Genomic DNA, 115,343 nt, shown 5'->3' with positions numbered 1-115,343 from the left:
TTCGCAACCCTTGAGGCCAGCGGCCGAGGATCAGCACTGCGAAGAAGCCGGCGATTGTTGCCAACATCCACAGGATTCCCCACACGAAACTCACGATTATCACCGGGATAAGCATGATGAAGCGGAAGAACACACTAAGTCGGCTACGACCCTCTAGCTCGGGTGAGATGTTCACCACTACGTCCGGGTCCTTGCCGTTGTCTTGGGTTGAGGTGTCGAAGTCGAATGGAGGGTAGGACGACTTGAGGAAGTCCTGATAGATGCCCACGCGGGTGCTATAGCGAATCAACATGCAATTGACGCCAGCCAGTCCTTCGGGGAGCTTCCTTGTGAACACGATGGCAATCCACGAGAACACATCCACCACCAGAGAAAACGCCCCTAGGACGTACAGCACGATGACGTGTGGGATCGACAGGATCAAATTGCCGACAACCCTCCAGCGAGCCACCCTCTCTGGCGCGTTGAATTCGAATGTGGCGGGATAATCCATGACCGTCTCCTCTCAGTCCTTCCCAGTCTTTCAGACTTCGAAATTCAACACCGCAAAACTCAGTCAGCGTCCCAGAGCAGTGCGGCGGGGTATGGACAAGGTGACGAACACGCCCAGAACCGAGAGCACCACTAGCGCGGTCCAAATCTGCTGGAAGCGATCGAACAGTTGGGCCTCGGACACATTGCCTAGAAGTCCGAAGGCGATGGCAAGCCCGGTTAGAGCACCTATTTGCCGAGCGGTGGACAACACCCCCATGCCCAGGCTGTAGGTCTCATTGTCGAGATCTCGAGCCCCGATGGCGTTGATCATGGGCAACCCCATTCCCCAGCCACCAATGCCGCCCAGGATGATGGGCACAAAGAACGCGGTCCAGTAGGCGGGGTCGGGGCCGGGCACGATGCGCAGCCACACCACCGCCACCGTGGTGGTGGCCATGGCAGCTACAGCGATGGTGCGCTCGTCGAAGCGGCGGCTCAACCGTCCGGCCATCACGCTGGCCAGCGTGGCCACCGCCGGGAATGGCAGCACCGCGAACCCGGCCTGGAGAGGCCGATAATTCCAGACCTGTTCCATGTACTGAATCATCATCACGAAATAGGGGAACAAGAAGCCGGGAATGGCGATGGCAATGAACAAGGCCCATCGGAAGTTCCGCAGCCCCAGCAGCCGGGGTTCGATTACCGGTGCCGGGTGGGTCAAGATCCGCTGACGGATCAGCGGAAACAGAAAAAGGGCCAGCACGAAAGCGGCGATGATTCGGCCGTCGCCCCATCCCCACGCCCGACCCTGTACCAGGCTTAGGGTCAACAGGCCGAGGCTGGCCGCGACAATCAGCGCACCCACTAGGTCGGGAAACCGGGAGACCACCTTGCGCTCGGTGTCGGACAATAGGAATCGACCGGCCAAGAACGATGGCGCCCCAACGATCACGCTCAGCAGATAGACACCCCGCCAGCCCCAGACTTCAATCAAACCACCGCCCACCAGCGGAGCCAAGGCGCCGGCAATTCCTCCGACGGCGGTCCAACTGGTTATGGCCCTGGTCTGATCGTCTTCGGGCCACACCGCAAGGATCAAGCCAATAGACGCGGGCATCACGAACGCCGAGCCCGCCCCCTGCACAGCTCGTGACAAGACCAACACCCAAAACTCCGGAGCCAGCCATCCTCCCACCGCACCAAGGACGAACAGGGCCAGGCCGAGAAGAAAGGCCTGCTTGCGGCCCGAGCGGTCGGCGATCCGCCCGGCCGCCACCACGAACGTGGCCAGCGAGATGGAATACGCGCTGAGCACCCAGGCAGTAGAAGTGAGGCTGGTACCAAAATCATCTTTGATGCCGTCGAGAGCCAGCGGTTGGAGGGTGGCGTCCATGGTCATGAGGAACACCGCTCCCATGCTCACCCAGAAGACCGCCCAATGACGCGCCAGCACGGCCCAACCGTACGCGCCCTGGGTTGTCAGCTAGAGACGAACCTCTGAGCTAGCCGTCGCGTGTGAACGGTCGGGTGAGGGCTGCTGGTTGTCCGATGCGCCGACTAACCACCACCAGCACGATCACCGTCAAAACCGCGGGAGCCATGTTGGAGATGGATGCCACCGATCCGGAGATGACATCTTGGACTTGGAGTTGCAGCACGGTGGAGGACACGATGCCGAACAGCAGCGAGCCGGCCATGACTCCAACTGGTCGCCACGCCCCGAAGTAAACCAGTGCGATGGCGATGAATCCGCGACCGGCAGTGAGGTTCTGTTGGAAGAACCCGATCTCCAAGGCCAGCGCCGCTCCAGCCAGCCCAGCCATGGTGTTGCCGAAGATGATGGCTGCGGTGCGAATCTTGTTGACGTTCACGCCCAGGGTGTCGGCCGCATGGGGGTTTTCACCCACCGCCCGCACATTGAGGCCGAAGGTGGTTCGAGTTATGAGGAAATACACCACTGGCACCAGCAGGAAGGCCACGTAAGTGAGCACGGTGTGGCTGAACAGCAGCTCTCCCGCCCGCCCGGTGTCATCGGCCAGCCAGTTGAGGGGTCTGACCTCCAGCCCGCTTGCCTTCTTCGGGGTGCCCACCTGCTTTTGGTACAGAAGGTCGGTAAAGCCCAAGCCGAACAAATAGATCCCGATTCCGCTGATGCCCTGTTCGGCGTGCATCACCACGGTTATGAAGGCATATATAGCCCCCATGACCAGCCCGACCACCAGCCCCATGACTAGCCCGAATGCGGCGCTACCGCTTTCCAGCGAGGTGTAGTAGGCGGCGTAGGCGCCAATGAGCATCACGCCCTCGACACCCAGGTTGAGCACGCCGGCCCGTTGGCCGACGGCCTCGCCGAGCGCGGCGAGCAGGAAGGGCACCGCCAGACGGATGCCTGACGCCAGGGTGGCGGTGATGATGGCGACGGTGAAGAAATCGTTCATGCCCGATCCTCCATCTGGATGTCGCCTTCAGCCCATCGCTGCACCCTGGCTCGCAGTTTGAGGCTTCCCACCACGAACACCACCACCACGCCGTTGAGGGCGATCACCAGGGCTTGGGGCACCTGCACCGCTCGTTGTAGGGAGATGCCGCCCGCCAGCATCCCGCCGAACAGATAGGACGACAGCACCGTGAACAGCGGGTGCAGTCCTCCGAACAAGGCGGTCACGATGCCGTTGAACCCCGCGCTCTGGGTGAACGCCAGCGCGCCTCCCTCGCCGATCAGCCGGTGCGATTCGCTCCCGAACACCAACACCGCACCGGCGATGCCGGCACAGGCCCCGCTGAAGGCCAATGCCTGAGTGATGCTCATTTCGACCTTCATACCTGCGGCCCGGGAGGCATGGGGATTGTGGCCCACCGCCCGGAGACGCATCCCCAAGCTGCTGCGGAACAACAGCAAGTAGGCGAGAATGGCCACGATCAGGGCCACCACGATGCCCAGATGCAGTCGCGTTCCCCCCGGCAGGAGGGGTAGGTCGGCATTCTGGGTCAGGCGCTTGGTCTGCTGGATCCTGATGGCACCGGGTTCGATGAGCCAGTCCTCCAGCAGAAAGCTCATGAAGAACCCGGCGATGATGTTCATCATGATGGTGCTGAGAATCTCGTTGACCCCGCTGTAGGCCTTCAGGGCACCGGGGATCGCCCCCCAGATTCCTCCTCCGACTCCTCCGGCGATCATGACCAGCGGCACCAGAATCGGACGGGGGACACCGGGCAGGGCCAGCGCCACCAGCGTGGCCAGAATGGCGCCCATGATGATCTGGCCCTCGCCACCGATGTTGATGACACCGGTGCGGAAGGCGATGCAAATACCAACGCCGACCAGCATGAGGGGGATGGACTTCAGGGCGGTGGCGGCCAGTTCGTCAGGACCCCCAAACGCCCCGACGAACAGCTCCCGATAGCCGGTGAGCGGATTCGCACCGAACACGCCGAGGAGGATGGCGCCCACCACCAAGGCTGCGATTACCGCTCCCGCGGGCACCGCAAGTCCGGCAAAGGGACGCAGTAAGCGGCCAATGTCGAACCCAGAGACAAATCTCTGTTGATTGTCAGTCATTTTCAACATAGATTGCTCTGAGTTCCCCTCTGTTCGCCGAAGCGATCAACTCGCGGAGGTTTCCATGCTGGTGACCTGTTGGTCAACCAAGGGGGGTTCGGGCACGACGGTGATTGCCGCCCTCGTGAGCCTACACGCTGCCCAAGATGGGGAACGGCCTGTTCTGCTTGTCGACCTCAGCGGCGACCTGCCGGCGGTATTCGGCTGTGCCGAGACGTCAACCGGATTGGACGGGTGGCTCCGAAGCGATCTCGCCCCCTGTTCGCTTGAACGGATGCTCGAGGAGCTGACCCCCAACCTCTCGCTGCTGCCCCGAGGCCGGGGCCCGCTCAGTGCCCGACGGGCCGACGACCTTGTGGATTGGCTGTCCTCTGATGGCATCGTGGTGGTGGACGCCGGCGTGCTGAGGGCCAAGGACGAGTCCTCCGATCGCGGCTCGGATGACGAGCTCCGCTGGCGGCTGGCCGCCGAAGCCGACCGTTCAGTGCTGGTTACCCGGGCCTGCTACCTGGCGCTGCGCCGAACGGTTTCGCTTCCGGTGCGGCCAAGTGGGGTGGTGCTGGTTGCCGAGTCCGGCCGGGCCCTGACCCGAACAGACTGCGAACGGGCCATCGGAGCACCGGTGCTGGCTACTGTCGCCGTCGATCCCGACATTGCCCGGGCGGTGGACGCGGGCATGCTTCGCACCCGTGTGCCCAAGGGTGCGATAAAGGCACTCGGTCGGCTTACCGAGGAGCTCTGAGCGGTGGTCTGGAGTCGCAGCGGGGGAGGAAGGGAGGCCCTCGACCCGTTCCTTTGCGACCCATCGGTATCGGAGATCATGGTGAACGGCCCCGGACCAGTGTGGGTAGAGCGCCGCGGTCGCTTGGAGACCACCAACACGATCCTGGATACCGAGACAATTGAGCTGATCATCGAGCAAACGGTGGCGCCCCTCGGCCGCCGCATCGACCGCAGCTCCCCGATGGTGGACGCCCGCCTGGCCGACGGTTCTCGCCTCAACGCAGTGGTACCGCCGGTTGCGGTGGACGGCCCCTACGTGACCATCCGCCGGTTCTCTGTCCGCCCGGTTCCCTTGGAGGAATTCGCCCCTCCGGGGGTGGTGTCCGTCTTGCGATGGGCGGTAGCCGCTCGCTGCAATCTGGTGGTGTCGGGGGGCACTGGCGCAGGCAAGACAACTCTGCTGAATGCGCTGGCCGGCTCAATCGGCCCTGGCGAGCGGGTGGTGACCGTGGAGGACGCCGCCGAACTGGCCTTGGACAGTGATCACGTCGTGCGCCTCGAGGCGCGGCCTACGGACACTGAAGGGGTTTCCCCGGTCACCATCCGCCAGCTGGTGCGCAACGCCCTGCGGATGAGGCCCGACCGCATCATCGTGGGCGAGGTCCGGGGGGCCGAGACCCTCGACATGCTTCAGGCGATGAACACCGGCCATGAGGGATCGCTGTCCACCTGCCATGCCAACAGCCCGGCCGACGCCATCAGCCGACTGGAAACCATGGTGCTCCTGGATGGAGGTGCCGTCCCCCTGGCCGCAGTTCGAGATCAGATCGCCGCCGCGGTGGACATGGTGGTTCACGTTGCCCGTCGTCCCTTGGGGCAGCGGCGCATTGTGTCGCTGGCAGTGATCGACCGTTCCGAGGAACGTGTTGACGGAAGTCGGCCTCAGCTTCGCCAGATAGCCGACGAGCTTCAATTGCACAGCCTGCCAGCGGTCGAACCTCGGTTGCCCGAGGTTGAGGCACCCGATTCCCAGTGGCTCGGCCGATGACCACGATCAGGAGGGCCATGGCAGCGGTGGCCGGTCGCATTCAAACCATGGCTGCTATGGCCGACATAAATCTGACTTTGGCCCAGGTTTGGCAGGCACTGGGTGCCGCTGCCTTGCTTGGCGCGGGATTCGGCGCACTCCAGGCCGGCTTTGTCGGGGCGCTGATCGGAATGTCCGGAGTCGTCGCCACGAGCCTCATGGCGCTCAGGCTCAATCGCCACCGACGCGATCGGGTGATCGAAGGTCAGCTTCCCGGCTTTCTGGAGGCCATTGCCCGAGGACTGCGCACTGGTTTGCAGCTCGGTCCCGCGGCCGTGGAGGCCGCCTCCAGCACTTCGCCGCCGCTGGGCTCAGAAGTGGCACTGCTGGCCGCTGAACTCCAGCGAGGACTTCGCAGCGCTGAGGTGTTTGAGCGTTGGGCAAGTCGTCGCCCCGGCAGCAGTGCTGGCTTGGCTGCGGCGGCCGTTGCCTTTGCCGCTACCGCCGGTGGAGCCCGTGCCCGGGCCATCGACGGGGTGGCCGCCACGTTGCGTGATCGGGCTGCCCTTGAGCTGGAAGTGCGCTCGCTTACTTCACAGGCTCGGGTGTCGGCGATGATGATCGCGGCTCTGCCTGTCGGCTTCATGGTCTTGTCGGCTGGCGTCGGGGACGCCGGGGCCAGATTTCTGTTCACCACCCCACTCGGTTTGGTCATCCTCGCCATCGGCTTGGGCCTCGATGTGATCGGTGCGCTGTGGATGCGCCGGATCGTCAACGCTCGGGCTTGAGGTCATGCTTCCAATCGCATTGGGGTTGATGTGGGCAAGCGTGGTGGTGCTGTGGGGTTGGCGTAGACGGCCCCGTCAGGTTCGATCACCCACTCCCATCCCGCAGCGGGTCGGCTCTTCCACAAAGGCAACGGCACTCGGGATTGCTTTGGCCATCGTGATTGCTGTGGCCGTTCATCCGGGGGTCGGGGTCGGTATCGGTCTGCTGGTTTGGATCACCCCTCACCGACAGCGAGTCCGGCAGCAACGACGGCGACAGGCCGAGGTGCTGGAGGAATTGCCCGAAGTAGTCGATCTGCTGCGGCTGGCTATCTCCTCGGGACTCAACATTCATCAGGCGGTGGCTGCGGTAGGGGATCGCCTCGGCGGCCCGGTGGGCCTTGGATTGGCCGGTGCCAGCTGGCGGGTCCGTACTGGCATGCGCCTGGCCGATGCGCTGGAAACCCTGCCGGACTCTGTCGGCGAGCCGGTGCGTCCCTTGGTGAGGGTCCTGATCGACGGCGACCGCTACGGCACCAATTTGGAGCCCGCTCTGGAGCAGCTGGCGGCCGACAGTCGCCTTCTGCGACGCCGCCGGGCCGAGGATCTGGCTCGGCGTCTGCCGCTGCGGCTGTTGTTGCCCTTGGTGATCTGCATACTCCCGGCCTTCGTTCTCCTCACCCTGGCTCCGGTAATGGCCGAGACGCTTTCGATCTTGCGCCAATGACCAAGACCCCATCTTCCCCTTCCGCTTCCATTCCGCACAGGTATTCAGCATGTTCTTACTTCGATGTCTCATCAACGTTCACTCATGGCTGGCCCGACTTCGATCAGACCGGGGTCAGGCCACCGCCGAATATGCCCTCATCCTCCTGGGGGCCGCCGCAATAGCGATGCTCCTGGTGACCTGGGTCACCAGGACCAACCGAATCTCCAACCTTCTCGACGCCGTTTTCCGCCACATCACCGGCCTTGTCGGCTAGCGGCCCGGAGGTGGGCCCTGCGGCCCGCGACCGAGGACAGGCTGCGGTAGAGACTGCTCTGGTGCTTCCGCTGATCATGGCGGTGGTGTTGGCGCTGGTTCAGGTGGGGCTTTTGGTGCGAGACCACGTTTTGGTGGTACATGCGGCCCGAGAGGCAGCCCGTGCTGCGGCGGTTACCCCCACCACCGAGGCAGCTTCCGCCGCCGCGCTTGCTGCCACCAATTTGGATCCAGACAGGTTGGTGGTGGAAACCGAGGGCAGCCGGACGACCGGCGGCCTCCTTCAAGTCACCGTGCGCTTTCGGCCCAAGCCCTCAGTGCCCTTCGTGGGCCGCCTGTTCCCCGCGGTGACCATCCAAGAGGCGTTGACCGTTCGCGTGGAATAGCCGCTCTGGACCGAAACGAAATGAAACCACCACTAGTCTGATATGTCGTGGAATTCGGCGTCACCGTTGCCTCCCATAAAGGATGGGAGGTCCTAACGGTTACCGGTGAGATCGACATGGCCACCGCGCCCCGATTCCGCCAGCGGCTGCTCGCCTTGATCAGTGGCGGGGCTCAAAACGTGGTCATCGATCTCTCCGGGGTGGATTACATAGATTCCACCGGTCTCGGCGTGCTCATGGGCGGGGCCAAGCGAGTGCGAAGCGCCGGAGGAGACATCCGGTTGGTCACAACGGGTTCCCGCCTCGCAGATCTGATCGAGCTCACTCGGCTCGACCGTGTCTTGGATGTGTTCGACTCGGTTTCGGCGGCCACCGAGGGTTCTGGCTCGTGACATCCGACCCCACCCAATTCGACTTTGAGATTCCCGCTCGCCCGGAATATCTCTCGTTGGTTCGCTCCTTGGTGGTCGAAGCCGCCGAAATGGATGCATCCCTAAGTCGAGAGCGAATCGAGGACTTCAAGGTGGCGGTTTCCGAGGCCACGACCAATGCCATTGAAGCCCATGCCCGAGCCTGTCGTGACGATTCCATCCGGATACGCTGCACGCTCTTCGACGACCGCCTTGAATTCCACATCACCGATCGGGGCTACGGCTTCTATCCCGATCAGATTCAGGTACTCCCCGAGCCCGACGATCCCAGCCGCTTGAACTTCGAGCGGGGCTTGGGCATTTATCTCATGAGAATCCTCTCCGACAAGGTCGAGATACAGAGCGGGCCCGACGGCACCGAGGTCTATTTGGCCATCGACCTCTCGAACAACAACTCGAATTCCTGAGCCGAATGCGAATGAACGGCCGAGTGCTCGCTGTGACTGAGAAAGCCAGGCTAAGAGCGGCTACTTTCAGCGCTGGTGGCTGACAAAAACCTTCTCAGCGATCTGACCTTCCTGGGTGGCCCCAGCAGGTTGGCCCGGTATATCGGCCGTCCGATTCACCATTTCGCGGCCATCGAGGCCGCGGGCGGTGTTCTCATGCTGGTCGCCACGGTGGCCGCCCTCGTATGGGTCAACTCCCCTTGGCAGGACTCCTATAACGACTTCTGGCACACCCACCTCTCGTTCGCGGTGGGCGACTATCACTTTGAGCGTGATCTCGCGCACATAGTGCAGGACGGCCTCATGGCCGTGTTCTTTTTCGTGGTCGGCTTGGAGATCAAGCGGGAGTTGGTGAGCGGGCAGCTCCGGGATCCCCGCTTTGCCGCGCTGCCCGCGGTGGCCGCCCTCGGCGGCATGGTGGTGCCTGCCCTCGTCTACTTCGCCTTCAATGCCGGTGGGCCCGGCCAAGACGGCTGGGGCATTCCCATGGCCACCGACATCGCCTTCGCCATAGGGGTCCTTTCGCTGCTTGGCAATCGCATTTCTTCTCAGATGAAGGTGTTCCTGCTGACCCTGGCCATCGTCGACGACATCGGCGCCATTCTGGTGATCGCCATCTTCTACACCAGTGATCTCTCCAGCAATTGGCTGCTCACCGCCGCCGTTTTGCTGGCCGGCATTCTGGTGCTCCGCCGGCTCAACATTTGGTACCTGCCCTTCTACCTCGTCATCGGGGTCGCCTTCTGGCTGGCCGTGCTGGAATCCGGGGTTCACGCCACCATCGCCGGGGTGATCCTGGGTCTAATCACCCCGGCCAAGCCCCTCCAATCAGAAGACGAGGCCCGCCGCTGGGCCAATTGGCTGCGAATGCAAGATGTCGTGCACCTTGACGACGTGCGCCGGGTCGGATTCCACCTTCGAGAATCGCAGCCCGTCAGCCTGCGTATTGAAGAGATGCTCCACCCCATAGCCGGCTACGTCATCATCCCCCTCTTCGCTCTGTCGGCCGCGGGGGTTGAGCTTTCCGGCGACGTGCTCTCCGACGCGGTCACTTCGCCGGTGACACGGGGGGTGGTCATTGGATTGGTGGTGGGCAAGGCCGCCGGCATCTCGTTGTTCGCATGGATCGCCCATCGATTGGGCTGGGTCACCATTCCAAAATCGCTGTCCGGCCTCCACATGGTGGGGCTGTCCATGGTGGCGGGCATTGGCTATACAGTGTCGCTTTTCATCTCCCGGCTGGCCTTCGACGATCCCGCTGTCGCCGATGAGTCCAGAATCGGCATTCTGGTGGGATCGCTGATCGCTGCCGTGGTCGGCATGGCGATTCTCTCCCGTACCGAACCCCCGCTCAAGGGCTCTGAGGAGACTTGATCCCCGGATTTGTCGCTCATCCGGTTTAGGGTCTGTTTGACATCAACTCCCTACCAACCCCTAGCTTCTCCCCGTGCCCAACGCCCTCGTTATCGTCGAGTCTCCGGCCAAGGCCAAGACCATCGCGGGCTATTTGGGAAGCGGCTACGTGGTTGAATCCTCAATCGGGCACATCCGCGACCTGCCCAGCAACGCTGGCGAAGTACCTGAGGCGTATCGGGGTGAGTCGTGGTCTCGGCTTGGAATCGACGTCGACAACGACTTCAAACCGCTGTATGTGGTGCCCTCCGACAAGAAGTCTCAGATTCGCAAGCTGAAGCAACTGCTCAAAGAGTCCGACGAGCTGTTCCTCGCCACTGACGAAGACCGCGAGGGAGAGGCCATCGCCTGGCACCTGCTCGAAGTCCTGTCCCCGAAGGCCGATGTCAACGTCAAGCGGATGGTGTTCCACGAGATCACGCCGACGGCCATTCGGTCGGCCATTGAATCCCCTCGGGACCTAGACCGCCGCTTGGTAGACGCCCAAGAGGCCCGACGGCTGCTGGACCGGCTGTACGGCTATGAGGTGTCACCCGTGCTGTGGAAGAAGGTGCTGCCCCGTCTCTCGGCCGGGCGGGTGCAGAGCGTGGCCACCCGCATCGTGGTCGAGCGCGAGCGCGAGCGCATGGCTTTCACCGCGGCCGACTATTGGAGCTTGAGCGCGGTTTTCCGGGTGTTGGGCGACCTTGGCCCTGGCGACCCCTCCACCTTCAGTGCCTCTCTCACCGCGGTGGACCGGGCCAAAGTGGCGGTGGGCAAGGACTTCGCCAGCGATGGCCAACTCCGCAGTCCCGACGCCGTCCACTTGGACGAGGAGGCGGCCCAAACTTTGGCCCGCGGCTTAGCCGAGGCCGAGATCAGCGTCCGAGGCGTCGAAGTGAAGCCCTACCGCCGCCGGCCCGCGGCCCCGTTCATGACCTCCACCTTCCAGCAAGAAGCCGGTCGCAAGCTGCGCCTGTCGGCGGCCATGGCCATGAGAGGGGCCCAGTCTCTGTACGAGAAGGGCTACATCACCTACATGCGCACCGACAGCACCACTCTGTCGGACGCAGCTTTGCGGGCGGCTCGCGCCGCGGTCTCTGAGCGCTTTGGAGCCTCCTACCTGCCCGATGAGCCCCGCCGATACGCCAAGAAGGTAAAGAACGCCCAAGAAGCCCACGAGGCCATCCGTCCTTCCGGCGACCAGTTCCGCTCCCCAGAGGAGGTGAGGGCAGAAGTACCCCAGATGGAGGCACAGGTCTACGAGCTGATCTGGCAGCGAACGGTGGCTTCGCAGATGACCGACACGGTGGGCGAGACCGTCCATGTAGACCTTGGTGGAACAACCGACGATGGGCGCGACGCCGAGTTCTCGGCGGCGGGCACGGTGATCACGCATGAGGGCTTTCGCCGGGTCTACACCGAGGGCACCGACGAGGAGGCCGACCAGGAGGAGGCCGAGCGGCGAATGCCGTCGCTGGCCACCGGCGACCCGCTAGCCATCGACGAGCTGTCTCCCTCAGGCCACACCACCCAGCCCCCGGCCCGCTACACCGAGGCATCGCTGGTGCGGAGGCTGGAGGAACTCGGCGTCGGCCGGCCGTCAACCTATGCCGCCATCATGAACACCATCGTCGACCGGGGCTATGTGTGGAAGAAGGGAACGGCGCTGGTGCCGTCGTTTACGGCGTTCTCGGTGGTAACCCTGTTGGAGAAGCATTTCCCTAATTTGGTGGACTATGCCTTCACCGCTCGCATGGAGGACGACCTCGACGGCATTGCCTCAGGCGACCGAGAGGCCATTCCGTGGTTGAGCCGGTTCTATTTCGGCCCGGCCGACAACGAGCCCGACGACGACTCCGCTCACGGCGTTGCCAAGTACGGGCTTCGTACCGCGGTATCCGATCGCCTAGGCGAAATCGACGCCCGAGCAGTGAACTCCATACCCATCGGCGCCGACGAGAACGGAGAACCGGTGGTGGTCAGGGTCGGGCGCTATGGGCCCTATGTGCAGCGCGGCGAAGACCGGGCCAGCCTGCCCGACGACCTGCCCCCCGATGAGCTGACCTTGGATCGGGCGCTGTCGTTCATCTCGGCCCCTTCCGACGACCGCACCTTGGGCGACGACCCTGAGACCGGGCTGCCGGTGGTGGTGCGCTCCGGCCGGTTCGGCCCCTATGTTCAGATCGGAGAAGAAGCCGAAAACGGCGGGGAGAAGCCCAAGCGGGCATCCCTGCTGTCTGGCATGCAGCCGGAGACGATCACGCTCGCCGACGCCCTCAAGGTGCTGTCGCTGCCCCGCGTGGTGGGCACCGATCCGGACGACGGCACCGAGGTCGTAGTTCAAAACGGCCGCTATGGCCCCTACGTCACCAAGGGCAAGGAGAACCGGAGCCTCGACTCCGAAGATCAACTGTTCACCATCACCCTGGAGCAGTGCCTTGAGTTGTTGGCCCAACCCCGGCGCCGACGGGGTCAAACAGCCCAGCCGCCCCTTCGGGACCTCGGCCCCGACCCGGCCACTGAAAAGCCAATGCTGGTCAAGGATGGCCGCTACGGCCCCTACGTGACCGACGGCGAGGTAAACGCCTCGCTGGGCAAAGCCGACTCGGTGGAGACCCTGACTGTGGAACGGGCATCGGAGCTGCTCCAGAGACGGCGCGACAGGATTGCCGCCGGTGGTGGCAAACCCCCGGCCCGCCGCAAATCCACGGCCAAGAAGAAAGCCCCGGCGAAATCAGGGACGGCAAAGAAAAAGTCGCCGCCTCGGTCGGGATCGTAAGCCAGTAGCTACCCTGAGCGGGTGGAGGCGGCTCGGCATGGCTTTTGACGAGTCCTCTGCGGTGCCCGAGCCCGCTAGTTCTCCCAAGTCCTCTGCGGTGGCCTCGGCTCGGATTGACCGGATTTTCGGCAGCGCCCAGTACTTCCGGCTGTGGATTGCCCAGATCTTCTCCTCCGGCGGCGACTGGCTGGCCCTGTTCGCCATCCTCATCACCGCCGACCGTGTGGGCGGGGGCACCCCTGAGGCGTCGGTGGCCTACGTGATGATCGCCCGTTTCCTACCCGGACTCATTTTCGGATCGGCCGCCGGGGTGCTGGTGGACCGCTGGGACCGCAAGCGGACGATGGTGGTGTGCGATATCGGGCGGGCCGCCACAATTTTGTGGCTGCCGTTCGTGGACTTCGTCTGGCAGCTTGTGCTGGCCTCACTCATCCTGGAGGGCTTTGCCCTGCTGTGGGCGCCGGCCAAGGAATCCTCGGTGCCCAACCTTGTTCCCCGGGAGAAGCTGACCGCGGTCAACTCGCTCTCATTGGTAGCCGCCTACGGCACATTCCCGCTGGCCGCGGCCGTGTCCATCGGTTTGGCCAGCTTGGCCACGGTGATCCAGCGGGTCAGCGCCGTCGACTTTCTGCGCATCGACGCCGAGTCGATGGCGTTCTACATAGATGCGGCCACCTTCATCGCCTCCGCGGCCATTATCTCCCGGCTTGCCCTGCCCCGGGGACCGCAGACGACCAGTGGGCAGGCCGATGGCTCCACTCGGGTCTGGGCGCCGGAGCAGGTATTTCAGGACTTGCGAGACGGGTGGAGCTATATCTTCTTGAACCCCACCGTGCGGACGGTGAATGTAGCCCTGGCCGTCGGACTGATCGGCGGGGGGATGATCGTGCCGCTGGGACCGGTGTTTGCCGAGGATGTGCTTCACGTAGATGGCGGTGACGGATTCCGCGCCTTCATGGTGGCTCTGGGGATTGGTGTGGCGATCGGTATCGCCGGTCTGACCCTGCGGCAACACCGCCTGCACAAAGAGCAGGTCTTCCTGGCTGCCGTCTTCGGGGCTGGTGCGTGCCTGTTTGTGGCCACTTCGATGTGGACTCTGGTGGGGTCGGCGTTGCTCGTCGGGGGGCTCGGCGTGTGCGCGGGTACGGTCTACGTGTTGGGGATCACTTTGCTCCAGGAGAACGCCACCGAAGAGCTGCGGGCCCGGGTATTCGCCGGGCTTTTCACGCTGGTGCGGTCGTCGGTGATGCTCGCTCTGTTGCTCGGACCTGCGTTAGCCCTGTTCCTCAACGGTCTGTCGGACAAGTTCTTCGACAAGGAGATAAGCATTCTGGGATTTGACGTGATTATCCCCGGTGTTCGACTCACGCTGTGGCTGGCCGCCCTCATCATGGTGGCCGCCGGATTCTTGACCCTGGCCTCCCGAAGCAGGACCGGGGGACGGGCTGCTAGCTCATGACCGGCCGCCTGATTGCCTTCGAAGGCGGCGAGGCCGTTGGCAAGAGCACGCAGGCCAAACTGCTCGCCGAGCGGTTGGGAGCGTTGCTGACCTTCGAGCCGGGTGCCACCGATTCTGGGGCCGGGATTCGTTCGCTGGTGTTGGATTCGCCCGACCTGGCGCTGTCATCCCATGCCGAGGCCCTGCTGATGGCCGCCGACCGGGCCCAGCATGTCGCCGAGGTGATCCAACCCGCACTGGACTCAGGAATTCACGTGGTCACCGACCGGTTCATCGGGTCGTCCTTGGCCTATCAGGGCTTCGGACGCCACTTGGGGGTCGACGATGTGCTGGCCCTGTCGCTCTTTGCCACCGGTGGTCTCCAAAGCGACCTGAACGTGCTGTTGAAGGTGTCCGAGGAGGTGGCCCGGTCTCGCCAGTCATCGCCCGGCGACCGAATCGAAGCCGAGGACGCCGACTTTCACCAGCGGGTGCTCGACGGGTTCCGAACGCTGGCCCAACAGGACCCCGACCGGTGGGTGGTGATCGACGGTGGCCGACCGATAGACGAAGTGGCCGACGCGGTGTACGCCGCAGTTCGGGATCGACTCGGTGTCTGACTCGTTAGACCTGGATGAGCGGCCACCCGATTCGCTGGGCGACTCGCTGGGCGACTCGCTGCCCGGCATCGAGGATGCCGTCGACGATGTCTGGGCCCGATTGGAGGGCCAGCCCCGAGCAGCCGAGATCCTGGCCTCGGCGGCAGCCCAGCCGGTTCACGCCTATTTGTTCTGTGGCCCGAGGGGAACCGGCAAGCGCACCGCCGCACTGGCCTTTGCCGCATCGCTGATCGGAACCGACTCCCGTAGCCGCCGCCTAGCCATGGTTGGTCGCCATCCCGATCTGTCCATCCACGAACCCGAGGGTCGGACCCTGCGGGTGGCCGAGGCCGACGAGATCATCTTCGAGGCGTCCCGCAGCCCGGTGGAAGGGCGTCTCAAGGTGATCGTCTGCGACCGGTTCCACACCGCTGAGCCCGAGGCAGTGGCCAGCCTGCTCAAGACCATCGAAGAACCGCCTCCCACCGCGGTCATTGTGCTGTTGAGCGAAGAGATCCCTCCCGACCACACCACCGTGGCCTCTCGCTGCATCATCGTGGAGTTCGACCCGGTGCCCGACGACGACGTGCGCCGCATCCTCGAGCGCGAGGGGGTGAGCTCTGAGGGCCTAGACGACATCGTGGCTGCCGCCGCTGGGGACGTGAGCCGGGCGCGGCTGCTGGCCACCGACTCCAGCCTCAGCGCCCGGCGTCAGGCGTGGGCCGGCGCGCCGGCTCGACTGGACGGCACCGGGAACACGGTGTCGGCGCTGATCGACGAGCTGCGGGCGCTGATCGACGAGGCCCAGGAGCCGCTGACGGCCCGCCAGCGAGTGGAGTCTGACGACTTGGCCCGCGTGGAGGCCGACGTGGGCCCTCAGGGCCGTCTCCGCCGGGAGATGGACGCCCGTCACCGGCGCGAGCAGCGCCTCCTGCGGGTTGACGAGTTGCGCTTCGGACTGGCCACCCTGGCCGCCTTTTACCGACAGCAAATCGCTGACGACCACCACCCCCAGGAAGCGGTGGTTGCCATCACCCGCATCCGCGACGCCCACGCCGGCCTGGTCCGCAACCCCAACGAACCCCTCCTACTCCAAGCCCTTTTCCTGTCTCTTCCCAGCGTGCATCACTGGTAGCCTGACGCCCGCGCCCGAGTAGCTCAGTCGGCAGAGCAATTCATTCGTAATGAATAGGTCAGGAGTTCGATTCTCCTCTCGGGCTCTGCGGGGAGCTTTGCAATAGGCGCACAGAACATAGAACCACGCCGTCTCCGCACGGCCGGCTCGCTCCCAAAAGGTTTCAACTGGAGTCAAAGATCCGTCGGCCTATTGGCGGGTGCGCGAGCAGACTCGTTGAGGGCGTTTACTCTCAACAAGTCTCAACTGGAGTCAAAGACTTGTCGGCCGGAACCCCCTGTACGCTGGGTCTTCAATTCCACTATTATCTACTCTAAATATTTAATAGTAGTTTAGACCCAGCCGCACCCGGCCAAAGACAGGGTCGCCGGCGCGATACGCCAACTAGGCTTCGTGCCCTTGTCTGGCTTCGCCGCGTTCAGGGCTGGGGGCACAGTCTCGCTGGCTGTTGCTGTTCTGGCCGCGGCGGTGGTCGTGCCCGCTGTCTCTGCTCCTGTGGTGATGGCGCAGGCCGTCCAAGACGTGGAGGAGCGGGACAGCCTGATCGCCAATCAGGAGAACCTGTTGAACACCTACCGGTGCCTGTTCGGCGTGGACGTCGAGGTGGTCCCTGGCGGGTGCCCGGACCCCGACCGGATATCACCCGGGGCTGCACCCCAGAATCCGACGCAGCAGGACATCGACGCCCGCGACCAACTGATCCAAAACCAGGAGGCGCTTTTGAACGTGTACCGGTGCCGGTTCGACGTCGACACTCAGATCGTGCCGGGAGGCTGCGTGGACGGGCGGCCGTTCGACCCGACCGCCCCGCTGCCTGTGCCCGATTCGTCGCAGCCGCCTGCCCGGCCGACCGGGTACACCCCCGGCGACTCCGGGCCGGGCTTCACCGTCGACGCGAACGGGCGGGTGCGCCTGTCCCGGCTGATGACCGCCGACGAGGGCATCAGCACCTATGTCGCCGCCGGATACAGCAGTGACATAGCTGCGACCATATGGGCCGGGCCGACTTCGGGGCAGGGATCAGTCGGCGGGGCGCGCTCCAGCGACGGTGCCAGCTACCCCTACTCGAACCCCATCGCTGGTGTGTCGGGCCAGCGAATGGCCGAATGGGCGCAGGCATGCGTCACCGCATTCGAGGACGCTGGAGTACCAGCCTATGCTCGCACACAACGAGACAACCCCCGGCCCATCCACCGCATGGCTGCGAATCCCGGCGGGCTTGTCGCCAGATGCACTCTGGGGGTTCTCAACTCCGGGGCATGGAATCTCGTGTCCATGATCTTCGGCGTCGATCCGAACTGCATCGTCGACCACATGATCGAGTTCATGCCCGTAGTTGCTGGCCGCGCAATGGGCCGCAGCTTCGCCGACATGGGCCACCACAGGCTGGACTTCTGGTGGGGCAACCACTGCCAGATTCGGGTGTTGCATCCGCTTGGCGCCGAGCTGGTGATCGGCCCGTTTGGAACTACCGGCAACTGGACGGAAGTCCTGTACGAGCGGACAGAAGCGGAACTGCTGGGCGATTGGGCACCATGGAACGGCACCGCCTGCCATACCGGGCGTGCCACGAGGGCGAGCACGGACATCAACAGTGTTCTGCGACCCCGAATCGACATACTCGCCATGGAGACGCTGCGGGTAATCAACTCGGGCCGCTCCTGCTGGCATCCCGGAACAGCCCCGTGGACAACCGCCGACCTCGACCAGCTCGGCATCAGCTATGTCGTGTCGTCGGCCACAGTGGCATCGCATCACCCGGCGGGGACGCTTTCGGTGTTCATGCGGTTCCTGCCCGATTCGCACCCGACTGAGCAGCGGCTCAGCCCGCCCGCCCCGGCCTACTGGACGCTGGCTGGAAGCTGACCCGATCGGCTTGCCCGGCGGAGGATTCGCACGGAATCAGTGGCTGGTACTGTCGCCCGCTATGTCCTCCGTAGACGATTTCGTACTGATCGACCACCCCCGGCCCGACATCGCGCTGGTCACGCTGAACCGGCCCGAGCGCATGAACGCCATGGCCTTCGATGTGATGGTGCCCCTCGCCGAGGCCCTGCGGGATGTTAACAACGACAACAACATTCGGGCGGTGGTGGTTACCGGCGCCGGTCACGGCTTCTGTTCCGGTGCCGACCTGGTGAGCGCGGGCCGGGTCCCCTACATCGATGGTCTCACTCCTTCAACGATCGCCCACCGGGCCGCCGACCGTCTTCACGAGGTCATCGAGCTGATCGGCGATCTGCACCAGCCGGTGATTGCGGCCATCAACGGCGCGGCCATCGGCGGGGGGATGTGCCTCGCTCTGGCCTGCGACATACGCATAGCGTCCACCGAGGCCTACTTTCGGGCCGCTGGCATCAACAACGGCCTCACCGCGGCCGAGCTGGGTCTCAGCTTCACCCTGCCCCGGGCGATCGGGTCGTCGCGTGCCTTCGAGATCATGCTCACCGGACGAGACGTTGATGCCGATGAAGCCGCCCGCATCGGCCTTGTGAGCGAGACGGTGGCGCCTGCCGACCTGCTGGAGCGTTGCTACGAGATCGGCACCGGAATCGCGGCCTTCAGCCGTCCCGGCACCGAGCTCACCAAGAGGTTGCTCTGGTCAGGCCTGGAGGCTTCCAGCTACGCGGCCCACATGCGCTCTGAGATGAACGCCCAACTGCTGGTGCGAATGACCACCCGCAACTTCGAAGAAGCCATCCTGGCCCGCTCCGAGAAACGCCCACCCGTCTTCGAAGACTGACGCCTTGCCGAGAGCCCATCGCAGTTCGGGTCCAGTTACGACCCGTCTACCAGTCTCATTGGGAGCATGGTGAGGGAGGAGATGCTGCCGTCGACGGCGGAGGTGGTGAAGCCGGTCAAGGTTGCCCAGTCGCCGGAGGCGGGGCGTTGGTCGAAGGGCAGGGAGATTTCGAACGGGAGGTTCTGACCGAGGGCTCCACCTTGGGCCAAGGCCAGGCCTAGGAGGCCGTCTTGGTCTTCTACCTGGAACACGATCGAGCCCTCGAAACCATTGCCTTCGCCCCGCACCAACGTGCCGCCGGCCAGCAGCTCGCCGGCGGCCGGGAACTCCACCACGATGTCGTCAGATTGAGCGCTTATCACCACCCAGGCCAGGGAGCCGTCGTCGAGTTGAACCTGCTGCATATGGATGGTGGTGGCCAACCCGAATGGCGAGCCGTCCTCGGCAATCCTGGGCAGCTCGGCGGTGGCGGTCATTTCGGATTGGACGGCCGGTCGAGGCACGGCGGCCCTGTCTCCGCTGGCCACTTGCAGGGCGAATTCCATCGCCGCCTCATCAGGGGTGCTCGGCCACAATTCAGGCTCGAATCTGGGCCACACCAGCAGTTCCGGGAAGGGGATGGGGGTGGGCTCGGGGATTGCGGTCGGGGTTGGCGATGGCGTCGTGGTTGGGGTTGGCGTCGGGACGACCACCGTTGGAATCTCGTCCAGGTCCACGGTCTCTTCAGCGGCTACTTCATCGGCGGGCACCTCCGGCTCCTCAGCATCATTGCCGCAGCCAGCCACCACAAGGACCAGCGCCAGCAATAGAGCCCACATCCGGCGAATCACACCCGAACACTATCCTGGGGCCTCCATGCTCCCGGCCGACGTCAAGCCCATTTCGGTCGACGACCACATCATTGAGCCTCCCCATCTGTGGCAGAGCCGTCTGCCCGCCGCCTACCGGGATCGCGGCCCCCGGGTGGTGGAGCTGGAGAATGGTACCGAGGCCTGGCTGTACGAGGACCAGATAGTCCAAACCGTGCGGGGCAATACCCGCACGCTGCCCGGCTACGACGACGACCCACTCGGCGTGGCCCGGTTCAGCGAGATGCGCCCCGGCTGCTACGACCCCACCGCCCGCCTCGACGACATGGACCTCGACGGCATCTGGGCCCAGGTCAACTTTCCCGACTTCAGCCGATTCGCCGGCCACCGCTTCGTGGTCAGCGAGGACTTCAAGCTGGCCTCACTGTGCGTGGCGGCCTACAACGACTTCATCCTGGAGGAGTGGTGCGACACCGATCCCCAGCGTCTCATCCCCCTGATCGTGGTGCCGCTGTGGGACCCGGTCGCCGCGGCTTCCGAAGTGCGGCGCACCGCAGCCATGGGAGCCCGGGCGGTGGCCTTTTCTGAGAACCCCACCACTCTGGGGCTGCCGTCGGTGTACACCGACCACTGGGAGCCGCTGTGGGAGGCGGTGGACGAGACCGGCCTGGTGGTGTGCTTGCACATCGGCTCGTCGTCCAAGCTCATCAAGTCGTCCGATGACGCCCCGCCCTGCACGGTGCTGCCCTATGTGGGGGCCAATTCCATGATCGCCTGCTCCGATTGGCTCTTCTCCGGCATCTTGGACCGCCACCGTTCCATTCAAGTCGCCTTCTCAGAAGGCGGGGCCGGCTGGGTGCCCTACCTGCTGGAACAGTCCAGCGAGGTCTTCAACAGCTTCCAGGTGCAGCTGCCCGCCGAGCGTCCCCCTCGCGAGACCTTTGCCGAGCACATGACCGTGTGCATGCTGCGCGACGACACCGCCATAGCCGCTCTCGATGTGATCGGTGAGGACAACATCACCTGGGAGTCCGACTACCCCCACGAGTCCACTCTGTTCCCCCACAGCATGGAATCCCTCCGGCACGCCACCGCCCCCATGACCGAGCAGGCCGCCCGTAAGTTCGCCGAAACCAACGCCCGCCGATTGTTCAAGATCGGCATTTGATTCAAAGCGACAGCAAAGCCGTCCAGGAGGTGTGAGCGCTCGGCATGGAGACCTGCGCCACATTGGGCATGCTGACGGCCGAGCAAGCCATCACTTTGGCCGAAGCTGGGCTCGACTACTACAACCACAACCTCGACACATCGCCTGAGTTCTACGGCGAAATCATCACCACCCGCGTCTACCAAGACCGCTTGGACACGCTCGGCCACGTACGCGACGCCGGGGTGAAGCTGTGCACCGGGGGGATTGTCGGCATGGGTGAGTCGCGGCGGGACCGCGCTGGTTTGCTGGCCCAACTGGCGCGGCTCGATCCTCACCCAGAGAGCGTCCCCATCAACCTGCTAGTTCAAGTCCCAGGTACCCCGCTGTTCGGCACCGACAAGCTCGATCCACTTGAGCTGGTCAGAACCATCGCAGCGGCCCGGCTCATGATGCCGGAGTCGGTGGTTCGCCTGTCAGCCGGTCGCAACGAGATGACCGACGAACTCCAAGCCCTGTGCCTCCATGCCGGGGCCGGCAGCATCTTTCTCGGCGACAAGCTCCTCACCACCGCCAACCCTGGCACCACCCGCGATGATGACCTCTTGACGAGGCTCGACACCAGCATGGCGAAGCCATAACTGTCCCATTCGTTGGCCCAACGTCGTGCCCCCGAAGTCGTGCTGGAAGAGGTTGCCAAGCGGAGCCATATGGGCTACTAGTGCCGGAAAACTCCAATCGGTGCTACCCAGATTCTGTCGCTCGCGTCACATCGTAAGTTGCTGAGATGCGCGATATCAGTGAGTAAGCGAATACCTGGGCGAGCCTTAACCTGTTCCTGATCTCTTGACAAACAGGAACGGGTGTAATGATGGGTTCAGTCAACGTCGAGTGGGAGATTGGCTGGTGGAATTGATCGGAAGAGGCAGGAGCTGGTGGGGGGCTCATGTGTTTGTCTTGTGGCTGGCGGTGGCGCTTCTGGCTACAGCGTGTTCGGGCGACAGCGGGGACGAGAAGGGCCTACGGTTTGGATCAGCGGGTGATACGGCAGTCGCTGACACTGCATCCAGCAAACCTCAAGACTCAATTGCGGAACCAACCTCTCCTTCCCCCGACCCTAATGTTCCGCTCGAACCCCAGCCGGAAGCCAATCAACCGACGCCAGTTGGACCCTTGAGTGCAATCACTGCTGGTTGGGGGTTTACCTGTGGGCTCCGGGTAGACCAAATCGTCCAATGCTGGGGTCACAACCAAAGCAACTTTGGCGAGATGGAGGTGCCAACGGGGCTGTTTATGGCCGTCTCTTCTGAAGGATTCAATTCGTGCGGGCTTAGGACCGAGGGCACGGTCGAGTGCTGGGGCGTAAATGAACAGCAAGAGGCTCTCGATGCGCCAGCCGGGCGATTCACGGCTGTGTACACCGGTGTATATCACTCGTGTGGAATCAGGCCCGACGGCGAAGCGGCATGTTGGGGAGAGAATGACGATGGTGAGTTGGAGGCACCGGCTGGCCCATTTCATTCCATTGCTACTGGTAAGGACGTCAGCTGTGGCCTCAGAACCGAAGGCAATGTCGTTTGCTGGGGCAGAGGTGATGAAAGCCAGATAGGTGTCCCGACTGCTCAATTCACCACAGTGGTGGCTGGTGAAGATCACATGTGCGGTCTCATAGTGGATGGCACTGTGGCCTGCTGGGGCAATAACAGCTACGGCCAATTGGATGCGCCTGGTGGTCGTTTCACCGACGTTGCTACTGGGCATGAGCAAACGTGTGGGCTCAAAAGCGATGGGACGGTGACCTGCTGGGGAAGGAACTACTACGGCCTATTGGATGCGCCTGGTGGACGTTTCACTGACCTGGCTACTGGGTATGGGCATTCGTGTGGGCTCAGAAGCGATGGTACGGTGACCTGCTGGGGTACCGACTACTACGGCGAGGTAGATGCACCTGATGGCCTGTTCACCGGTATTTTCTCTGGGAGTTATCATTCTTGCGGGATCGGGACGGATGGCATAGCAATCTGCTGGGGTTTGAATACCGATGACCAGGCAAATCCTCCTGACGAGCGGCTAACTACAATTGCCCTTGGTGTACGGCATTCGTGTGGGCTCAAGACCAACGGAACTGTGGTCTGTTGGGGCACGCCCTGGAAGGGCCGGACAATGGCCCCCGATGGGGAATTCACCTCGGTTGCGGCAGGAGTCAACCACACATGTGGGCTTAGGGCTGATGGTGTTGTCGTTTGCTGGGGAGATGATGAACTGGGTCAAGCGAGCCCACCCGGGGGTCTGTTTGTCGCTGTGGACACCGGTGGCTATCACTCTTGTGGACTGAGGGCTGATGGTACCGTCGAGTGCTGGGGGCAGAACCGAATTGGTCAGTCGGATGCGCCTGACGACCAGTTTGTGGCGATATCAGTCGGCGGTTCCCATGGCTGTGGACTAAGGGCTGACGGTACCGTCGACTGCTGGGGCAGTGGTACAAATCAGATTGATGCACCTAGCACTCAGTTTTCCGCCATCTCGGCTGGAAGCTGGTATTCGTGTGGTCTGACGCAAGACAGTTCTGTGGAATGCTGGGGGAGAGGGAGAATCGATGAGCTTCGTGTTCCGAGCGGCCAATTTTCCGCAGTTGCCAATGGATTCGAGCATGTGTGTGGAATCAGGATTGATCAAACCATCGAATGCTGGAGTTGGGTCTCAAGCTTGCCTGAAGGTGTGCAGTGGGTGGGACCAACGTACGGGTCAGGGCAATAGAGACATAGCTGCCTGATGGGTGAACAATGGGTGGCGTTACTTCTGGTCCTTGTCGAAACCGAAGCGCTCCATTGAGGCTTCGAAGGCCGCGACGGTGGAGTACACCGCCACCCGGTCGAATTGTCGCTGGATGTGCCTATCGGTCACGTCGGTGTGAACGTCCACTGCCATCTTGGCCAGCCCCACTGCCTCGGTGGGCAGCGACATCAGGTGTCGGCAGAACGCATACACCTCGTCCATCAGCGATTCCGCGGGGTACACGTCGTGGATCAGCCCGATTGATTTGGCCTGCTCGGCGTCAACCTCCATGACGGCCATCGCCATCCACTTGGCCCAGCTCGGCCCGATCAGCCGGGTCAGCCTGCTGGTGCCCCCGCTGCCGGCGATACCTCCCAATTTCACCTCTGGCAATAGGAATGACGCTTCGGGGGTGCAGAACCGGAAGTCCACCGAACCGGCCATCTCCACCCCCGCCCCCAGGCAGCGCCCCTGGATGGCCATGATCACCGGCTTCTCCACCGCCTCCATCTCGTCGTAGAGCAGGTGGTGGCTGCGGTAGTCCCGGCGGAAATTCCACCCCGGGTGCTGGTCCATCGTCTCGGGGTCGCCGGGTCGGTTCCCCGCTGGGCTGGAGATGTCCTGGCCGGCGGTGAAATAGCGGCCCTTGGCGGTGATCACCATGCAGCGAAGGTCGTCCCGGTCGCCCAGCGCCAGCACCGCCTCCCACATCGCCGCCGTCATCTCATGGCTGATGGCGTTCAGCTTGTCGGGGCGGTCGAGGGTGACCGTGATGATGCCGTCGTCGATGTCGATGACCGCGTTGGGGTGGCCAGCTGGATCGTCAGCCATGGTTCAGACCCTAGGTCTAGGCCGCGGCCTCGCGCAGGCGGTTGGTGCGGTGAACCGGATCGGTGTCGATCTTGGGGATCACGTGCTCGCCCATCAACTCGATCATCTTGAGGTCGTCGGCCCGTTCGGCCGAGCCCAAGCCGAACACCAATTGGTCGGCCCCGGCATCAGCCCACGCCTGGGCCCCCTTCAGTGCCTGGTCGGGATTGCCCATCACCGCGCCCGGCTGGCCGATCATCGCCTGGGCCTCCTCGATGGGGGGCATGGGGATGGTCTGGGGCCACGGTGGCACCCACTCGGGGCGGGGGAAGGTGTCGTGGTAGCGGAACACGTTGGACTGGAGGTAGGTCATCGACGACCGCATGATGGCGTCCACCGCTTCCTCGGTGGTCTCGGCCACGAACGCCCCGCTGGTCACCATGATGTTGTCGTTCACGAACGACCCCACCGGCTCGGCGTTCACGATCTCCTTCTTGTAGGCCTCCAGCACCGGGGCCAACTCCGCGAGTTCACCCACCGAGAAGCCCAGCACGCCAAGCCCCTTGCGGGCGGCCATGGCATAGCTGGTGGTGTTGCCCGCCGCGTACCACATGGCCGGATGTCCCTTGCCCCACGGCTTGGGCAGCACCTTTCGGGGCGGCAGCGACCAGAACTTGCCCTCGTAGCCCTCGTAGGTGTCCTGGGTCCACATCTTGGCGAACTCGCCGATCACGTCCTCCCAGATTTCCTTGGTGGCCGAGGTGTCGGTGATGCCCTCCTTGTGCAGAAAGCCCAAGATCTCGTGGCTGCCGGCGCCCCGGCCGGTGCCGAACTCGAACCGGCCCCCGGAGAGGTGGTCGAGCATGGCCACCCGCTCGGCCACCTTGGCCGGATGGTTCACCTGGGGAAGAGGGTTGAAGATGCCCGAGCCGATGTGGATCCGCTCGGTGGCGCTGGCCAGATAGCCGGCCACGGCATCGTTGGCCGACAGATGGGAGTACTCATCCAAGAAATGGTGCTCGGTGAGCCACACGTACTTGAACCCGGCCTTGTCGGCCGCGATCACCAGTTCCAACTCCTCCATCAATGCCTTGTGCTCGGCTTCGGGATCGCCCTCCCGGCGAAATTGGGGCACATAGCCCTGGATGAAGACTCCAAACTCCATGACGGTCTCTTTTCTTGGTGTTTTGGCTGATATTTCCTGGTTGACCCTTAAGCCGCGGCCTCGCGTAGGCGGGTGGTGCGGTGTACCGGGTCGGTGTCGATCTTGGGAATCACGTACTTTCCCAACAGCTCGATGGTCTTTAGGTCGTCGGCCCGCTCGCTGGAGCCCATGCCGAACACCAGTTGGTCGGCCCCGGCGTCAGCCCACTGCTGACAGCCCTTGAGGGCCTGATCGGGGTCGCCCATCACGCTGCCCGGCTGGCCCACGCCTTGCCACAGCTCATCAGCGGTCGGCATGGGGATGGTCTGGGGCCACGGCGGCACCCACTCGGGGCGGGGGAAGGTGTCGTGGTAGCGGAACACGTTGGACTGGAGGTAGGTCATCGACGACCGCAGCGCGTGGTCCACCGCTCCCTGATCGGTTTCGGCCACGAACGCCCCGGTGGTCACCATGAGGTTGTCGTTGACGAACGCCCCCACCGGCTCGGCGTTGACGATGTCTCGCTTATAGGCCTCCAGCACCGGGGCCAGTTCGTCGAGGGCCCCTACCGAGAAGCCGAGCACGCCGAGGCCCTTGCGGGCGGCCATGGCGTAGCTGGTCACGTTGCCGGCCGCGTACCACATGGCCGGATGCCCCTTGCCCCACGGCTTGGGCAGCACCTTGCGGGGCGGCAGCGACCAGAATTTGCCCTCGTAACCCTCGTAGGTGTCCTGGGTCCACATCTTGGCGAATTCGCCGATGACGTCCTCCCAGATCTCCTTGGTATGGGAGGTGTCGGTGATGCCCTCCTTGTGCAGAAAGCCCAGGATCTCGTGGCTGCCGGCGCCCCGGCCGGTGCCGAACTCGAACCGCCCGCCGGTGAGGTGGTCGAGCATGGCCACCCGCTCGGCCACCTTGGCCGGATGGTTCACCTGGGGCAGCGGATTGAAGATGCCCGAGCCGATGTGGATGCGCTCGGTGGCATGGGCCAGATAGCCGGCGATGGCGTCGTTGGCCGACATGTGGGAGTACTCGTCGAGGAAGTGGTGCTCGGGCAGCCACACGTACTTGAACCCGGCCTTGTCGGCCGCGATTACCAGCTCCAACTCCTCCATGAAGGCAGTGTGCTCGGCATCGGGATCCACGTCCCGGCGATGCTGGGGCACGTACCCCTGGATGAAAAGTCCAAACTCCATGTCGGCCTCTCTGTGGGCTTTCGGCTGATATTTCCTAGCATCTCGCCCGCTGTAAGGCATAAGAGCGAGAGCGAATAGGCTGCCAGACCGTGCCTCCCATCCGACCCGATCAGCCCCCCACTCCACCCGCCGATGCCTTTGCCATCCAGCGGGCTCCGGTCGATGGCGACCTGTCGCTGGCCTACATCCGGGAGGGAGAGGGCGGCTACCCCTTGGTGCTGGTCCACGGCTATCCCGAGACCAAGCGCATCTGGTGGCGCAACATCATCCCGCTGGCCGAGGCTGGCTACGAGGTGATCGTGCCCGACCTGCGGGGTTACGGCGATTCCGACCTGTCAGACGACGACCAGTACGACCTGGTGCTGTACTCCCGTGACATCCACACCCTGGTTCACGACGTGCTCGGCCACGAGCGGGTCGGGCTATTGGGCGGCGACGTGGGCGGCGCGGTGATTGTGGACATGGCCAACCGCTGGCCCGAGTTCGCCGAGCGGATGGTGTTCTTCAACACCGTGGCCCCCTTCATCGTCGACCAGGTGGACTGGTACACCGAGCGGGGCCTGTCACTGAACCCGCTGCCCCACGGCCCCACCGGCGACTACCGCATCCGCCAGGGCCGCGACCCAGACCAGCTCCGGGCCGACCTTGACACCCCCGAACGCTGCCGCCGCTACGTGCGCGACTGCTACGAGCACCGGCTGTGGGCCTCCCAGTACTCCTTCGAGGAGGACGACATCGACTTCATGACCGAGCCGTTTGCCGGTCTGGAGCGGTTGGCTGCCGGCTGGTCGGTGTACCAGCTGGAATACGGCCGACCCATGACCGAGCCGCCCATGATGGGCATGCAAGTGCAGGCACCCACGCTCATCCTCTATGGCCCCGACGACCAGGTGGTTCCCAAGGACTTCCCCAAACGCTGCGAGATTGCCTTCGCCAACCGGGTGGGGCCGGTGGTGATCCCCGAGTGCGGCCACTTCCTCCAGTGGGAGCGGGCCGACGTGTTCAACGAGCTGGTGAAGTACTTCTACGCCGATTTGAAGGAGGGAAGCGGCTGATGCACCTCAATGAGTTCGCCTCCACTGCCGAGCCGCTGGACATGACGGTGACCGCTGAGTTCGAGAGCCTGTGCACCAGTGCGGCCGACCTTGGCATCGCCCACGGCTCCGACATCTCCTACGTGTCCCGCAACATCGTGGCCCGCCATCACCGCTTCCACTTCTCAGAGTGGGGAAGCGCCGAGAACCAAACCGTGCTGCTGCTTCACGGCGGCAACCAGTCGTGCCACTCCTGGGACCTGGTCAGCCTGGCATTGGCCGACCGCTACCACGTCTTGGCCCTCGACCAGCGGGGCCACGGCGACAGCGAGTGGGCCCGCGACGCCGACTACTCATCGGGGGCCATGGCCGCCGACGCCGCCGCCTTCTGCGAGGCGCTTGGGGTGGCCGACCCCATCGTGATGGGCCATTCCATGGGCGGCATGAACACCATGCGCCTCACCCTCGACCACCCCGATTTGGCCAAGGCCATCGTGCTGGTGGACATCGGTCCCGAGATCTCCGAGGTGGGCACCGAGGTGATCCGCACGTTCGTCACCGAGAACCGGGAATTCCAAGACTTGGACGACTTCGTGGCCGCGGTGCAGAAGTACGACCCCTACCGCAGTCGAGAGCACATCGAGCGCACCGTCAAGTACAACCTGCTCCAGCGGGTCGACGGCACCTACATCTCCAAGGTGGACCACGGCCCTCGGCTGGCCCACGGCGCCGAGCACCGCCGGGCTGGCGACCGCTTCACCCTGGAGGAAGCCGAGCGCATCGCTCAGCCGGTGCTGCTGGTGCGGGGGGCCGACTCCTGGGTGCTCACCGAGGAAGCCGCCGAGCGGTTCGCCGATGCCCTGCCCAGCGGGCAGTTGGTGGCCGTGCCCGATTGCAGTCACAACGTCCACGGCCAGAACACCCCCGGCTTTCTGGCCGCGGTGGAGCCGTTCTTGGCAAGGTTTGCGTCGTGAGCGATATCAGCACCGCCGTCGATGCTTGGGATCAGTGGTGCGATCTGCTCAAGAAGATGGGCCGTGAAGTGGTCGCCCCGCCCTATCCCACCGGCGACGGCGGCGACTTGGAAATGCTCGAGCATGTGGCCGACAACGTGGTGGCGTTTCTGGAGTGGGAAGTGCTCCACGCCGACCCCACCCGCCCATTCTTCAATCGCCAGAACGACCTGACTGTCCAGTGGGGCGGTCCCAATGCCGACAACGTCTACCGCCACGCCCGCATCGAGCCTGGGCGCCGCTATCGCATCACCGGCAACATGCACGGCTGCGACGACTTCATCATCGCCCTGCGGGCCGGGTTCATGCACAACGACATCTGGGGCACCAAGGCCACCATCACCGCCCACGATCTCGGCCTCGCCCGTCACGACGACTTCGAGATCCTGCTGGGGGGCGAAGAGCCTGGAGCGGTGGCCATTCCCGACGGCGTGCTGTCGGCGTCGATACGGGAGTATTACTTCGACTGGACTGCGGATGAGCCCGCCTTCTTCACCATCGAGTGCCTCGACCCCGAGCCTGCCCCCGTGCTCGACGGGCCAGCCTTCGCCAATCGCGTGGAACGGGCCATGATGCAGATGACCGACTCCATCGAGCGGTGGAACGCCTACATGGTGATGAACCGGGCCGAGCGCATCGACAACACCTTCACCAATCGCACCCTGGAGGTGTCCAAGGGCCTGTCCATGGCCCGCTACGAGTTCTGCTTCTGGGATCTGGAGCCCGACCAGGCGCTGATCGTGACCGCCGAGGTGCCCGAGGCTCACTACTGGGGGGCCCAGCTCTACATGATGGGCACGTTCGAGCTGGTCGACACCTACGCCCACATCTCCTGCCGCAATCAGACCCAGACAACGATCTCCTCCGACGGCAAAGTGCGCTACGTGGTGTGCGGCACCGACCCGGGTGTCGCCAACTGGCTGGACAACGCCAACCGCCGCAACGGTCTATGCACTCTGCGCTGGTTCTGGCCTACCGGCGACCAGGCCATGGCTCCCACCACCGAAGTGGTTGCCCTTTCTGACGTGGCAGCCGCTCTCCCCGACGACCACCCCACCGTCACCGCCGCCCAGAACGCCGCCGACCTCGCCACCCGCCAAGCCCACCTCCGCCACCGCTTCAGGACTTAGGGGCGCATTAGACCTCCACCATCAACCTGAAACGTCTCCCCAGTGACGTATTGGCTGGCGTCGGACAGCAGGAACCCGATCACCGGGGCAATGTCGGTCACCGGGTCGCCGTCGCGGCCCATGGGGTGGTTGTCGAACAGGGCCTTGTACGACGCCAAGCGGTCGGGGTCGTCGTCGGGCGGTGCCCGATGGGCCACCGATGCCGGGTTCACGCAATTCACGGTTATGCCGTCGCGCCCCCACTCTCGGGCTGCGGTGCGGGTCAGCGAGCGAATGGCCTCTTTGGCCGCTCCGTAGGGCCCGTAGCCGGGTCCGCCGGTGATACCCACGTTGGTGCCGAAGGTGATGATGCGGCCCCGGCCCTTAGCCGCCATGTGGGGATGAACCGCCTGCATGAACCACAGCGTGCCCTTGGGGCCGGTATTGAGCAGCAGGTCCATGTCCGACTCGTCCACATCCAGCAGCGGCATGGTCGGGCGGAACGACTGGGCGTTGGCCACCAGCCCGTCCACCGTGCCCCATCGCTCCACCGTGCGGTCGACCACCTCGTTGGTGTGGTCCCGGTCACCCACCGACCCGGCCACCGCCAGCACATCGCCGCCCCGCTCTCGCAGTTCGGCCGCGGTGGCCTCGATCCGCTCCGGCTTGCGGCTGGTCACCGTCAGCTTGACGCCCTCATCAACCAGATATTCGGCGATACCTCGACCGATGCCCTTTGATGCCCCAGTGAGGATCACAACCTGACCTTCCAGCATCGTCTGAGCGTACTGTTCTAGGCAGTGCGAGCTTGCTTCAGCCTTCAGTGCGGCGGCCATGAGCTGGACCCCTGATCCCCGGCCCGAATGGGTTGCCGCCGTCAACCGGGGCGATGCCGGGCCGGTGGTCGACGAAGCCCGTCGCCCGTTCGACCCCGAGTTGCTGATGGCGGAGGCCCTGGTCCGCCAAGGCCGGGCCCCCGACGACCGGGCTGTCTTGGGCGACGACGACTTCATCGAGCCGCTCACCCTGTTCTGCCGCGGGCTGGAAGACGAGGCCGACCTCACCGTCATGGGCCGGTGGATGTCGCGGCGGATGATCCTGCGGCTTTTGGAAGTCCGCATCCAGATCAGCGACTACCTGGCCGCCGATCCCGGCACCCTCGACGAGCCCATCGACCAGCCCATCTTCGTCATCGGCGCCCCCCGCACCGGCACCACCGTTATGCACGGCTTGTTGGCCCAAGACCCCGCCCATCGGGCCCCCGAAGGCTGGGAGCTCCTGCGCCCGGTGCCCCCGCCCCATCCCGATCCCGACATCCGAGCCGCCGACCCCCGCATCGCCCTCGCTGGCGCCGAGCTCGTCATGCCCCAAACGGTGGCCAGCGGGATGCTGGCCATCCACGAGTACTCCGGGCGCATGTACAAGGAGTGCCTGTCGGCCATGTCGTTCGAGTTCCGGTCTGAGGAGATGGTCAGCCGCACCGACGTGCCTAGCTACCAGGCTTGGTACGACAGCGCCGATCTGCGCCCCGCCTACCGCACCTATCGCAAGGTGCTCCAGGTTTTGCAGCGGCGCATGCCCACCCGACGCTGGGTGCTCAAGTCGCCCGCCCATCTCCAGGGCCTGCCCGCGCTGCTGGATGTGTTCGACGATGCCCGCTTCGTGATCACCCACCGCGACCCCACCGCCATCCTGCCCTCGGTCACCAGCCTCATCGCCACCATGCGCTGGGCCCATTCCGACCTGGTCGACTTTGCCGCTATCGGCCGGTACCACCTGGAGCTCTACAGCCGTAGCCTCGACAACCTCATCGACTTGATCGATTCTGGGCGCCTGCCCCCCGAGCGCACCGCTCAGGTTCCCCACAAGCTGGTGAGCACCGAGAAGATGGCCGCAGTCCAGTCGGTCTATGAGCAACTCGACATGGAGCTTTCCCCTGAGGCAGAAGCCGCCATGGCCGCCTACGTGGCCGAGACCCCTCCGGGCAAGCACGGCGATCACCGCTATGAGTTCGAAGACCTAGGGCTCACTCGAGCCGAGGTGCGGGCCCGCTTCACCCGCTACATCGAGCGATTCGACATCCCGGTAGTAAGCGATGACTGACCAAGAGCACCCCGAGACGGCGTCGGCTTACCGGCTGGCCGAGTTGCTCGGCGATTTGCCCCACCCCGACGATTTCGGGCCTGAGGCCTACGAGCTGGTGGAGCGCACCCGCGACCTGGTGGCCGCGGTGTCGGCCAACGATGCCGACCCCGCTACCCGGGCCGAGATCGCTGCCGCCCTGGCCGACATCACCGAACGACTTCGGGCCGCCGCCCGCGACCCCCACATCGTGGTGGCCAAAGACCACGATGGCACCATCTACAACCTGACCCAAGCCGGATCAGGCCTGCTCAACCCCCACGCCCCCCGGCTCATATTCGACCCGGTTACCCCGCCAGACCCCGGCGCTGAACCAAGACCGGTAGAGATGCGGGCCACCGTCACCCTTACCGAGGCCCACTCCGGCCCGCCCCACCGGGCTCACGGCGGCGTGGTGGCCACCATCCTGGACGAGGCCCTTGGCACCGCCGCCACCCGAGCCGGCGCCACCGGCCTAACCGCCGGCATCAACATCCGCTACAAGACCGGCGTCCCCCTCCACACTCCCCTCGAAGTCACTTGCCGCTACTCCCACACCGAAGGCCGCAAGCACATCGCCACCGGCGAGATAAGAGCTGGCGACACCATCTGTGCCACCGCCGAAGCCATCTTCATTACCGAGCCCCGCTCGTAACTCCGGAAGTCTCCCCACCGGGCCTTCCGTCTGCCGCTGCCTCAGTGCAGGGAAATCACTAGTGCGCCGATGTGTTCTTTGCGCTCGAAATCGGCCTGGGCGGCGTGGATATCCTCCAGGGCATAGACCCCGGCGACTACCGGTTGGACCTCACCCAGCTCGATGTAGCCAACCAGATCGGCAAACACCTGGGGAGGAAACACCGTGGCACCGTACAACTCCAGGTCGTTGAGGTACAGGGTGCGCAAATCGAGTTGCACCAGCGGTCCGGCGATGGCCCCGGAGGTGGCGTAGCGCCCGCCCCGGCGGAGCGCGTCGAGGCAGTCGGCGAAGTGGTCGCCGCCCACCACGTCGGCCACCACGTCGAATGGCCCCCCGTTGGCCGTCACCGCGGCCTCCAGCGGCGCCGGGTCGTCGCGGGCCACCACCGCGTCGGCGCCCAAGTTGCTGAGCCCCTCGAGTTTGGCCCGTCCGGCGATGGCCACCACCCGGGCCCCCCGCCGCTTGGCCAGTTGAATGAGGGCGCTGCCCACACCCCCCGATGCTCCGGTGACTGCCACCGATTGGCCCGGCTCCAGTTCCACCCGCTGCAACATGTGCTCGGCGGTCGACCACGAGCAGGCGAAGCTGGCCAGCTCCACGTCGCCCAACGGGGTGTCGATGGGGTGGGCGTTGATCGCAGGCACGGCGCAGTACTCGGCGAACCCGCCGTCGTGCTCGCTGCCCAGATAGCCAGCCAGCTCCCGGCGCTCAGGGTGGCGGGAATCTCGGATCCAAGGGTCCACCACCACCCGGCGACCGACCAGCGCCTGGTCCGCACCGGCGCCGACGGCCACAATCCGCCCGCTCACATCAGCCCCCTGGATGCGGGGAAAGGCCAGCGCCCCACGGCCCCAAGTGCTGTCGTTGGGCCGGGCCTCCTCGAACCCGCTTCCGTCGGTGGCGCCGGTCACCGAGCGGCTGTACCAGCCCACCCGGGTGTTGATGTCGGTGTTGTTGATGCCGCAGGCCGCCACCTCGATCAACGCCTCGCCCGCACCGGGCCGAGGCACGGGAACATCGCTGCGCAACTCGATCATCTCGGGGCCGCCGTTGCCCACCAGAACCGCCGCCCGCATGGTCCCGGGAATCCAAGAATCGCCTGCCGCACCCTGGCCGCTCATGAGCCCGCCGCCCTCATCCGATCGGCCGCCCCCTGTCGCTGGCTTGCGGCCCGCTCCGGCGCCAAGCGGCGACCCAGTTCGTCGATCCGCAGCCCGCGGGTGGCGATGGGGGGCACTCCGGCATCGGCCATGCCCTGGTAGCGGGCGGCAAGGGCCTCCTTCTTTCGCACCTGGTGGGGCTGCATGTTGTCGAGTTCCCTCGGGCCGATGGCATCTCCCAGCACTATCCGGCCATCAGCAGCCGCCCGGCTCAACAGCGACTCGCCGACCGCACTTCGGGCGATGACGCCGCTGAAGCCCTCGTCCTCGCCAGTGGGCGCCCCTCCGGGCCACACGTCGGCCACCGCCACGTCGGCGGCCTCCCCCAGGGCATCGGGGCACAGCTTGCAACGGGTTTCCAGATCCCAGGTGCCCTCGTCCTCCCACAACTCCAGGTAGCCGACCTCGAACGTCTGGCCGTCTCGGGTCTCCACCCGGGTGGGGCCGGGATTGCCGTGGCCCCGATAGCGAATGAGCGTCACATCCGACTCGGCCACCCCCAATTGGTCCAACAGCCGCTGCGTTTTCGACAAGCGCGATTGGCCGCCGCACACCATGGCCAGCCGGGCCACTACCAGCTTGTCGATGCGGGGGTCGGCCTCAGCCCGCCGATGCAGCGCAGCAAGATCGCAGGGCTTGGCGATCACTGCGAACGGTTCACCCCGGTCTAGCGCCACGCCCAATCCGGCCAAGGGCGCAGTCGGCCCGTACCGGGACCCGGCGTTGGCCAGCACTTCTTCGGGGGTGGTGCTGATCACCCAGCGGCTTCGCAGGGGCTGGGAGGGATCGGGACCAACATGCAGGACAGACGCGGCCTCCCCGGAGGCCAGCAGGTGCTGTCCCAACGCGGTGAGCACACCGGCGGTGGCTGCGGTGAAACGCACGCCGGCATCGGATGCCCACGCGTAGCGCATGGTGCCGCATCGTCCCCATACCGGATCGAGCGGCAGGCTCATATCGGCCCGGGACTCAGCGGTCACCCCCGGACAGGCGTCGAGGATGGCCCGCTCCTCCTCGGCGGTGAAACCGTCCACCGGCGCCGGGCGCAGCGAACCGGTCGGCGTCGCAGCCATGCTCACCCGTCCGCCGGTGACCGCCTCGCAGAGCCCGCAGCCCACGCACAGGTCGCGGGCCACCACCTCGGCCACGCTGGCCAGCCGGTTTCGGCGTCCGGCCCGGGTGGGGTCGTCGGTGGGAGTCGCGGTTTCGCTCTGGCCGGTCATGGAACCTGAAGGCGGTGGGCGAAGAGGTGGTCGTAGTGGGGTCGGGTGATCTCGTAGGCCTCTTGCACCCGCGGGGGAGCGACGGTGATGTCGATATAGGTCCGAGGCTGGGGCTCCAGGCCTTTTGAGTTGCGAAGGTTCTCGTGAAAGGAGCCGCCGTCCCACCAGCTCACCTCGTCGCGGGCCCCGGCCTCCCACCGCAGCGCTTCCTCGATGAACTTGATGCCCATCGCCCGACACCAGGCCTCCACCACGCCAGGCGGGTCTTCCAGCAGATCGTCGCTGTCGATGACCGGTGGCGGCGTGCCCGTTCTGGCAGCCAGATGGTCGAACAAAGCCCGCTGTTCAGCGAAGCCGGTTTCTTTGATGTGGAAGTCGGGCCAGTGCTTGTACATGGAGGTAAGGGTCTTGGCCGGGTCCCGGATGATGAAGCTGTGGATGAAGTGGTCGAAGAAATCGTCGCCCCATAGAGCATCCAGATAGTGGGGGAAGTCCTTGATGAAAACCGGGCCATCAGCGGCCGCCGACCTCAGAGTGGCCCAAGCCGACTGATACGTGAGGCCCGGGGTTCGCAAGCTGTCGGGCTGAAGGCGGGGCCAATCCGGCGACTCGCCCTGATACCACACCTCTCCGAATGGCTCGTGGAAGCAGGTCATGTCGCCCCGCACCCGCATCATCCACTCGAATGCGGTGGATGTCGACCGGGGAACAGCCCAAAGCGCAAAGATCCGTCGACCGCCGGTCATGTCGGGCTCCGTTCCCCCAGCATGGCCAGCAGCGAGCCGTGGCCCGGTGCGGCCGACAGACCCAGCTCCGACAGCATGGCCCAGTACAGAGCTACGTCCGATGCCACCAACGGAGTGCCGGTGCGCTCTTCGACGGCATCGGCCACCTGGAGCATTCGGAATCCGGCCCCGGTTTGGACAATGGCGTCGGCGTCGGGAGCCTGGCGGTGGGCGTCCACCGCGGCGGCCGTCATCAGATGGTCGGGATAGTCCCACAGGGTGTCGGCCTCTATGGCCAGCTTCTCGTCGTGGTCGGCCACCAGTCCCTGGTCGATCAGGTCGCCGGCCCAAATGATCTTGAAGCCCGCCGCTTCCAGATAGCGGTTGATGCCCGCCGACCAATCGGGGCGGAAATAGCCATTGGCCACGGTGATGGTGGTGGCCCCGATGGCCCGCAGCGCCTCCACCAGGCATTGCCCGGCCATGAGAAACCGCACGCCGGTCTCGTCAAACAGCTGTCGGCAGAACTCGACAATCTCCTCTGGTCCGGTTGTGCCCGAGCAGTGCACCCAATTTGTGCCCACCTGCCCGATCACCTGGCAGTGCGACTGGGCCAGACACGCGGCAGCCTCGCTCAGCAGCTCGAAGTTGGCGGCCCGCTCGTCGAGTCCCCACTCATAGTCGGGGATGTGGAGCACCCGTTGGAGCACTCCCGTGCCTGGCGGGGCCACTTGCAGAAACTGCTGGGGGCTGTCGTCGAAGTACCGGGGCGTGGTCACGAACCCGGCGTAGGCCTGGTAGCGGCGGCGGGCGGTGTGGGGGGTGGACACAGCTCTCTCCATCCTGGACTACATGCGCAATCGGGCGCTGGTGGGATCGTAGACCGGCTCGCTCAGCACTCGGGCCGGGCGAAACTCGCCCACCACTCGCACCTGCAACTCAGTGCCGGCCTCGGCGTGCTCGGGGGCCAGATAGGCAAAGCCCAAGCCGTGCCCCACGGTGTGGCCGTAGGCGCCCGTGGTGACCAGCCCCACCGGCTCACCGTTGGCGTATACCCCGTCGCTGCCGTGGACATCGGCGTCGTCAGTGTCGATGGCCAAATATGCCAGCTTCCATCGATAGGGGTGGCGCCCCGACTGGGCCCGCTCCCGCCGGGCGGCCAGAGCGTCCCGGCCCACGAACGGCCCCTTGTCAACCTTCACGAAGCGGTAAAGGCCGGCCTCGTCGGGGCCGACGTCGTGGGTGAGGTCGCGGCTCACCATGTACTGCTTCTCCATACGCAGCGAGTCGAGCGCATGATTGCCCACATTGGCCACGCCGAGGTCTTGTCCCGCCTCCCACAACCCGTCGTACAGCACGCCGAGATCGGCCACCGGGGCGTGCAGCTCCCAGCCTAACTCGCCCACAAAGCCCACCCGAAGGGCCCGCACATCCACTCCGGCCACAGTGATGCTCTGGGCGCTAAGCCAGCGGAATGCCTCATTGCCCAGGTCGGCGTCGGTACACCGGGCCAGCAGCTGCCGGGCCCGGGGCCCCGCCACGGCCAGAACGCCGAAGTCCTCAGAACGCACCCTCAGCTCGGCTCGGGCGCCAGCTGGCCAGTGGGTCTCGAAGTACTCCCGATCCTTCTGCTCTCCTACGGCCGCCGACACCAGATAGAAGTGGTCGTCGCCCAGCCGGGTGATGGTGGCCTCGCCCTCGAGGCGCCCGGTGGGGGTGAGGAAATAGCTGAGGGCAATCCGCCCCGGCGACGGCAGCTTGTTGGTCGTGAGCTGGTCCAGCACCGCGGCGGCGTCGGGGCCGATGAGGTCGAATTTGGCGAAGGCGGTGCTGTCCAGAATGCCAACCCGCTCCCGCACCGCCCGGCACTCCTGGGCGGCCACCGGGAACCAGTCGGTGTGGCGAAACGCCACCACGTCCTGTTGGGCCAGCCCGGCCGCTCCGGGAAACCACTTGGGCCGCTCCCACCCGTACACCTGGGTGAACACCGCCCCCTTGTCGGAAAACCGCTGGTGCAGCGAGTTCACCCGATAGGGACGCAGCTCGGGACGCTCCAGCCCCGGCACCGGCGTCTGATGGCGATACTCGTAGTCTTCGGCGCCCTTGATTCGCCCATAGCGGGGCGCGTCGTCGGGCGGCACGAACCCGAAGCGGCGGGCGTCGTAGCCGCGGACGCTCACCTCGGTCTCGCCATGCACCATCCACCGGGCCAGTTCCCGCCCCAGTCCGGGTCCGTCGGCGATTCCCACCTGTACCCCTGCCATCATCCAGAAGTTGGGTATGCCCGAGGGGCCTAGCAGGGGCTCGCCGTCGGGGGTGTGCGCGATGGCCCCTCGAATGGCCCGCTTGATGCCCAAGGGCTCCAGCACCGGGACCCGCTCGAATGCCCGGGCCAGCCAGAAACCGATGCGGTCGTAGTCGGCGGGGAAGAGGGGGTTTTCCAGCGACCAGTCGGGTCCGTCAGGCCAAGCGGTCTCGGTATCTCGCTGTTCGTAGATGCCGATGAGCCCCGCCATCTGCTCTTGGCGCACATAGCCCGACACATAGTCATCGCGCACCACGGGCAGCTCGTGTTCAAGGTCGGCAAACTCGGGCACCGCGTCGGTAACCAGATAAGTGTGCAGGGCGTTGGCCATGGGCACCGACAGGCCCACCATTCCGGCTACTCGGTGGGCGTAGCAGCCCGCGGCATTGACCACGTGCTCGGCCCGGACGGTTCCCTGCTCGGTGATCACCTCGAACGTCCCGTCGGCCCGTCGGCTGATGTCGATCACCCGATTGCGGCGGCTGATCTGCGCTCCTCGGCGGCGGGCCACCGCCACCATCGCGTTCACCGCCCCGGTGGGATCGACGTGCCCGTCGTCGGGCGTCCACACTGCGCCGATCACCGACTCCACGTCGTAGAACGGATGGCGCTTGGCCATGAAGTCGCGATCCACCCACTCCATGTGGTTGCCCACGTACTCGGCTACTCCCAACTGGCCCTTGAGCCAGTCAACCTCGATGGGCTCGTAGGCAACCCGGAAGCTCCCGCTGCGATGCCACGACGGGGCGGTGCCGCTCTCAGCCTCGAGCGACCCATAGAGCTCACAGCCGTATTTGCGGAGGTAGGCCAGGGTATAGCTGGAAACCGAGTGCGTTATCTGGCCGGCGGCGTGCCATGTGGAGCCCGAGGTCAGCTCGCCCTTCTCCACCAACAAGGTGTCGGTCCAGCCCTCGTGGGCCAAGTGGTACAGCAGGCTGGCGCCGCATATCCCACCGCCCACAATCACCACCTGGGCTGAGTCAGGCACCGCCATTGGGCAGAATTGTAGAGTCTCGATACTTCAAGTACTCCAAGAGAGGCCCCATGTTTCACGCCCATCCCGGCCTGAAAAATCCCGAGTACTACGTGCCCGGATTGGCGAGCGAGTATGTGGCCCAGCGCTACGGCATCGCCCCGGGCGACATCGCCAAGCTGGGCTCAGCAGAGAACCCCTACGGCGTTTCCCCCAAGGCAAAGACTGCCGTCGCCGACGCCCTCGACCGTCTCCACCTCTATCCGCCGTGGACCGCCGAGCCCCTGCGGGACAAGATCGCCGACACCTACGGCTATCAGCCCGAACAGGTGGTGTGCGGCGCGGGGGAGACCGAGATCATTTCGCTGCTCATCCGGGCATTCTGCGAGCCCGGCGGCAAGATCTTGATGCCGGGCCCCTGCTTTCCCATCTACCACCTCTTCGCCGAGGCGGAGGGACGCATCCCGATCTTGGCCCACGAAGCCACCCATCGGCCCGCCATGGCGCTGGACCCCGAGGCCTACGCCGCAGCCATCGACCACGACACCCGAATCGTGTTCATCACCAATCCGCACAGCCCATCGGGCACTTGGCTGGAGGAAGCCGACGTGCGCCGTGTCATCGAAGCCGCCCCCCAGGCGCTGGTGGTGCTGGACGAGGCCTACGTCCACTACTCCGACACCCCCGGCTACATCCACCTGGCCCGGGAGTACGAGCACCTCATTGTGTTGCGCACCTTCTCGAAGGCCTACGGGCTGGCCGGGCTGCGGATCGGCTTTGGCGTGGCGGCCCGGCCGATCATCGACGCCCTCTTGGCCGTCAAACCCACCTGGAACATGGGCCAGCTCCAGATCGCCGCCGGCGTCGCCGCCCTCGACGACAACGAGCACGTGGCCCGCACCGTGTCCACCATCGTTGAGGCCCGCCACCACGTTCAAGGGCGATTCGGGGAGTTGGACCGGTTCCGCATGGTGCCCGGCAGCCGCTCCAATTTCTTCTTGGTGGAGATTCTCGACCCCGACACCGACTCCACCGAGGTGTTCAACGGCCTGCTCGAGCGGGGGGTGATTGTGAAAGACGGCGCGGTGTCTTGGCGGGGCCTCGACGACCGCTTCCTGCGCTGCGACGTGAACTTCACCGAGCGCATGGACCGCCTGGTTGACGCGCTGGCCGATATGGGCTGAGATAGCTGAGGTGACGAGGGTGGGTTCTCGACACAATGGCCTAAGTGGTCGCTACTACACCGACCCGGATGTGTTCGCCCATGAACTCGACCACATCTTTGCCCGCACCTGGCAGCTCGTTGGCCACGTCTCGCAAGTGGCCTCGCCGGGGCAGGTGTTCACCGCTCCGGTGGGCGACGAGAGCGTGCTGGTGGTCAACCACGATGGGGCAGTACGAGGCTTGTACAACGTGTGTCAGCACCGAGGCCATCGGCTGGTAGCAAGCGATTTCGCCGAGCTGTCGGCCATCACCTGTCCTTATCACGCCTGGACCTACGACCTCGGCGGGCGGCTCCTCACCGCCCGGGGCGAAAACGTGGGCGAGCTGTGCGTGCCCCCGGTGCGCCTCGACACCATGGCCGGATTCCTGTTCGCCAACCTCGATCCTGATGCGATTCCGCTCGAAGACACCGTTCCCGGTATCGAGTCTGAGCTGTTGGCTATAGCCCCTGATGCCGGCCAGCGGGTGCTGTCGTCCCGGCGCACCCAGCTGATCAACGCCAACTGGAAGATAGCGGTGGAGAACTACAACGAGTGCTACCACTGCCCCAACGTCCACAAGAGCTTCACCACCAATACGGTCAATCCTGGGAGCTATCGCATCACCCTCCGAGGATCTACCATCCACCACACCGCGCAGGGGCCACCCCCAAAACCCTCCGGCTCCACCGGCCATGGCGAGGTGGGCGAGTATGGCGCCTTCTATACCTGGCCGGTGTCCTCCATCCAGTGCTATCCCGGCCGGGAGCTCAACACGTTCCGCTGGGTGCCCCTAGCCGTCGACCAGACCATGCTCATCCGAGAATGGTGGCTCGACCGGGCCGACCTCACCCCCGAACAGCAGGAGGTGATCGAATTGGACTGGACCACCACCGTGGTGGAGGACTTGAGCATTATGGAGTCGGTGCAGAAGGGGGCGGCCAGCCGCGGCTACCGGCCCGGCCCCTTGATCGTGAATCCCAGCGGGGTGGCCGACGTCCACTCCGAGAACACCGTCGCCCATCTCCAACGGCTGCTGCTGGACGCGCTGGATGGCCCCTGACAACCAATCGCCTTCCCGCCGTTTGGCCGACGACCTAGCCGGACTGTCAGGCAAGGTCGAGGATCGTCTACTGCACCGGGCCGCCGATGCCCTGGTCGACACCGTGGGGTGCATCATTCAGGGAGCGGGCCAGCCTTGGTCGCAGGCGGCCATTGATCATGCGCTGGCCACCGGGGGTCATGGAACGGCCACTGTGATCGGCGTCGCCCACGGCCCCGGTTCGCCCACAACACCGGCCATGGCCGCCTTCGCCAACGGCTGTTCGGCCCATGGGTTCGAACTCGACGATGTGCATGAAGAGGCCATCAGCCATCCGGGCGCGGTGGTGGTGCCCGCCGCCTTGGCCCTGGCCGAAGACCGGGGGGCGACGAACCTCGATCTGCTCGAAGCCATCCTGATCGGCTACGAGGCCATGGGCCGAGCTGGTATCGCCGTTGGTCCGTCGGCCCACATGCTGGCCGGGTTCCACCCGACCTCGATGTCGGGGGTGTTCGGCTCGGCTGCGGCCGCGGGACGCCTGCTGGGATTCGACGGTCAAACCATGAACCATGCCTTCGGTATCGCCGTCTCGCTGGCCTCGGGCACCATGGAGTTCGCCTCCTCCGGGGGGATGGCCAAGCGGATCCATGCCGGGCGAGCAGCCGAGGCCGGGCTCCTAGCCGCCTCCCTCGCCTCCCGGGGAGTTGAGGGCGCCGACGACGGGCTAGCCGGGCGCTACGGCTTCTGTCGGGTGTTCGGCGTCGAACCCGAGCTCGATCGGCTGACCGACGGGTTGGGCAATCGCTGGATGATCGACGAGATCACGGTCAAGCCCTATGCGGCGTGCAGCGACATCCACCCGCTGATTCAGGCCACCGCCGAGCTTCAGGCCGAGCACGGCTTCGACCCAGCCCAGATCATCCGGATCGAAGCCGACTGTCCCACCAAGGCGGCCACCCAGAACAGCATGGACGGCACTACATCGGTCATGGCCGCGCAGTACTCCGCGCCCTTCAACATTGCGGCAGCCCTCCTGACCGACCCCCGCGACCCGGCCACTTATCAGCCGGAGCAGATTGCACACCCCGCGCTGGCCGAGCTTCAGGCCAAGGTGGCTCCACTCCAGCCCGCACCGGAGTTCGACCGCACCTACGCCTGGAAGATGGGGGGCAGAGTGCGGGTGGTCACCGCCGGTGGGGAGGTGTTTGAGCGGACCGTTCACGGACAGAAGGGCTCCATGCACGACCCTCTGAGCCGACCGGAGCTCGATGCCAAGTTCGAACGCCTGGTGGACGGCTTGGCACCCGTGGGCACCGCCGACGCCCTTCGACAAGCTCTGCTCGATCGCCGTCATACCGCCGCCGGGCTGTTGAGCCGGAACGGCGGCGGGCCGACCAACACCGGGGGATCGCCGTTCGGGCAAGCTTCTTGACGCCTGCCGTGTGCCACGATTGTCCCCATGGTCGACATCGCCACAACGGACGAGGCCGAGATCCTTGGCACCGCCGTCACCGCCTCGGGCCTCGCCGCCGAAGCCCCGGTGAAGATCCCCGTCCAGCGCTACCTCTCCTCCGAATTCGCCGAACTGGAATACGAGCGCATGTGGCCCAAGGTGTGGCACGTGGCCTGCACCGTCGACCACATCGCCAACCCCGGCGACTGGTTCGAACACCGCCTCGGCAAGTACTCGATCATCCTGGTTCGGGGCGAAGACAGCGTGCTCCGGGGCTTCCAAAACGTCTGCCGCCACCGGGGCAACTCCATCTGCCAGGGCTCAGGCACCGGGATCACCGAGCTGCGCTGCCCCTACCACCGCTGGGCCTGGGACCTCACCGGCCGGCTCCGGGAGATTCCCTCCCGCCGGGGCTTCGGCCCCATCAGCAACGACGATCTCCCCCTGGTACCGGTTCAGGTGGACACTTGGGCTCGGCTGGTGTTCGTCAACCTCGACCTCGACGCCGAGCCTCTGGCCGACTGGCTGGAGGGCATCCCCGACGACATCGCCTGGGCCAACCTCGACGAGTTCCGGGGCACCTACTCCACCGCCACCCCGGTGAACTGCAACTGGAAGGTGGTTAACGAGGGCTTCTCGGAGACCTACCACGTGCAGGGGCTGCACCGGGAGATGCTGGCCAGCATCAACGACGTCAACTCTCCCCAGCGCATCTGGGATCGCCACGGCGTGTCCTACCAGCCCTACGGCGTGCCCAGCCCTCGCTTGGGCCGCACCGTCGACGATCAGACGGTGTGGGAGTCGTTCGTGGTCACCCAAGGCGGCCGCATGGGGCCGGAGTACGGCGAGCGCGGCAGTCCCGTACCCGAGGTGCCCGACGGCCAGACCCTCCAAGACGTGATCGCCCAGAAGATCAGGGACCATCAGGCCACCGTGGGCGTCGACCTGTCGGGCTACGACACCGCTCAGATCACCCATCTCAGCCAGTACAACCTCTTCCCGAACACCACTGTGCTGATCAGCGCCGACATCTTCACCGTGTTGACGGCCCGGCCCGGCCCCACCCCCGACGAGGGCGAACTGGCCACCATCCACCTCAGCCGCATGCCGTCGGCCGACGCCCCCGCCTCCTCGCCGGTGCATGTCACCGTGCCCATGGACCAGGCCGATTTCGGGTTCGTGCTCAACCAGGATTTCAGCGTCATCCGCACCATGCAGAAGGGCCTCCACCAGCCCGGATTCACCCACGTGTGGCTCTCGGGAGAGGAGTGCCGCATCATCAACATGCACCGCCAGCTTGAGCGCTACCTGGGCCTCGAGCCCGGCGGCTGGGTGCCCGCCGACCAGGCCCGGTGAGCCTGCCCGAACATCCCGAGGCCATCACCCCCGACTGGCTCACCGAGAACCTGGCCGAGCGCTATCCCGACACGGTGGTCACCGCCGTGGAGGTGCGGGCCATCCACGCCGGCACCAACGCCAACGCCCGCCTTGGCCTCACCTACCAGGGCGACACCGACTTGCCCCCCACCATGTTCGCCAAGCTCCCGCCGCTCGATCCCGACCGCCGGGCCCAGATCAACCAAACCGGAATGGGTCGTCGGGAAGCGTTGTTCTACCAGCGCCTGGCCCATCTGGTGCCCATGCAAACGCTCACCACCTACGTGGCCGCCTTCGACCCCGACTCCGGTGCATTCGTGCTGCTGCTGGAAGATCTGGACAACTCAGCCAAGTCGCTGCCCGACTACAGCACAGGGGTTCCGGTGGCCTACGCCGCCGAGGCCATGGACCACTTCGCCGAGCTCCACGCCCGGTACGAGGATCCCGAGCGCCGGGCCGCCGAGGCCGACTGGGTGCCGCTGGCCAACAAGGGCAGCGACTACGGAGCCCGGCTGCTGCGCTACGGGCTCGACAACCACCGCGACAAGCTCACCGATGCCTTTGCCGAGATCGCCGAGCTCTACATCGACCACACCGCCGAGCTCCACCAAGCGTGGGCCGCAGGCCCCATCGGCGGGCCCGCCACCGTGCTCCAGGGCGACGGCCACATCGGCAACCTGTTCGTGACCGAGGCTGGCGGGCCGGGCTTTCTGGATTGGGGCCTCATCAACGTGGGCGCCCCCCTGCGCGACGTGAGCTATTTCCTCAACATGTCCATGGCCCCCGCAGACCGCCTCGCCCACGACCAGGCCCTGATCCAGCGCTACCTCGATTCCCGCATCGCCCACGGCGCCCAGCCCATCACTTTCGACGAAGCCTGGCTGGCCCACCGCATCCACGCCGCCTACACCGTCCCCGCCAGCTGCCAAGTGGTCACCTTCCCCGAAGACGCCTCCCCTGGCCGCCAGGCCTTTGCCGCTGCCTTCCTGGCCCGCTGCGAAGCCGCCCTCGCCGATCTCAACCCCCGCCCCGCCCTCCGCGACACCCTCGGCCTCTAACCGCCGATAAGCCACACGCTTCCGTCCTCAGGTTTGTTATTTGATAAATGAGCCTCATCCCATGAGGCCTGCTGAGATCAGGCCGGAGATTGATCGAAGGGCGGTAGGTTCAAGGGGTGGCTGTTTGGTGGCGTATAGCGGTGCTGGCAGCAACCGCGACGTTGCTGGCGACGGGAGGGGCAACAGCGTTCTCTAGCACCGAGGAATCGCTGGCCCAGGTCGACACCTACGCCATGGCGTCTCATTCCGAAGTCCTGACCGCGTCCGACGGATTTATCGGCGACGGGTTCGGGATCGCCGTAGATGTGGATGGCGATGTAATGGTGGTGGGCGCATTTGGGGCGGCCTATGTGTTCTCCCGATCTGACGGCCAATGGGTCGAGACGGCCAAGCTCTCCGTTCTAAGCGCACCCCCTGATCGGGAAACTTTCAGAAGAGTCGATGATTCCTCTGGTTACCAGAAGGTCGCAGGCCAGGAAGTGCTAATTGACGACTCGGACAACGTGTTCGGCGGATTCGGCCGGTCGGTGGCTCTTGACGGCGGAGTGATCGTGGTGGGGGCCTACGAGGCGGCCTATATCTACACCTCAGTTGAGGGCGAATGGGTGGGGACGGCCAAGCTCGTCGGGACTGATGATCTGAGTGGGTTGGGCGTCAGTACTGACGGCTCCCGCACGATTGCGAGATGGTCATCTTCGGGGTTTCTGAGCGGCGGGTTCGGCCATTCGGTGGCGGTTGACGGCGATGTAATTGTCGTCGGTGCAAATGGCGCTGTGGGACATGGCGAATTCGAGACGGGATTCCCCCGATCCACAGCAGAGTACGTGGAATCTGTCCATGTGTTTGCTCGCTCCAATGGCAAATGGCAGCTGACCGCCAAGATGATCAATCCAGGAGGCGAACAGTTGCGCAGCGTTGTCCAGGATGTGGCGGCAAATGGTGATGTGATCGCTGTGGGCAGCCACGAAGCGGTCTATGTGTATGAGTCCTCTAGTGATGGCTGGGTGGATTCCGCCACGTTGGTGCCGTCTGACCACAGCTTCAGCCCCGGATTTGGCGCGGCACTGTCGGTGGGCGAAGACGCGATTGCCGTCGCCTCTACCAGTGGAGTGCATGTATTCGAGCGTTTGGGCAGAGAATGGCGGGAACAGCTTCTGGTATCCGGCTCCAGTTCCGGCTATGGCCAATTCGGTTGGGATGTAGCCGTTGAAGGGAAGCTGATTGTGGCAGCTCCCCTGCAAGAACAATTCGGGCCAGCGACAAGTCCGATTGCATTCGAGATGTTTGACCGGCCGAGCGAAGGCTGGCGATTTACCTACAAGGCTGCTTTAGATGGCTCGGATTGGAAGCCGCAGGCCATCGCTCTAGATGGAGAGGTGCTGGTCGTAGGGGCTCATATGTCCTCGTACCAACGAGAAGCAGACGGTGTGACGCGCTTCAGGCACCATGACCCCGGAGCGGTCTACGTCTTCGATGTGGAGCTTCTTCCTCCCGTCGGCAACGGTGACGCAGCGACGCCAACCCCGGCGGTCACGCCGACTGCGGCACCAACGGTTACCGCGGTGCCGACTCTGACTGCGACGCCAACCCCGGCGGTCACGCCGACTGCGGCGCCAACGGTTACCGCGGTGGCGACGCCGACGCCGACCCCGACCGAGGCTGTTGCTGCTTCACCAGTGTTGGTTGACGACAACGATTCGTCCGATGGAGGCACAGATGCTGCCTGGGTCGGGGTGTTCATCGCCCTGTTGGCCCTATTGGTTCTGGCCGTCGCCCTCTTCGTCATCCTTCGGAAACCAGACGACGACGCCGGGCGCTACAACACCTGACGAGCCCCTTTTGCCGTCCCGTACCATGGCGGCTATGGCTCTGGCCCAGACACAGCCACACGTCGAGTTGCCGTTTCTCATCAACGATGCCGACAACCACTTTGTGGAGCCCCGCGATCTGTATGTGAACTACGTCGACCCCAAGTGGCGGCACAAGGCGGTCACCTTCGAGGCCGATGACCAGGGCCGCTGGGTGGGGGTGTTCGGGGGGCGGCCGTCACGGCTCAACCAAGCGGTAGCCCTGGTGGCTTCCGACGACGAGGCCGCGGCTGAGGTGGCTGCCCGGGCGGTGCCCACTGCGGGCGACCAGAACCAGATGAAGGCCGGCCAATCCAACATCCACTCCCCGGGGATGACGCTGTCCCGGCTCAATCCTTATCGCAACCTCACCATGGACGAGCGCATCGAGCTGATCGCCTACTTCCGCGACCAGGAGGAATCGTGGGGCAATCGCGATCTTCGCTTGGCCCTTATGGACAGCCAGGGCATTGGCGCCGCCCTCATGTTCCCCAATCAGGTGCTGTCGCTGGAGTACGAGTTTGCCAACGACGTCGACGGCATCTACGCCAACACCCGGGCCTACAACCGCTGGATAAACGAGGAGATCGGCTGGGGCTACCTCGATCGCCTATTCCTGCCCGCCTATGTGTCGCTGGCCGATCCCGACGAGGCCGTCGCCGAAGTCGAACTGGTGCTCAACCAGGGTGCCACCATCATTCAGATAATCAGCGGCCATGCCCACGGCGGCCGCCACAACCCGAGGGGCGGCCGCTCCATGGCCGACCCGGTGTACGACGGATTCTGGGCCCGTATCAACGAGGCTGAGGCCCGGGTGGTAACCCACCTGGGAGCCACCGATTACCAGAAGAACGGGGCCGACTGGAGCGAGGATCCCGAAGACGGACTGGGCGAATTCGACGCCCTTCAATGGGTGCTCTACTGGGGCGATCGCCCCGCCATGGAGACGGTGGCCGCCATGGTGCTGCACAACCTGTTCGGCCGATTCCCCAACATCAAGGTGTGCCTGTCTGAGCAGGGCACAGTGTGGCTGCCCTACATCCTCCGCAAGATGGATCACGCCTTTCTCATGGGCCGGGGGGCCAAGTGGGGGCCGAAGCTCGACCGCCGCCCCAGCGACATCTTCCGCGACCATTTCATCGTGGCCCCCTTCCCCGAGGAGAACGTGGCCCGGGTGGTGGAGGCAGTGGGCATCGAGCCCATCGTGTTCGGCTCCGACTTCCCCCACAGCGAGGGGCTGCCCTTTCCCGCCCTCTACGCCACCACCCAGCTCAAAGCCATGAGCGACGCCGACATCAAAACCATCATGTGCGACAACCTGGCCCGGTTCCTCAACATCGAACCGGGGCCTGTTGCCGCAGGGAGCTAGGCGCTAAGCCACTTCCATCAGGCGGGACTTGTTGCCGCTCATCAGCGCATACCAGCAATCGTGTTGCTGGTATACGCTGATGGTGATGGCGGGACCGCTCACGCCTGACTTCTACCGTTACGAGTGGCATCCGCTTAGCGGCGTTCGTCTCGACGGCGAGTTCGTAGTGGCCGCGTGGGCCGACGGTGCCGAGTTGCGCTGCTACCGGTGGTGGCTGGCCGAACAGCGCGAATTCGAGCCCTCCTCTCGAGAAGGCCTGCTCGATCCCGGTGAATTGGGCGACCACTGGCAGGTGGCCGAGGCCTGGGCGGAGGCCGACGGGGCGTTAGCGGTGCGGTGGGCCCACGACAACGTGGTCTCTCGCTATCACCCCGGCTGGCTTCGCCACGTCGCCGACGGCCAGTTCCGGCCCCAGAGCTTCCTTCCCGATCCCATCCCGTGGGACTCCACGGTGTTGTCCGAACCGGTCACCTACCACGGGCCGACGGTGCTGTCCGACCCCGAGACGTTCCGGCAGTGGCTCAACGACTTGGCGGCCTACGGGTTGACCCGGTTGAGGTCGCTTTCGCTCGATTCCAGCCTGTTGGAATCATTGGCCCGGCGGGTCGGGGTGCTGCGCGACTCCCATTTCGGCCCGGTGTGGGACATCGAGGCTGTCCCCGATCCCACCTCCACCGCCTACATGAGCATCGGCCTCGGTCCCCACACTGACTTACCCTCGTTGGAGACGCCGCCGGGCTTCCAGTTCTTCCACTGCATCGAGAACTCCTGCGTTGGCGGAGCCAGCCAGATGAGCGACGGCCTGGCCATTGCCCGCCACATCGAAGAGCACGACCCTGAGGCCTACGAGGCCCTCACCACGCTGCCGTGGGTGTTCCATGGGCGGGGCGCCGAGGTCGACTGGCGCTGGTCGGGGCCGCTGATCGATCTGGGCGTGGCCGGTACACCCCTCACTTTGCGCACGTTCTACCCGGTGCGGACCTACCCCGACATGGCCCCCGAAGACGTTCCCCGGGCCTACCGGGCGGCCCACAGGCTGGCCCAGCTATCTCGCGATCCCCGATTTCTAATCACCTACAAGCTGGAGCCCGGTGATGTTGCGGTGTTCGACAACCGGCGGGTGCAGCACGCCCGGGAGCCGTTCGAAACCGCCACCGGTCGCCGCCTTTTCCGGGGCTGCTACGTCAACAGCGACGACATCTATTGCAAGCTCCGGGTTCTAAACCGCCGAGCGCAAGAAAGCGAGCTAGCCCCCGCATGACCGGAGTCTTCATCACCTGTGCCATCACCGGCAGTGGCGACACCACGTCCAAGTCCGACCTGGTGCCCATCACTCCCCAGCAGATCGCCGATGCGGCCATCGACGCCGCCGATGCCGGAGCGGCCATCGTCCACATCCACGTCCGCAATCCCGAGACCGGTGAGCCGGCCCGCGACGTGGAGCTGTACGCCGAGGTGGTGGAGCGGATCCGGGCGTCCAACACCGACGCGGTGCTCAACCTCACCTCCGGCATGGGCGGCGATCTCACCCTCGGCTCCGCCGAGGAGCCCCTGCCCCCCGCCGACGAGGGCACCGACATGGCCGGGGCTACCGAGCGGCTGGCCCATGTGAGGGAGCTGATGCCCGAGATCACCACCCTCGACTGCGGCACCATGAACTTCGGTGAGGGCGACTACATCATGGTCAACAGCCCGTCGGTGCTCTACGAGATGGCCCGCCAGGTGCAAAAGCTGGGCGTGCGCCCCGAGATCGAGATCTTCGACACCGGCCACCTCTGGCTGGCCAAGCACCTGGTGGACGAGGGGCTCATCGACGATCCGGTCATGGTGCAGCTGTGCATGGGCATCCCCTGGGGCGCCCCCGACGACCTCAACACGTTCATGGCCATGGTCAACAACCTGCCCGACGACTGGATCTTCTCGGCCTTCTCTTTGGGCCGCGGCCAGCTTCCCTACGTCGGCCTGGCCGCCATAGCCGGGGGCAACGTGCGGGTCGGCCTGGAAGACAACATCTATCTCAGCCGAGGCCAGCTCGCCACCAACGCCGACCTAGTAGCCCGAGCCGTAACCATCCTCGAAGCCATGAACTACCAAGTCCTCGGCCCCGAAGCCGTAAGAGACAAGCTGCACCTCACGAAACACTGACCCCCCTTATCTCCAACAAGAGTGGGGGGCTCCCGCGATAGGCGTGGTGGGGGGTGGCGCCGGTGGCGGACCTGGCCGCTCCGACGGCCAGGCCGCTTCCGGTGACAGGACCCGCCACCACGCCGAGGGATCGTTGTGGCATACATTGGACACGTGAACGCCGACCTAGCCATACGCGGCGGCACCGTCATAGACGGCACCGGCAATCCAGGCCGCCGCGCCGACGTAGGCATCTCCAGCGGCCGCATTACCCAAATCGACGAAACCGTCAAAGCCCCCACCGAAATCGACGCTACCGGCCGCCTCGTCTGCCCCGGCTTCATCGACTGCCACACCCACTACGACCCCCAAGTGCTGTGGGACCCCTGGCTGTCGTCGTCGTGCTGGCACGGGGTTACCTCGGTGGTGGCCGGCAGCTGCGGCTACAGCATTGCCCCCACCAAGGCCGCCGACCGAGCCTCGCTCATCCGCACCCTCGACAAGGTGGAGGACATGCGGGTGGCCACCCTGGAAGCCGGAGTCAACTGGGACTTCGAGACCTACGGTGAATATCTCGATGTGATCCAGCAACGGGGATTGGCCGTGAACTTCGGCGGCTATGTGGGCCACACCGCGGTGCGGCTCTACGTCATGGGCCAAGACGCCTACGAGCGGGAGGCCACCCCCGAGGAAATAAACCAGATGAAGGCTGCGGTGGCCGAGGCCATCCAAGGCGGCGCCCTGGGGTTCTCCACCGATCGGGCCGGATTCCATTTGGGCGACGGAGGCCGCCCGGTGCCGTCCATTGCCGCCTCCCAGGAGGAGACCGAGGCCCTCATCGGGGTAACCGCCGAGATCGGCCGGGGCGTGGTCCATGTGGCGCCGGGGGAGAACTACCGCTGGGTATACGACTTCCAGCCCAAGCTGGGCCGCCGGATCAACTGGTCGTCCATCCTCACCTACCCGGCGGCGGCCTCTTCCAGGGCCGACTACCGCACCAAGCTGGCCGACCACCTAGCTGGTCGGGCCGCTGGGGCCGACGTGTGGGTGCAGGTCACCTGTCGTCCCATCACCCAGCACGTCACCATGATCGAACCCACCTCCTTCTACACCATGGGCTCATTCAAGGAGCTGGTGGCTCTGGCCCACGAAGACCGCCACACCCTGTACGCCGATCCTGATTGGCGGTCCCGGGTGCAAGCCGACCTCGACGCCAACGGCCTGCTGGCCTCACGGTGGGACACCCTGGCCATCGTGGAGTCGTCCAACCAGCCCGAGCTGGTGGGCAACACCGTCGGGGGAGTGGCCGCTGAGCGGAGCTGTTCGCCGTGGGACGCTATGTGCGATGTCGCTTTAGCCGACGGTCTGCTGACCCGCTTCGAGATCACCTTCGCCAATGACGAGGTTGACGGCGTGACCTCCCTGATGCAGGCCGAGGGGGCGGTCATGGGTCTGTCCGACGCCGGCGCCCATGTCGGCCAGATCTGCGATGCGGTCATGCCCACCGACTTCCTGTCCCGCTGGGTGCGCGACCGCCAGGTCATGAGTCCCGCGGCCGGCATCCACAAGCTCACCGGCGAGCTGGCCGAGATGCTCGGCTTGGCCCCCGACCGGGGCTACCTGCGCCCCGGTGCAGTGGCCGACATCACCGTGGTCGACTGGGACAGCCTCGACGTCGGCCCCATCCGCCGGGTCCACGACATGCCCGCCAATGGCGAGCGCCTCATCGCCGACACCCCCAGCGGCGTTGACCACATCCTCGTGGCCGGCACTCCCACCCGCCTCGACGGCAAGTCACTGTTAGATCAGCTCGAATCCCTCCCCGCCACCACCCTGCGCTCAGCCTGAACGGCCCGTGGGGCTGGGCCCCGACAGTTGACCTAGCTCGGCGGCACCACCGGTTCGATGCCAAGATCGGTGTAGGTGAGGGCGGGAAAGTAGGGCAAGCCCAGGGCTTCGAAGCGGCGACGGGCGGTATCGCCCCGGTCGATCACTGTGGCCACGGCCACCACCTCGGCCCCGGTGTCGCGTATCACCTCGTAGGCCTTTTCTGTTGAGCCGCCGGTTGTGGTGGCGTCCTCCAGCAGCAGCACCCGGTGGCCCGGCCCGAGGGGAGTGCCTTCGATCTGCTGTTTCGTCCCCCGCTTCTTCGGCTCCTTTCGAACCGAAAACCACTGACCGTCGGTCTCGGCGGCGATGCCCACCGCCAGCGAGTCGGCTCCCATAGTCATCCCTCCGACCGCATCGAATTCGATGCCGGCCTGCTGTACCTGCTGAACAATCGCCCGGCAGGCCACCTGAAGGTCGGCCCATCGACAGAGGGCCACCTTGACGTCAACGAAATCGCTGGACATAGCCCCGCTGGCCAGCTCAATCGGCTGGTCCAGCTTTCGCAAACCCTGCCGCTTGATGATGTCGATGAGCGCCTCGTCAGCCACGTTCCCAGCCTAGTAGTCGCCGGTGATGCGGCTAGTCAGCTTGAGATAAATGGAAATGAAAGGGAAATAAACAGATTTCCACAAGCGATCCCCAGCGCAGACCCGCTACGGTCGGCGCAAACTTCCCCTCTACTGCTGATGAACGAGGGGAGGAGCCCGTGTCTGCTCCACCTGTTTCCTGCGCCTGGGCTCCCTGGTGGTCCCCAGAGCAACTCCGCGACTTCCTCAACCACGTGGAGAGCGTCGTGCACGCCCGATTCGGCGAGCACACCGTCGACGAGGTCGATGGCACCGTGACCGTCGAGGACATGGACTGTGTGCTGGGTCTGTCCAACCTGGCCCAGACCTGCCGGGCGGCCGATCCCGAGGATTGGCGGCTCATCATCTACAGCCACGTTGCCCGTCTCGACGATTTTGCGCCCGACATCCTGGCCGAGCGCCTGGGCGACTACGAGCAACTCCAGCCTGATCTGCGGGTCAGAGTGGTCGGCGCTCACCATCTGAGCCAGATCGACGCAGTGAGCGATCCTCTGCCGCTGGGCCTGTCTGCCTGCCTATCGGTGGATCTGGACGGCGCCGCCTGCCCAGTGGACCGTAGCTACTTCAGCGAATGGGGCGTGGAGCAGGGCGAGGTGATGGCGGCGGCGCTGGCCAACACCCTGATGGACGAGCCGCTGTCCCCATTGGAGGGCGACGCTGTGCCCGGACAATTCCGGATTCTCACCGGCGACACCCTGTTCGTTACCGGACACCTTCTCGACTTTGCCCGCACCGTGCCTGACGTCGGCGACATGGGCGCGGTGGTGACCGTGCCCGCAGCCCACACCATCATGGTCTGCCCTGTGGAGCTCGACGAGCAGTTCGTGGACGACTCGGCCACCATGCTGGCCGCCAGCTATATCCGCTATCTGGCCGGCCCCAACTCGGTTAGCCCCAACGCCTTGTGGTGGCGTCCCGGCCACCCGCTAGAGGGTTTCGCCCGCCTCGACAACCAAGCCTTCGAACTCGTAGCCCCCGACCCCCTCCGCTCCCAACTCTGGAACAACCTCCAAACCAAGAGAGACGAGTGAGGGATGTTCTGGGGTAGGTGTGCGGGGGGTGGCGCCGTAGGCGGACTTGGCCGCTCCGACGGGCAAGCCGCCGTAGGTGACAGGACCCGACGCACTCCGGTTGCTGGTAGCACTTGCGGCAAAAGCAAGCTGCTCTGACAATATGTCTCTGCAATCGAACTGCGGGGGAACAGCACATGACAATTACCGATACCACCAAGGCAACATCCCTCAACGAGATCGACATTCACTCCACCGATCTGTACCGCGACAACGGCTACCCATGGGCCGCATGGGACCTGCTGAGGGCCGAAGCCCCGGTGCACTGGTACGAGCGCCCCGACATCGAGCCCTTCTGGGCCATCACCCGCCATGAGGACATCCACTGGGTGTCGTCCAACGACAAGCTGTTCATCAACGGCGGTCCCCGCCTTCGCCTCGCCTCCATCGAAGACGACAAGGGCATGTGGGAGCGCCGGGAACGGCGACTCACCGAACTGGGCTGGGACCTCGACGAGCCCATGGACATGGTGTTTTTGGACCGGCCCCGCCACACCCGGTTCCGACTGCTCACCGCGCGCCGCTTCACCCCCCGGGCTATGCGGGAGCACGAGGAGCACCTGGCCCAGTACGCCACCCGGTTCACCGGCGAGTTCGTGGAGGTCCTAGAGCGCGATGGCGAGGCCGATTTGGTGCTCGACTACGCGGTCAAGCTGCCCCTGGCCACCATCTGCGATCTCATGGGCCTCGACGTCGAGGACTGGTCGAAGGTCCACAAGTACACCGAGATGGGGTTCAACGACGAGGAGCACATGCGGTGGGCTGAGCCGGGCGAGACCTACGACGAGCTGAGGTTCCGGATGGGCAAGCAGTTCAGCGCCTATATCGGGTCGATCATCGAAGACTGCCAGGCCGAGCCCCGTGACGATCTCACCGGAGCGGTGATCCAAGGCGAGGTCGACGGCTGCCCCCTAAACATCCAGCAGCTCACCGGCTACATCACCCTGCTGCTGGGCGCCGGCAACGAGACCACCCGCAACGCCACCACCTCGGGCGTGACCGCCCTGCTCCAGAACCCCGACCAGATCGACCGCCTCCTGGCCGATGAGTCGCTGATCGAGCCTTCAGTGGAGGAGATCTTGCGGTGGACCTCCCCGGTCGTCCAGTTCGCCCGTACCGCCACCGCCGACGTGGAGCGCCACGGCCAAATCATCAGGGAAGGCGACACCGTGGGGGTGTTCTACCCGTCGGCCAACCGGGACGATGCGGTGTTCGACGATCCCTACCGATTCGACGTGGGCCGCAACCCCAACCACCACATGGCCTTCGGCCACGGCGTCCACTTCTGTCTGGGCGCCAATCTGGCCCGCTGGGAGCTGCGGGCCATGCTCAAGGCCATCCTGCCCTTACTGCCCCGCCTAGAGCTGGTCGACGAGCCCGAGCGCCACGGCCACCTCCACCTCGGAGCCGTCAAGCACCAGCGTGTCCGCCTGGTGGCGTAGCGCCCTGTCGCTGGGAATCAACGACAGCGGTACTGTCAAGGCTATGGATGGCCTGTTGATCCGCGGTGGAACGGTGGTAGACGGCACCGGCGCGCCCGCCCGTCAAGCTGATGTGCGGGTGCGGGGCCGGACCATCACCGAGGTAGGTCTTGGGCTGGTTCCCGACGGCGAGCAGGAACTGGATGCCACCGGGGCGTTGGTGACCCCCGGCATCATCGAGACCCACACCCATCTCGACGGGGCCATGTGGTGGGATCCCTCCTTTGATCCGCTGCCCAGCTATGGGGTCACCACCACCGTGTTCGGGAACTGCGGTATGTCTATGGCACCGCTAGCCGGTCCCCAGCGCGACGAAGTAGTCGATCTGTTCTGCTTCCTGGAAGACCTGCCGCTCGTCGCCTTCGAGGAGGATGTCCCCTGGACATGGGCCACCTGGCCCGAATACCGGACCGCCCTCGACGGACAGCCCACTGCGGCCAATATCGCTGGCTATGTAGGTCACATCAGCTTGCGCACCTTTGTGATGGGCGACGCCGCCTGGGAGCGCCCCGCCACCGCCGCCGAGCGGGCCGCCATGGCCAAGGCCTTGGACGAGGCGCTGGCCGCCGGTGCCCTCGGGTTGTCCACCAACGGCTTCGACCTCGACCGCACCTTGCGGCTGGTTCCCAGTCGCCATGCCGCCGACGACGAATACGCCGCGCTGTTCGATGTGCTGGCGGCACACCCCGGCACCACCTTCCAGGCCATCACTCGGTTCAACGAGCCCGAGCACAACTTCGACGACGTACAGAGATTCGCCGATCTCGCCCAACCCCGCGGCGTTCGAGGTCAGTGGACGGCCATTCCCGCTATGGCCAACGAGGCCGACTATCGGGCCGACACGCTGGCGTTCGACCGCCGCCTTCGCGACCAAGGAGTGGACTTTTGGCCCACGATGGGCACCCGACCGCTCGACCTATATTTCAACTTTGAGAAGGCGCTGACCTTCCAGCGGGTTCCCGCTTGGAACGACCTGGTCAACGGCCCTCCCGAGAACAAGATGACTCTCTTGGCCGACCCCGCTTGGCGGGATCAGGCCCGATCCGACTGGGACAACCGCAAGAAGTCCCGCCGGGCCCGGGTCGACCACCCCCACACGCTTATCTTTGCCCTGTCAGAAACCGGCGTCGGTCCCCTGGGCATCTCGCTGGCCGACCACGCAGCCAACACCGGCCAGCATGTCTCCGATGCGCTGGCTTCCTGGCTGTTGGACAACGGCATCGGCTCATCGTTGCGAGCGCTGCCCGACGTCCACGATGAGCCTGCACTGGCCGAGGTCATCCGCTCGCCCCACACCCTCACCAACGTGAACGACAGCGGTGCCCACCTCCAACTGTTCTGCGGTGCCGGCCAGAACACCCACCTGCTCACCCACTACCACCGCGACACCGGGCTCTTGACCCTCGAAGAGGCAGTTCACGTCCTCACCGGCCGCACTGCGGGCTTCTTCGGACTGTCCGACAGGGGAGTGGTCGCCCCGGGTAAGGCCGCCGATCTAGCCGTGTTCAGCCTGGACGAGATCTCGCTGGGACCGGAGGTGAAGGTGCGAGACGTCCCCGGCGGGTCGTGGCGGTTCAGCCGGGAGCCGGGCGGCTTTCGAGCCACTATCGCCAACGGGGTGCCTACCTACCGGGATGGCAAGCCTACCGATGCGCTTCCCGGCACGTTGATCGGCCCCCGAGGTGCGTAAAGCCCCGATCTGCACCCTACGATTCGCCTGACTCCAGAAGAGAGCGAGGCAACACCGATGGGACGACTAGAGGGCAGGGTGGCGTGGGTCACAGGAGCGGCTTCGGGTATCGGCCTGGCCTCCGCAGAGCGGTTTGCCGAGGAAGGGGCCGTGGTGATCGGCTCCGACATCGCTGATAGCGACGGCTGGAAGGCGGTGGAAGAATCTGCCCCGGCGTCGAGCTTCCATATCGTTGACGTGCGCGACGCCGACGCCCAAGAGGGGCTGGTGAGCCAGATCATCCACGACCACGGTCGGCTCGACGTGCTGGTCACGGCGGCCGGGGTCGCCGGCGGCGGCCAGGTTCACACCCTCGACGTCGAGGAGTGGGACCGGGTGCAGGACATCAACCTCAAGGGCACCATGCTGTCGTGCCGGGCCGCCCTCAAGCCGATGGTGGAGGCCCGGTCGGGGAGCATCATCACCATCGCCAGCGTGGAAGGCCTCGAGGGGTGCGAAGGGGGTAGCACCTACAACGCCTCCAAGGGCGGGGTGATTCTGCTCACCAAGAACATCGCCAACGACTACGGCCCGGCCAACATCAGGGCCAACGCCATCTGCCCAGGCTTCATCGACACCCCCATGTTCCAGTCGGTCATCCCCCATCTCGGGCCCATCGCCGACAGCATCCGCGATCAGCACAAGCTCAAGCGATGGGGGCTCCCCTCGGAGATCGCCGGAGCCGCTTTCTTCTTGGCCTCCGACGATTCCTCGTTCGTCACCGGCGTCGCCCTGCCCGTCGACGGTGGCTACACCGCCGGCCACGCCCACGGCCTGACCAGCATTTAGCCGCTTCGCTTGGGCAATTCAGGCCGGGCGGAATTTGATGAGGGTGATCTCGTCGGTGGCGTCCTCGAACACCGCTTCCACTTCCAGGCCGCAGGCGATGTCGTCGTTGTCGATACCGACGAGATTTGAGTAGACCATCGGCCCCTCCTCTAACTCCACCAGCACCACGTTGTAGGGGAGTTCCGATTCAAACGACGAAATGTAGGGCTGGCGCATGATCGTGAAGCCCCACACCGTGCCCCGACCCGACGCCTCGGTCCACCCCCGGTCGAACGACAGGCAAAGCGGGCAGGAGGCATAGGGCGGGAACCACACGTGCCCGCAAGCTCGGCATTCCGGCAGCACGAACCGGTGCTTTCGGGCTGCGGCCCAGAACTCCCGATCCTCGTGGGTCACTGTCGGCAACGGCTTGGTGTAGCCGCCCCCGTCGCTCACAGCAGCCCGTCCCGGCACAACAGCGACGCCCCCGGCAAGGCCGACAGGCACCAGTACAGCGACCAGTCGCAGTCGGGAACCTGACGCTCGCCGGCCTGGCCCCGCAGTTGGCGCACCGCCTCGGCGTGCTGGTTCCACCCTTGGAGGTACGACTCGCTCAGCATCCCCCCGCTGGTGTTCACCGGCAGCTCCCCGCCCAACGCGATGCGGCCGTTCTGCACCCACTCCAACCCTTCGCCCCGAGGGGCGAAGCCGAATCCCTCCAGCCCCCACAGCACCGACACGCTGAAGTTGTCGTACACCTGGAGGCAGTCGATGTCGTCAGTGGTCACCCCCAGCGGGTCGAACAGGTCGGCCTTCATCGATCGGCAGGCCTCGTCCCAGAACCCCAGGTCCACGTACCACTCCCGGAAGTTGGCCCGGCCTGCGGTACCGGCGATCAGCACCGGGGGATGAGCCAGATCCCTAGCCCGCTCCGCGGTGGTCACCACATAGGCCACCGCCCCGTCGTTGATCAGGCAGTAGTCGAACAGGCGCAATGGCTGGGCGATGTACCGGGCTGCCAGGTAGTCGTCGATGGTCATCTCGGCCTGCATGATGGCCCCTGGAGTCATCCGAGCATGGGAGCGGATGGCCACCGGTATGGCCCCCAGCTGCTCCTCAGTGCCGCCGTATTCCGCCTGGTAGCGGGTGAAGGCCAGCGAGTACTGCGCCCCCGGCGAGGCCATCCCGTAGATGGTGTCGTACAGCAGCCCTTGGCCCTGGGCCCCGAACTTGACGCCCTGAGAGCGGAACGCCACCGAGTTGAACAGCACCACGTAGTCCGCCAATCCGTGGTGTACGGCGGTGGCGGCGTGCATCAGCGCTGTGGCGCACATGCGACCGGCTATCGGGTAGTCCACCACAAAGCGCACATCGGTGAGCCCGGTGCGGTAGGCCACCGGTTCATAGTGGGGCAGCCCCCCGGTGATGAGCCCGTCGATCTGCGACTTCTCCAACCCGGCGTCAGCGATAGCCGCGGCGATGGCCTTGGTGGCCAGCGCCTCTCCGGTCCGCTCCGGATCGGTCGTGCGATACAACCGCGCAAAGTCGCTGCTGCCGATGCCGACGATGGCCGTCTTCCCGGCAAACTTCCGATCGCTCATCGGCTAGGCACACTAATGGTCGGCAGTGTCGGAGCCGTTGCCCAACCCCTATCGTCAGGACTCGAGCAAGGACGGTCCCGATGAAGATCAATCCCGACAACTCGTGGCGGCTAGTGGCCGAGCGGCTGGAAGTCGAAACCGATCTCCGGCGGCGCCATGTTCTCGAACTGGTGCTTGACCATATGAAGCGGGAGCTCCGCCTCGACATCGAAGGGGTTATCGAGACCCTCAGCGACAAGCCCCAATACAAGATCTGGCCCCACGCCGACGATCCTGTGGCCAGCCCCGGCGGCTCCAGAGACGCCATCCGCGACCTCTACGACCGTGCCCTGGTGCAGACCGGTGCCCACCGCTGGGAGCTGGAACTCGACCGGGTAATCGTCGACGACCACGCCGTGTTCACCGAAGGGGTCATGCGCATGGCCTACCCCGGTCGCACGCTTGAGGCCATGGGCATCGCCGTGCCCGACGCCGAGTCCTACTACCTGTCCCAAGTCCGCATGGGCATCGTGTGGCCCATCGACCCTGACGACCCCGAGGCCCGGCTGTCGGGCGAAGAGGTTTACGCCGAGGGCGATCGCTTCGAGGGCATCGCCGACCGGCCCATCAGCCTCGACGAGATCGCTCCCTTGGAGTAGGCCGAGGCTTGACCGTTAGCCTCTACGTCGAAGCCAAAGTGAAAGGCGAGACCGATGAAGATGAATCCCAACAAGACGTGGCGGTTGGTGGAAGAGCGGCTGGAGGCCGAGACCGACCCTCGTCGGCGCCATGTTCTGGGGCTGGTGCTGGATCACATGAAGTGCGAGGCCCAGGCCGACATCGAGGGCGTGGTGGCCACCCTCAGCGAAAAGCCCCAGTACATCATCTGGTCGAACCCCGATGATCCCATCGCCAGCCCTGGCGGTGACCGCGACGCCATTCGAGGCTTCTATGACCGCAGCATCGTGCAGACCGGCGCCCACCGCCTGGAGTTCGACTGCGACCGGGTCATCGTCGATGATGACGCCGTGTTCACCGAAGGGATGATGAGCATGGCCTACCCCGGCCGCACGCTTCAGGCCATGGGCATAAGCGTTCCCGACGTGGACTCGTACTACCTCGCCCAGTCCCGCATGGGCATCGTGTGGCCGGTCGACCTCGACGATCCCGAGGCCCGCCTCCGGGGTGAAGAGGTCTACTCGGCCAACGACGCCTTCGAAGGCGTCGCCGACCGGCCCATCAGCCTCGAAGAAATCGTCCCCCTGGAGCTCGCCGCCGTCTGAGCGCTACGAGGCCGACCAGGTTTCGCTGCGGAGGTAGGTGTAGACGCCTTCGAAGTCGGAGCGGGCTTTGTCGGGCAAGTCCACGACGTCACCGAGGCGGCTGGCGCCCCACACGATGCGGGCGGTGTGCTCGGCCACCAGGGCGGCGTGCAGGGCGTGGTCGGGCGACTCGCCGATGCACAGCATCCCGTGGTTGGCCATCAGCACCGCTGAGCGGTCGGCCAGGTGGCGCACCACCTCTTCGCCTAACTCCTCGGAGCCGGTGGTCCGATAGTCGGTCACCGCCACATCTCCGCCCAGATACACGATGACCTCCTCGATCACCGCAGGGATGCTCTGGTGGGCCACCGCGAACATCGAGGCGTGAATCGGGTGGCAGTGCACCACCCCGCCTACCTCGGGGAAGGCCCGATAGCAGGCCAGGTGCATGGCCTTCTCGGTGGACGGCCGCGACGTGCCCTCCAACAGGTTCCCGTCCAGGTCCACCGCGGCCAGGTTGTCGATGCTCACCTGGTCGTAGGGCAGCGACGACGGCGTCAGCCAGATCATGCCGTCGTCGGCCCGTCCCGACACGTTTCCCGCGGTGCCCACCACCAGCCCCGCGTTGTCCATGGCCTGAGCTGCCGCCACCACTTGGGCTCGAATGTCGGCGTTGTCGGTCATCGCCATACCTCCGGGTTGGCCAGGCGGTGGGGGCGCTCGCCGGCCAGCAGCCGGCAGATGTCCTCCACCACCATGTCAGTCTGGTTGACCTCGGTGTCGTAGGTTGCGCCGCCGATGTGCGGCGTCAGCACCACGTTGTCGAGCTTGGTCAGCGGATGGTCGGGCGGGAGGATCTCCCCCTGCACATGGTCGAGGCCCGCGCCCCCCAAATGTCCCGAGGCCAAGGCCTCGACCAAAGCGTCGGTGTCGTGCAGTGCAGCCCGGGCGGTGTTCAGGTAAATGGTTCCCGGCCGCATGGCCGCGAACTGCTCAGCGCCGATCATCCCCGCTGTCTCCGGTATGGCTGGAGCATGCATCGACACCACGTCGGCGGTCGCCAGCAGCTCGTCCAGGTCGGAGTCGGCGTCGGGCTGATAGGGGTCGTAGGCGATCACCTTCATCCCCAAGCCCTCGAAGCGCCATTTGGCCGCTCGTCCGACCGCGCCCAGCCCCACCAACCCCACTGTGCGGCCCGCCACCTGCCAGGCCCGATAACGCTGGTAGGGGATGGTCTCGGCAAACACCGTGCCCGCCCGCATGTCCCGGTCGCCCATAATCAGATGGCGGTTGACAGCAAGCATCAGCGCCACCGCCATCTCGGCCACCCCGTCGGCGTTGCGCCCTGGGGCGTGCAGCACCGGTATGCCCGCCGCGGTGGCCTCGTCCACATCCACGTTGGTGGGGTCACCCCGGGTGGAGGCCACCACCCGCAGCGGCTGCTCGAACACTGGTCCCCGACACTCGTCGGCCTCGGACACCAGAAGATCGGCTGACACCTCCGCCAATCGGGCGGCCAAGTCGTCGGCGCTGTACAGCCGGATGGGCTGGTATTCGATCCAAGGATCGAATACCACGTCGGCCGCATCCCGCAGCCGGTCCAAGCCCGGTCCCCTCAGCGGGGCAGTGACCAGCGCTCTCGGTTTGCTCACGCCACAAGCGTAGGGTTGATGGCTGTGGATGAGGCAGTCCAGGTGACGGTGGGCATCGACATCGGCACCACTTCGGTGAAGGCGGTAGCCGTGGACGCCGACGGCGGTGTGCGCGCCCGCACCCGCATCCCTCACGCTGTGAATGCCCCCTCTCCCGCGGTGCTCGAACACGATGCCACCGCGGTGTGGGGCACCAGTGTGGTCGAGGCCTGCGACGCCGTTTCGGCCGGGAACCGAGTGGCGGGCATCGGCCTGGCCGCCATGGTCCCGTCGCTAGCTGCGGTCGACGTCGACGGGAAAGCGATCTCACCGGGCATCCTGTACGGCGACCACCGGGGCCATCATCCCGACGGCGAGTTTGTCGGGTTCCTGCGGTCATTGGAGCAGGCCGTGCCCGACGCCCACGCCTACTGGCCCGCCCAGGGGGTGGCCAGCCAGGCCCTCTGCGGCGTCGCCGCCATCGACGCGATCACCGCTATGACCTGCCTGCCCGTCTTCGGTGCCGACGGCTGGGACGCCCAATGGTGCGATCCCGCGAAACTTCCCCAACTGGCCATGGACTCCGCCCCCGTCGGGCACCGGGAAGATATCCCAGTTGCTGCGGGCACGGTGGATGCGCTGGCCGAGCAACTCGTTGCCGGAGCCGACTCTCCCGGTGACGTGCTGGTGATCTGCGGCACCACCCTCATTACTTGGGCGGTGTGCGAGGGGTGGCCCGAAGCCAAGGGGCTTTGGACCATCCCCCATCTCCAACCCGGCCTGTCCGCCATCGGCGGGCCGAGCAACGCTGGCGGCCTATTCCTGGAGCGGATCCGAACCCTCACCGGCGACCCGGTCGCCGAGCCGTCCCACCCTGACCGCCTGCCGCTGTGGGTGCCCTATATCCGGGGCGAGCGCACCCCCCTCCACGACCCCAATCTGCGGGCTGCGCTAGTCGGCCTCGACGTCGGCCACGGCCCCTCCGATGTGCTGGCCGCGGCCTACGAGGCCGCCGGATTCGTCGTCCGCCACCATCTGGAGGTGGCCAGCGCAACTCCCGAGCGCATCGTGGCCGTCGGCGGAGGAACCCACGTTGAACGCTGGATGCAAGCCCTAGCCGACGCCACCAGCTTGCCGGTAGACGTCACCGCCGTACCCGAAGGGGCAGCGAGGGGAGCGGCATGGATGGCCCGGGTCACCGCTGGGTTGGAAGCCAGCGACCTGGCCGACGCCCGTCGCTGGGCCCGCACCGGCCATCGGGTCGAGCCCCGATCCGAATGGGCCGAAGCCTGCGACCGCCGTTATCCCCAATGGCGTGCCGCTTGCGATCAGGAGAGCGAGGCTGCACAGTAGAGCGCGCACAAAAGAGGAGATCCATGAAGTTCGCAGTGACGTTTCCGATGGTGGCCCACCCGTGGGACCAGAAGCTGATCACCAAGCAGGGCGTGGTGGATTTCGCCCGCACCGCCGAGGAGTCCGGATTCGACGGACTGGGCTTCACCGATCATCCCGCTCCCACTGACCGCTGGCTCAATGCCGGCGGCCACGACGCGGTGGATCCGTTCGCCGCCCTGGCCTTCTGCGCCGCCATCACCGACCGCATCAAGCTCATACCCAACATTGTGGTGGTGCCCTATCGGAACCCGTTCATCATGGCCAAGGCCATCGCCACCATCGACGCCTTCTCCGGCGGTCGGTTCATCTTCGCCACCGGCTCCGGCTACCTCAAGGGCGAGTTCAAGGCCCTCGGCGTGGACTTCAACAACCGCAACCAGATCTTCGACGAGGCCCTCGAAGCAATGATCGGCATCTGGACCACCGACGATTTCGCCTACGAGGGCAGCAATTTCACCGCCCTGGGCCAAACCGCCAACCCCAAGCCGGTCCAGAAACCCCATCCCCCCATCTGGATCGGCGGCAATTCCAAGCGAGCCCGCCGCCGGGTGGCCACCGTGGCCAACGGGTGGACCCCGTTTCCCGCCCCCCGAGTGTTGGCCACCACCGCCAGGACCCCGCCGCTGGAGACCCTGGACGACTTGGCGGCCCTGCTCGACGAGCTGTGGACCTACGTGGACGAGGCCGGCCGCGATCCGGCCGACATCGACATCAGCTATCTGAACCACGTCGGCGGCCGACCGGCCGACGCCGACTTCGATGCCGACGCCCACATTGCCGGGCTGGCCGATCTGGAAGCGCTGGGGGTGACGTGGATCACCGTCAACCTCCCCGGCGACGACATCGAAGCCACCCTCGACACCATGCGCCGCTACGGCGAAACGGTCATCGCTCCTTCGCGAGCCTCGTAGATGCCAAACACCGCCAAGCCAGGCCCCGGCACCCAACCGGTCGACTTCCCCCCATACGAGCCGACCATCCCCCAGATGATCCGGGCGTTCACCGACGCCTTCGGGCAACGGGAGTTCGCCGTGCTCGACGACCAGCGGATGACCTACGCCGACGCCGACACCGCCTCCGCGGCGATAGCCAAGGGTCTGCTGGCTATCGGAGTCGGCAAGGGCACCCGGGTGGGACTGCTTGCTCCCAACAGCCCCAACTGGATCGCGGCCTGGCTGGCCATTGGACGCATAGGCGCCCTCGGGGTTCTGCTTAATACCTATTACAAGCCACGAGAACTCGACTGGGTACTGCGCCACGCCGACGTCCAGGTACTGCTCAGCGTTTCCCGCCATCTCAACCACGACTACCTGGCCCGCCTCGAGGAGATCGCCGCCCCCGGTGATGACCCGGTGATCCAAGCCCCGTCGCACCCGTTCCTGCGCTCGGTGTGGGTCTGGGGGCGGTCCGACCGGCCTTGGGCCGGTTCGATCGACGACCTGCGAGCGGCAGGAGAGGCCGTCAGCGACGATCTGCTGGCTGCGGCGGAGGCCGAGGTGGTCCCCGCCGACGAGTTCGCCATGATCTACACCTCGGGAAGCACGGCCGCGCCCAAGGGAGCGGTCCATACCCAGGGTGCGGTCGTTCGCCACGCCTACAACCTGTGGCCGTTCCGGGATCTGGTGGCCGACGACCGCATTTACACGCCCATGCCCCTCTTCTGGGTGGGGGGCATGTCGTTCATGCTGGTGGCGGTAATCCATGCCGGTGCCTGCATGGTGTTCGAGGAGCGGTTCGAGCCTGGAGAAACTCTGGCTCTCATCGAGCGGGAGAGGGTAACCACGGTCTCAGGTTGGCCCCACATGGCCAAGCTGCTCACCGAGCACCCCGACTTTGCCAAACGCGACTTGTCGTCGGTCCGCGGCGGCAGCCTCTATGCCCTCCTGCCTCCCGAAGAGCAGATCGAGGATCCCGAGCTGCGGGTCAACTCACTGGGCATGACCGAGACGCTCGGACCCCACACTCTGGGCGTGATGGGAGACGAATTGCCCGAAGAGAAGCGGGGATCCTTCGGATGGTCGGTGCCCGGGGTCGAGCACAAGATCGTCGATCCGGTGACCGGCCTCGAATGCCCCACTGGCCAGCGGGGCGAGGTGTGGATGCGGGGCTATTCCCTGATGGTCGGCCTATACAAGGTGGAGCGAGCCGATGCCTTCACCCCCGATGGCTGGTACCGCACCGGCGACAGCGGCTACTTCGACGACGACGGCCACTTCTACTTCACCGGCCGTATGGGCGATCTCATCAAGTCGTCGGGCATGAACATCGCTCCCCGAGAAATCGAGCTGGTGCTGGAGGAACTCGACGAGGTCTTGAACGCCTTTGTGTGCGGTGTTCCCCATCCCGACCGGCTCGAAGACGTGGCTGCCGCGGTGGTCGTGCGGCCGGAACAGCCGCTCACCGCAGAAGAGCTCAGGGCTTACACCGCCGATCGGGTGGCGTCCTACAAAGTTCCCCGCCACGTCGCCGTGTTCAACACCCCCGACGAGCTGCCTTGGCTCGATTCGGGCAAGATCGACCTGATGGGTGTGAAGCGGCTTCTCAGCGAGCGCTTCGCCGACCACTGAGGCGATGATCCACGAGCTGCTCACCGTCGTACCCCCGCGGGACGACTTCATCGTGGCCGGCGATCGACGCCTTTCTACCGAGGAAGTGGTCGCCTGGTCGGCCGAGGCCGCCGCCACTCTGGAACCAGGCCAGCCCACCGCCTTCCAGCTGCCCACCGGCCTAGAGGGGGTGGTGGCCTATCGGGCCTGTTGGCAGGCCGGAGCGGTGCCGGTCCCGCTGCTCCACGCCGACGGGGGCCGCCAAAAGGAGCATGCCTTCAGCCTCTTGGGCATCGACCGTCTATTCGACCCCGCTTCCATTCACCCCTCGGGCGATGCGTCCCGCCGCCCGCTGGTCCAGGTCAACCCTGACGACCGGGCCCTTATCATGTTCACCTCCGGATCGTCAGGCGTGCCCAAAGGAGTGGTCCACACCCAGGCGACCATCTGCTACAAGGTGCGCCAGTACATCCACATCAGCGGCCTCACTGCTGACGACACCGTGCTGTTTCCCGCCTCCCTGGCCCATGTGGCCGGCCTCCTGCACGGAGTGCTCATCCCCGGCGCGATCCCCATGAAAACCGTGCTCATGGCCCGCTGGGATCCCGGCGAAGCCCTGCGGCTCATCGAACAAGAGCAGGCCACCTACATGATCGGCCCGCCCACCTTCTTCAACGACCTCATGGGCCACCCCGACTTCAGCCCCAGCCGGACCGCCTCCATCCGCTTCCTCTCCATCGGCGGTTCCAGCGTGACCCCCGCGTTCGTGCACCGGGCCCGAGATGCCTTCGGTTGCATTGTCAAGCGGGCCTACGGCTCCACCGAGGCCCCCACCATCACCACCTGCACCAACGACGACGATCCCGAGTACATGGCCAACACCGACGGCCGCCCGTTCTCACCCACCCAGATCAGGGTCGACGAGCACGGCGAGATCCAGGTCCACGGCCCCGAGGTGACCGTTGGCTATCTCGATCCCGCCCACACCGCGGCCGCCTTTACCGAAGACGGCTGGTTCCGCACCGGCGACCTAGGCCACATCGATGAAGAAGGCTGGCTCACCGTGATTGGACGACTGGGCCACAAGATCATCCGGGGAGGGGAGAACATCGATGCCATCGAGGTGGAGGCCATCCTCGAATCCCATCCCGCGGTGAGCCAGGCGGTGGCGCTGGGGGAGCCCGACGATCGCCTCGGCGAGCGGGTGGCCGCCTTCGTGGTGGTCGACGGTTCCTTCGACCTGGATGAATGCCTCCGCTGGTTCGCCGAGTCCGGGGCCGCCCGCTTCATGACCCCGGAACGGCTGATCCCGATCCACGACATGCCCACCATGCCCTCGGGAAAGCCCGACCGGTCGGAGTTGGCCCGGCTGTTGCAAGAATCCACTCGATAAACTGCCAGTCGTGGCTCACTACGTGACCCCCGAGTGGCATCCGGCCTTTGAAGAATACTGCGAGACCATCTTCGAGCTGGCCGAAGACGATGTCGACGTGATCCAGGCACGGGTGGCCGAGCGCCTCGAGGTGTCCCGCCCGGCGGTGTCCGAGATGATCCACCGGATGCAGGCCGAGGGCTTGGTCACCCTCAAGGGCCGCTCCATCGAGCTGTCCCCCGACGGGATGGATCTAGCCGAGCGGGTGGTGCGCCGCCACCGTCTGGCCGAGGTGTTCCTCACCCAGGTTCTGGGCCTGTCGTGGGCCGACGCCCATGCCGAGGCTGGCAAGTGGGAGCACGTCATCTCGCCTCTGGTGGAGCAGGCCATGATGCGGGTGCTCGACGACCCCACAACCTGCCCCCACGGAAACCCCATCCCCGGGTCTGCCTACCAGGCTCCCCCAACGCAGGCATTGGCCGAAGTCGGAGTGGGCCAGCGCTTCGTGGTCACCCGCATCACCGAGGAGCTGGAGTTCACCGAGGGGCTGCTCGACTTCCTGGAGGGCTCATCGGTGATCCCCGGTGCACAGGGGATCATCACCGCTTCCTCGCCCGACGGCACCACCACCGTGGAGATCGACGGCAACCACGTCGGCATCGGCGGCTTCGCCAGCGAGCGCATCTTCGTCACCGCCGCCTAGTCGGGCGCCAGTGGACCTAGCCCCCACACCGGAGCAAGAGGCGTTCCGACACGAGTGCCGCCAGTGGCTCCAGGAGAACCTGCCCTGGGAGTACGGCCAAGGGCTGCCCCCGCTATTCGACGATCTGGCTGAAGAGGTCGCCTACCTCCGAAAGTGGCAGGCCGCTCTGGCCGAAGCTCGCTTCGTCGGCGTCTCCTGGCCGGCCGAATTCGGCGGCCGGGGCGCCGGTCCTCTGCACCACTACATCGTCCAGGAGGAGCTGGCCCGAGCCCGGGCCCCCGAGCTGGTGGGCCGCTTGGGCGTGAACCTGATCGGCCCCACCATCCTGGCCCACGGCACCGCCGAGCAGAAGCAGCGCTGGCTCCCCTCGATCCTCCCCGCCGAGCAGCTCTTCTGCCAGCTGTTCAGCGAACCCGACGCCGGCAGCGACCTGGCCTCGCTGTCTACCCAGGCCACCCCCGCCGACGGCGGTTGGCGGCTCAGCGGCCAGAAGGTGTGGACCTCCTACGCCCAGTTCGCCGACTGGGGCTTGTGCCTGGCCCGCTCCCACCCCGATGAGCCCAAGCACCGCGGTATCACCGCCTTCATGGTCGACATGCACGCCCCCGGCGTCGACATCCACCCCCTGCGCCAGATGACCGACGAGTCCGACTTCAACGAGGTCTTCCTCAACGACGTGTTCGTGGCCCACGACCAGGTGATCGGCGAGCCGGGCAACGGCTGGCGAGTATCGCAGTCCACCCTCAGCGTGGAGCGGGGCACCAACCCCCGCCAGCTCGTCATCCATCTCCAGCTCCTCGAGGAGCTCTTCCGCCTGGCCGCCGAGACCGGCCGCAACCAAGACCCCGTGATCCGCCAGGCCCTGGCCCGCTCCTACACCGAGGTCCGCCTCTTCCAGCTCCAGAATTGGCGGGTGCTGTCCCGGCTGGCCCACGGCCGCGACCACGGCCCGGAGTCGGCCACCGCCAAGCTCTTCTGGAGCGAGATGAGCCAGCGCCTGCACCGCACCGCCATGGATGTGCTGGGCGCCGCCGGCCCCCTGTGGCGGGGCGACCCCCACAACCCCGGCGAGGGCCGCTGGCAGCGATCCTGGCTGTACTATCAAGCTGCGACGATCTTCGCCGGAACCAACGAAATCCAGCGCAACATCATCGGGGAAAGAACCCTCGGCCTACCGAGAGAACCCCGTTAGGAGCACCCATGAGCACCGATTTCGACACCATCGAATACAGGGTCGACGAGGCGGTGGCAACCATCACCTTGAATCGGCCTGATGTGGCCAACGCCCAAGACACCCAGCTCCTCGACGAGCTCGACGCCGCCTTCGACCTGGCCGAGGCCGACGACGAGGTGCGGGTGGTGGTCATGGCCGCCAACGGCCGCCACTTCTCCGCGGGCCACGATCTCAAAGCCCTGGTGGGCGACGTGGAGCCTGACAAGTGGAGGCAGATGCGGGCCACCCCGGAGGGCAAGTTCCACCACGAGAAGACCATGTACTTCGACCGCTGCCTGCGTATCCGGGATTTCCCCAAGCCCACCATCGCCGCCGTCCACGGCAAATGCATCGCCGCCGGCGTGATGCTGGCCTGCATGTGCGATCTGATCGTGGCCTCCGACGACGCCTCCTTCCAAAACCCGGTGCTGCGCATGACCGGCGCCGCGGTGGAGATCCTCATCGAGCCGTGGGAGATGCCGCCCCGCAAGGCCAAGGAGTTCCTGCTCACCGCCCAGACCATCTCCGCGGCCGACGCCGAGCGCCTGGGCATGGTCAACCGGGTGGTGCCCCGCGACGATCTGGCCGCAACTACCAAAGAGATGGCCGAGGCCATCGCCTTGGTACCCCCGGCCACCGCCGCGGTGGTGAAGCGGTCCATCAACAAGACGCTGGAGTTCATGGGCCAGAGGGATTCCTGGGACTACCACTTCATGGCCCATCACTGGATGCACAACACCGACACCGCGCTGGGGGCACTGGAGCGGCGCATGCAGAAGTCGTCGATGAAGGAAGTCTTCGCCGAGCACCGGGATGACTAAAGCGCCCGCAGGCCCAATGAACGAGCACCGGGATGCGTAGACCGCTGGCCGGGCTGCGGGTACTCGACGTGGGCACCCGGATTGCCGCCCCGTTCTGTGCCGGCATCCTCGGCGAGCAAGGCGCCGAGGTCATCAAGATCGAACAGCCCGGCACCGGCGATCCCCTGCGCACCCTCGGCCCCTACGCCAACCCCGGCCTTGAGCCAGAGAAGAGAGAGCCAGAGGAGGGGGAGCCAGGGGAGGGGAGCGACCATCCCTATTCGCTGTACTGGGCGGTGGAGGGCCGGGGCCGAAAATCGGTCACCCTCGACCTGCGCCAATCCCGGGGCCAGGAGCTGTTTCGCCAGCTGGCCGCCCAGGCCGACGTGCTGTGCGAGAACTTCCGCCCCGGCACCCTGGAGCGCTGGAACATCCACCCCGAGGTGTTGCCTCGCCGCCTGGTCACCGTGCGCATTAGCGGATACGGCCAGGACGGCCCCAAGTCGCTGCTCCCCGGCCTCGACCGCAACGGCGTGGCCTACGGCGGGCTGCTTCACCTCACCGGTGAGTCCGACCGTACCCCTGTCCGACCCGGCGTCACTGTTGCCGACTACCTCACCGGGGTGTTCGCCGCGCAGGCTGCCACCGCCCTGTTGTATGACCGGGACATCGGCGGTAGCGGGGAGGGTGGGGTGATCGACGCCTACCTGTACGGCTCGGTGTTGCGGATCATGGAGTGGACCCACGCCGCCTACCACCACCTCGGCCTAGTGCGAAACCGCAGCGGTAACCAGGCCGACCACTCGGCGCCGATCAACAACTACCCCAGCCGCGACGGCCGCTGGGTGTGCATCACCGCGGCCACCCAGGCCAATTTCACCCGCTTATGCACTGCCATGGACCGACCCGAGCTGATAGAGGATCCCAAATTCGCCACCGCCAGCGCCCGAGTCGCCAACGGCGGCGAGATCAACCAGATCGTGAGCGACTGGACCACCGGGCTCGAAGCCGCCGACATCGAGGCCCGCTGTGTGGCCCACGATGTGCCAGCGGCCACCGCCTACGACGCCGCCGACATCGCCGCTGACTCCCACGTCATCGCACGCGGCGACCTTGTCGCCATCGACGACCCGGTAATCGGCCTACTCAACCAGCAAGCTCCCTACCCCCGCTTCGACGGCCAACCCCCGCCCGTCCCCGCCGGTGCCCCCCGTCTCGGCCAGCACACCGACGAAGTACTCACCGAGCTGTGCAACCTCACTGCCGACGAGTTGGCCTCCCTGCGAGCCGACGGCATCACCTAATCGGCATCGCCATAAGCTCAGCCCATGCCCAACGCCCACGCCGCTCCGGTTCTTGAGCTTGACGTAGAGCGGCTGCGGCGGGATCGCTACGCCAAGCTGCAATTCCAGATGGCCGTCGACGGGCTCGACGCCTTGGTGCTGCTCCACGCACCCCATGTGGCCTACGCCACCGACTGCCTTCCCAAGGGCATCGACGCCACCCACGCCTCGGCCAACCGCCCGGTGGCCGTGGTCCTCGCCGACCACCCCCAGCCCCATTTGCTGGGCGGCGATCCCGATGGCCTCGACGTCGATCCCCATCCGGCGGTATGGCCCGATATCGACGAAGGTGCCGCCGACCTCGGTGCCCAACTCGATGCCCTACTCGGCCAACACGCCCGCGGCGGACGCGTCGGTATCGATCTGATGACTGGGGCCATGCGTCGCACCGGCGTGCTTTCGGCCGCCCAGATCACCGACGCGTCTAACACCATGGGAGCGGTCAAACTCCGCAAGACTGTCGACGAGCTGGCCTGCATCCACCAGGCCCAAGTCCGCACCAGCCGGGCTATGGCCTCGGTGCAGGAGGCCCTGGCCCCCGGCGTGCGCCGCAGTGAGCTGGCCGCCGTGTTCCTCCGCCGCCTCCGAGAAGAGGGCATCGACGCCAACATGATCGACGTCATCTTCCAGCCCATGGCCCGGCGCATGGCCGACGGCCCCCGCACCACCACCGGGCATCTGGCCTTCCCCACCTGGTCGGGCGATCCCGTCTACGCCGAGGGCGACCTCATCTGGGTGGACGCCGGCAGCGACTACCACGGCTACGCCTCCGACTTCGGCCGCACCTGGACGGTCGGCCGCCCGCCCACCCCCGCCGAGCAGCGCTGCTTCGAGCGGTGGCTGGCGGTCATGGACGCCACTTACGACGCCATCGCCCCCGGCGTCACCTTCGCCGAGGTGTGCGCCGCCGCCACCGCGGCCGATGCCGCCCACCAGCCCGACGGCGAGCGCCCGTGGATGCCCCACTTCTACCTCGTTCACGGGGTGGGCATCGAGAGCGCCGAGATGCCCTTTTTGGGCACCGACAACGGCCCCGAATTCGACGCCGCCAACACCCTGCAACCCGGCATGGTGTTGGTGCTGGAGCCCGCCATCTGGGAAGACGGCACCGGGGGCTACCGGTCCGAGGAGATCGTGGCCGTCACCGAGGACGGCTGGATCCCGCTGGGCGGCGGCCACCCCTACGACCCCTTCGAGGTGCCGCGATGACCCATCTATCTTCGTCCCTCATCGAGGTGCCGACATGAGCCTGCACCTCCAGCGCCGGGCCCGAGCCGTCGACGCCCTGGCCGCCGCCGGGATTGACATGCTGGTCGCCGGCCGACAAGACCACATCAACTACATCACCGGCGCCCACCAGCTCTGGACCGCCGGCACCCGCCCGTTCGGCCCGGTCTGCACCCTCAACACTGCCAACGGCGAGATCTTCCTGTTGTCCACCTGGGACGAGGGCGTTCCCGATGACATCGACCTTGACCACCTCCACGGCATCACCTGGAACGGGGCCATCATCTATCAGCGCCTGGCCGCCAACCCGGGCATGGCCGCCGCCCAGCGGGTCGGCGTTGACGCGTGGTCGCCGGGCATGGCCGGGCTGATCAGGGCCGTGGCCCCCAACGCCGATGTCGTCGCCGTCGACGACATCTTGCTCCAGGCCCGCCGCACCAAAATGCCCTCCGAGGTCGACGCCATCCGGGCGGCTTGCGCCGTGGCCGCCGAAGCGGTGGCCGCCGGCCTCGCCCATCCCGGCACCGACGCCCAGCGTCTGGCCGCCGGGGTGGAGGCCATGGCCCTGGCCGGATCGTCCACCCCTGCCGCCGAGCCTCAAGTCAAGGGCAACATCGTCGACTTCAGCTGCATCCGCTCCCACTACGAGGGCGGCCTGGGCCGCACCGCCGGCGCCACCCCGCCCAACGCTCGCCCCCACGCCGCCCTCATCGCCGCCTGCGTTCCCGGTGCCACCGGCCAAGACCTCCGCCGAGCCGCTCCCGACGGCGATTGGCTGGTGCGGGGAAGCGGCATGGGATTCGAGCCCCCGGTCATCAACGCCCGCTACGGCGCCGACGAAGTCCTCGAAGAACACATGGTGCTCAGCGTGAGCGCGGGCACCGGCGAGGAATATGCTCGCGACACGGTTCTTGTAACCGAATCAACCCCTGAAGTCCTCTCCCCGGAGGAGCCATGAAACTCAACTACGACGCCTACGACGCCGACAACCATCTCTACGAGCCCATCGACGCCTTCACCCGCCACCTGCCCGAGCGCTATAGCAGCGCCATCCGCTACGTGGACATCGAGGGCCGCACCAAGATCGCCATCAACAACAAGATCAGCGAGTACATCCCCAACCCCACCTTCGAGGTAGTCGCCCGACCCGGCGCCTGGGAGGACTACCACCGGGGCATCAATCCCGACGGAATGACCCTTCGGGAGTTCACCGGCAAGCCCATCCGCTGCCTGCCTGCCTTCCGCAACCCCGAAGACCGCGTCAAGCTGCTCGACGAGCAGGGGGTGTACGCCACGCTGCTGTTCCCCACCTTGGCCTCGCTGCTCGAAGAGCGGATGAAGGACGACATCGACCTCACCCACGCCGCCATTTCGTCCTTCAACCGCTGGATGCTGGACGAGTGGACCTTCAACTACCACGACCGCATCTTCCCCGCCCCGATCATCACCCTGCCCGACCCCCGCCGGGCCATCGAGGAGCTGGAGTGGGCCGTGGACAACGGCGCCCGAGCCGTGCTCATCCGGCCCGCACCGGTGCCCGCCGTGCGGGGTTCCCGCTCCATGGGACTGCCTGAGTTCGACGACTTCTGGAATGCGGTGGAGCAGACCGGGATCCTGGTCACCTGCCACGCCTCCGACTCCGGCTACGACACCTACGCCAGCGACTGGGAGGGCGGCCGCGACGAGTTCCTGCCGTTCAAGCCCGCCGCCTTCCGACTGGTCATCAGCCACGGCCGGCCCATCTTCGACACCATCGCCGCCATGATCTGCCACGGCCTGTTCGAGCGCCATCCCAATGTGCGGGTGGCCTGCATCGAGAACGGCTCCACCTGGGTGGGTCCGCTGTTGTCGGAGCTCTCCCAGACCTACGCCAAGATGCCCCAGGAATTCGCCGAAGATCCGGTGGAGACCTTCCGCCGCCACATCTCGGTGAGCCCGTTCTACGAGGAGGACGTCCCCGGCCTGATCGACGACATCGGTATCGACCGGGTGCTGTTCGGCTCCGACTTCCCCCACCCCGAGGGCCTCGCCAACCCGCTCGACTTCTTCAAGGAAGTGGAGCACGAAAGCCCCGAAAACCAGCGCAAGGTCATGTCCGAGAACCTCCAAGAATTGCTCACTTTGAGGCCAGCAGCATGACCAACCGCCAGAGGCTGCTCACGCTTCGACCTGCCGCATGAGCGAACCAGCCAAGTCAACCACGGATTCAAGCGTCTTCTCGCGCACCGACACCGACGATGCCTCCGAGGCCGAGCGCACCAAAGGCCTGATCGAGCCGGTCGCGCTGGGGGAGTGGATGGACGCCCAAGGCCTCCCCGGCCAGGGTGAACCCATCACCAGCCGGTTCATCTCCGGCGGCGCTTCCAACGAGATCTTCGAGGTGTGCCGGGGCGAGCACCGCTGGGCCCTGCGCCGCCCGCCCCGCAAAGTCCCCGACGGCCGCAACGAGACCATGATGCGGGAGTACCGCATCCTCTCCGCACTGGCCGACACCGATGTCCCCCACGCCCGGGCCGCGGCCGGCACCGACGACACCAGCATCATCGGAGCTGCCTTCTACCTCATGGACTTCGTCGACGGCTGGTCGCCCATCAGCGAGCCCGGCTGGCCCGAGCCGTTTGCCTCCGACATGGACGCCCGCCCCGCGCTGGCCTTCGAGTTGGTCGACGCCATCGCCCGGCTGTCCAAGGTCGACTGGCAGGCCAACGGCCTCGAGGGGCTGGGGCGCCCCGACGGCTTCCACGAGCGCCAGGTCGACCGCTGGTACGCCCACCTCGACCGGTTCAAGTTCCGCGACATCCCCGGCCTCGACAGCGCTGGCGACTGGCTCCGGGGCCGCACTCCCCGCAGCTATACACCGGGCATCATGCACGGCGACTACCAGTTCGCCAATGTGATGTTCCACCACGGCGCCCCCGCCCGCATGGCCGCCATCGTCGACTGGGAGATGGGCACCGTGGGCGACCCGCTGCTCGACCTCGCGTGGGTGGTGATGAACTGGCCCGAGGACGAGGCCAGCCGCCCCTCGGTGGGCTATGTCGACTACGAGGGCCTGCCCTTCCGCGACGACTTGCTGGAGCGCTACGCCACCATGTCGGGCCGAGATGTCGACGAGATCGACTACTACGTGATCCTGGCCCGCTTCAAGCTAGCCATCGTGCTCGAGGGCGGCTACGCCCGCTTCGTGGCAGGCGGCGCCGACAACCCCCGCATGGAGGCCTTCGGCCGCGTCGTCTTAGACCTAGCCCGAGACGCCGCCGACTTGGCCCAAACCACCGAGCTCTAGCAGCTCAAACGTCCCAGAGCACCCGCAGCACTGCGGGGGAGCGGAAGGCGAGACCGGCGATGTTAGGGGGCTCGGCGTCGGGGTCGAGGCGCAGGCCGGGGAGGCGGTCGAGCAGGTGCTCGAGCACGGCGCGCATCTCCATCCGGGCCAAGTGGATGCCCAGGCACAGGTGCGGCCCGGTGGCGAAGGCAATATGCGATTTGGGCTGGCGGAAAATGTCGAACACCTCGGGATCGTCCCAGCGGGAGGGGTCGTGGTTGGCCGACCCCAACGAGGTGTTCACCGACGTCCCGGCCCGAACCTCGATGCCGTCCACCACTGCATCGGCTGTCGCGGTGCGGGAGATGCCGGTCAGGGGCGTCTCCCACCGCAGCGCTTCCTCCACCGCCGTGGTCACCAGCGACCGGTCGGCCCGCACGGCGTCGAGCTGGTCCGGATGCGACAGCAGCCCCACCATCATGTTGCTGGCCGCCCGGTAGGTGGTTTCCGCTCCCGCCGGCAAGAGCAACCGGCAAAAGGCGATGATCTCGTCGTTGGTGAGCCGCTGCCCGTCCAGCTCGGCATGGGCCAGCAGGCTGATCAGGTCGTCCTGGGGCTCGGCCCGTCGCTTCTCCACCACCGGCTCCAGGTATTCGTACAGCCATTGCGACGCGGCGAAGCCCCGCTCGATCTCAGAGGCCATGTTGGTGATCTCCACCGCCCGGCGGTAGAAGGCGGGCAGGTCGGACTCCGGCAAACCCAGCGCGATGGCGATCACGTGTATCGGGAACACGAACATCAATTCGTGTACCAGATCGGCCCGCCCCCGGTCTATGAAGGCGTCGATGTAGTGCTCCAGCACCGGGTTCACGATCTCGTGCTCCCACCGCTCCATCTCCCGGCGGGTGAACGCCTGCTGAATCAGCTTGCGGTACTGCCCGTGCTCGGGCTCGTCCATCTCCAAGATGGTGTGGCCCATCACCAGCCCCATCGACTCCGCATAGCCCGCCGACGAGAACGTGGCCCCGTCCCGCAGCACGGCCTCCACCCCGTCATACGAGAGCACGTTCACGATGTCCCGGTCGCCGGCCATCAGGTCGCTCACGCTTACCGCCCCCAGCATCTGCGACACGCTGCCATGGTGAACCGGGCACTTGGCCAGCAGCTCGGTGTAAACCTCGTAGGGATTGATGGAGTGCTCAGCCCCCTGGGCTTGGTCGAAAGCGTCGAACGGGTCGTACCCTTCGTCACCGGGCTCGGGGGCTCGGGCGGCCGCTAAAATCTCGGCCGGAGTCATCTCGAACTTCATATTGAACCACTGTAAATCCAACCCAGAGAGTGCGGTAGTCCTATGGCCATCGATTTTTCCGTCGAACCCGAATTCCAAGAGAAGCTCGACTGGATGGACTCCTTTGTCACTGAGGAAGTCGAGCCCATCGACCTTTACTTCCGCGGCGAGGTCAATCCTTTCGACCGCACCAACGAGACGGCCAATGCCCTGATCCGCCCGCTCCAGAAGCAGGTGAAAGACAACGGCCTGTGGGCTTGCCACATGGGCCCCCACCTCGGCGGCCTCGGCTACGGCCAGGTGAAGCTGGCCCTGATGAACGAGATCCTGGGCCGGGCGCTGTGGGCCCAGGTGGTATTCGGCTGCCAGGCCCCCGATTCGGGCAACGCCGAGATTATCGCCCACTACGGCACCGACGAGCAGAAGGAGCTCTATCTCCAGCCCCTGCTCGACAGCAAGATCTCCTCCACCTACGCCATGACCGAGCCCCAGGGCGGTTCCGACCCCAACTACTTCACCTGCGGAGCCCACCGCGACGGCGACGAGTGGGTGATCAACGGCGAGAAGTGGTTCGCCTCCAACTTCAAGTACGCCAAGTTCATGATCGTCATGCTCATCACCAACCCCGACGTGCCGGTGTACCGAGGTTCGTCGATGATGCTGGTGCCCACCGACACCCCCGGCATCGAGGTGGTGGCCGATGTGGGTCTCGGCACCGAGGACCTCGAAGAAGGCGACCACGCCTACCTCCGCTTCAACGACGTGCGGGTGCCCGCCGAGAACCTGCTCGGCGAGGAGGGGTCGGGGTTCAAGATCGCCCAAACCCGCCTCGGCGGCGGGCGGGTTCACCACGGCATGCGCTCGGTGGGCGTGGCCCAGCGGGCCCTCGACATGATGTGCGAGCGGGTGCTGTCCCGGGAGACCAAGGGCTCGCTGATTGGCGAGAAACAGTCCATCCAGCACTGGATCGCCGACTCTTGGATCCAGATCCAGCAGTTCCGCCTCCAGGTGCTCCACACCGCCTGGCTGATCGACAACGAGGGCGACTACGCCAAGGTCCGCCAGCACATCGCCGGCGTCAAAGTGGCCACCCCCAAGGTGCTGATCGACGTGGTGTACCGGGCCATGCACGCCCACGGCTCCCTCGGCGTGTCCAACCAAATGCCCCTCACCTCAATGTGGCTGAGCGGCCCGGTCATGGGCATCGCCGACGGCCCCACCGAGGTCCACAAAGACACCATCGCCAAGCAGATCCTCAAGAGCTACAAGCCCTCCGACGGCCTCTTCCCCTCCATGCACCTCCCCACCCGCATAGCCAACGCCCGCGCCTACATCGAATCCCGCATCGAACACGAGATAGCCAACCTCTAACGCCTCGTAGGCACTCGACCAAAGATGTACGCCAGCCCCACAAGTCCCAACCCAATCACCACACCCCTCCACGTCCACGAGCTCAAAGCCAGGCCCGTACTCAACCCCACCGCCACCACGATCATGGTCCCGGCAATGATCTTCGCCCGCCACGGCATCCCCAACCCCGACCGGTAGTCGGCCACCAGCTTGCCTACGCCGGGCAGGTTCAGCACCCACCGCTCCATACGCTCGCTGGAACGAGAAAAAGCTGCTGCCGCCATGATGAAGAACACGGTGGACGGCAGGCCGGGAACGATTACTCCCAGAGCCCCCAGCCCAACGCACAGCAGCCCTGCCAGAATCCACAATCCCCGCACCAGCGGGTTGCTGGCCACCTTGGAGTGGCTAAGGGCAGCGGAATCGCCGGGGTCAGCCGGCGAGCTCGACGATGTCACTGACAGTCAGGTAGCACAGCAACCCGATCACCAGAACGTTGATCGTGCTCACCGGCCACTTCAGCCGGTGGTCGGAACCCCAGAACCGTCGGATGCTCAGCCCGTTGAACACGATGGCCACCAGCCCGATAGGCAGGCTTATGGCTGGCCCCACTGAGTCGGCCACCCCCAGCACCGGCAGCAGAAACGGGAGCACCAGATAAGTCAGCAGGCACCGGGTTCCCGACACCACCATCGACTGGCTGAACCGGCGCTCGGCCGTGTTGGGAACCTCGACTTGGGCCGGCGCGGTGTCAACGGTCATTCGCCCTCAGTCTCCCATTCCATGCCGGTCCCCGTCTCACCGGATGGGAGGTTTACTAGCATCGCCAGATCATGACTCGGGCACTGCGCCTAGCCGCCCTCTGCCTCGCGCTCTCCCTCATGGCTGCCGCCTGCGGAGGCGACGACGACCAACCCGCCGCTCCTGAGCCGACAGCCGCGCCAACAGCCGCGCCAACCGGGACTCCCGCCCCAACCGAGGCGGCGCCCGACACCTCCCAACCCGACGCTGCGCCCACCGGTCCCTCCTGCGACTGGCCCATGTGGGGCCACGGCATCGACCGCACCTTCTCCTACCCCTGCGACAGCGGCATCAGCCCCGACACCGCCGGCAGACTCCGCCGCATCTGGTACTTCAACACCAGCGACGTGGTCACCGCTGCCCCGGTGGTGGTCGACGGCGTGCTCTACGTGGGCGATTGGGCCGGTCGCTTCTATGCCCTGAACGCCGACGACGGCACCGAGCTCTGGCACTTTGACGCCGAGTACCACGACAACGTCTACGCCGGGCAGATCACCTCGTCGGCCTCCTACACCGTCATCAACGGCACCCCCGCAGTGGTGTTCAACGCCGGGCGCACCATCCACGCCCTCAACGCCAACGACGGCACCGTGATCTGGACCCACGCCCTGGGTGAGCCCGGCTGGCCCACCGAGCTGGAAACCACCCCCATCGTGGTGGAAGACCGGGTGATCGCCACCTTCGACACCCACAACGCCCCGTTCCCCGCCGGCGTGGTGGCCGTCGGCCTGGCCACTGGCGAGCAACTGTGGCACTTCGACTTGGAAGACGGCGACCACCGGGGCTGTGGGGGCGTGTGGGGATCGCCGTCGGTCGACCTCGAGCGCCGCCTCATGTTCGCCGGCAGCGCCAACTGCCCCACCTCCCCTGACGGGTGGGGGCCCTACACCGAGGCCCTGTTCGCGGTGAACATCGACACCGGCGAGCCGGCCTGGAGCTTCCAGCCCCACCCACCCAACAACGACGACTCCGACTTTGCCGGCGTGCCGGTGTTGTTCACCGCCAACGACCAAGACCTGGTCGGCTTGGGCAACAAGGATGCCGTGTTCTACGTGGTGAACCGCGACACCGGCGAGCTGGTGTGGAGCACCCGGGCCACCAACGACAACGTGATCCGCCCCAACTTCGCCAGCGGCGGCTTCATCGGCCCCGCGGCCTACGCCGACGGGATCATCGCCGGCGGCACCGGGGTGGCCGACTGCCCCTGCATGCACGCCTTCGACGCCGCCACCGGCGACATCGTCTGGCAGCAGCAGGCCGTCGGCCCCACCTACTCGCCCACCACCGAGGTCAACGGCGTGGTGTTCGTGGGGTCGCTCGACTTCACCCTGCGAGCCCTGCGCCTCGACAACGGCGAGGTGCTGTGGTCCGACGAGCTCACCGGGCTCATCTCCGGGGGAGTGGCCATTGTCGGCGATGACATGTGGGCGGTGGCCGGCTTTCGCGAGCCGGGATCGCCCGGCCCGTCGGAAACCTCCGGGGTATTCCGCTACACCGTGGCCCCCGAGGTGGAGGCCGCCGAGCAAACCGCCCCCACCGCCGAGCCGGAGCCCGAGGCCGGCCAGGTCCGCCTGGTAGGAGCGTCGGGCCGCTGCATCGACGCCCCTTGCGACGTCGGCTTCGACTTCAAGACACCGCCGCCGGGAACCGACCCCCATCTCACCCTGTCGATCCAAACCGACCCCTTCGAGCTCACCGCCACCTCCAGCGGCCTGGGCGACCCTGCCGCCTGGCTGCGGGAGGGCAGCGACGCCGCCGCCGTAGGGGCCTCGGCCTATGGCGTGCTGGTGTCCGAGCGCGACGACCGCCCCTCCGGCGGCTACCTGTGTGTGCTCGGAGAAGACGGCGGCTGCACTGCCCGAACCGTGCCTCGCCCTGGCGCCTCCTACAACCGCATCAGCCTGCTGGCCCTCAACGACACGACCACCATTCCCGGTCCCGCCGACGGATTCGACCGTCTGGTGGCCAGCATCGGCTTCAATCCGCCGCTGCAAACCGAGCCCCTCGACCCGCCCACCTACCTGGTGTTCAGCCCCCAGGGCAACAACCTGGTGGTGTACGGCGACAACGGCGCCACCCAGCGCCTCATCACCAACGCCCGAGAAGATCCCAACGGCCGCGACATCAACGGCCAGGTGTGCTTCACCGGCGACGGCCGGTTCATCGCAGGCGAGGACACCGGCCAGCCCGAGATCCCCGCCGGTTTCGGCATATTCCAACTCGAAGGCGACAAGCTGGGCAGCCTCACCGCCACCCAGGTCGGCAAGCTCACCCCCGATTTCGAAGCCGCCGACAACCAGCCCGAGCCCTACGGCTGCGCCTTCTTGCCCGACGGCCGCCTGCTCACCACCGACGTAGGCAACCAGGCATCGGGTCCGGGCACCGGCCAGCTCACCGTGTGGTTCCCGCCCTACGACGACGCCCGCTGCGTGGTGGCCGACGACATCGCCACCGCCCAGCAGCTGGCCGCCGACGGCAACGATGTGCTGGTGGCCTCGGCCCGCGCCCCCACCATCGGGGTGCAGCGCTTCTCCAACCTGCCCCGCACCGAGCAGGAGTGCGATCCCGCTGCGGTCACCGTCGAGCTGTTCATCGCCGTGGGCGACGGCGTGACCCTCACCACCGGCATCGCGGCCGACGGCCACGGCGGCTGGTACGTATCCGACACGCTCACCGGCGTCATCAACCAGTACGACGGCGACGGCCACTACCTGCGCACCGTGCTGGCCCCGCCCGAGGGCGAGGGGCTGGGCCTAGAGCCCATCAGCACCGGTTCCCCCCTGGGCATCGCCGTGGGCCTCGACGGCACCCTCTACTACGCCGATTTGGCCCTGGCCCTGAACAACGGAAACATCGGCCCCACTGGTGGCCAGGGCACCGTGCGCCGCATCCGCTTCGACGCCGACAACCAGCCCCTGCCCCCCGAGACCATCGACTACGGCCTCAACTTCCCCGACGGCCTCGGCGTCCTCCCCATCCCATAACGCCCACAATGAGTCTCCCCCGCAGCGGCACTACGCTTCGCGCTGATGCGCATCCGGGTCGACACCAAGCTCTGCCAGGGCCACGGCCGCTGCTACATGCTGGCCCCCGACCTGTTCGACGCCGACGACGACGGCTACAGCCAACCCACCGTCGAGCGCACCGTGGGCCCTGAGCTGGCCGACCAAGCCCGCCGGGCGTTCATGAACTGCCCCGAAGACGCCATCATCCTGACCGAGGAGACCCGATGACCGACGCCGTTCCCCAATCCCGCTACACGCTGGAGCGCCCCGAAGAAGCTATCGACCCCCAGAGCATCTACCGGGAACTGCGCGACAACGCCCCGGTCGTCCAGCTTTCCGGGCGGTCCACCACCGGCACGATCACCATTTCCCGCCACGAAGACGTGATGAGTGCCCTGCGCACCCCCGACGTGTACTCCTCCGACTCCTCCGCGGTCCAAATCGGCAACATCCGCCCCTTGGTCCCACTCCAGGTCGATCCGCCCCACCACAGCAAGCACCGCAAGGCGCTCGATCCCCTGTTCGCCCCCAAGCAGATGGTCAAGTACGAGCCCCGGGTGCGGGAGCTGATCCGCGAGCTCATCGACGAGGTGGCCGACCAAGGCCATTGCAACTTCCATGAGGCCATCGCCGAGCCCCTGCCCTCCACCATCTTCTTGGAGCTGCTCGGTCTGCCGGTCAGCCGGGTAGACGAGTTCTTGGCCCTCAAAGACGGCATCATCCGCCCGCCGGCCCGCTCCCTGGAGGAGCGCTATGAGATGGTGAAGGCCACCGGCCAGAAGATCTACGCCGTGCTTGAAGAGGTGGTGGAAGCCCGCATGGCCGAGCGCCAAGACGACTTCTTGTCCACCATCATCGACGCCAAGGTCGACGGCCAACCCCTCAGCCGCGACGACGTGGTCGACATCGGCTACTTGTTCTTCCTGGCCGGGCTCGACACCGTGTCGGCCTCGCTGGAGTGCATCGTGGCCTACTTGGCCCAGAACCCCGGTCACCGCCAGCGGGTGGCCGACGACCCGGCCGTCATCCCCCACGCCATCGAGGAGCTGCTGCGCTACGAGAGCCCGGTGCCCGTCGTGCCCCGTATCACCGCAACCGAAACCGAGGTGGCCGGCTGTCCCATCTCCGCCGGATCCCGCATAACCGTTCTGCTCGGCTCGGCCAACACCGACGAGCGGTTCTGGGACAATCCCAATGAGGTGGACTTCGATCGGGAGTCCAACAAGCACTTGGGCTTCGGCGGCGGCGTCCACCGTTGCCTGGGCTCCCATCTAGCCCGCATGGAGCTGCGGGTGGCCCTTGAGGAGTGGCACGCCCGGGTGCCCGACTACGGTCTGGCCGACGGCTTGGAGCTGCGCTACAGCCCCGGCATCCGCCAAATCGACAACCTGGAGCTGGTGTGGTGAGCGAGAACACAGTCCCTGTCAGCCGCCCTCTCGAGGGCGTCCGCGTCATCGAGGTGGCCAGCTGGATGTTCGTCCCCTCCGGCGGCTCGGTGCTGGTCGACTGGGGGGCCGACGTCATCAAAGTGGAGCACCCGGTCACCGGCGACCCCCAGCGGGGGCTAATCACTTCGGGCCTCGTTCCCGGCGGCGCCGGCGGCGTGAACTTCATGATCGAGCAGCCCAACCGGGGCAAGCGCTCCATCGGGCTGAACCTGGCCCATCCCGACGGCCGGGAGATGCTGATGAAGCTGGTGGAGACCGCCGATGTGTTCCTCACCAACTACATGCCTCCGGTGCGCCGCAAGCTCCGCATCGACACCGACGATCTGCGCGAGCGCAACCCCCAGATCATCATTGCCCGGGGCTCGGGCCAGGGCCCTCACGGCCCCGACGCTGAGAAGGGCGGCTACGACGGTGCCTCCTTCTGGGCCCGGGGCGGCATGGGCGCCACCCTGCCAGCCCGCCCCGATGGCTGGCCCATGAGCCAGCCCGCCCCTGCTTTCGGCGACGTCATGGGGGGCATGGCCACCGCTGGCGCCATCGCCGCCGCCCTCTACCAGCGGGCGTCCACCGGTGAGCCCTCCATTGTCGACGTGTCGCTGCTGGCCACCGCCATGTGGCAGCTCTCGCCCCTGGTCATAGCGGGCAAGCTCTTCGGCATGGACCGGCTCCCGCCCCACGACCGCACAAAAACGCCCAACCCCGTGGTCAACACCTACCGCACATCCGACGACCGCTTTCTCAGCTTCATCCTGCTCCAGGCCGACAAGCACTGGGCCCAGCTCTGCGAGTGCATCGGCCGCCCCGAGTTGACCGACGACCCCCGGTTCGCCGACATGGCCGCCCGGGCCGAGAACAACCAAGAGTGCGTCGCCCTCCTCGACGAGGTGTTCGAGTCCCAGCCCCTGGCCTACTGGAAGGAGGCCCTGGCCGACTTCAAAGGGGTGTGGATCCCGTTCCAGACCCTCAGCGAGCTCTACGAAGACCCCCAGGTCGTCGCCAACGGCTATCTCCCGGCCATGACCACCGGCAACGGCCAAGAGGTCCAGCTCGTGGCCAACCCCGCCATGTTCAACGAGCAGCCGGTCACCGTCGACCGCGCCCCCGAACACGGCGAGCACACCGAGACCCTCCTCCTCGAAACCGGAATCCCCTGGGACGACATCGCCGCCATGAAGGAGTCGGGGGCGATCCTCTAGCCCGACGACCCCCCGGGGCTAGTCGCTACCCCGTCTCGGGCTTGCGGGCCAAGAAGCAGTACAGCGGTGTGAAGATCCCGTTCTGGCCCCCTGCCACATAGGCCTTGGCGGTTTCATCCAGCAGCTCCACAACATCGGCGGAGTCCTTGGGGATGATTCTCAGCGTCTGGGCCAGTTTCGATACCCCGTACATCACCTTGCGGCTCAGCGGAATCCGGTGCAAGTCGCTGCCCCGCGTGCCCTTCCCGGTTTGCATGGGCTGATACCACGGTGTCGACAGATCATCGTCCACCACTCCCCGGTCCTTGCCCTCGATGATCTGAAATCCCGCCTTTTCGAGCGCCCGATCCACCTCGCTCGTTGTGGCGATGTCATTGAGCGCGATGCCGTGCCTCAGATCCTGTTTGATGGCCTGATGCCGTTCGTCTTGGGGGTCGAATTTGTCGGTCATGCACATTTCCTGGCCCCAAAACAGGGCGCCCGGCTTCAGCACCCGGTAGATCTCGGCGAACGCGGCGGCCTTGTCCGGGGCATGGCACGTCGACTCGATGGCGTAGGCCCGGTCAAACGTGTCATCGGCGACCGCGCCCATGTCCATGAAGCTGCATGCCATGTAATCGACCATGTCTTCGATCCCCGCCGCCTTGTTCAACGCCTTCGTCCGTTCCAACTGGACTTCGCTGTTGTTCACTCCCACCACCCGCACACCGGCTTCAATAGCCACCCGGCGCATCGGCCCGCCGATGCCGCAGCCCACATCCACCACCGTCATGCCCTCGCGCAGCTCCAGCTTGTCGATCATCAGTCGCTGGTGGCGGACCTTGGAGTCTTCCAGGGTCTCTTGGGGCGACAGGGGAGCGAAGTGCAGGGATTCGCCCCATCCGAACACCATGAATTCGCTGCAAAGGTTGTAGTACTCCCTGACGGTTTCGGCGTGGTTGTAGGCGGAGGGGTCGGCGCCGTCGGCCTGCGCTCGATCAGTCCATCCCTCGAATTGCTGCACCCGATGGCCTACGTTCGACCCGCGGTATGCGGCCTTCAGCCTGCTGGGTAGTTTGTGGAGTTCCATAGTCTCAGTCCGAGAATAGGGCGGCGGCGATGGAGGCGGCGATGCGGGGCGGGTCTTGGAAGGGCCCGAAGTGGGTCAGGTCGTCGAAGCGCAACAGGGTGCTATTGGGCAGTTGCTCGGCGATTAGCGGCGCCGCCATGGCCGGTGGGTCGGCGTCGGTGCCCGCCGCCACGGTCACCGCGGTGGCTACCTCGCCCAGTCGGTCGAACGCCGATCGGTCGGGGTTCTCGAAGATGGTGGCCTCCACATCGCGGGGGCACTTCATGGTCACCGTACCGTCGGCCAAATCCCGAAAACCGTGGTCCACATAGGCCCGCAGCACCTCGGGGTTCAACAGGCTGAACGGGGGCCGGGATCCGTACCGGTCGTAGGCCGCTTGGCGCGACTCGAAGTTCTCCTTGCGCATTCGGGCAATGTCGCCCAGCGCCTTGACTCCGTCGCGGGGCAGGCTGAACGACGGTATGGTCACCGGCTCGAACATCCAGGCCCGGTCAAACGTGCCCGCTCGGGCCTGTTCGGCCTTCAGGATCGACGCCCCGCCCAATGAGTGGCCCGCCGCCAGCCGGGGCTTCGGGTCCAGCGCATCCACCGCGGCCAGCACATCATCAGCCATCCCGTCCCAGTGGTAGTCCTCATCGGGGCCCGACACGCTGTCGCCGTGACCCCGGAAGTCCAGCGCCCAGCAGTGGGCCACCGACGCCAGCTCCCGAGCCGCCGGCTCCCACATCCGCCCGCAGAAGCCGTTGGCGTGGGTCAAGAGCAGGTTAGGTCCGTCGCCCCCCAGGTCGTGCAGCGCCACCTGCGCCCCCTTGGTTGAGGCAATGATCCGGGGCTCGCTCATGGCCGAAGAACCGGTCCCGCTGCGGTGAGAGCAAACATCGGCCCGCAGGTTACGGTTGGCGGCCATGAACGACAACATCGTCCTGATCGACAACCCCCGCCCCCACGTGCGGCGTGTCACCATGAACCGCCCTGAGAAGCGCAACAGCCTCATCCACCCGCTGCGGGGCGCGGTTCTCGAAGCGCTGGAAGAAGCCGACCGAGACGACGACGTCAAGGTCAGCATCGTCTGTGGCGCCGGCCCGTCGTTTTCCGCCGGCTACGACTTGAGCGGGGGCAACGAGGGCTATGAGCTGCCCTTTTACACCCCCGGAGGAGAAGGCCAGTGGCCCCGCCACGTCACCGAGGGCTGGATGAGCATCTGGGACCTGGCCAAGCCGGTCATCGCCCAGGTCCACGGCTACTGCCTGGCCGGGGGCAGCGAGCTGGCCACCGGCTGCGACCTCGTCTACATGGCCGAGGACGCCAAGATGGGCTATCCCGCGGTGCGATTCGGTGTGCCCGACATGCACTTCCACGCCTGGTTCCTGGGCATGCGCAAGGCCATGGAGATGATGCTCACCGGCGACTACGTGACCGGCCTCGAGGCTGTGGAGCGGGGCTGGGCCAACGCCGCTTACCCCGAAGACGAACTAGAAGACGCCGTGCTCGACATCGCCGAGCGCATCGCCCAGGTGCCCACCGAGCTGCTCCAGATGAACAAGCGGGTGGTCCACCGCCAGATGGAGCACATGGGCATGCGATCCGGCATTCGGGCCGGCACCGAGCTGTGTGCGCTGGGCACCCACACCCAGGCCATGGCCGATTTCGTGGGCTCCATCAAGAAGAAGGGCCTCACCACCACCCTGTCGGAGCGCGACTCCAAGTTCGGCGACTACCGCACCAGCCACTGACCGCCCTGCCCAACCCGGTTGGGTTGGGCTAGTTTGACCGGGACAAACGTCAAGGGGGATCTGATGACTGTTCGTTGGTGGAAGCTCATTCTCACTGCACTGGCCGTGCTGGCTCTGGTGGCCACGGCCTGCGGCAACGCCGGGAACGACGACGAAGGGGGCGCGCCCGCGCCTACCGCCGCCCCGGCCCCTGAGGAGTCCGACGACGAGCCCGCCCCGGCCCCTGAGGAGTCCGACGACGAGCCCGCCCCGGCCCCCGAGGAGTCCGACGACGAGCCCGCCCCCGCCCCCGAGGAGTCCGACGACGAGCCCGCCCCCGCCCCCGAAGCTGAGCCCGAGCCCGAGGAGCCCAAGGAGCCCGAGCACCGCCACACCTTCGTGCCCATATCCGGCGTGCCGGGGGTGAACGACGACGAGATCAAGGTCACCTCCATCGTCACCATCAGCAACAACGCCCTGGGCACCAACATCGGGTCCTACAACGACGGCATCGAGGCCTACTTCAACTTCATCAACGACACCGGCGGCATCTATGGCCGCGAGCTGGTGCTGGCCACCAAGCGCGACGACCAGCTCTTCCAGAACCTGCCCGAGTCATTGGCCATGGTTGAAGAAGACGACTCGCTGGCCGCCTTCGTGGCCACCCTGCTGTTTTTCGGGGCCGACACCCTCAACGACGCCGGAGTGCCCACGTTCGGATGGAACATCCACAATGAGTTCGCCGATCGCCGCAACATCTTTGGAAACCTCGCTCCGAGCTGCATCGGCTGCATCCACCAGCTGTTCCCCTATGTCGCCACCCAGGTTGGGGCCACCAAGGCCGGCATCTTCGGCTACGGCAACAGTGAAAACTCCAAGATCTGCGCCGAGGGCACCCGCGACTCCATCGAGCACTACAGCGCCGAGGCCGGCGGCATGACCGTGGAGTTCTTCGACACCTCCATCGAGTTCGGGCTGGTCGGCGGTGTCGCCCCCCAAGTGTCAGAGATGAAGGACAAAGGGGTCGACATCATCTACACCTGCCTCGACCTCAACGGCATGCGCACCATCGCCCAGGAGCTGGTCAAGCAGGACTACCGCGATCAGGTGGTCATGTACCACCCGAACACCTACAACCACGAGTTTGTGGCCGCCAACGCCGACCTGTTCGAGGGCGACTTGGTGTTCACCCAGTTCGTGCCGTTCGAGGCCGAGATCGACAGCGAGCTCCAGCGGAGGTTCTTCGAGTACACCGCCGATCTCAAGCTCGAAGAGCAGACCATCGTCGGCTGGCTCAACGCCCACCTGTTCTACGACGGCCTGTTAGCCGCCGGCCCCGAGTTCGACCGGGCCTCCCTGGTCGATGCGGTGCGGAGCTTTGACGACTACAGCCACGACGGCCTTGCCAACCCGATCGACTTCAGCCGCCAGATCGCCCTGCCCAACGACAACCCCGAGGCCGACTACGAATACCGCTGCATCAACGCCGTGAAGATCGTGAGCGGCGCTTTCGAGCAGTGGACCGGTGAGCCCGGCAAACCGTGGCTGTGCTGGGAGGTCGTCCGAGAAGACTGGCATGATCCCGAGGCCCTCACGTTTGTGAACTGAAAGCCCTGCTGTGCGGAGGCTGAGCCGACGATGACCACCAGCGTCCTCGCCGCCGGGGTCCTGGAGGACACCATCCGGGCGTTCTTCCAGGGCCTGCCCATCGGCGCGGGCTTCGCCTTGGTGGCCATGAGCTTCGTGCTCACCTACAAGACCTCCGGGGTGTTCAATCTGGCCTTCGGAGCGCAGGCCTTCATCAGCGCCGCCACCTACTTCGAGCTGCACGTGCGGCGCGACTGGCCCATCTGGTCGGCCGTGCTGGTGGCGGTGGTGTTGGTGGCCCCGTTGCTTGGCCTGCTGCTGGAGCGGCTGGTCTTCCGCCACGTCCACGCCGCCTCCGCGGTGGCCAAGCTGGTCATCTCGCTCGGCCTGCTGGTGGCGCTGCCCGAGCTTTTCAAGCTCATCGTCGACTACAACCGCGAGCAGCCCTTCGGCGCGGTGGGCATCATCCCCGACGGCACCACCATCTACCGGCTGTTCGGCCGCTACCCCGTCACCCGCGACGAGATCGCCGCCTTCGTGATCGTGGTGGCCGCCGCGCTGGCCCTGGCCGCCCTGTTCCGCTACACCCGCTTGGGCCTTCGCATCCGGGCGGTGGTGCAGAGCCCCCGCATGACCGAGCTCAACGGGGTCAACGCCGACTGGGTGTCGTCGGGCTCGTGGATGCTGTCCAGCTTCTTCGCCGGCCTTGCCGGGGTGCTGCTCGTGCCCACCACCTCATCGCTGGGCACGGTTTTGGAGCCAACCGGGTTCTTCCCCATCGTGATATCGGCGTTGGCCGCCGCCGCCCTGGGCCGGCTGGTGAGCCTGCCCGCCGCCCTGTTCGGGGGTCTGCTGCTGGGGGTGGTAACCACCCAGATGCGCACGCACGTTCCCCGCGACAACGTCATCTTGGCCGAGCTCCAAGGACCGGCGCTGCCCTACGTGATGCTGTTTGCCATCATCGTGTTCTGGCCCGCCATCCGCCGCCAGGTCGCCGGGGCCGACCCACTGCTCGGCGTCTCCCCGCCCCCGCCCGCGCTGGCCGCCACCAGCCGCGGTCGGGGCATGACCATCTACACCCGCATCATGGCCCTGGCTTTCTTCACCGCGGTGGGCATATGGACCTTCGCCTACGCCAATAACTTCTGGATCTCCCGCATCACCCACTCGGTGATCTTCTCCATCATCTTTCTGTCCATCGTGGTGTTCACCGGCCTCGGCGGCCAGATCGCCCTGTGCCAAGTAACTTTCGCCGCCATCGGCGCGTTCGGGGCCATGCAATTCGCCCAGCGCTGGGACATCTCGGTGATCGTGGGCATGGTGGCGGGCGCGGCCATCGCCGCCGCGGTGGGGGCGGTGCTCAGCATTCCGGTCATGCGCCTGGGCGGCATCTGGCTGGCTATCGCCACCCTGGCCTTCGCGTTGTTCTTCCACGACGTATTGGTGAAATACAGCTGGGTAGGCGGCTCGTTGTTCCACGGCCGCGGCGTACCCCGGCCCGAGTTCTTGGGCGTCGACTTCTCCAGTCGAGAGAACTTCCTCATCTTGTGCATCGCCATCTTGGTGGTGGTGGGAGTGCTGGTCATCTTGATCCGAGAGAGCAGCACCGGCATGGCGCTGCGGGCCCTGCGGGGTTCGGAGACCGCCGCTGAGTCCATCGGGGTCATCTCCTGGCGGTCGCGGGTCATCGTGTTCTCGGTGTCGGCGGGCATCGCCGCCATCGGCGGAGGGCTGTTGGCCATGGAGGAGAGGCTGGTGGGCTACGAGGCCAACTTCGATCCCCAGACCGGCCTGTTCTGGCTGGTCATCGTGGTGGTGCTCGGGGCCCGCACGGTGGAGGGCGGCATCCAGGCCGGGGTCGCCTTCGTGATCTTCCCCGAACTGGTGCTCGACCGCTGGCTGGGCTTGCACGGGGCGTGGCGGTACGTGCTGTTCGGCTTCGCCGCCATCTCCTTCGCCCGCCATCCCGAAGGCCTGCTTGAGCACGGCAAGCGCCGCTCCCAGGCCATGATGCAGCGCATGTTCTCCCGCCGACAACCAGCCATGGCCGCAGCCGCCGCCGGATCAGGAGCCGAATTGGGGGCTGAGACAGGAGACGAGCCATGAGCCTGTTGGCGGCCGACGGCATCACCAAGCGGTTCGCAGGCATCACCGCGGTCGACGACGTACACATCGCGCTCGACTCAGGGGAGCGGGTCGGCCTCATCGGCCCCAACGGTGCGGGCAAGACCACATTGTTCAACTGCCTTTTGGGCCTGCTGCGCCCCGACGCCGGATCGGTGAGCTTCGACGGTCACAACATCACCCGCCTGCCTGTCTATCGCCGGGCCCGCCTGGGCATCGGCCGCACCTTTCAGCGGGTGGAGCTGTTCAGCGGCTCATCGGTTCGCGACCACTTGCTATTCGCCCACCGCATCCGCAGCGGCACCGGCGCCCTGTGGAAAGACGTGCTCGGCCTCGGCCTGCCCAAGCCCGCCGAGATAGAGCGCTGCGACGCCCTGCTGGAAAGCCTCGGTCTGGGAGGCATGGGCGACGAGCCCATCGAGGCCCTCAGCCTGGGTCAGAGCCGCCTGGTGGAGGTGGCCCGGGCCCTGATGACCCAGCCCCGGGTGGTGCTGCTGGATGAGCCCTCCTCTGGTCTCGACCGGGACGAGACCAACGCGTTGGCCGACACCCTGGCCCGCATCCAGGACGAGCAGGGCTTCGGCCTACTGCTGGTGGAACACGACGTGGAGCTGGTGGCCTCGTTCACCGAGCGCACCTATGTCCTCGACTTCGGCAAGCTGATCACCCAAGGCCCCACCCCCGATGTGATGCGCGACCCCGAGGTGCGGGCCGCCTACCTGGGCGACTTTGTGGCAGGCACTCAATGACCAGCCCTGGCGACCCCACCGCGGGCACCCCCGAGGCCGCTGAAATGGCCAACGGAGGCGGCAACGGCGTGATCGCCCCCGCGCCCTTGGACATCCCGGTGCTGGAGATGCGCCGGGTCAACGCCGCCTACGGGCCGTTCCGGGCGCTGTTCGACGTGTCGCTGTCGGTGGGGGAGGGCGAAACCGTGGCCCTTTTGGGCCGCAACGGTGCGGGCAAGACCACCGTGGCCCGGGTGGCCAGCGGCCTGGTGGAGCCCACCGAGGGCGAGGTGATGGTCGACGGCAACGACTTCACCAAGGTGCGGGCCCACCGCTATGCCAAAGCCGGGGTGGTCCACGTGCCCGAGGGTCGGGCCGTGTTCCCCGATTTCTCGGTAGAGGAGAACCTCACCCTGGCCTTCTCCCGCACCCACGACCGCTCCGGTGTGCGCGACGCCCTCAGCAGGGCCTTCGAGCTGTTCCCCCCCATTGCCCAGCGCCGCCGCCAGATCGCCGGCACCCTGTCGGGCGGCGAGCAGCGCATGCTGGCCATGGCCCGGGTGCTGGTGGAGACCCCTCGCCTGCTCATCGCGGATGAGCTGTCGCTGGGCCTGGCCCCAATCGTCACCGACGAGGTCTACGCAGTGCTGGGCCGCATCCGCGACGCCGGCACCTCGCTGCTCATCGTCGAGCAGCACATGGGCCACGCCCTGGCCCTGTGTGACCGGGCCGTGTTGTTGGACCACGGCGCCATCGCCTGGCAGGGCCCCACCGACGAAGCCGCCGAGGCCATCGGCACCGCCCTGTTTGACACCGGCGGCGACCACAAAAGTTAAGTTTTGTGTCGCTTCGCCCCCAACTTAACTTTTGTGTCCGAGAAAACTTAAGGCGTTCCCTGTCCAAATGAAGGTGCCTCCAGTTAGCCTGGGTGGATGGAGCCGAAAGCCGATAAGGCCTTAACCAAGCCTGATCCGGGCTCCCCCGACTACGACTACAGCGAAATCGATCGCAAATCCGAGCAGGCCGAAGCTGAGATTCAAGAGAGGATTGCCCAGGGTCTCCCCTTGGACGACCTGACGACTCTTGAAGATATCAAGCAGCGAATGGCCCGCCACCGTACCTCTGCATAGCCCTAGTGGCCTGGAAGCTCAGGTCGCTCGACACTGCTTTCGAGCAGTGGGCGGAGGACAAAGACCTTCAAGACAGGCTGGAGCTCCTGGAACGACTGGCAACGCTGCTTGACCATCCGGCATTTGAGTTCCCGGGAAAGCCACAGCCGGGTCGTCCTCCTAATCGCCGCTGGGAAGACCTAGGGCAGGCGTACATATTCTTCGTTGTGTTTGAGGCCCAAGGGGTTCTCTCAGTCACTGACCTGATCGGCAAGTGAGAACGTCTCCACAAATGGTCCATACTGGGGACATGGGAGAGACCAAGACTGTTGAGTTCGATCCGTTCAGCCGGGACTTCTTCGACGATCCCTACGACACCTACGCCGACCTGCGGGACCACGCTCCCTGCTACTACAGCGAGCAGTACGACTTCTACGCCCTGAGCCGCTTCGACGACGTGGTGACTGCCCACCGCGACTTCGAAACCTTCACCTCCACCCACGGCCAGATGTACGAGCAGCTGGCCACGGGCGAGCCCACCGACACGGGCTCAATCATCTCCATGGACCCGCCCGAGCACACTCGCTATCGCAAGCTGGTGTCCCGCTCGTTCACCCCCCGCTCCATCGGCAACTACGAGGCGCTGGTGCGCGACATCATCAGCGGCTATCTCGACCCGCTCATGGGCCGGCGCCAATTCGACATCCTCGAGGAATTCGCCGCCCCATTCCCCGTTGAGATCATCTCCACCATATTGGGCGTGCCCGCCGAAGACCGCCAGCAAATCCGGCACTGGACCGACGAGATGCTCCACCGCGAGGAGGGCTCGGCCATGGGCAGCCAGGCCGCCGCCGAGGCGGGCATGGCCCAGGGCATGTACCTGTTCCAGCTCTCCCAGCAGAAGCGGGCCGAACCGGCCGACGACATGTTGACCGCGCTGATCGAGGCCGAAGTGGAGACCGAAGACGGAGCCACCACCCACCTCGACGACGCCGAGATCGCCGGGTTCGGCACGTTGTTGGCCGCCGCTGGCTCCGAGACGGTCACCAAGCTGGTGGGCAACGCCGTGGTGCTGTTCGGTCGCCACCCCGACCAGTGGGCCAAGGTGCTCGACGACACCTCTGTATTAGGAAACGCGGTGGAGGAGATCCTCCGCTACTGGGCCCCCTCGCAGTACCAGGGCCGATATTCCACCATCGACTCCGAATGGCACGGGGTGACCATTCCCAAGCACAAGCCCGTTTTCCTGATCACCGGGGCGGCCAACCGCGATCCCCGCCGCTACCACGATCCCGACCGCTTCGACATCACCCGCGACCCCGGCCTGGGCGTCAGCTTGGGCCATGGCCTGCACGTGTGTCTTGGCGCGGCCCTAGCCCGCCTGGAGAGCCGGGTGGCCATCGAGGAGATCGCCAGCCGCTGGCCCGCCTATGAGGTCAACGAGGAGGGCCTGCGCCGAGTGCAGATGTCGAATGTGGCCGGCTACTCCTCGGTGCCGATCTCCGTCTCCTAGCCGAAAGCAAAACGACCCCCGCCCGACAGCAGCCGGACGGGGGTCGCCTCGTTCTCGTCGGCTACTGGCCGAACGTGCCGGTCTCGCCCTCGTAGTCGATCACGTCGCTGATGGGCACGTAGCGGGCACCTTCGCCGTCCACCACCAGCTCTTCGATACGCCCCGCTTCCACCATGTAGGAGTCGTTGGCTCCGTCCATGGACCGCGGGGTATTGCCGATCGCGCCCCGGGAGTCGAAGCTCATCTGCCACATGGCCCGCATCAGGTTGGTGCGGTTGATGCCGCCGTCCATGTCGGCCGCATCCAGCAGAACCTCGTGCAGGATCTCGCCGAAGATGTAGCCCAGGGCGTGGGATTCGGCGTCGGGGTCGACGCCTTGGCTGTCCAGTGCGCCCCGCACAAACTGCACCCACTCGTCGTCGGCCAGCGAGGCATCAGACAGGTCCTTCTGGGTGTTCACCAATCGGATGCCGTTGGCCAGAGGCCCTATTGGCGCCCAGAACAGGGCGATGCGCTGGCACCCGTTGGCCACCAGCACCAGCGGCTCCCACGCAATGGTGGCCGTCTGGAGCACTGCTTGGACGCAGAAGGCCCCCGATGAGGCCACCAGCAGCACGTCGGCATCGCTGGCTGCCAGGGTGGTCACATCAGGGCCTACGGAATCGGCCTGCGGATCGTGCTGAACCTCGTCCACCACGTCCAGGCCCAAGCCGGGAGCGCACTCGTTGAAGGCCACCCGCCAGGCCTCCCCGGCGTCGTTGTCTAGCGACAAGATGGCCACCGTGGCCCCCGAGCCGATTTCATCGGCCACGTGCTGGCACCAGATCCGGGCCTCGGTCTCATAAGACATCAGCGCCCCGGTGGTCCACGGGTAGTTGTTGGGGTCGCCCCACTCCGGCAAACCGGTCAGGTTCAGAAGCTGCGGGATGCAGTTCTCGTTCAACAGGTCGTGGACGGCCAGGTTGTTGGGGCTGCCCAGAATTCCGGCAAACCCCAACAGATTCTCAACGTCGATCATCTCTTCCACGTTGGTCTTGGTGCGGGCGGCGACGTAGCCGTCGTCTCGGCTCACCATCACCACGTTGCGGCCGTCGATCGGGCCCACGTGGTCGAAGTAGAGCTGCACACCGTCGCTGATGGTGCCGAACCCGGCCAGCGCGCCCGATCGGGGCAGGCTGCTGCCGAAGCGGATCTCGGAGTCGGTCACACCTTGGTAGTTGTCCCACTCGTCGGGGCATTCGGTGATGTCGATCATCGCGCCGCCGCCCAACTCCACGATGTTGGGATCGGATGGCTCCTCGGGCTCAGGCGCAGGCGCGGGCTCATCCTCGTCCTCGGGCTCAGCAGCGGGCGCGGGCTCATCCTCGTCCTCGGGCTCAGCAGCGGGCGCGGGCTCGTCCTCATCCTCGGGCTCAGCAGCGGGCTCGTCCTCGGGAGCGGCCGGCGCCGGCTCGCTCACCGGTGCGTCATCGTCATCGTTGCCGCAGGCACTGGCCACCAGCGCGAACACAACGAACAGCCCGAACAGGGTTCGCAGAAGTTTCGACATTGAAAAATCCCTTCTGAGGTTGGCTTCGGGATGGAAGCAGTCTCGTAACCCTACGCCTATATAGCGACAATTACAGCCCCGAAGAGCTCATCCAGTCGATCCTGTTGGGGGCTGGGGGGCCACCGGCATCAGCCGGGATTTGATGCGCCGGAACCCGTGGGCCGCACCGCCGGGCAGCGCGAAGATGATGGCGATCAGAAGCCCGCCCAGAATGGCCGTGCCATACGGCCCCTCCAGGGCCACGTCGGTGCCGGGAAGGGTCTGGGTTTGGCTCGACCAAACCGGCACGAACTGGATGGCCAGCCCGCCCACCACCGCGCCGTGCAGCGTTCCCGCGCCGCCCACGATCAGTCCCACGATCAGCAGAATGGCCATCGAGAAGCCGAACTCGTCGGGCCCCACGAACCCCGAATGCATGGCCAGCATGGTTCCGGCCACCCCGCCCACCGCCGCGCTGATCCCGAAGCTCAACGTCTTGTAGGCGGCCAGGTTCACGCCGTTGGCCGCGGCACCCAGCTGGTTGTCCCGAATAGCCACCAAAGCCCGCCCCACCCGGCCGGCCAGGATGTTGCGCACCAGCCAGAAGCACACCAGCGCCACGATCACCAAAAGGAAGTATTTGTACACCGCCTCCTCCTGGCGGCCGGTCAGCCCGTCGGGCACCCGCGACCCCACTCCCGGTATGGCATGGAGCCATCCGGTCACCGTGTCCAGCGGCGCCCACGTTGGCGGCTCTAGGTCGCTCTCGATCAGAAGCCCGTTGCTCCCCCCGGTGCGGTCCTTAATCTCATCAAGACGGATGATCGACGGGAACACCGCGGCCACCGCAAAGGTCAACAGCCCCAGGTACAGCCCCTGGATGCGCAGGGCGGGGATCCCGAACAGCACGCCGAACACGAACAGTCCCGGCACCACCACGCCAAGGGTCGACAGGTACGACCAGTGGAACTCGTTCACCAGCACCGCGGTCAGGTACGCCCCCGACCCCACGAAGAAGCTGTGGCCCAAGGAGAGCTGCCCGCTGTAGCCGGTGGCGATGTTCAACCCCAATATGGCCACCATCAAGGCGATGGCCTGGCTCAAGTTGCCCAACCCGAACGTGTAGCGGTTGCCGAAGATGGTCGGGCTGTAGGTTTCGGCGATCAGAAACGGAATCAGCGCCACCACCAGGGCGAACAGCACCCACCCGATCACCTGGCGCCGCCGGTGCTGGCGGCTGCCCGCGGCCACTGCGCCCATGGCGCGCATCACACCCGCATCCTTGCGCCGATAGCCCAATGCACCCCCATCACACCCGCTCCACCCGGGTCGATCCGAACAACCCCGTCGGCCGCACCAGAAGCACCACCAAGATCACCGCCACCGCGGTGGCCAGGGCCAGCTCGCTCAGGTCCAAGAACGTCACCAGCAGGTTGCGGGCCAATCCCACCACCAGTCCGCCGATCACCGCCCCCACCAAGCTGTCCAACCCGCCGAGGGCCGCGGCGGCCAGCGAGAAGATCAGCACCCGCAGCATGATGGAGGGCTCGAGCAGCAGTTCGGGCACCACCAGCGCCCCGCCCAGGGTGCCGATGGACGCGGCCAGCGCCCATCCGAACCCCAGCGTCGGCCCCACCCGGATGCCCACCAGCCGGGCCGATTCCAGATTCGACGACACCGCCCGAAACGCCAATCCGATCTTGGTGCGCGACAGCAGCAGATACAGCAGCCCCACCACCGCAAACACCGTGCCCAGGTTGCCGATGGTGCGCCAGGTGAGCTGGGCGATGCCCCACTCGATGGGGGCACCGCTGGGGAACATGCTGGGCAGGCTTCGGGTGCGGAACCCCCACACGATCCCCACCGCCGAGTCGATGATCAACAACAGCCCCAGTGTCACGATCACCAGGGGCAGCACGTGGTCGGGCGGGAACGGCCGGATGAACACCCTCTCCACGAACATCGCCACCGCCGAGCTGGCCACCATGGCGCACACCACCGCCACGGCTACCGGCAAACCCTGTTCCACGCTGAAGATGTAGGCCAGGTACACCCCCAGAAGCGCCAGCGAGCCCTGGGCGAAGTTGATGAACCCGGTGGACTTGTAGATCATCACCAGCGCCAGCGCCACCGAGGCGTAGGTGGCCCCGTCGCTCAGCCCCCTAAAGAACTGGGCCAGCCACAGCTCCCCGTTGGACAGCTTGTCGAGGGTGATGTCGAACACACCGAGCACAGAAGCCAATACCTGCACCGCTAATACCCCAGGTACGCCCGGCGGACGCTGTCGTCGGCGGCCAACTCGTCGGCGGGGCCCGACAGAGCCACCACCCCGGCCTCCAGCACATAGGCCACATCGGCCACCCCCAGGGCCAGGCTGGCGTTCTGCTCCACCACCAGCATGGTGGTCCCGGCGGCGGCGTTGATGGCGGTGAGCTGCTCGAACAGCGATCGGGTGATCATCGGCGCCAACCCCAGCGACGGCTCGTCCAACAGCAAAAGCGACGGCCGCAGCATCAGCGCCCGGGCGATGGCCAACATCTGCTGCTCGCCCCCGCTCAGGCTGCCCGCGGTCTGGGTCCGCCGCTCGCCCAGCACCGGGAACGTCTCAAACCACTGCTCCATGTCTGAGCGCACATCAGCGTCGGAGCGCACATAGGCCCCGGCCATCAGGTTCTCCTCCACGCTCAGGTCGGGGAACGTCCCCCGCCCCTGGGGCACGTGGGCCACCCCCCGGCGAACGATGTCAGCGGTGCCCCGCCCCGACAGCTCCTCGCCCGCCAGCCGCACCGAGCCCTCAGTCGACACCATGGCGCACAGCGCCCGCAGCGTGGTGGTCTTGCCCGCCCCATTGGCCCCCAAGATCACCGCTATCTGGCCCTCGTCCACCGAGAAGTCGATGCCGTGCAGCACCTGGATGTCGCCGTAGGCCGCCTTCAGCCCGGACACCTCCAGATACGGCCCGCTCATTGCTCGGCCCCCAGGTAGGCCTCCACCACCGCCGGGTCGTTCTGCACCTCGGCGGGGGTCCCCTCGGCGATCTTGGCCCCGAAGTCCAGCACCACCACCTTGTCGGACACCCCCATCACCATCCCCATGTGGTGCTCCACCAACAGCAGCGTCAGCGAGTGCCGCTGGGCCAGCGCCACCAGCAAATCGGCCAATTCGCCCACCTCGGTCTGGGTCAGCCCGGTGGCCGGCTCGTCCAGCATCAGCAGCCGGGGCCGGCCCACCAGCGCCCGGGCCAGCTCTACCCGCTTCAGGGTCCCGAACGGCAATCCCGCCGCGGGGTGAAAGGCCACGTCGGTGAGCGACAGCTCTTCCAGTGCCTCCCACGCGGTTTGAGCCAGCGAGGCCTCCTCCTGCCCCGACCCCCACCGCAGCGCGGCCCGCAGCGCGCCGATGCTGGAGCGGTGGTGGGCGCCCACCATCACGTTCTGCATCACGGTCATGCCCGGCCACAGGGCCAGGTTCTGGAAGGTGCGCCCGATGCCCAAACCGCTGATGGCATGGGCCGGACGGGCCAGCAGATCGGCGCCCTCAAAGGCCACTGCGCCCTCTTGGGCGTCGTACACCCGGCTCACCACGTTGAACAAGGTGGTCTTGCCCGCCCCGTTGGGCCCGATCAGCCCGCAGATGCTGCCCTCGTCCACGGTGAACGACAGGTCCCGCAGCGCGGTGACCCCCCCGAACCGCACCGTGACCCCCGCCACATCCAACAACGCCATAACCCCCCCGACCCTACCCTGCTCGGCTGACAGGGCCGGGAAGGCTCACCCGCCGATCAGGCTGGCGATGGCCCAGATGACGATCACCAGGCCCACCACGATCATCACCACGCTGCGCCCCACCTTCGGGGTCGCTGGCTCGTCGGGGGCACCCGGCGGGGGAGGGATGTCGGGCCGACCCGTCCGGCGCTTGCGAGGGCCGTCAGGATTGATCAGCGCGGCAATGTTCCCCACCGCCAGCGCACCCCCCAGCGCCAGCAACAAGAACGTGATGATCTCCGGCCCGCCCAGCACCCTCCCAGTCTCGCGCCCCGCGCCGCGCGCCTCTTATATGGGTGGGCTATATGGGGCGGTGGACCGACACGGCGTAGTCGCCGCCCGACCAGGGCCCTCGCTCCCACGTCGAGTAGCGCTCCGACAGGGCCAATCCCGCCGCGGCACAGTCGCTGTCGTAGCGATCCAAGGTGTAGCCCCCGGCCCGCAGCTGGAACCCGGCCACCAGGGCGCCACCGGGGGAGAGGTGGGCGGCGCAGCGGGCCACCACTGCGGACTCGGTGCCCGGCCCGGTGAACAGCAGCACGTTCCCCGCCATCACCACCGCGTCGAAGGCTTCGCCCAGGTCGAACACCGTCAAATCCAGCTGGTGCCAGGCCAACTCCGGCGCCTTGGCCCGAGCCCCCGAGATCATCTCCGTGTCGATATCCACCCCGGCCACGTCAAACCCCCGCCGGGCCAGCTCAACCGCCATCCGTCCTGTCCCGCAGCCCGCATCGAGAACCCGCCCGGAACCTCCCAGCAGCGAGTCCACAAAATCGGCCTCCCCATGGGGGTTGTGCCCCTCGGCCTCGAGCCGCTCCCACCGGGCGTCATAGTCCCGCCCCGACATCCGCCCACCCCAAGTCGATCCCACCCGCCGAGCTTGTCACAGCCCGCCGGTAGTCTGACGCCGTGGCTTCCCCGATCCACGCCGAGCCCAGCGTGTTGGCCGATATCGGCTTTGAGTTCCACCCGGCGGTGGCGGCGTGGTTTGAGCAGCGGTTTCCCGGCGGGCCCACGGAGGCCCAGGCCCAGGGGTGGCCGGCCATCGCCTCGGGCCAAGACACGCTGATCGCCGCGCCCACCGGGTCGGGCAAGACCCTGGCCGGATTCCTCATCGCCATCGACAACCTCTACAAGCGCCACGTCCAAGGCCAAACGGTGGCCAAGGCCAGCCAGGTGGTGTACGTGTCGCCGCTCAAGGCGCTGGCCACCGACATCGCCGAGAACCTGGAGCGCCCCCTGGCCGAGATCGCCGAGATCGCCCGGGAACAAGGCCATGAGCCCCCGCCGCTGACGGTGGCGGTGCGCACCGGCGACACCCCGGCCCACACCCGGGCCGCCATGATCAAAAAACCGGCCAACTTCGTGGTCACCACCCCCGAGTCGCTCTACCTGCTGGTGACCGCGGCCAAGAGCCGAGAGGTGCTACGCACCGTGGAGACCGTGATCGTCGACGAGATCCACGCCACCGCCCGAGACAAGCGGGGCAGCCACCTGGCCCTCACCCTCGAGCGCCTAGAGCACGCCGCCGACGTCCGCCCCACCCGCATTGGCCTGTCGGCCACCCAGCACCCCATCGCCACCATCGCCGACCTGCTCACCGGCATCCACCCAGACCGGTCCGACAACGGCGCCGGCTCCACCGAGTCTGGCGCCGCCGAACCCGCCCCCCAATGCACCATCGTTGACACCGGCCACCAGCGAAACCTCGACATCGCCCTGGAGCTGATCGACGACGAGCTCGACGCGGTGGTCTCCCATGCCCAGATGGACCAGATCCTCGACCGCATGGCCACCCTCATCGGCGAGCACCACACCACCATCGTGTTCGTCAACACCCGCCGCATGTCCGAGCGCATCGCCCACCAGCTGGCCGAGCGCCTGGGCGAAGACGCGGTGGCCGCCCACCACGGCTCCTTGTCAACCGAGCGCCGCATCCGCACCGAGCACCGCCTCCGGGCCGGCGACCTAAAAGCCCTGGTAGCCACCGCCTCCCTCGAGCTGGGCATCGACATCGGCCCCGTGGAGCTGGTGTGCCAGGTGGGCTCGCCCCGCAGCATCGCCACCTTCCTCCAGCGGGTGGGCCGCTCCAACCACAGCCGCCACGGCACCCCCAAGGGCCGCCTGTGGCCCCTCACCCGCGACGAGCTCATCGAGTGCCTCGCCCTCGTCCACGCCGTCCACCAGGGCCAGCTCGACGCCGTCCGCCCCCCTGAAGCCCCCCTCGACATCCTCGTCCAGCAGCTCATCGCCGAGGCTGCCGCCGACGACAACCACACCACCGGTGGCCTCTACGACATGTTCACCAAGGCCGCCCCCTACGCCAACCTCACCAAAGAGCAATTCGACGAGGCCGTCAACCAGGCTGCCACCGGAGTGGTCACCGGCCGGGGCCCCCGGGGCGCCTACCTCCACCACGACTCCGTCAACCACGAGGTGCGGGGCCGACTGGGCGCCCGGCTGGCCGCCCTCACCTCCGGGGGCGCCATCGGCGAGAACGGCGACTACCGGGTGGTGGCCGAGCCCGACGACACCTTCATCGGCACCGTCAACGAAGACTGGGCGGTGGAGTCGATGGCCGGCGACATCTTCCTGTTGGGCTCCCACTCCTGGCGGATCAAGCAAGTGGCCGCTGGCACCGTGCGGGTGATCGACGCCGGCGACGCCCCGCCCACCGTGCCCTTCTGGCTGGGCGAGGCCCCCGCCCGCACCGCCGAACTGTCCCAGCAGGTGTCCAACCTGCGCGCCTATATATCAACGCTGTTTCCCGACACCGCCGACGCAAACCCCCTAAACGACACCACCCTGGCCCAGGCCAACCAGCAATTCGCCCAATCCCACGGCGTCACCAACGAGATCGCCGAGCAGGCCGTGCTCTACGTCGCCGCCGCCCAAGCCGCCCTCGGCACCGTCCCCACCCACACAAACATCGTGTTCGAGCGCTTCTTCGACGACACCGGCGGCCAACAGCTCGTGGTCCACAGCCCCTATGGCGGGCGCATCAACCGGGCCTTCGGCCTGGCCCTGCGCAAACGCCTCTGTCGCCGCTTCGACTTTGAGCTCCAGGCGGCGGCCAACGACAACGCCATCATCTTGTCGCTCGGCCCCCACCACAGCTTCCCCCTCAGCGACGTCCCCCAATTCCTGCACCCCGACTCGGTGGAGGAGGTGCTCACCCAGGCCGTGCTGGATTCGCCCATGTTCACCGCCCGCTGGCGCTGGAACCTCAATCGGGCCCTGGTGGTGCTGCGCAGCCGGGGCGGCAAGCGCAATCCGCCCCCCATCCAGCGTATGGAGGCCGACGACATCATGGCCGCCGTGTTCCCCGGCGCGGCGGCTTGCCAGGAGAACGTGGCCGGACCCATCGAGATCCCCGATCACCTGCTGGTGCGCCAAACCCTCCACGACACCCTCCATGAGGCTCTCGACGTGGACGGCCTCACGCAACTCCTCACCGATATCCGCTCCGGCGCAGTCCGCACCCACTTCTGCGACACCGCCGAGCCCTCCCCGCTCAGCCACGAGATCGTCAACGCCCGCCCCTACGCCTTTTTGGACGACGCCGAGATCGTCGACCGCCGCACCAACGCCGTCACCGTCCCCCGAGGCCTGCGCCCCCGAGGCGAACAACAGCCCCCCGCTCTCGATGCCTCAACCCTCTCCCAAATCGCCCCCGACGCCATCGCCCAGGTGGTCGAGGAGATAACCCCCGACCCAAGAACCCCCGACGAGCTCCACGACCTGCTGACCACCCAGGTAATCACCCGCCCCAACCCTGCCTGGCAAGAGCTCTATGAGGCCCTGGAATCCAAGAACCGGGTCTGCACCTTAAAGAACAACGCCGAAAACCCCCTCTGGACCACCTCAGAACTAGTCGAAACCGCCCTAACCCCCGAAAAAGCCACCGAAACCATCCGAGGCCACCTCGAATCCACCGGCCCCACCACCCCCGAACAACTTGCAGACAAAACAGCCCTAGACCTTCCGACGGTCAATCAAGCATTGGCAGCTCTTGAATCCGAAGGGGCAGCTATGAGGGCTAGCCATCTGGATGGCGCTGCTCCTGATTCGTGGTGTTCCCGTCGACTTCTTCAGCGCATGTCGTATCTTTCGCGTCGCCAGAAGCGATCCTCAGTCCAAGCAGCCAGTCCACAAGACTTCATGAGGTTCTTGCTTGATTGGCATCACCTAACTCCTGATTCGACAGTTAGGGGTCGCCCCGGCCTCACCAAAGTCCTCGAGCAGCTCCAAGGCCTCGACCTCCCCGCCGGCGCCTGGGAATCCCAGATCATCCAAAAGCGCCTCCCCGACTACAACCCGATTTGGCTCGACGAGCTCTGCTACCGCGGCGAGCTGGCCTGGCTCCGCCTCACGCCCCCCAACACACCCGCCAAGGCCAATTCCATGGCCCCCCGCAAAGCCACCCCCATCACCCTCGTCTTCCGAGAAGACCTCCCCTGGCTCCTCGCCGCCGCCCGCACCAACAACCCCGAGCCCCCCGAAGCCGGCCCCGTTCAAGAGATCGCCGACATCCTCCAGTCCCAGGGCGCCAGCTTCCTGCCAGATCTGGCCGACGCCACCCACCGCCTGCCCGACGACATCGAAAGGGCCCTTTGGAACGGCGTCGCTCTCGGCCTGTTCACCGCCGACGGCTTCGCCGCGGTGCGAGCCCTGCTCGACCGCACCGGCCGCCGCCCCACCCGCCACCGTCCTGGCCAGAACCTGCGCTCCCAAGCCCTGCGCACCCGGGCCTCGCGCATGAATCGCGCCTTTAACAATGGCGCGTCTCGCGAAACCCACGCCGCCCCCGGCCGCTGGTCGCTCGTTCCATCGCCCGAGGAGCTCCCCGCCGACGACCTCGCCGAGGCCGTCGCCCAGCAACTTCTGGCCTGCTGGGGCGTGGTGTTCCGCAGCCTCGCCCACCACCCCGCCACCCCCACCGCCACCCCCTGGCGAGACATCCTCAAGGCCCTGCGCCGCTTCGAAGACCGCGGCCTGGTGCGAGGGGGCCGCTTCGTGGCCGGCCAAAGCGGCGAGCAGTTCGCCCTGCCCGCGGCCGCCGACCAACTCCAAAAGGTCGGCCGCCGCCCCCGCACCAACCAAGAGGTAACCATCGCCGCCTGCGACCCCCTCAACCTCACCGGCATCCTCTTAGACGGCCCAAGAACCCCCGCCACCCCCTACAACACCCTCACCTACACCGACGGCCTGTCTTCGCCCCAATAGGGGAGAGAGAGCCTCCCTTAGGCCTCTATGGGGGCAGTATGACTCGGTTGTAACAGGGTCTGTCAGCCGTTAGGGTTGGGCCATCACTCGGCGACGGTGATGTGGTCGCCCTTCAGCTAGCGCGCATGACCCGAACGATGGTTATCACCTTCGTCAGCGTCTCGGTGGCGATGCTCGGAGCAATGACGGCCATCGTCCACACCGCCCCCGTCTAAGCCCGCCCGAAAGACAACCATCGCCTCCTGCGAGGCCCGCGGCGACGCCCGCAGCCGCTGACCTAAATCAAACCCAACCCACCGCTATCCTCAGTTCATGGCCATCGCCCGCCCACTCCCCGCCCTTAACAAGCGCGCCCTCAGCACCGTTCTCGCCGCCACTCTGTTAGCCGCCGTCCTCGCTCTGGCCCCCGCCTCCACCGCCGCGGCCCAAACCCAGAACTCCCCCCCAATCGCCCGAGCGGGCGCCGATCGCGCCGTCGCCCTCGGCTCGGGCTTCGTCACCCTCGACGCCACCCGCAGCTTCGACATCGACGGCGCTAACCAAGTGCTCGACTACCGCTGGGAAGTCATCACCTCCAACTATTCCTGGCTCGCCATCACCCCCACCGGCTTCCCCCGGGGCCGCACCGCCACGTTCATATCCCCGTCGCCCTCCGAAGCGGCCCGATACGGCTACACCATCCAGTTCCGCCTCACCGTCACCGATCCCGAGGGCGCAACCGGCACCGACACCGTCACCCTCAACTTCGAGGGCCCGCCCACTGCGGCCATCGGCCTCACCGCCTTCATCGCCGACCCCAATCCCATAGACGCCAACAACAACCACATCATCGAAGACGACGAGCGCTACACCGTCCCCGGCGTGGTCCGCCGCCCCGGCCAAGGCGGCAACGACGACGACGAGTGGACGGTGCGAGAGGGCGCCCGCGTCACCCTCAACGGCGTCGGCCGCTCCGGCGTCGGCGCCACCGCCAACAGCACGCTGCGATTCCAATGGACCCGGCTCTCGGCCGTCCCCTCCTACAACGAGTTCCGCGTCCCCTTCGAAGACCGCGACGACCAAGACGTCACCCTGCTGTTTCCCGCCAACCTGCGCCAGGGCCAAACCGCCGTCGTCATCTACACCCTCACCGTCACCAGCGGCACCAGCCAGCAGGTGGTGGCCTCGGTGCGCATCAACGTGGTCGACGAGCCCTTCGCCCCCGAGGTCGAACTCGAGCTCTACAACGCCCGCCAGCCGGTCCAAGACGCCAACGCCCTCAATCCCGACAACCCCACCCTCAACTACGTGGTCCGCCCCGGCGCCACCGTGGAGCTCATCGCCCGAGCCACCGACCGCGACACCGGCGACGCCTCAAGGCTGGTCCACACTTGGGTGGGCACCGGCGTCAACCCCGCCTCCTCCAACGCCACCCACGGCCCCACCTCCCGGGCCACGTTCTCAGCCCCCACCAACGCCCCCCAGGGCCAAACCTACGTAGTGACCGTTACCGTGTCCGATCCCACCAACCGCATCGGGCGAGACGTGGTCGTGTTCACCGTGGCCGACAACAACCGCCCCCGGGCCACCGCCCCCGCCGATGCCGTGGTGGACGACGGCCCCCGGGGCGGCACCAACCGCCAAGGCCTGGTGATCCTCACCGGCACCGGCTCCGACGCCGACGGCGATCCGCTGCGCTATCGCTGGTTCCAGGCCGACGCCAACGGCGATCCCCTCGATGAGCCCACCCTCGAGCTGATGAACGCCGACACCGCCACCGTGTCGTTCACACCCCCCGACGTCGCCGGCTTCAGCGAGCTCGAGGTGTACCTCGGCTTCATCGTGATCGACCAGTGGGGCGCCAACGACACCGACACCGTCACGGTCATCGTGCTGGGCAACATCAATCCCCCCGAAGCCGACGCCGGCCCCAACCAGAGCGTGGAGCCCGGCACCCAGGTCCGCCTCGACGGCTCCGGCAGCATCGATCCCAACCGCACCAACCGGATCACCTCCTGGCGCTGGACCTACACCGGATTCGAAACCACTCCGCCCCAATCCGAGCGCCCGCTCACCCAGTTCGACCGCCTGGCCCTGGCGGGCTTTCTGCCCGCCAGCAACGTCTATCCCAACATCTTGTTCGGGGCCAACAGCGCGGTTCCCTACTTCGACGCCCCCGCCGACATCGGCAGCTACACCAGCGTGTCGTTCACCTTCACCCTCACCGTGCGAGACAGCACCCGGGCCACCGACTCCGACACCGTGACCATCACCGTGGCCGGCCGGTTCTTCTCCGGGGTCATCAACGGCCCCGACTTCTGCACCAACCTGAGCCTGGGCGGCCCCCCCACCTACGCCTTCGACAGCGACCGCGACGGCGTGGCCGACACCTGCTCTTTGCGCACCACCCGCCGCGAGGCCATCGCCCGCCAAAACGCGCTCGCCACGCTGGCCTCGCTCAACAACACCCGGTTCACCACCCAGGTGCTTTTGGCCTGCAACCGCATCGCCGGCGACTTCGGCGACGATCCCGCCAACCTGGCCCAAGACGCCTGCGCCACCTCCCGGGTGGCCGGCCCGCCACCCCCGGTGCCCCCTCACCTGGCTGACACGTTCTTCTCCGGCGCGCTGGTCGACGGCCCCGACTTCTGCACCAACCTGAGCCTGGGCGGCGCCCGCCTCTACCCCTTCGACAGCAACGCCGACGGCGTGGCCGACACCTGCGTGCTGCCCTACACCCGCCGTGAGGCCGTCGCCCGCCAGCACGCCCTCAATGTCTTCGCAAGCCCCCGAGCGTCCTTTGACAATGCCCTGGCCCTGGCCTGTAGAGAACTCGGCACCGCCGACTTCGGCGACGACCCCCGACACTTGAGCCGAGATGCCTGCGCCTGAGGGCGGTTTTGGCGATTCTCTAGCGGGCTGACCTGTTCCTTCCTGCAAGAAATGGTCGGAAGATTGTCTGGGAGTGTTTGAAACTTCCCCCAAGACCTGACAAACTATTCCCCGTGCTGAGCCGGGGTCGGGCTCAGTCCGCCGACACAGAACCGAGCGGTTCTGTCCCATTAGGGTGTCGGCGACCCTATAGACTTTGAACCACTGACCCGGTCTGATAGAAAGTTGCCCATGATGACGATGCTTCACTCGGTTTGGTCCGGCGGCGGGAGTGCTGCTGGTCGTCGCAGGTCCTTGCTCGCGCTCGGGGCGCTGTTGGCGTTGGTAGCGAGCGTGCTGATCTGGACCGCGCCCGGCTCCCAGGCGCAAACCCCGCCCAACCTCCCCCCAGTCGCGATCGCAACGCTCGGCGATGCCACTCCCAATAACGGCCCTGACGGCACTGCTGGCACGGCGGACGACTACGTGGTCCAGACGTTGGTGGGTTCTCGCAGCTTTGATCCCGACAACACGGGCGGCGACGGGATCAACCTCCATCAGTGGGAAGTGGTGACCGACACCTATAAGGACTGGCTTGCCCTCACCCCTGTTTCCGGCTCGACAACGGATGTCACCTTCATCGTTCCGAATGAGGCATCCATTGCTCGCTACGGTCAGTCCATCGAGTTCCGGTTGACGGTGTGGGATGCCAACCCGCGGACCGATGTTGGCGCCCTGTCCGATACTGACACGGTGACCTACAACTTCCGGGCCGCCGAGAGCCCCACCGCCGACATCACCGTGTCCGCGTTCTTGAAGAACCCCACTGCCGTGGCCAACTACGACGACGACGGTGACGGGATGATCGACGAGGACGACGAGGAATACACGATTGACGCCATCATCTCCCGGCCAGGTGAGGGCGACAATGCTGACTACGAGTGGCACATCAAGGAAGGCGCCCTGCTGACGTTTGACGGTTCCGGCAGCACCGACCCCGACACCCCACGCCTGACTGATGCCATGTTCTCCTGGTCCCGCGTCTATGACAGCAGCGCCGATACCGGTGTCTCCAACAACGCCGCCGATCTCGATCCGTCCCTCCCCGGCGGTTCGGACAATGCCGCTACTGGTAAGAAGATCAGCTCCAGCGTAGGTAGCGAATCAGTTGCTGACGCTGACAACGACGCTGGCAGGACCGTTATTGCACTGGCGAACACCGACGGCTCTGGCCCCAATCCGTTCTACGCCTACTACCGCTTGACAATTGACGACAACGGCGCCACTGCTGGTGGCAACACCGACACCGCCGACGTGCTGATCGTCATCCACGACCAGCCCAACGATCCGGTGGCCGGCACCCGCACTGCACCGATCACGGCAACGTATGATGTCGACGGAACCGCGACTCCTTTGGTGCGCAGCAGCTTGGGCGCCAACCGGTTCCTGGTTGCGCCAAACAACACGGTGACCATCACCGCGATGCCGTTTGATGCCGACATCGGCCTCACTGGCGGCAATACCGGTCTTATCACCTCTTTCTCAGGCGATGGCGTTCGGGTTCCTGATCCTGCCGCACCGACTGTGGCCACGCTGATGGTTCCTCGGACTGCTCCTCAAGGAACCGAGTACGAGGTCAACATCACTGTGACCGATAGTACGATGCGCAGCAGCACCACCACGGTGACCATCGTGGCCGTGCGCAACACGGCCCCCGAGGCGGTTGCTCCGGTGAACATCTCGGTTGGCGATGGTCCCAACGGCGGTACCATCGGTGCCTTCAATCTGCCCACCGGCCAGGTCATGCTGCGGGGTATCGGGTTCGATGCCGATGCCAACGACCTCACCTTCAGCTGGACTGAGCGGGCCTATCCGCTCACCACTGCCACTCCTCCGGCTCTTGATACCTCAGCCGACACCGGCCTCACAGGGTCAGTAGCTGAAATTGTGGACATCAGGCTGCCGAGGAAGGCCTACCTGAGCATCGACAACGCTGATCAGGAGACGGCTTCCTTCTCGGTGCCCGAGGTGGACAGCGTGAATCTGCCGATCATCTCGATCGACCACGACGATGACACCAATACTCCCAACGTCAACGCCTATCAGATCCCCATCCGATTCACGGTGACCGATAGCTGGGGCCAGTCCAGCACTGACGATGTGGTCGTCACGGTCTACGACAACGAGCAGTACCGCACGGTGGCCAACGCTGGTGCCAACCAGCAGGTGTCCTCCGGTGGGTTCGTCCGCCTGAATGGCTCTGGTAGCAGCAGCTCGGCGGGCACCGCTGTTGGCCTGAGCTATCTGTGGACCTACACCGGGATCACCACCGATCCGGCCACCCAGGACCGTCCGGCCCTGACTCCGCAGGAGGTTGCCGGTGGTTATGTCGAGGGCGAGTGGTTCCCCTATGACGGCAACGCCGACACCACCACTGACGGCACCGCCGACGAGGTCGATGCTGGCAGCCAGGTCGCCGGCTACCCCGACTACGGGACAATCGGCACCTACCACCCGACTGCTGGTGGGGAGTTGAAGCAGGCGACCACCAGGTTCCCGTACTTCGATGCTCCGAGCCTGCACGGCTTCAACAGCATCAAGCTCCACTTCTCGCTGACGGTGTCCTTCACCCCGACGGGTGGCACAGAGCAGACCAACACTGCTCGGGTAACCATCACGGTGAGCGACGGCTACTACTCCGGCATTATCACCGGTCCGGACTTCTGTACCGGGTACAGCCTGGGCGGTCCGCAGACCTTCGCCTTCGACAGCAATGGCGACGGCGTGGCCGACATCTGCTCGCTGAAGACCACCCGCCGCGAGGCTGTGGCCACTCAGAACGCTTTGAACGAGCTGGCCGCTCTGTTCCCGGACACGTTCAAGGATCACCTGCATGGCAAGGATGCTGTGGAAGCTGACGACACTGCGACTCCGCCGGTCGAAGCTGAAGATGCCATTCCCAGCCAGTGCGCTTCGGCGCCCAAGAACTTGGGTGACTCTGATGCTGCTTTGAATGCTGATGCGTGCGGTCCGGCTGGAACGTTCGCCCGCCGGGTGTCGAGTCCGCCGGCGCCGGTTGATCCTGCGGTGCGGGATGTGTTCTTCTCGGGCATCGTCTCCGATGAGAACTTCTGCACCAACCTGAGCCTGGGCGGCCAGCCGCTGTACGCCTTCGACAGCGACGGCGACGGCGTGGCCGACATCTGCTCGCTGGGCTACACCCGCCGTGAGGCCGTGGCCCGCCAGAACGCTCTGCAAGCGGGCTTCTTGAACCACGACCAGTTTGCTGCGGCTCTGGCCCGGGCTTGCGCCGAGTTGGGCACCACCGACTTCGGTGACAGCGCTGGCCACCTGGCCGCCGACCGGTGCAGCAACCCCAGGCCGAGCACGCCGGGAACGGCACTGCCACAAGCCCCTAGCAGCTAAACCGACCCTGGTTCATCTGAACCAGTAATACAAAACGAAGTGGCCCGGCCCCAGCGGCCGGGCCACTCCGCGTCTACCCACAGATTGGCTCTGGGCCGTTCTGGTCGGCGGGCCTATCCATTCCATTCTGGAATGCGGCAACCTCCACCCGATCCCAACCAGATTGGGCTTAAGTAATAAGTCCTATCATCGACCTCGCCGACGCTGCTAGATTCGAATCAAACCTGCCCATCCGCCTAGGGCCAGAGTTCAATGAACGAACAGGAGCAAGAAGCCCCAGAACAGGAAGCCCCTGAAACTGTCGTTAGCAGGTTTTTGCGCTGGATGAAGGAGTGGGGGCGCTGGGTGCTAGCTCACCCCGTTAAGACCGTTCTTTTGAGTCTTGCAATAGGGGGGGTAACCGTAGCCCTCGTCAACATCGGTACGCTCACCGTCATTGTCGGGTGCTCCCAAACCATCAATCAAGGCAGTAGCTCCGAAAACCCGCCATCTGAAACCCCGGCGGCTTCTACCCCTGAAGTCTCTGAGGCGGAGGAGCCCGAATCCGAAGTGCTATCCCCGACTAGCCCATCAGGCTCCTCCCTTGACCCCTCAGGGACGGCCCTACCCGAGGCAGAACCAACTGAAGCAAATTCCGGCACATCTGAGAACCCGGAACCGTCAGAATCATCGGATCTCCTCGAGCAGTATCGGCGTGAAGTCAAAATGGACGACTGCCTCGGCGCACGAGGATCGGATCAGTGGTGCTTCTTGGCGGGCTTTGCCACGTCTTATGTTGCTTGGCGGCTCAATTCAGACGATGCCGGCACTGGGGTCGAATTCCACAATAGATTCTCACTTCCATCTGGAAGGATATGGGGAAACGCGGCCGACTGGGACGACGCTGCAATTGATGCTGGTTTGGAATTCTTAGATGAACCCGGTCGACCCGTTGTGCCAGGGTCCGTCGCACAATGGAATGCTGATGATGTAAGGCCGTATGGATTTGTCGCCTTCGTTGAAGATGTGACCTATGACGGCGATGATCTTCAGTCCTTTGTGATGTCAGATATGAATTCAGTTGGAGAAATCATGCAGCAGGAACCAAGCGAGTGGGTCTTGCGCGAACACGTCGTGTGCATTCCCGAGGATTGCCAACCCTACGGCTGGCCTGACAACTTTCTTCCCATCCAAGAACTCTTGGCGAATCCACCGTCGTAGTCCCACCATCCCAGCAACGCAAGAGCTCGAAATCGCAGACTCGAATCGGGAGCTCTTGAAGCCGCCTAGCCCTAGGCTGTTGTGGTCGGCAGGAGCTGGCCGGGGTAGCCTGGTACAAAGCTTCCCCCCTAGCAACCCTCCATGTAGAGAGGGAGAGGTCAGTGAACACTGTCATTTCCACCACACTCATCAGCGTGCTAGGCGCAGGGCTAATCGGGATGCTCTTCCACTACTTGCGTGACCTGTCCACCAGGTTTGCCAGCCTCGAGCAGGCGGTCAACAACCTGGACACCAAGGTCACCGGCGCCATCAAGGACCTGGAATCCAACGTCACCGGCGCTATCAAGGACCTGGAAACCAACGTCACCGTCGAACTCAAGGCGGTCGAGACCCAGTTCGAAGGTCACGGCTAACGCCCAACCCGTATCGAGGCCAAGCTCGACGTCGACTCTCCCGCCGAAGCCGGCTAACCCCACTCCAAGAGCCCAGTCGCCGCTAAAGGTTGGAGCGCGACACACTTTGCACCCTTCCCATCAACCGATACCAACAAACGCGGAGTGGCCCGGCCGCTGGGGCCGGGCCACTTCGTTTTGTGCTACTGGTTCTGGCGAACCAGGGTCGGTTTGCTAGTTAGTAGCGGTTGGCAGTGCCGTGCCAGGCGTGCTCGGCCTGGGGTTGCTGCACCGGTCAGCGGCCAGGTGGCCAGCGCTGTCACCGAAGTCGGTGGTGCCCAACTCGGCGCAGGCCCTGGCCAGAGCCGCAGCAAACTGATCGTGCTCTAGGAAGCCCGCTTGCAGAGCGTTCTGGCGGGCCACGGCCTCACGGCGGGTGTAGCCCAGCGAGCAGATGTCGGCAACGCCGTCGCCATCGCTGTCGAAGGCGTACAGCGGCTGACCGCCCAGGCTCAGGTTGGTGCAGAAGTTCTCATCGGAGACGATGCCCGAGAAGAACACATCCCGCACCGAAGGATCAACCGGCGCCGGCGGACTCGACACCCGACGGGCGAACGTTCCAGCCGGACCGCAAGCATCAGCATTCAAAGCCGCATCGGAGTCACCCAGGTTCTTGGGCGCCGAAGCGCACTGACTGGCGATCGACTGCTCGCTCTCGTCAACGTCAGCAGTGGTGTCGTCATCCTCCACAGGCATGCCGTGCAGGTGATCCTTGAACGTCTCCGGGAACAGAGCGGCCAGCTCGTTCAAAGCGTTCTGAGTGGCCACCGCCTCGCGGCGGGTGGTCTTCAGCGAGCAGATGTCGGCCACGCCGTCGCCATTGCTGTCGAAGGCGAAGGTCTGAGGACCGCCCAGGCTGTACCCGGTGCAGAAGTCAGGACCGGTGATAATGCCCGAGTAGTAGCCGTCGCTCACCGTGATGGTCACCCGAGCGGTGTTCTGCTCTTCACCGTCGTCGGCCGTGTCATTGTCGTTTGCATCGACGAAGACCAGCAGCGAGAAGTGCAGCTTGATGCTGTTGAAGCCGTGCAGGCTCGGAGCATCGAAGTACGGGAACCTGGTGGTCTGCTGCTTCAGCTCCCCACCAGCAGTCGGGTGGTAGCTGCCACGGCCCTGGTCTCCAGCAACGGTATCGTCGTCGTCAGTGGTGGTGGCGGGGTCGGAGCCATCAGTCGGCTCGGTCAGCCCGTCATACGGGAACCACACGCCCTCGCGATAACCCTCCCGCATCTCCTGCGGAGTTATGGCCGGACGGTCCTGGGTCGCCGGGTCGGTGGTGATACCGGTGTAGGTCCACAGATAGTCCAGCTGCTGCGTAGTGGGGTTTGAAGGACTACTGCCAGAGCCATTCAGGCGGACAAACCCACCGGAGGAAACCTGCTGGTTGGCACCAGCGTTGGCCACCGTGGCGTATTGCTCGTTGTCGTAGATGTTGACAATCACCATGCCAGTAGTGGACTCGCCCCAGCTGTCGGTGACGGTGAACGATACGGGGATCGCATAGCCGT

99 protein-coding genes, 1 tRNA gene and 1 pseudogene (2 of these 101 cut by a window edge) are annotated in these 115,343 nt (G+C 65.9%); 69 read left to right on the top strand and 32 right to left on the bottom strand.

Features of this window, described 5'->3' with window-relative positions; genetic code table 11:
* The 4 genes from ACOGXH_RS16980 to ACOGXH_RS16965 all read right to left on the bottom strand — a co-directional run.
* A protein-coding gene (locus ACOGXH_RS16980; RefSeq protein WP_419930271.1) for a DUF4389 domain-containing protein crosses the window boundary here: on the bottom strand, window positions 1-493 show its 5' portion. Its footprint begins 92 nt before the window's first position; 493 of the gene's 585 nt are visible here — the first part of the coding sequence; the start codon lies at window positions 491-493; the stop codon falls past the left edge of the window.
* A gap of 63 nt (window positions 494-556) precedes the next feature.
* Window positions 557-1,927 (bottom strand): MFS transporter, encoded by a 1,371-nt coding sequence (locus ACOGXH_RS16975; protein ID WP_419930270.1) that lies wholly within the window; start codon window positions 1,925-1,927, stop codon window positions 557-559.
* Between the two features lie 49 nt (window positions 1,928-1,976).
* Entirely contained in the window at window positions 1,977-2,912 is a 936-nt protein-coding gene (locus tag ACOGXH_RS16970) for an ABC transporter permease (protein ID WP_419930269.1), read from the bottom strand.
* Window positions 2,909-4,033 (bottom strand): ABC transporter permease, encoded by a 1,125-nt coding sequence (locus tag ACOGXH_RS16965; RefSeq protein ID WP_419930268.1) that lies wholly within the window; start codon window positions 4,031-4,033, stop codon window positions 2,909-2,911. The genes ACOGXH_RS16970 and ACOGXH_RS16965 overlap by 4 nt, the downstream gene beginning before the upstream one ends.
* A 64-nt stretch (window positions 4,034-4,097) precedes the next feature.
* Here ACOGXH_RS16965 and ACOGXH_RS16960 point away from each other — a divergent pair, with 64 nt between their 5' ends.
* The 16 genes from ACOGXH_RS16960 (at window position 4,098) to ACOGXH_RS16885 (ending at window position 18,884) form a co-directional block, all read left to right on the top strand.
* The gene (locus ACOGXH_RS16960; protein WP_419930267.1) at window positions 4,098-4,775 is read left to right on the top strand and encodes a cellulose synthase operon protein YhjQ/BcsQ; all 678 of its coding nucleotides are present in this window, start codon (window positions 4,098-4,100) and stop codon (window positions 4,773-4,775) included.
* 3 nt (window positions 4,776-4,778) lie between these two features.
* The gene (locus ACOGXH_RS16955; RefSeq protein ID WP_419930266.1) at window positions 4,779-5,804 is read left to right on the top strand and encodes a CpaF family protein; all 1,026 of its coding nucleotides are present in this window, start codon (window positions 4,779-4,781) and stop codon (window positions 5,802-5,804) included.
* A complete protein-coding gene (locus ACOGXH_RS16950) occupies window positions 5,801-6,571 on the top strand; it encodes a type II secretion system F family protein (protein WP_419930265.1) in 771 nt (256 codons plus the stop codon). The genes ACOGXH_RS16955 and ACOGXH_RS16950 overlap by 4 nt, the downstream gene beginning before the upstream one ends.
* A gap of 166 nt (window positions 6,572-6,737) precedes the next feature.
* Window positions 6,738-7,277, top strand: coding sequence for a type II secretion system F family protein (locus ACOGXH_RS16945; protein WP_419930264.1), 540 nt, complete (start codon window positions 6,738-6,740; stop codon window positions 7,275-7,277).
* 49 nt (window positions 7,278-7,326) lie between these two features.
* A complete protein-coding gene (locus tag ACOGXH_RS16940) occupies window positions 7,327-7,533 on the top strand; it encodes a DUF4244 domain-containing protein (protein ID WP_419930263.1) in 207 nt (68 codons plus the stop codon).
* Window positions 7,534-7,543: 10 nt separating this feature from the next.
* The gene (locus ACOGXH_RS16935; protein WP_419930262.1) at window positions 7,544-7,918 is read left to right on the top strand and encodes a TadE/TadG family type IV pilus assembly protein; all 375 of its coding nucleotides are present in this window, start codon (window positions 7,544-7,546) and stop codon (window positions 7,916-7,918) included.
* 47 nt (window positions 7,919-7,965) lie between these two features.
* Entirely contained in the window at window positions 7,966-8,310 is a 345-nt protein-coding gene (locus tag ACOGXH_RS16930; RefSeq protein WP_419930261.1) for an STAS domain-containing protein, read from the top strand.
* On the top strand, window positions 8,307-8,756 hold the full coding sequence (locus ACOGXH_RS16925) for an ATP-binding protein (RefSeq protein WP_419930260.1): 450 nt from the start codon (window positions 8,307-8,309) through the stop codon (window positions 8,754-8,756). Before ACOGXH_RS16930 ends, ACOGXH_RS16925 begins: the two co-directional genes overlap by 4 nt.
* Window positions 8,757-8,831: 75 nt before the next feature.
* Entirely contained in the window at window positions 8,832-10,169 is a 1,338-nt protein-coding gene (nhaA, locus tag ACOGXH_RS16920) for a Na+/H+ antiporter NhaA (protein ID WP_419930259.1), read from the top strand.
* 73 nt (window positions 10,170-10,242) lie between these two features.
* On the top strand, window positions 10,243-12,969 hold the full coding sequence (gene topA, locus ACOGXH_RS16915; RefSeq protein WP_419930258.1) for a type I DNA topoisomerase: 2,727 nt from the start codon (window positions 10,243-10,245) through the stop codon (window positions 12,967-12,969).
* Window positions 12,970-13,006: 37 nt separating this feature from the next.
* On the top strand, window positions 13,007-14,428 hold the full coding sequence (locus ACOGXH_RS16910) for an MFS transporter (protein ID WP_419930257.1): 1,422 nt from the start codon (window positions 13,007-13,009) through the stop codon (window positions 14,426-14,428).
* Entirely contained in the window at window positions 14,425-15,027 is a 603-nt protein-coding gene (tmk, locus tag ACOGXH_RS16905) for a dTMP kinase (protein ID WP_419930256.1), read from the top strand. Before ACOGXH_RS16910 ends, tmk begins: the two co-directional genes overlap by 4 nt.
* Window positions 15,020-16,141, top strand: coding sequence for a hypothetical protein (locus tag ACOGXH_RS16900; protein WP_419930255.1), 1,122 nt, complete (start codon window positions 15,020-15,022; stop codon window positions 16,139-16,141). The genes tmk and ACOGXH_RS16900 overlap by 8 nt, the downstream gene beginning before the upstream one ends.
* A 12-nt stretch (window positions 16,142-16,153) precedes the next feature.
* Window positions 16,154-16,226, top strand: a tRNA-Thr gene (locus ACOGXH_RS16895).
* 314 nt (window positions 16,227-16,540) lie between these two features.
* On the top strand, window positions 16,541-18,007 hold the full coding sequence (locus tag ACOGXH_RS16890; RefSeq protein WP_419930254.1) for a hypothetical protein: 1,467 nt from the start codon (window positions 16,541-16,543) through the stop codon (window positions 18,005-18,007).
* 61 nt (window positions 18,008-18,068) lie between these two features.
* A complete protein-coding gene (locus tag ACOGXH_RS16885; protein WP_419930253.1) occupies window positions 18,069-18,884 on the top strand; it encodes an enoyl-CoA hydratase in 816 nt (271 codons plus the stop codon).
* Between the two features lie 35 nt (window positions 18,885-18,919).
* Here ACOGXH_RS16885 and ACOGXH_RS16880 read toward each other — a convergent pair whose 3' ends face one another.
* Entirely contained in the window at window positions 18,920-19,714 is a 795-nt protein-coding gene (locus tag ACOGXH_RS16880) for a Gmad2 immunoglobulin-like domain-containing protein (RefSeq protein WP_419930252.1), read from the bottom strand.
* A 25-nt stretch (window positions 19,715-19,739) separates the two neighbouring features.
* Between ACOGXH_RS16880 and ACOGXH_RS16875 the strand changes: the two genes are divergently transcribed.
* The 3 genes and pseudogenes from ACOGXH_RS16875 to ACOGXH_RS16865 all read left to right on the top strand — a co-directional run bounded on the left by ACOGXH_RS16875 (window position 19,740) and on the right by ACOGXH_RS16865 (window position 23,597).
* Window positions 19,740-20,861: an amidohydrolase family protein gene (locus ACOGXH_RS16875; RefSeq protein WP_419930251.1), complete on the top strand. Its 1,122-nt coding sequence runs from the start codon at window positions 19,740-19,742 to the stop codon at window positions 20,859-20,861.
* 35 nt (window positions 20,862-20,896) lie between these two features.
* Window positions 20,897-21,481: pseudogene (gene bioB, locus ACOGXH_RS16870) on the top strand (biotin synthase BioB); the annotation flags it as partial.
* A 628-nt stretch (window positions 21,482-22,109) separates the two neighbouring features.
* Window positions 22,110-23,597 (top strand): RCC1 domain-containing protein, encoded by a 1,488-nt coding sequence (locus ACOGXH_RS16865; RefSeq protein ID WP_419930250.1) that lies wholly within the window; start codon window positions 22,110-22,112, stop codon window positions 23,595-23,597.
* 36 nt (window positions 23,598-23,633) lie between these two features.
* On the opposite strand, the gene ACOGXH_RS16860 is transcribed toward ACOGXH_RS16865, so the two are convergent.
* The 3 genes from ACOGXH_RS16860 to ACOGXH_RS16850 are packed head-to-tail and all read right to left on the bottom strand — an operon-like array spanning window position 23,634 to window position 26,765.
* Complete coding sequence (locus ACOGXH_RS16860) at window positions 23,634-24,446, bottom strand: enoyl-CoA hydratase/isomerase family protein (RefSeq protein WP_419930249.1); 813 nt, start codon at window positions 24,444-24,446, stop codon at window positions 23,634-23,636.
* Between the two features lie 16 nt (window positions 24,447-24,462).
* The gene (locus tag ACOGXH_RS16855; RefSeq protein ID WP_419930248.1) at window positions 24,463-25,590 is read right to left on the bottom strand and encodes an LLM class flavin-dependent oxidoreductase; all 1,128 of its coding nucleotides are present in this window, start codon (window positions 25,588-25,590) and stop codon (window positions 24,463-24,465) included.
* Window positions 25,591-25,637: 47 nt separating this feature from the next.
* The gene (locus ACOGXH_RS16850; RefSeq protein WP_419930247.1) at window positions 25,638-26,765 is read right to left on the bottom strand and encodes an LLM class flavin-dependent oxidoreductase; all 1,128 of its coding nucleotides are present in this window, start codon (window positions 26,763-26,765) and stop codon (window positions 25,638-25,640) included.
* An 89-nt stretch (window positions 26,766-26,854) separates the two neighbouring features.
* Here ACOGXH_RS16850 and ACOGXH_RS16845 point away from each other — a divergent pair, with 89 nt between their 5' ends.
* Genes ACOGXH_RS16845 through ACOGXH_RS16835 form a run of 3 tightly spaced genes read left to right on the top strand, consistent with a single transcriptional unit; the run spans window position 26,855 to window position 29,942 of the window.
* Window positions 26,855-27,820: an alpha/beta fold hydrolase gene (locus ACOGXH_RS16845; RefSeq protein WP_419930246.1), complete on the top strand. Its 966-nt coding sequence runs from the start codon at window positions 26,855-26,857 to the stop codon at window positions 27,818-27,820.
* A complete protein-coding gene (locus ACOGXH_RS16840; protein WP_419930245.1) occupies window positions 27,820-28,773 on the top strand; it encodes an alpha/beta fold hydrolase in 954 nt (317 codons plus the stop codon). Before ACOGXH_RS16845 ends, ACOGXH_RS16840 begins: the two co-directional genes overlap by 1 nt.
* Window positions 28,770-29,942, top strand: a complete 1,173-nt coding sequence (locus ACOGXH_RS16835) for a hypothetical protein (RefSeq protein ID WP_419930244.1) — start codon at window positions 28,770-28,772, stop codon at window positions 29,940-29,942. The genes ACOGXH_RS16840 and ACOGXH_RS16835 overlap by 4 nt, the downstream gene beginning before the upstream one ends.
* Here ACOGXH_RS16835 and ACOGXH_RS16830 read toward each other — a convergent pair.
* Window positions 29,939-30,697: an SDR family NAD(P)-dependent oxidoreductase gene (locus tag ACOGXH_RS16830; RefSeq protein WP_419930243.1), complete on the bottom strand. Its 759-nt coding sequence runs from the start codon at window positions 30,695-30,697 to the stop codon at window positions 29,939-29,941. The two genes, ACOGXH_RS16835 and ACOGXH_RS16830, sit on opposite strands and share 4 nt — an antisense overlap.
* A gap of 58 nt (window positions 30,698-30,755) precedes the next feature.
* On the opposite strand from ACOGXH_RS16830, the gene ACOGXH_RS16825 reads away from it, so the two are divergent.
* Both ACOGXH_RS16825 and ACOGXH_RS16820 read left to right on the top strand, forming a co-directional pair.
* A complete protein-coding gene (locus tag ACOGXH_RS16825; protein WP_419930242.1) occupies window positions 30,756-32,024 on the top strand; it encodes a sulfotransferase family protein in 1,269 nt (422 codons plus the stop codon).
* The gene (locus ACOGXH_RS16820; protein WP_419930241.1) at window positions 32,017-32,697 is read left to right on the top strand and encodes a PaaI family thioesterase; all 681 of its coding nucleotides are present in this window, start codon (window positions 32,017-32,019) and stop codon (window positions 32,695-32,697) included. The genes ACOGXH_RS16825 and ACOGXH_RS16820 overlap by 8 nt, the downstream gene beginning before the upstream one ends.
* A 41-nt stretch (window positions 32,698-32,738) precedes the next feature.
* On the opposite strand, the gene ACOGXH_RS16815 is transcribed toward ACOGXH_RS16820, so the two are convergent.
* From ACOGXH_RS16815 to ACOGXH_RS16795, 5 genes are read right to left on the bottom strand one after another with little or no spacing between them, the layout of a single operon-like run.
* Entirely contained in the window at window positions 32,739-33,860 is a 1,122-nt protein-coding gene (locus tag ACOGXH_RS16815) for an alcohol dehydrogenase family protein (RefSeq protein ID WP_419930240.1), read from the bottom strand.
* The gene (locus tag ACOGXH_RS16810; RefSeq protein WP_419930239.1) at window positions 33,857-35,122 is read right to left on the bottom strand and encodes a Coenzyme F420 hydrogenase/dehydrogenase, beta subunit C-terminal domain; all 1,266 of its coding nucleotides are present in this window, start codon (window positions 35,120-35,122) and stop codon (window positions 33,857-33,859) included. The genes ACOGXH_RS16815 and ACOGXH_RS16810 overlap by 4 nt, the downstream gene beginning before the upstream one ends.
* The gene (locus ACOGXH_RS16805) at window positions 35,119-35,868 is read right to left on the bottom strand and encodes a sulfotransferase family protein (protein WP_419930238.1); all 750 of its coding nucleotides are present in this window, start codon (window positions 35,866-35,868) and stop codon (window positions 35,119-35,121) included. Before ACOGXH_RS16805 ends, ACOGXH_RS16810 begins: the two co-directional genes overlap by 4 nt.
* Window positions 35,865-36,689 carry a hypothetical protein gene (locus tag ACOGXH_RS16800; RefSeq protein WP_419930237.1) on the bottom strand — a complete coding sequence of 275 codons (825 nt, stop codon included), beginning with the start codon at window positions 36,687-36,689 and terminating at the stop codon, window positions 35,865-35,867. The genes ACOGXH_RS16805 and ACOGXH_RS16800 overlap by 4 nt, the downstream gene beginning before the upstream one ends.
* Before the next feature lie 6 nt (window positions 36,690-36,695).
* Entirely contained in the window at window positions 36,696-39,146 is a 2,451-nt protein-coding gene (locus ACOGXH_RS16795; RefSeq protein ID WP_419930236.1) for an FAD-dependent oxidoreductase, read from the bottom strand.
* A 50-nt stretch (window positions 39,147-39,196) separates the two neighbouring features.
* Between ACOGXH_RS16795 and hisC the strand changes: the two genes are divergently transcribed.
* The 10 genes from hisC (at window position 39,197) to ACOGXH_RS16745 (ending at window position 52,445) form a co-directional block, all read left to right on the top strand.
* Window positions 39,197-40,309, top strand: a complete 1,113-nt coding sequence (hisC, locus tag ACOGXH_RS16790) for a histidinol-phosphate transaminase (RefSeq protein WP_419930235.1) — start codon at window positions 39,197-39,199, stop codon at window positions 40,307-40,309.
* Window positions 40,310-40,328: 19 nt separating this feature from the next.
* A complete protein-coding gene (locus ACOGXH_RS16785) occupies window positions 40,329-41,390 on the top strand; it encodes an aromatic ring-hydroxylating oxygenase subunit alpha (protein WP_419930234.1) in 1,062 nt (353 codons plus the stop codon).
* The gene (locus ACOGXH_RS16780; RefSeq protein ID WP_419930233.1) at window positions 41,380-42,801 is read left to right on the top strand and encodes an MmgE/PrpD family protein; all 1,422 of its coding nucleotides are present in this window, start codon (window positions 41,380-41,382) and stop codon (window positions 42,799-42,801) included. Before ACOGXH_RS16785 ends, ACOGXH_RS16780 begins: the two co-directional genes overlap by 11 nt.
* 27 nt (window positions 42,802-42,828) lie before the next feature.
* Window positions 42,829-44,178, top strand: coding sequence for an aromatic ring-hydroxylating oxygenase subunit alpha (locus tag ACOGXH_RS16775; RefSeq protein ID WP_419930232.1), 1,350 nt, complete (start codon window positions 42,829-42,831; stop codon window positions 44,176-44,178).
* On the top strand, window positions 44,175-45,257 hold the full coding sequence (locus ACOGXH_RS16770; RefSeq protein WP_419930231.1) for a phosphotransferase family protein: 1,083 nt from the start codon (window positions 44,175-44,177) through the stop codon (window positions 45,255-45,257). The genes ACOGXH_RS16775 and ACOGXH_RS16770 overlap by 4 nt, the downstream gene beginning before the upstream one ends.
* Before the next feature lie 116 nt (window positions 45,258-45,373).
* Window positions 45,374-47,086 carry a hypothetical protein gene (locus ACOGXH_RS16765; RefSeq protein ID WP_419930230.1) on the top strand — a complete coding sequence of 571 codons (1,713 nt, stop codon included), beginning with the start codon at window positions 45,374-45,376 and terminating at the stop codon, window positions 47,084-47,086.
* Window positions 47,087-47,120: 34 nt separating this feature from the next.
* A complete protein-coding gene (locus ACOGXH_RS16760; RefSeq protein WP_419930229.1) occupies window positions 47,121-48,473 on the top strand; it encodes an amidohydrolase family protein in 1,353 nt (450 codons plus the stop codon).
* Window positions 48,474-48,558: 85 nt separating this feature from the next.
* Complete coding sequence (locus ACOGXH_RS16755) at window positions 48,559-49,734, top strand: TauD/TfdA family dioxygenase (protein WP_419930228.1); 1,176 nt, start codon at window positions 48,559-48,561, stop codon at window positions 49,732-49,734.
* Window positions 49,731-50,618 (top strand): 3-keto-5-aminohexanoate cleavage protein, encoded by an 888-nt coding sequence (locus ACOGXH_RS16750; RefSeq protein WP_419930227.1) that lies wholly within the window; start codon window positions 49,731-49,733, stop codon window positions 50,616-50,618. Before ACOGXH_RS16755 ends, ACOGXH_RS16750 begins: the two co-directional genes overlap by 4 nt.
* Window positions 50,619-50,771: 153 nt before the next feature.
* Window positions 50,772-52,445 (top strand): N-acyl-D-amino-acid deacylase family protein, encoded by a 1,674-nt coding sequence (locus ACOGXH_RS16745; protein ID WP_419930226.1) that lies wholly within the window; start codon window positions 50,772-50,774, stop codon window positions 52,443-52,445.
* A gap of 32 nt (window positions 52,446-52,477) precedes the next feature.
* On the opposite strand, the gene ACOGXH_RS16740 is transcribed toward ACOGXH_RS16745, so the two are convergent.
* Complete coding sequence (locus tag ACOGXH_RS16740; RefSeq protein ID WP_419930225.1) at window positions 52,478-53,035, bottom strand: orotate phosphoribosyltransferase; 558 nt, start codon at window positions 53,033-53,035, stop codon at window positions 52,478-52,480.
* A gap of 158 nt (window positions 53,036-53,193) precedes the next feature.
* Between ACOGXH_RS16740 and ACOGXH_RS16735 the strand changes: the two genes are divergently transcribed.
* The 4 genes from ACOGXH_RS16735 to ACOGXH_RS16720 all read left to right on the top strand — a co-directional run bounded on the left by ACOGXH_RS16735 (window position 53,194) and on the right by ACOGXH_RS16720 (window position 58,143).
* Window positions 53,194-54,105: a hypothetical protein gene (locus tag ACOGXH_RS16735; RefSeq protein ID WP_419930224.1), complete on the top strand. Its 912-nt coding sequence runs from the start codon at window positions 53,194-53,196 to the stop codon at window positions 54,103-54,105.
* A 176-nt stretch (window positions 54,106-54,281) separates the two neighbouring features.
* Window positions 54,282-55,586, top strand: coding sequence for a cytochrome P450 (locus tag ACOGXH_RS16730; protein ID WP_419930223.1), 1,305 nt, complete (start codon window positions 54,282-54,284; stop codon window positions 55,584-55,586).
* Between the two features lie 43 nt (window positions 55,587-55,629).
* Window positions 55,630-57,315 carry an N-acyl-D-amino-acid deacylase family protein gene (locus ACOGXH_RS16725; RefSeq protein WP_419930222.1) on the top strand — a complete coding sequence of 562 codons (1,686 nt, stop codon included), beginning with the start codon at window positions 55,630-55,632 and terminating at the stop codon, window positions 57,313-57,315.
* Between the two features lie 57 nt (window positions 57,316-57,372).
* The gene (locus ACOGXH_RS16720) at window positions 57,373-58,143 is read left to right on the top strand and encodes an SDR family NAD(P)-dependent oxidoreductase (RefSeq protein ID WP_419930221.1); all 771 of its coding nucleotides are present in this window, start codon (window positions 57,373-57,375) and stop codon (window positions 58,141-58,143) included.
* A gap of 18 nt (window positions 58,144-58,161) precedes the next feature.
* On the opposite strand, the gene ACOGXH_RS16715 is transcribed toward ACOGXH_RS16720, so the two are convergent.
* The gene (locus tag ACOGXH_RS16715) at window positions 58,162-58,578 is read right to left on the bottom strand and encodes a Zn-ribbon domain-containing OB-fold protein (protein WP_419930220.1); all 417 of its coding nucleotides are present in this window, start codon (window positions 58,576-58,578) and stop codon (window positions 58,162-58,164) included.
* Entirely contained in the window at window positions 58,575-59,723 is a 1,149-nt protein-coding gene (locus tag ACOGXH_RS16710) for a thiolase C-terminal domain-containing protein (RefSeq protein WP_419930219.1), read from the bottom strand. Before ACOGXH_RS16710 ends, ACOGXH_RS16715 begins: the two co-directional genes overlap by 4 nt.
* 80 nt (window positions 59,724-59,803) lie before the next feature.
* Between ACOGXH_RS16710 and ACOGXH_RS16705 the strand changes: the two genes are divergently transcribed.
* Window positions 59,804-60,361, top strand: a complete 558-nt coding sequence (locus ACOGXH_RS16705) for a nuclear transport factor 2 family protein (protein ID WP_419930218.1) — start codon at window positions 59,804-59,806, stop codon at window positions 60,359-60,361.
* A 54-nt stretch (window positions 60,362-60,415) separates the two neighbouring features.
* On the top strand, window positions 60,416-60,985 hold the full coding sequence (locus tag ACOGXH_RS16700; RefSeq protein ID WP_419930217.1) for a nuclear transport factor 2 family protein: 570 nt from the start codon (window positions 60,416-60,418) through the stop codon (window positions 60,983-60,985).
* 3 nt (window positions 60,986-60,988) lie between these two features.
* Here ACOGXH_RS16700 and ACOGXH_RS16695 read toward each other — a convergent pair whose 3' ends face one another.
* Both ACOGXH_RS16695 and ACOGXH_RS16690 read right to left on the bottom strand, forming a co-directional pair.
* A complete protein-coding gene (locus ACOGXH_RS16695) occupies window positions 60,989-61,648 on the bottom strand; it encodes a class II aldolase/adducin family protein (protein WP_419930216.1) in 660 nt (219 codons plus the stop codon).
* Window positions 61,645-62,616, bottom strand: coding sequence for an NAD(P)-dependent oxidoreductase (locus ACOGXH_RS16690; protein ID WP_419930215.1), 972 nt, complete (start codon window positions 62,614-62,616; stop codon window positions 61,645-61,647). Before ACOGXH_RS16690 ends, ACOGXH_RS16695 begins: the two co-directional genes overlap by 4 nt.
* A gap of 18 nt (window positions 62,617-62,634) precedes the next feature.
* Here ACOGXH_RS16690 and ACOGXH_RS16685 point away from each other — a divergent pair, with 18 nt between their 5' ends.
* The 12 genes from ACOGXH_RS16685 to ACOGXH_RS16630 are packed head-to-tail and all read left to right on the top strand — an operon-like array spanning window position 62,635 to window position 76,480.
* A complete protein-coding gene (locus ACOGXH_RS16685; RefSeq protein WP_419930214.1) occupies window positions 62,635-63,948 on the top strand; it encodes a xylulokinase in 1,314 nt (437 codons plus the stop codon).
* Between the two features lie 23 nt (window positions 63,949-63,971).
* Window positions 63,972-64,901 (top strand): LLM class F420-dependent oxidoreductase, encoded by a 930-nt coding sequence (locus ACOGXH_RS16680; protein WP_419930213.1) that lies wholly within the window; start codon window positions 63,972-63,974, stop codon window positions 64,899-64,901.
* Window positions 64,902-66,557, top strand: coding sequence for a class I adenylate-forming enzyme family protein (locus ACOGXH_RS16675; protein ID WP_419930212.1), 1,656 nt, complete (start codon window positions 64,902-64,904; stop codon window positions 66,555-66,557). It abuts the gene before it with no gap.
* A 4-nt stretch (window positions 66,558-66,561) separates the two neighbouring features.
* Complete coding sequence (locus ACOGXH_RS16670; protein ID WP_419930211.1) at window positions 66,562-67,929, top strand: class I adenylate-forming enzyme family protein; 1,368 nt, start codon at window positions 66,562-66,564, stop codon at window positions 67,927-67,929.
* 10 nt (window positions 67,930-67,939) lie between these two features.
* On the top strand, window positions 67,940-68,611 hold the full coding sequence (locus ACOGXH_RS16665) for a metal-dependent transcriptional regulator (protein ID WP_419930210.1): 672 nt from the start codon (window positions 67,940-67,942) through the stop codon (window positions 68,609-68,611).
* A 10-nt stretch (window positions 68,612-68,621) separates the two neighbouring features.
* On the top strand, window positions 68,622-69,803 hold the full coding sequence (locus tag ACOGXH_RS16660; RefSeq protein ID WP_419930209.1) for an acyl-CoA dehydrogenase family protein: 1,182 nt from the start codon (window positions 68,622-68,624) through the stop codon (window positions 69,801-69,803).
* An 8-nt stretch (window positions 69,804-69,811) separates the two neighbouring features.
* Window positions 69,812-70,645 (top strand): enoyl-CoA hydratase, encoded by an 834-nt coding sequence (locus ACOGXH_RS16655; RefSeq protein WP_419930208.1) that lies wholly within the window; start codon window positions 69,812-69,814, stop codon window positions 70,643-70,645.
* A gap of 32 nt (window positions 70,646-70,677) precedes the next feature.
* Complete coding sequence (locus ACOGXH_RS16650; RefSeq protein ID WP_419930207.1) at window positions 70,678-71,928, top strand: CaiB/BaiF CoA transferase family protein; 1,251 nt, start codon at window positions 70,678-70,680, stop codon at window positions 71,926-71,928.
* A gap of 24 nt (window positions 71,929-71,952) precedes the next feature.
* Window positions 71,953-73,176 (top strand): M24 family metallopeptidase, encoded by a 1,224-nt coding sequence (locus ACOGXH_RS16645; protein WP_419930206.1) that lies wholly within the window; start codon window positions 71,953-71,955, stop codon window positions 73,174-73,176.
* A gap of 34 nt (window positions 73,177-73,210) precedes the next feature.
* On the top strand, window positions 73,211-74,152 hold the full coding sequence (locus tag ACOGXH_RS16640; protein ID WP_419930205.1) for an aminopeptidase P family N-terminal domain-containing protein: 942 nt from the start codon (window positions 73,211-73,213) through the stop codon (window positions 74,150-74,152).
* The gene (locus ACOGXH_RS16635; protein ID WP_419930204.1) at window positions 74,149-75,333 is read left to right on the top strand and encodes an amidohydrolase family protein; all 1,185 of its coding nucleotides are present in this window, start codon (window positions 74,149-74,151) and stop codon (window positions 75,331-75,333) included. Before ACOGXH_RS16640 ends, ACOGXH_RS16635 begins: the two co-directional genes overlap by 4 nt.
* Window positions 75,334-75,370: 37 nt before the next feature.
* Entirely contained in the window at window positions 75,371-76,480 is a 1,110-nt protein-coding gene (locus ACOGXH_RS16630; protein WP_419930203.1) for a phosphotransferase family protein, read from the top strand.
* Between the two features lie 4 nt (window positions 76,481-76,484).
* Here ACOGXH_RS16630 and ACOGXH_RS16625 read toward each other — a convergent pair whose 3' ends face one another.
* Window positions 76,485-77,768: a cytochrome P450 gene (locus ACOGXH_RS16625; protein ID WP_419930202.1), complete on the bottom strand. Its 1,284-nt coding sequence runs from the start codon at window positions 77,766-77,768 to the stop codon at window positions 76,485-76,487.
* 42 nt (window positions 77,769-77,810) lie between these two features.
* Here ACOGXH_RS16625 and ACOGXH_RS16620 point away from each other — a divergent pair, with 42 nt between their 5' ends.
* Window positions 77,811-79,118 carry an acyl-CoA dehydrogenase family protein gene (locus ACOGXH_RS16620; protein ID WP_419930201.1) on the top strand — a complete coding sequence of 436 codons (1,308 nt, stop codon included), beginning with the start codon at window positions 77,811-77,813 and terminating at the stop codon, window positions 79,116-79,118.
* On the opposite strand, the gene ACOGXH_RS16615 is transcribed toward ACOGXH_RS16620, so the two are convergent.
* Both ACOGXH_RS16615 and ACOGXH_RS16610 read right to left on the bottom strand, forming a co-directional pair.
* Window positions 79,115-79,495, bottom strand: a complete 381-nt coding sequence (locus ACOGXH_RS16615) for a YbaN family protein (protein ID WP_419930200.1) — start codon at window positions 79,493-79,495, stop codon at window positions 79,115-79,117. The two genes, ACOGXH_RS16620 and ACOGXH_RS16615, sit on opposite strands and share 4 nt — an antisense overlap.
* A 34-nt stretch (window positions 79,496-79,529) precedes the next feature.
* The gene (locus ACOGXH_RS16610; protein WP_419930199.1) at window positions 79,530-79,859 is read right to left on the bottom strand and encodes a hypothetical protein; all 330 of its coding nucleotides are present in this window, start codon (window positions 79,857-79,859) and stop codon (window positions 79,530-79,532) included.
* Between the two features lie 71 nt (window positions 79,860-79,930).
* On the opposite strand from ACOGXH_RS16610, the gene ACOGXH_RS16605 reads away from it, so the two are divergent.
* From ACOGXH_RS16605 to ACOGXH_RS16590, 4 genes are read left to right on the top strand one after another with little or no spacing between them, the layout of a single operon-like run.
* Window positions 79,931-82,882 carry a PQQ-binding-like beta-propeller repeat protein gene (locus tag ACOGXH_RS16605; protein WP_419930198.1) on the top strand — a complete coding sequence of 984 codons (2,952 nt, stop codon included), beginning with the start codon at window positions 79,931-79,933 and terminating at the stop codon, window positions 82,880-82,882.
* Between the two features lie 45 nt (window positions 82,883-82,927).
* Window positions 82,928-83,131 carry a ferredoxin gene (locus ACOGXH_RS16600; protein WP_419930197.1) on the top strand — a complete coding sequence of 68 codons (204 nt, stop codon included), beginning with the start codon at window positions 82,928-82,930 and terminating at the stop codon, window positions 83,129-83,131.
* A complete protein-coding gene (locus ACOGXH_RS16595) occupies window positions 83,128-84,309 on the top strand; it encodes a cytochrome P450 (protein ID WP_419930196.1) in 1,182 nt (393 codons plus the stop codon). Before ACOGXH_RS16600 ends, ACOGXH_RS16595 begins: the two co-directional genes overlap by 4 nt.
* Window positions 84,306-85,547: a CaiB/BaiF CoA transferase family protein gene (locus ACOGXH_RS16590; RefSeq protein ID WP_419930195.1), complete on the top strand. Its 1,242-nt coding sequence runs from the start codon at window positions 84,306-84,308 to the stop codon at window positions 85,545-85,547. The genes ACOGXH_RS16595 and ACOGXH_RS16590 overlap by 4 nt, the downstream gene beginning before the upstream one ends.
* A gap of 25 nt (window positions 85,548-85,572) precedes the next feature.
* On the opposite strand, the gene ACOGXH_RS16585 is transcribed toward ACOGXH_RS16590, so the two are convergent.
* Together ACOGXH_RS16585 and ACOGXH_RS16580 are read right to left on the bottom strand one after the other, a co-directional pair.
* Entirely contained in the window at window positions 85,573-86,550 is a 978-nt protein-coding gene (locus ACOGXH_RS16585) for a class I SAM-dependent methyltransferase (protein ID WP_419930194.1), read from the bottom strand.
* Between the two features lie 70 nt (window positions 86,551-86,620).
* A complete protein-coding gene (locus ACOGXH_RS16580; RefSeq protein WP_419930193.1) occupies window positions 86,621-87,523 on the bottom strand; it encodes an alpha/beta fold hydrolase in 903 nt (300 codons plus the stop codon).
* Here ACOGXH_RS16580 and ACOGXH_RS16575 point away from each other — a divergent pair.
* The 7 genes from ACOGXH_RS16575 (at window position 87,522) to ACOGXH_RS16545 (ending at window position 95,389) form a co-directional block, all read left to right on the top strand.
* Window positions 87,522-88,349, top strand: a complete 828-nt coding sequence (locus tag ACOGXH_RS16575; RefSeq protein WP_419930192.1) for an enoyl-CoA hydratase-related protein — start codon at window positions 87,522-87,524, stop codon at window positions 88,347-88,349. The two genes, ACOGXH_RS16580 and ACOGXH_RS16575, sit on opposite strands and share 2 nt — an antisense overlap.
* A gap of 63 nt (window positions 88,350-88,412) precedes the next feature.
* Entirely contained in the window at window positions 88,413-89,936 is a 1,524-nt protein-coding gene (locus ACOGXH_RS16570) for an ABC transporter substrate-binding protein (RefSeq protein ID WP_419930191.1), read from the top strand.
* Window positions 89,937-89,966: 30 nt separating this feature from the next.
* On the top strand, window positions 89,967-92,021 hold the full coding sequence (locus tag ACOGXH_RS16565; RefSeq protein ID WP_419930190.1) for an ABC transporter permease subunit: 2,055 nt from the start codon (window positions 89,967-89,969) through the stop codon (window positions 92,019-92,021).
* Complete coding sequence (locus tag ACOGXH_RS16560; RefSeq protein ID WP_419930189.1) at window positions 92,018-92,788, top strand: ABC transporter ATP-binding protein; 771 nt, start codon at window positions 92,018-92,020, stop codon at window positions 92,786-92,788. Before ACOGXH_RS16565 ends, ACOGXH_RS16560 begins: the two co-directional genes overlap by 4 nt.
* A complete protein-coding gene (locus ACOGXH_RS16555; protein WP_419930188.1) occupies window positions 92,785-93,603 on the top strand; it encodes an ABC transporter ATP-binding protein in 819 nt (272 codons plus the stop codon). Before ACOGXH_RS16560 ends, ACOGXH_RS16555 begins: the two co-directional genes overlap by 4 nt.
* A gap of 96 nt (window positions 93,604-93,699) precedes the next feature.
* Window positions 93,700-93,897: a hypothetical protein gene (locus ACOGXH_RS16550; protein ID WP_419930187.1), complete on the top strand. Its 198-nt coding sequence runs from the start codon at window positions 93,700-93,702 to the stop codon at window positions 93,895-93,897.
* 289 nt (window positions 93,898-94,186) lie between these two features.
* Window positions 94,187-95,389 carry a cytochrome P450 gene (locus tag ACOGXH_RS16545; protein ID WP_419930186.1) on the top strand — a complete coding sequence of 401 codons (1,203 nt, stop codon included), beginning with the start codon at window positions 94,187-94,189 and terminating at the stop codon, window positions 95,387-95,389.
* Between the two features lie 61 nt (window positions 95,390-95,450).
* On the opposite strand, the gene ACOGXH_RS16540 is transcribed toward ACOGXH_RS16545, so the two are convergent.
* The 7 genes from ACOGXH_RS16540 to ACOGXH_RS16510 all read right to left on the bottom strand — a co-directional run bounded on the left by ACOGXH_RS16540 (window position 95,451) and on the right by ACOGXH_RS16510 (window position 101,528).
* Window positions 95,451-96,938: an ABC transporter substrate-binding protein gene (locus tag ACOGXH_RS16540; protein ID WP_419930185.1), complete on the bottom strand. Its 1,488-nt coding sequence runs from the start codon at window positions 96,936-96,938 to the stop codon at window positions 95,451-95,453.
* Window positions 96,939-97,025: 87 nt separating this feature from the next.
* Window positions 97,026-98,186, bottom strand: coding sequence for a branched-chain amino acid ABC transporter permease (locus ACOGXH_RS16535; protein ID WP_419930394.1), 1,161 nt, complete (start codon window positions 98,184-98,186; stop codon window positions 97,026-97,028).
* A 40-nt stretch (window positions 98,187-98,226) separates the two neighbouring features.
* Entirely contained in the window at window positions 98,227-99,168 is a 942-nt protein-coding gene (locus ACOGXH_RS16530; protein ID WP_419930184.1) for a branched-chain amino acid ABC transporter permease, read from the bottom strand.
* A gap of 2 nt (window positions 99,169-99,170) precedes the next feature.
* Window positions 99,171-99,884 (bottom strand): ABC transporter ATP-binding protein, encoded by a 714-nt coding sequence (locus ACOGXH_RS16525; protein ID WP_419930183.1) that lies wholly within the window; start codon window positions 99,882-99,884, stop codon window positions 99,171-99,173.
* Entirely contained in the window at window positions 99,881-100,642 is a 762-nt protein-coding gene (locus ACOGXH_RS16520) for an ABC transporter ATP-binding protein (protein WP_419930182.1), read from the bottom strand. The genes ACOGXH_RS16525 and ACOGXH_RS16520 overlap by 4 nt, the downstream gene beginning before the upstream one ends.
* A gap of 45 nt (window positions 100,643-100,687) precedes the next feature.
* Entirely contained in the window at window positions 100,688-100,936 is a 249-nt protein-coding gene (locus ACOGXH_RS16515) for a hypothetical protein (RefSeq protein WP_419930181.1), read from the bottom strand.
* A gap of 46 nt (window positions 100,937-100,982) precedes the next feature.
* On the bottom strand, window positions 100,983-101,528 hold the full coding sequence (locus ACOGXH_RS16510; RefSeq protein ID WP_419930180.1) for a class I SAM-dependent methyltransferase: 546 nt from the start codon (window positions 101,526-101,528) through the stop codon (window positions 100,983-100,985).
* Between the two features lie 62 nt (window positions 101,529-101,590).
* On the opposite strand from ACOGXH_RS16510, the gene ACOGXH_RS16505 reads away from it, so the two are divergent.
* From ACOGXH_RS16505 to ACOGXH_RS16485, 5 genes are all read left to right on the top strand, one after another.
* Window positions 101,591-105,907 (top strand): DEAD/DEAH box helicase, encoded by a 4,317-nt coding sequence (locus tag ACOGXH_RS16505; RefSeq protein WP_419930179.1) that lies wholly within the window; start codon window positions 101,591-101,593, stop codon window positions 105,905-105,907.
* A 312-nt stretch (window positions 105,908-106,219) separates the two neighbouring features.
* Window positions 106,220-108,778: a hypothetical protein gene (locus ACOGXH_RS16500; protein WP_419930178.1), complete on the top strand. Its 2,559-nt coding sequence runs from the start codon at window positions 106,220-106,222 to the stop codon at window positions 108,776-108,778.
* A 315-nt stretch (window positions 108,779-109,093) separates the two neighbouring features.
* Window positions 109,094-112,183, top strand: a complete 3,090-nt coding sequence (locus ACOGXH_RS16495; protein WP_419930177.1) for a hypothetical protein — start codon at window positions 109,094-109,096, stop codon at window positions 112,181-112,183.
* A 252-nt stretch (window positions 112,184-112,435) separates the two neighbouring features.
* Window positions 112,436-113,383 (top strand): CHAP domain-containing protein, encoded by a 948-nt coding sequence (locus tag ACOGXH_RS16490; RefSeq protein WP_419930176.1) that lies wholly within the window; start codon window positions 112,436-112,438, stop codon window positions 113,381-113,383.
* 161 nt (window positions 113,384-113,544) lie between these two features.
* Entirely contained in the window at window positions 113,545-113,796 is a 252-nt protein-coding gene (locus ACOGXH_RS16485; RefSeq protein ID WP_419930175.1) for a hypothetical protein, read from the top strand.
* Window positions 113,797-114,009: 213 nt separating this feature from the next.
* Here ACOGXH_RS16485 and ACOGXH_RS16480 read toward each other — a convergent pair whose 3' ends face one another.
* Window positions 114,010-115,343: the final stretch of a hypothetical protein gene (locus ACOGXH_RS16480; protein WP_419930174.1), read on the bottom strand. 1,771 nt of this gene lie beyond the right edge of the window; the window shows 1,334 of its 3,105 coding nt (coding positions 1,772-3,105); its start codon lies beyond the right edge, outside the window; the stop codon is at window positions 114,010-114,012.

The organism is Candidatus Poriferisocius sp. (assembly GCF_965208355.1).
In the GTDB taxonomy this organism is placed as follows: domain Bacteria; phylum Actinomycetota; class Acidimicrobiia; order Acidimicrobiales; family Bin134; genus Poriferisocius.
Note: the sequence above shows the minus strand (reverse complement) of the source record. Positions and strands in the feature narration are given on the sequence as shown.

Bases quoted from the DNA above. Each gene is read 5' to 3' on its own strand.
- ACOGXH_RS16865 (WP_419930250.1), top strand. From the start codon at position 22,110: ATGGAGGTGCCAACGGGGCTGTTTATGGCCGTCTCTTCTGAAGGATTC.
- ACOGXH_RS16570 (WP_419930191.1), top strand. From the start codon at position 88,413: ATGACTGTTCGTTGGTGGAAGCTCATTCTCACTGCACTGGCCGTGCTG.
- ACOGXH_RS16750 (WP_419930227.1), top strand. From the start codon at position 49,731: ATGACCGGAGTCTTCATCACCTGTGCCATCACCGGCAGTGGCGACACC.
- ACOGXH_RS16600 (WP_419930197.1), top strand. From the start codon at position 82,928: ATGCGCATCCGGGTCGACACCAAGCTCTGCCAGGGCCACGGCCGCTGC.
- ACOGXH_RS16510 (WP_419930180.1), bottom strand. From the start codon at position 101,528: ATGTCGGGGCGGGACTATGACGCCCGGTGGGAGCGGCTCGAGGCCGAG.
- ACOGXH_RS16520 (WP_419930182.1), bottom strand. From the start codon at position 100,642: ATGGCGTTGTTGGATGTGGCGGGGGTCACGGTGCGGTTCGGGGGGGTC.
- ACOGXH_RS16795 (WP_419930236.1), bottom strand. From the start codon at position 39,146: ATGGCGGTGCCTGACTCAGCCCAGGTGGTGATTGTGGGCGGTGGGATA.
- ACOGXH_RS16595 (WP_419930196.1), top strand. From the start codon at position 83,128: ATGACCGACGCCGTTCCCCAATCCCGCTACACGCTGGAGCGCCCCGAA.
- ACOGXH_RS16850 (WP_419930247.1), bottom strand. From the start codon at position 26,765: ATGGAGTTTGGACTTTTCATCCAGGGGTACGTGCCCCAGCATCGCCGG.
- ACOGXH_RS16685 (WP_419930214.1), top strand. From the start codon at position 62,635: ATGGCTGTGGATGAGGCAGTCCAGGTGACGGTGGGCATCGACATCGGC.
- ACOGXH_RS16565 (WP_419930190.1), top strand. From the start codon at position 89,967: ATGACCACCAGCGTCCTCGCCGCCGGGGTCCTGGAGGACACCATCCGG.
- ACOGXH_RS16855 (WP_419930248.1), bottom strand. From the start codon at position 25,590: ATGGAGTTTGGAGTCTTCATCCAGGGCTATGTGCCCCAATTTCGCCGG.
- ACOGXH_RS16560 (WP_419930189.1), top strand. From the start codon at position 92,018: ATGAGCCTGTTGGCGGCCGACGGCATCACCAAGCGGTTCGCAGGCATC.
- ACOGXH_RS16840 (WP_419930245.1), top strand. From the start codon at position 27,820: ATGCACCTCAATGAGTTCGCCTCCACTGCCGAGCCGCTGGACATGACG.
- ACOGXH_RS16950 (WP_419930265.1), top strand. From the start codon at position 5,801: ATGACCACGATCAGGAGGGCCATGGCAGCGGTGGCCGGTCGCATTCAA.
- ACOGXH_RS16605 (WP_419930198.1), top strand. From the start codon at position 79,931: ATGACTCGGGCACTGCGCCTAGCCGCCCTCTGCCTCGCGCTCTCCCTC.
- ACOGXH_RS16730 (WP_419930223.1), top strand. From the start codon at position 54,282: ATGACAATTACCGATACCACCAAGGCAACATCCCTCAACGAGATCGAC.
- ACOGXH_RS16825 (WP_419930242.1), top strand. From the start codon at position 30,756: ATGAGCTGGACCCCTGATCCCCGGCCCGAATGGGTTGCCGCCGTCAAC.
- ACOGXH_RS16650 (WP_419930207.1), top strand. From the start codon at position 70,678: ATGCGTAGACCGCTGGCCGGGCTGCGGGTACTCGACGTGGGCACCCGG.
- ACOGXH_RS16760 (WP_419930229.1), top strand. From the start codon at position 47,121: ATGGCTCTGGCCCAGACACAGCCACACGTCGAGTTGCCGTTTCTCATC.
- ACOGXH_RS16830 (WP_419930243.1), bottom strand. From the start codon at position 30,697: ATGCTGGAAGGTCAGGTTGTGATCCTCACTGGGGCATCAAAGGGCATC.
- ACOGXH_RS16500 (WP_419930178.1), top strand. From the start codon at position 106,220: ATGGCCATCGCCCGCCCACTCCCCGCCCTTAACAAGCGCGCCCTCAGC.
- ACOGXH_RS16800 (WP_419930237.1), bottom strand. From the start codon at position 36,689: ATGGAGAGAGCTGTGTCCACCCCCCACACCGCCCGCCGCCGCTACCAG.
- ACOGXH_RS16490 (WP_419930176.1), top strand. From the start codon at position 112,436: ATGAACGAACAGGAGCAAGAAGCCCCAGAACAGGAAGCCCCTGAAACT.
- ACOGXH_RS16640 (WP_419930205.1), top strand. From the start codon at position 73,211: ATGAGCCTGCACCTCCAGCGCCGGGCCCGAGCCGTCGACGCCCTGGCC.
- ACOGXH_RS16710 (WP_419930219.1), bottom strand. From the start codon at position 59,723: ATGAGCGATCGGAAGTTTGCCGGGAAGACGGCCATCGTCGGCATCGGC.
- ACOGXH_RS16540 (WP_419930185.1), bottom strand. From the start codon at position 96,938: ATGTCGAAACTTCTGCGAACCCTGTTCGGGCTGTTCGTTGTGTTCGCG.
- ACOGXH_RS16695 (WP_419930216.1), bottom strand. From the start codon at position 61,648: ATGACCGACAACGCCGACATTCGAGCCCAAGTGGTGGCGGCAGCTCAG.
- ACOGXH_RS16680 (WP_419930213.1), top strand. From the start codon at position 63,972: ATGAAGTTCGCAGTGACGTTTCCGATGGTGGCCCACCCGTGGGACCAG.
- ACOGXH_RS16535 (WP_419930394.1), bottom strand. From the start codon at position 98,186: ATGCGCGCCATGGGCGCAGTGGCCGCGGGCAGCCGCCAGCACCGGCGG.
- ACOGXH_RS16620 (WP_419930201.1), top strand. From the start codon at position 77,811: ATGGCCATCGATTTTTCCGTCGAACCCGAATTCCAAGAGAAGCTCGAC.
- ACOGXH_RS16725 (WP_419930222.1), top strand. From the start codon at position 55,630: ATGGATGGCCTGTTGATCCGCGGTGGAACGGTGGTAGACGGCACCGGC.
- tmk (WP_419930256.1), top strand. From the start codon at position 14,425: ATGACCGGCCGCCTGATTGCCTTCGAAGGCGGCGAGGCCGTTGGCAAG.
- ACOGXH_RS16810 (WP_419930239.1), bottom strand. From the start codon at position 35,122: ATGACCGGCCAGAGCGAAACCGCGACTCCCACCGACGACCCCACCCGG.
- ACOGXH_RS16780 (WP_419930233.1), top strand. From the start codon at position 41,380: ATGGCCCCTGACAACCAATCGCCTTCCCGCCGTTTGGCCGACGACCTA.
- ACOGXH_RS16885 (WP_419930253.1), top strand. From the start codon at position 18,069: ATGTCCTCCGTAGACGATTTCGTACTGATCGACCACCCCCGGCCCGAC.
- ACOGXH_RS16575 (WP_419930192.1), top strand. From the start codon at position 87,522: ATGAACGACAACATCGTCCTGATCGACAACCCCCGCCCCCACGTGCGG.
- ACOGXH_RS16655 (WP_419930208.1), top strand. From the start codon at position 69,812: ATGAGCACCGATTTCGACACCATCGAATACAGGGTCGACGAGGCGGTG.
- ACOGXH_RS16910 (WP_419930257.1), top strand. From the start codon at position 13,007: ATGGCTTTTGACGAGTCCTCTGCGGTGCCCGAGCCCGCTAGTTCTCCC.
- ACOGXH_RS16670 (WP_419930211.1), top strand. From the start codon at position 66,562: ATGATCCACGAGCTGCTCACCGTCGTACCCCCGCGGGACGACTTCATC.
- ACOGXH_RS16550 (WP_419930187.1), top strand. From the start codon at position 93,700: ATGGAGCCGAAAGCCGATAAGGCCTTAACCAAGCCTGATCCGGGCTCC.
- ACOGXH_RS16815 (WP_419930240.1), bottom strand. From the start codon at position 33,860: ATGAGCGGCCAGGGTGCGGCAGGCGATTCTTGGATTCCCGGGACCATG.
- ACOGXH_RS16820 (WP_419930241.1), top strand. From the start codon at position 32,017: ATGACTGACCAAGAGCACCCCGAGACGGCGTCGGCTTACCGGCTGGCC.
- ACOGXH_RS16720 (WP_419930221.1), top strand. From the start codon at position 57,373: ATGGGACGACTAGAGGGCAGGGTGGCGTGGGTCACAGGAGCGGCTTCG.
- ACOGXH_RS16610 (WP_419930199.1), bottom strand. From the start codon at position 79,859: ATGACCGTTGACACCGCGCCGGCCCAAGTCGAGGTTCCCAACACGGCC.
- ACOGXH_RS16755 (WP_419930228.1), top strand. From the start codon at position 48,559: ATGGCGGGACCGCTCACGCCTGACTTCTACCGTTACGAGTGGCATCCG.
- ACOGXH_RS16580 (WP_419930193.1), bottom strand. From the start codon at position 87,523: ATGGCCGCCAACCGTAACCTGCGGGCCGATGTTTGCTCTCACCGCAGC.
- ACOGXH_RS16805 (WP_419930238.1), bottom strand. From the start codon at position 35,868: ATGACCGGCGGTCGACGGATCTTTGCGCTTTGGGCTGTTCCCCGGTCG.
- ACOGXH_RS16775 (WP_419930232.1), top strand. From the start codon at position 42,829: ATGGTCGACATCGCCACAACGGACGAGGCCGAGATCCTTGGCACCGCC.
- ACOGXH_RS16545 (WP_419930186.1), top strand. From the start codon at position 94,187: ATGGGAGAGACCAAGACTGTTGAGTTCGATCCGTTCAGCCGGGACTTC.
- ACOGXH_RS16555 (WP_419930188.1), top strand. From the start codon at position 92,785: ATGACCAGCCCTGGCGACCCCACCGCGGGCACCCCCGAGGCCGCTGAA.
- ACOGXH_RS16705 (WP_419930218.1), top strand. From the start codon at position 59,804: ATGAAGATCAATCCCGACAACTCGTGGCGGCTAGTGGCCGAGCGGCTG.
- ACOGXH_RS16970 (WP_419930269.1), bottom strand. From the start codon at position 2,912: ATGAACGATTTCTTCACCGTCGCCATCATCACCGCCACCCTGGCGTCA.
- ACOGXH_RS16635 (WP_419930204.1), top strand. From the start codon at position 74,149: ATGAAACTCAACTACGACGCCTACGACGCCGACAACCATCTCTACGAG.
- ACOGXH_RS16940 (WP_419930263.1), top strand. From the start codon at position 7,327: ATGTTCTTACTTCGATGTCTCATCAACGTTCACTCATGGCTGGCCCGA.
- ACOGXH_RS16875 (WP_419930251.1), top strand. From the start codon at position 19,740: ATGCTCCCGGCCGACGTCAAGCCCATTTCGGTCGACGACCACATCATT.
- ACOGXH_RS16625 (WP_419930202.1), bottom strand. From the start codon at position 77,768: ATGAAGTTCGAGATGACTCCGGCCGAGATTTTAGCGGCCGCCCGAGCC.
- ACOGXH_RS16860 (WP_419930249.1), bottom strand. From the start codon at position 24,446: ATGGCTGACGATCCAGCTGGCCACCCCAACGCGGTCATCGACATCGAC.
- ACOGXH_RS16700 (WP_419930217.1), top strand. From the start codon at position 60,416: ATGAAGATGAATCCCAACAAGACGTGGCGGTTGGTGGAAGAGCGGCTG.
- ACOGXH_RS16675 (WP_419930212.1), top strand. From the start codon at position 64,902: ATGCCAAACACCGCCAAGCCAGGCCCCGGCACCCAACCGGTCGACTTC.
- ACOGXH_RS16645 (WP_419930206.1), top strand. From the start codon at position 71,953: ATGCCCAACGCCCACGCCGCTCCGGTTCTTGAGCTTGACGTAGAGCGG.
- hisC (WP_419930235.1), top strand. From the start codon at position 39,197: ATGTTTCACGCCCATCCCGGCCTGAAAAATCCCGAGTACTACGTGCCC.
- ACOGXH_RS16525 (WP_419930183.1), bottom strand. From the start codon at position 99,884: ATGAGCGGGCCGTATCTGGAGGTGTCCGGGCTGAAGGCGGCCTACGGC.
- ACOGXH_RS16630 (WP_419930203.1), top strand. From the start codon at position 75,371: ATGAGCGAACCAGCCAAGTCAACCACGGATTCAAGCGTCTTCTCGCGC.
- ACOGXH_RS16965 (WP_419930268.1), bottom strand. From the start codon at position 4,033: ATGACTGACAATCAACAGAGATTTGTCTCTGGGTTCGACATTGGCCGC.
- ACOGXH_RS16960 (WP_419930267.1), top strand. From the start codon at position 4,098: ATGCTGGTGACCTGTTGGTCAACCAAGGGGGGTTCGGGCACGACGGTG.